This is a genomic window from Methanoculleus sp. UBA430, from assembly GCF_002506585.1.
Lineage (GTDB): Archaea > Halobacteriota > Methanomicrobia > Methanomicrobiales > Methanoculleaceae > Methanoculleus.
Map to the genome: position 1 here is coordinate 210,210 of NZ_DAXW01000016.1, position 113,809 is coordinate 324,018.

The following is a 113,809-nucleotide window of genomic DNA, read 5'->3' on the forward strand; positions in this document are numbered from 1 at the left end:
GCTCCGGACGTTCCGTCCGTCGCTCTCGGAAAGGTATATATCCGGACGAATAGTATGCGGGCAGCGTATGTGGGTACGGGAGAAGACATTCGCGGTTCTGCTTGTTCTCTCGCTCGTCATGAACGTCTTCCTCCTTGCAGTCGTCCTCTGCCCGGTCGACGACCGCTCTCCGGCTGTCCCCGGATCCGGGGAGGTGACTGCCGCTCCTGCCGCAACAGCGGCTCCTCTCCCCGTAGAGAGGACGACCGGGACCGGCACGGCCTCGATGCAGGCGCCGGTCATTCTCCAGAAGATCGAGGTCGATCAGGGCAACCTGTTTCTCTTCAGGGAAGTGACTGAAGAGGGAGCGATGGTGAACGTCTCGGTCGAGGTCGTGCCCGGGAAAGGGAGGGTGCTTGTCCAGACGACGCCCCGGATGGGGATTGTCTTTCAAGATGCCGCGAACCTTGCGGTCACCCTCGCCGCCGACCACTCCCGTGCAGACCTTGCGGCGAGCGACATCATCTTCAGCATCCAGGGCCCGGAAGATGTCTCCGAGATTGACGGCCCCAGCGCGGGAGCGCTGATGACCGCACTCCTCCTCTCGGTCCTGGAGGGTTTTTCGCTCAACGAGAGCGTGACCGTGACGGGGACCATCGATGAGGACGGAAAGATCGGTCCGGTCGGCGGGATCCTCGAGAAGGCCGAGGCCGCTGCAGCGAGCGGAAAGGCCCTCCTGATCCTCTCAAGCGAGAACGACCAGGTTGTCGACCGCCGGGAGGAACCCCGAACGCTCGGCGGGCTGAGGATAACACGACAGCGCCCGGTTGTCGTGGACGCGAAAGAATACCTAGAGGAGAACACCGGTATCCGGGTGGGGTACGTGGATACTCTCGACGACCTGCTCGCCTACGTCCGTGCTCCCGCCACGGCGTCCTGACCGCTTCACGGCCGATACTTCTCTCGCACCCGATCCGGCAGCCCGGCGACGCCGACCGGGTCCCCGAACCGCCCGTCGCTCCCGATCGACGGCAATAACTCTCAGAAGCGCGAAACATCCGGTGATGAAACCCCGTTACCTGCTTGTTCTCCTCCTTGCCGTCGCCGTTGCCGGATGGCTCTTCTTCCTCCTCCCGGCCGGCGACGGGGACCCGTCAGCCGACCTCGTGGTGATCTTCACGTCGGACCTGCACGGCCAGGTGGAGCCGTACCAAAATGAGACCGGGTGCATGGTCGGTGGGATCGCCCGGATCGCCACGATATCGAGGGCGTTCGGGGCTGCCGCCGACGATGCGCTCCTCCTCTCGGCAGGCGACGACCTCACCGGGACGATGTACAGCACGTTCGGGGGCGAGCCCGAACTGCGGGCGATGACCCTCGCCGGCTACGACGCCGCCTGCCCCGGCAATCACGAGTTCGATTACGGCGCCCCCACCTACTGGAACGCGACCGATCATGCCGGGTTCCCGATCGTCTGCGCAAACCTGATCCCCTCCGGGGGCAGGGCAGTGCGGCCCTCGGCGATCCTAGATGCCGGCGGGGTGAAGGTGGGGGTCTTCGGGCTGATGACGCCCGACCTCGCCCGGGTCTCCCGGCCCGGCGACGGGGTCCGGGTCGATCCCGACCTTGCGGGGGTTGCCGCACGGACGGCGGCGGACCTCCGGGCAGAGGGAGCGGCGGTCGTGATCGCCCTCACCCACACGGGGGTGGAACTCGACCGCGAGGTCGCCCGGTCGGTTGCGGGCATCGACCTGATCGTCGGCGGGCATGACCACATCTACGCAAACGAGACGGTCGAAGGCCCCGGCGGCTGGAAGACCGTCATCGTCAGCGACGGAATGCGGGGAGAGCGGGTCGGGGTGCTCCGGTTCACCTGCACCGGGACGGGGATCACGGACCCGTCATGGGAATGGGTCTTCCTCGACGAGACCGTCCCCGCGGACCCGGCGGTGGATGCGCTCCTCGCCCCCTACCTCCCGGAGCACCGGGCGGCCGTCAACGGGACCGCGGGGGTGCTTGCAGCGCCGCTCGACCTCCGGAGGAGCGCGGTGCGGGGCGGCGAGGCGGCCGCGGGCAACCTGGTCGCCGACGCCTGGCGGGCGGCGCTCCCCGGGGCGGATATCGCGCTCGTGAACGGCGGCGGCATCCGTGGGGATACCGTCATCCCGGCCGGTCCGCTCTCCCGCGATGACGTGGAGACGATCCTCCCCTTCCAGAACAGGCTTGTCGCCGTCAACCTGACCGGCGGGCAGATCCGGCAGGCACTGGAGATCTCCGCCGCCGCCCTCTCGGAGGAGATGAGCGGGGTCGCCTCTGGCGGGTTCCTGCAGGTGAGCGGTCTTGCCTTCACCATCGACGCGGGTGCGACGCCGTATACCGCGACCTACGACCCTGACGGCACGCCGCACGTCGTCCACCCCGGCAGCCGCGTCAGGGACGTCTCCGTGACCTCCAGCGGCACGGTGGCGCCCCTCCGGGACGGCCGCACCTACCGGGTGGTGACGAGCGAGTTTGTCGCCGGCGGCGGGGACGGTTACGCTCTCTTCGAAGGGGGGGACGTGGCCGCGCTGGGCGTCTATGACATCGACCCCGTCATCGAGTACCTGCGCGTGAACGTGCCTGCAGCCCCGGCGGTCGAGGGAAGGATCACGGTCGTCAACGCGACGTGACGGAGAGGGAGTTTGTCCCAAAACACCTTTGCCGGGAGGGGGACACCCCTTCGCGCCTGACAGTGCTCAAGCTCCCTCCGGTCGCACCTCCCCGGACCCTCACTCGAAACGCTTCGAGTTTCTCAAGCTCCTGCCCGGGACGGCAGGATCTCCCCGCGTGGCGATATGCGATGGACGGGACGTCCGGAGCAGAAGCACCAAAGAACGACGTTCCGGCAGGAACGACTGTCCGCAGGACAGGAGTTTGAGCACCGCAGGTGCGAAGGTGCGACTCCCTATGGAAAGCCATTTCACCCTTCTAGCCCAAGATCCGGTTCAGATGGCAGATCCCGTAGATACAAGTGTTTCAATCTGGGTATACCGGTGGTTCATAGATCCTTTTGGGACAACCTCAGGATATGTTTGCCCGGGTTCGACCTCGCCCCGGCCGAATCCACGTTCGTCCCGACCCCTGCTCCGGGACCCGTCCCGGCAAACGGCACTTACGTCAACCCCCCTGTACGAAGGATTTCCGTGCCGGCGTCGGGGCGGAGTGGGTCTCGACAGAGAAGATCTCCCTTGACGACGTTGCGGCATACGAACCGGTCTTCTCCGTCCCCATCGTCAGGGAAGACCGGTACACATCGTCGGTCGCTACGTCATCAGGGAAGACCGGATCAACTCGGTCATGCACACGGTCTTTTCCGTGCAGTGAACTATCCCCCTTATGCAGGGGCTCTTCCTGCTCTGCCCCTTCGATCCCGCAGAGATAAAAATGGGTGGTGTGGTTATTCTGGGTTAGAGGTGATGTGTTCGGTAGGATGTTTTATTGGAGGTTCTCCGTCACTCGATCTCCTCCGCCGAGATCTCATTGAGAGCCGGCGAGAGGGTCGCTTCGGGAGAGATATCGAAGTAGGGTTCGATAACTGAGTCGTTCTCACAGTCGTGATACTGCTTTCCTTCGCTCCTGGTCCTCATCCAGAGACGAATCTGCTGGAGTAACGTCACGTGGTTCAATCCTTTCGTCCGCAGCGGGTCTGTTCCCACTGTGACATGCAGCCATTCTGATCTCCAGAGAATAAATCCATTGTGATACGATATTTTGCTGTTAGGGTCCGAAATTTCTGGTAAATCGCAAAAACGTTGGGTTTTAGGTGGTATTCGTGCCAGTTCCGCCCGGGCCCCATTTACGTTCGCCGGAAGATACCGTCGAGTTTCCTCTTATCGAACGCCACCACCGTCGGCCTCCCATGCGGGCAGGTCCAGGGAGTCTTCGTCCGGGCGAGCTGCGCGAGGAGGCGCTTCTGCTGGTCGTGCGTGAGGAGGGCGCCGGCCTTCACCGCGCCCCTGCAGGCGACGATACAGGTGACCGCCTCACGCCGGCCCGGAGCGGTGCGCGACTCGCCGTTCAGGATCTCGGCGATCGTCTCCCTGACGCCCTCGGGGTCTTCGACTGCGCCGAGGGCGGCAGGCACCGCCCGGACGGCGAAGGTGTCCCGGCCGAACTCCTCCACCACGAACCCTTCGCCGGCAAGGAGCCCCGTTGCGTCCCGGAGTGCGGCAGACTCTTTCGGGGGGAGCGAGAGAACGACGGGCACGATCAGTTCCTGCGACCCGGCTCCGGCATCGCGCAGCTCCGTGACCTGGTCGTAGAGAATGCGCTCGTGGGCCGCGTGCTGGTCGACGAGGTAGAGGGTGCCGTCGGTCCCTTCCGCCACGATGTAAGTCGCCGCCACCTGCCCGACCGGCTCCATGGCCGGGAGGAGGTTCTCCGCACCCTCGCCCTCCGTCCGACGGAGCTGCCTATCGGAGAGGGTGAGTTCCCGGTGCCCCGCCGTGTAGGACGATGCGGTCTCGCCGACTGCCGGTGCCGGTCCAGGCGGGAGAATCTGCTGCTGTACCGGCTCGGCCGCCGCCTCGCGGACGAGATCGTGCCCGGCGAGCGCCTCTCCTACCGCGGCCGCAATCGCCGCGAGGATCTCCCGCTCCCGGGAGAGGCGGACCTCCCGTTTCGCCGGGTGGACATTGACGTCCACGAGGCCGGTGTCGATCGAGAGGTCAATGAACGTCACCGGGTAGCGGTCCTTTGGGAGGAGGGTGCCGTAGCCCTCCCGGACGGCGGCGGCGATCTGCCGGGAGGTGATGCTCCTGCCGTTGATGCTGATAACGACTTGCGAGGGGTTCCCCCTGCTCTCCGACGGGCGGGAGATGTAGCCGCGGATAGCGAGGAAGGGGAGCTTCCCCTCGACCGGGACGAGGGCCCGGGCAAGATCCGCACCGTAGAGGCCCGCGACAGCGTTCAGAACTCCTCCCGACCGCTGGGTCGCCATCCGTTCCTTCCCGTTATGCACCACCCGGAAGGCGACCTCGCCGTGCGCGAGGGCCAGGTTCTCCACAACGGTGTAGATGTGGGCGAGCTCGGTGTTCCTGCTTTTGAGGAACTTCCGGCGGGCGGGGGTGTTGTAGAAGAGGCGTTCCACGGCGACCGTCGTCCCTTCCGGCGCACCCACCTCACTCTTCTCCACGACCTCGCCGCCCCTGACGACGATCCGTGTCCCGGCGAGTGCCGCGCCCCCCCGGGGACGGGTGACCAGGGTCACCTCCGCGACGGCGGCGATGCTTGCAAGCGCCTCCCCCCGGAACCCCAGGGTGTGGATGGCGGAGAGGTCGGCGATATCCCGGATCTTGCTCGTCGCGTGGGGATGAAACGCAAGGACCGCCTCCTCCGGCGTCATGCCCTCGCCGTTGTCGGTCACCCGGATCTTCGTGACCCCGGCCATGTCCGAGGCAACGTCGATGAGGATGCTTGTTGCGCCCGCATCGATCGCGTTCTCGAGGAGTTCCTTTGCCACCGACGCGGGTCGTTCCACGACCTCGCCGGCGGCGATCTGATTCACCGTATCGGGGTCGAGGACCTCTATCTTCGTCATCGTCCTCCATCCTCCCCGTTTGCAAGCCGCTTCAACCGGCACAGGGTGTTCAATGCCTCGATCGGCGTCATCTCGTCGGGGTTCAAGGCCGCAAGTTCCCTGACCGCCGGGTTCTCCTCCATGATTCCCTCGCCGGGATCGACGAGGAGCATCTGGGTGTAGCGGGGGGCCCGTGGCCCGCCGGAGTTCTCCCGCACCGATGCCTCCTTCAAGAGCGTCATCGCCCGGTCGGTCACCTTCTTCGGGATGCCGGCAAGGTGCGCCACGTGGACGCCGTAACTCTTGTCGGTCGCGCCGGGGATGATCTTCCGGAGGAAAACGACGTCCTCTCCCGTATCCTTCACGGCGAAGTGGAAGTTCTTCACCCGTTTGAGCGACCCCTCGAGGTCGATCAGATCGTGGAAATGAGTCGCAAAGAGAGTCCGGGGCCCGGAAACTGCTTTCCCATGCAGGAACTCCACCACCGCCCGGGCGATCGCGCACCCGTCGAGCGTGCTCGTCCCCCGGCCGATCTCGTCGAGGATCACGAGGCTCTGCGGCGTCGCGTTGTTTAAGATGTTTGCAAGTTCCAGCATCTCCACCATGAACGTCGACTGTCCCGAGGCAAGGTCGTCGAACGCCCCCACCCGGGTGAAGACCCGGTCGACGACCCCCACCGTCGCGTGACGGGCCGGGACGAAACTCCCCATCTGGGCCATGATGCAGCAGAGCGCCACCGCCCGCATGTAGGTTGACTTCCCTGCCATGTTCGCCCCGGTGATGATCGTGATCTGGTCGCCGGCGGAATCAAGGTCGGTGTCGTTGGGGACAAACGGCACCGGGAGGTGCCGCTCAACCACCGGGTGGCGCCCGTCCCTGATGATGGTCCGGCCGCTCTCCTCGATCACCGGGCGGGAGTAACTGTAGCGGGCCGCGACCTCGGCGAGGGCCGCATACACGTCGAGCAGCCCCACCGCCCGTGCGGTCGCCTGGAGACCGGGGACGTCCGCCGCGAGCGTCCGGATGAGTTCGGCGTAGATCTCCGCTTCGAGCGCGCCGAGCCGTTCTTCCGCGGTCGCGATCATCGCCTCCTTCTCCTTGAGGTCGGGTATCGTGTAGCGCTCGCCGTTCGCGGTCGTCTGCCGGCGCTCGTACTCCGGCGGAACCAGGTGCAGGTTCGGTCTCGTCACCTCGATGTAGTAGCCGAAGACCCGGTTGTAGCCGACCTTGAGCGACTTGATACCGGTCCTCTCCCGCTCCTGCTGCTGGAACTCCACGATCCAGTCCTTCCCGGACGTCGCAAGGTGCCGTAGTTCGTCGAGTTTCCCGTTGAACCCTTCCCTGATCATCCCGCCGGCCACCGCGCGCGCCGGGGGCTCGTCCACGATCGCCCGTCCGACGAGTTCCCTGACGGAGGCATGGTCGCTCATCGCGTCGAGGGCCTCATGGACGAGCTCCGGCACTTCGCCGGAAAAAAGCGCCTTTACATCCGGGATCGCTTCGAGGGACTCCTGGAGTGTCGCAAGGTCCCGTGGGCCGGCATTCCCGTAGGCGATCCTTCCTGCGATCCGCTCGATGTCGGCGAAGGCGCCGAGGGTTGCGCGAAGTGTCTGCCGGTCGAGCGCGTGATCAACGAGCCATTCCACCGCATCAAGCCTCCCCTCGATCGCCTCCTTCTCGATCAACGGGCTGATCAGGAACGAGCGCATCGTCCGGCTCCCCATCGATGTCGCCGTGACGTCGAGCGCGGCAAGAAGCGTGTTCCCGTCGCCAACGCCCTGGATGCCCGTCGTGATCTCGAGGTTTCTCAATGTGATCGCGTCGAGCACCATGTTCCCCGACGGGATCCGGGTCGAAAGCCCCGTGATGTGGGAGAGGGATGAGTGCTGGGTCTCCTGGGCGTAGCGCAGCGCCGCTCCGGCCGCGGCGACCGCTCCCGTCATCCCGGCACACCCGTAACCGTCGAGCGTCGCCGTCCCGAACTGCTCGCAGAGGCGCTCGTACGCCGTGTCGAAGTCAAAGGCGTCGTCGCGGTAACGGCTCACCGTCACCCCGAGCCCCTCAAGCCGGCCGGGGAGCGCGTTCGCCAGGCTCTCCGGGACGATTGCTTCGGACGGGCGGTACCTGGCCGTCTCCGAGACGATATCAGCGTAGTCACGCTCGGCGCTCCCGGAAGAGACGAAGAACTCGCCGGTGGAGACATCCAGGAACGCGAGACCGAAGATCTCTTTCCGGTCGGGGGCGACTGCCATCAGGTAATGGGCCCCCGCGGAGCCGAGCATCGATGAATCGATGAGCGTCCCGGGGGTGATCACCCTCGTGACCTCCCGTTTCACCACGCCTTTTGCAGTCTTTGGGTCCTCCACCTGGTCGCAGATCACCACCTTGTAGCCCTTGCCCACCAGGCGGGCGATGTAGCCGTCGGCAGCGTGGTGGGGGACCCCTGCAAGCGGCATACGGTCGCCGTTCTTATCCTTGCCCCGGGCTGTCAGGGTGATATCGAGTTCCCGGGCTACCACGCCGGCGTCCTCCCCGAACGTCTCGTAAAAGTCCCCCATCCGGAAGAAGAGGACGGCGTCGGGGTACCGGGCCTTCACTGAGTAATACTGTCGCATTGCCGGGGTCGGTCCGTCGGTCATCGCATCTCCGTATAGAATTCGCATGGAGTCACATAAGGGTACTGCCCCGGAAAACCGGCGGAGAATGCTCCGATTCCCCACCCGGCCGGGGTGGTTCCTGCCAAACTAGATACGTCCGAAACGCATACAGGGTACACGATAATTTATGGCGGCGACGATCGCAGAGAAGATCTTCTCGATGAAGTGCGGCAGCACTGTCCGCGCGGGCGACGTGGTGATGGCGCCGGTGGATGCGGCGATGATCCACGACATCACCGGCCCGCTTGCGGTTCGGGTCTTTGGTGAGATGGGTGGAGAGCACGTATTCGATCCGGAACGGATTATTATGCTCTTCGACCACCAGGTGCCTGCCGACTCGATACCGGCTGCCGAGAACCACGTCTTCATGCGGCAGTTCGCAGAGGAGCAGGAAATCCACAACTACGACCTCCTCGAGGGCGTCTGCCACCAGGTTGTCATGGAGAAGGGGCGGGCGGCGCCGGGCGAGATCATCGTCGGGACCGACTCGCATACCTGCACCTACGGTGCGGCGGGCGCGTTTGCGACCGGGATCGGCTCGACCGATATGGGGTTCGTCCTGAAGTTCGGGGCGCTCTACTTCCGGGTGCCGGAGAGCATTCTCATCGAGGTGAATGGGACGTTCGGCCGGAGGGTCGGTCCGAAGGACCTGATCCTCTCGCTTGCCGGGGATATCGGCGCCGACGGCGCGACTTACATGGCGCTCGAGTTCGCCGGCCGGACGATGGAGAAGATGAACATGGCCGGCCGGATGACCTGCGCGAACATGGTGATCGAGATGGGAGCGAAGGCCGGGATCGTCCGGCCCGACGCGGCCACCTGGGACTACGTCGCCGCCCGCCGCGCGATCGAGCCCTTCGACCTTGCGGGCGATCCGGACGCAGCCTACCGGGACCGCCGGCACTACGACGTCACCGACCTCGCACCTCAGGTCGCCGTCCCCCACAACGTCGACAACGTCGTGGACGTCACGAAGGTCGCCGGGACGAAGGTCGACCAGGTCTTTATCGGTTCCTGCACGAACGGGCGCTACGAGGACCTTTTCGAGGCGGCCGAGGTGATGGGGAGCGCTGACCGCTTCGCCTCCGGTGTAAGGGTGATCGTCATCCCGGCCTCGCGGACGGAGTACCTCAAGGCCCTCCGGGCCGGGCTCATCGAGCGGTTCGTCGAGGCCGGAGCCCTTGTGGAGGCGCCGTGTTGCGGCCCGTGCATGGGCGGGGCGTTCGGGCTCCTCGCCCCCGGCGAGGTCTCGCTCTCGACCTCGAACCGGAACTTCCGGGGGAGGCAGGGGAGCACCCAGGCCCGGGTCTACCTCGCCTCGCCGGCGACGGCAGCGGCAAGCGCCCTCTACGGCGAGATCACCGACCCGAGGGAGGTGTGAACCATGCGAGTCTGGAAGTTCGGCGACGATATCGATACGGACGCGATCATACCGGGGAGGTTCCTCACGATCTACGACCCGGCGGAGCTCGCGAAGCACGCGTTCGAGGGGACGCGAGACGAGTTTGCGAAGGGGGCCTGGGAGGGCGACGTCGTGGTGGGGGGCACCAACTTCGGGTGCGGCTCCTCCCGGGAGCACGCACCGCTTGCGCTCCTCGGCGCCGGGGTGAGGGTCGTGGTCGCGAAGTCCTTTGCGCGGATCTTCTACCGGAATGCCGTCAACACGGGGCTCCTGCCCCTGGTCTGCCCGGAGGCGGATGCCATAAAAGACGGGGAGACCGTGAGGGTGGACCTCGCCGGCGGCTATATCGAGGCGGACGGCAGAAGGCTCCCTGTCGAGCCGGTGCCCGGGTTCATGAAGGAGATCGTCGATTCCGGCGGCCTCGTGGCCTACGCGAAGAACCTGGATGAGGTGAAGACATGCAGCACAGAGTAGCAGCAATCGGCGGGGACGGGATCGGCCCCGAGATCGTGGCGGCGGGGAGAGAGGTCCTCGATGCCGCGGGCGAGCGCTACGGTTTTGACATCGCGTGGACCGAGTTCGATATCGGTGCGGAGCGCTACCTTGCAACCGGCGACCTTCTCACCGAAGAGGATATCCGGGAGCTCTCGAAGTTCAACGCGATCTACTTCGGGGCCATCGGCGACGACCGGGTGAAGCCGGGGATCCTGGAGAAGGGCATCCTACTTGCGATCCGGTTTCATTTCGACCAGTTCATCAATCTCAGACCGATCAAACTCCTGGACGGCGTCGAAACACCGCTCGCGAACAAGGGGCCGGAGGATATCGACTTCGTCGTCGTCCGGGAGAACACCGAGGATTTCTATGTCGGTATCGGCTCAAGGTTCAGGGGTGAGCGCGAGTCAAAGACCCTGGAGGTCGTCCGCGACATCTACAATGTCAAATTCGGGCTCGACGTCGAGACCGACGCCGACGAGCTCGCCTACCAGATCGGCATCGTCACCCGGCCGGGCGCGGAGCGGGCGATCCGCTACGCTTTCGACCTCGCGGAGCGGAGGGGCAGGAAGGTCACGTCAGTCGACAAGGCCAACGTCCTCTCCGACGTCTACGGCCTCTGGCGGGACGTATTTTCTGATGTCGCCACCAGCTACCCGGACGTCCGGACGGAGTTCAACTTCGTCGACGCAGTCACGATGTGGTTCGTCAAGAACCCCGAGTGGTTCGACGTCGTCGTCACGCCGAACATGTTCGGCGATATCATCACCGACCTCGGCGCCATGATCCAGGGCGGGCTTGGGCTCGCCCCCGGCGGGAACATCAACCCCGCGGGCACATCGATGTTCGAGCCGATCCACGGCTCCGCTCCGAAATACCGGGGCCTCGACGTCGCAAACCCGCTTGCAACCGTCTGGGCGGGCTCGATGCTCCTCGACCACATCGGCGAGCATGAGGCCGCGGCGGCCGTGCTCCGGGCGATCGAGCGGAGCATCCTTGACGGGTTCGTCACCCATGATATGGGCGGCGCGAGGAAGACGAGCGAGGTCGGGCGGTATCTTGCATCGCTCGTAAAGACGGTGTAGGGCGAGAGCCCCCTCTTATTTTTCCGGAAAAGACCGTCTTTTATATCTCCACACTGCCATGATCTTCTAGACTGATGCCAGACGACCAGCATATGCCGTGTGAGAATCCGCTCTGGCCGTGTGCGATGACCGGGGCGGTCGCCTGCCTTGCGGGGTTCGAGGACCTCGCCGTCATCGTCCATGGTTCGAGCGGATGCTACTTCTACCCTGCGTCTCTCGTCGGGGTCCCTGTCCACGGGACGTTTCTCGTCGAGAACGAGATCATCTTCGGCACGGAGCCACGCCTCGCGGAGGTGATCCGGGAACTCGAGAGCCGGTACTCCCGGATAGCCGTGGTCAACACCTGCGTGCCCGCCGTTATCGGCGAGGATATCAACGGCGTTGCCCGTGACGGGCGGGTCCTCGTCGTCGACAGCCCGGGGTTCCTCGGCGACCTCGAGGCCGGCTATCACCGGGCGCTCGCAGTGGTCGCGCCGGAGGTCGATCCCGATGCCACCGGCGTCAACATCGACGGCATCTGCCGCGCCGACCCCTTCTGCCGGGGGAACACCATCGAGGCGCGACGCCTGCTCGACCTCGCCGGGACGACCGTCGCTACCACCTTCTGCCTGGACCGCTATGCCGCGGCGCACTGTGCGGCACCCTTCACCGTCGGCACGAACCCTGACCTTGCGAGCGGCGTCGGAACGGCGTCCGGCTCGCTCCTGGGACTCGATGCCATCGGCGAGACCTTTGAGGCGCTTGCTGCGGTGATCGACGGCGTCGATTCCCGGCCGATTGCAGAGGAGATCGCCTGGGCCGATGCCCGGATCACAAAAGCCTGCGAGAAGTATCTCCGCAGGTTCGATCCGCCCCGGGTGACGATCGCTGCCGGAGGCTCGTATGCCGCGTTCGCCGCGGACCTCCTCGACCGGTATCTCGGCGCCGAGATCGCCTGCATCGCCGCCCGGAACGACTCCGGTGCATGGAGCAGCGCCGTCACCTATACGACCGACTTCTCACTCATCCGGGATATGATCCGGGACGCCGAGCCGGACCTGATCCTCGGTTCCTCCTATGAGCGGGCGATCGCTCCCCGCGCCGCCTTTGTCGGGCTGACGTCGCCGCTCCGTGGCAGGGTTCTCCTCTCCTCCCGTGCCCTGGTCGGGATCGAGGGGGCGCTCTGGTTGATGGACGAGGTGCTTAACGCCTGCATCAACCGGAACCGGCGCCCGGAGAGCACAGGCAACGGACCGGATCCCGGAAAGCGTTAATACTCGCGGTGCAAGAGCACTCATGCAGGAGAACGGGGAATCGATCCGATCCCCCGGCTGCCGCATGAGTTGGTCAGAATGCCGCTTGTCAAGATTGAGATCCGTTCCGGGAAGCCGGTTGCGTACCGGCAATCGCTTATCGAGAGCCTCCGTGAAGCTTTTGCAGATGCGCTCCAGACCCCGGAGGCTACCCTCTGGATCCGGCTCTGCGAGCGAAAAGAGGAGAACTTCCCGATGCCTCCCGGCCGATCCGACGATGCGGTCCTGATCGAGGTCTCGCTCATGCCGGGGCGGAGCCCCGAGAAGAAGCAGGGGCTCTATCGGGCTATCGTCGGGCACCTCGCCCGTGATCCGGGCGTCCGCCCCGACGACGTCTGTATTGTCCTCTACGAGCCCCCCGTCGAGAACTGGGCCGAAGACGGCGAGGCATTCGTGCCATCCCGGTAAGTCCTCCCGCCCGGCCGGACCTCCCATAAGGTATTTATAGGGCGGCGGAGATCGAGATGCCGATCTCGCCCGTACAGGCGAGGTAGGTATAAGGGGGTTAATGGCATGACACATTTCGGCGGACCCGCCGCCCACGGTATGCTTATCCAGAAGATGTACGATCTCCTTGATGAGGACCAGGCGCGGCAGCTGATGATCCGGATGATCGAGTCCCGTATCAAGATGAAGCAGCACCGGATCGAGGCGATGCAGTACAAGATCGAGACGTATAAGATGGCGCGCGAGATGCTTGAGAAGGGCATAAAGAAGTAAACCTGCGACCCGGTACGCTCCGGTAGGTGAGAACCAGGGGCTGCCTCCTCTTTTTTACCCCTCACGACGAATAAACCGGTATGGACGTGAACGTCAGGGGATATCGCGATGCGGATTATCCGGCAGTCTGTGACCTCGAGCGGGAGAACAGCCCGGAGGGCTGCAAGCCCGAGGTTTTTATCCGGCAGGCGGGCGTCCTCTTTGCCGATACCTTCCTCGTCGCGGAATGCGCCGGGGCGATCGCCGGCTACACCATCGGGGCGCTTGTGCAGCACCGGCCGGAGACCGGGTGGATCCTCCGGCTGGTGGTATCGGGGGAGAACCGGCGCCGGGGGTTCGGTGAGAGCCTTGTTGCCGCGGTCATCGGCGGTCTCCGGGAGCGCGGGGCGGGGGAGGTCTACCTCTCGGTTGCGCCGGAAAACCACGCCGCCCGGACGCTCTACGAGAAGTGGGGATTCCGGGAGGCGGGGTTCTGCCCGGCCTACTTCGGCGAGGAAGGCGCTCGCTTCGTCCTCCGGAGGGACCTCACTGCGGGAAGGCTTAATCCGTTTGAATTGAGATAGGTGGTGTGATCATATGCCGCTCACCCCGCTCCGTATCGGAGAGGCGTTCAAACCGGCGCCGCAGTTCCGGTCCTACCTCTACGCCTCGCTGGTCCTGGCCGTTGTCCTCTTCGTCCTGCCCTGGCTCGTCCCCGTCGTCCTCTTCAGCCCGATGATCATCGGTCTCGCTATCGCGCTGCCGGTCGTTGCCATCGTCCTCTTCGTTATCTACTGGATCCCTCTCTACTACGCGAGCATCGTCTACCGGCTCACCGTCACCGAGATCACCTGGCAGCGGGGGGTCTGGTTCCGGCAGACGGGGATCGTCCCCTACAACCGGATCACGAACGTCGATATCACCCAGGGACCCCTGATGCGGTTCTTCACCTTCTCGGCGGTCAAAGTGCAGACCGCGGGCTACTCAGCCCAGGCGCAGGCGGAGATTCTCCTCAACGGGATCGAGGACCCCAAGGATCTCCAGGAGAAGATCATGAACTTCGTCCGGACGACCGGTCCGACCGCGATCGGGGCCGGGCCGGAGGAGCCGCCGGCACTCCCGGCCGGCGGTGAGGTCGTGGAGGAGCTCCGGGCGATCCGGCGGCTGCTTGAAGGCCGGCAGGAGAGATAACACTTTTTTTTGAGGAAAAAGGTGGGAGGGCTAGCTCCCGACGACCCTATCCCGTTTGATGACCAGGACCGGCTGATTGGCGTTCTTGATCACGTACTCCGAGACCGTCCCGAGCAGCCGGTCGCGGATGTTCGACCGGCCGTGAGAGCCAAGGACGATCAGCGAGGCTCCCTCTGCATCCGCCGCGGCCACGATCTCCTTGCCCGGGCTGCCGACGGGTGTTCGGACGGTCACCTTCACGCCGTGCTTCTCGAGCGCCCGGCGGACGTCGAGGATCCGGTGCTGGATCTCCTCCCGCAGTTGCCGCTGGGTCTCGGTCTCCTGGTCGGGTACTGTCCCGAGGAACCCCTGCCCCCCCATGGCGATCAGGGTGATCTCCTTCTGGTCGATGACGTGGACGAGAACCACCTCCCGGGTTCCCGCCTCCTTCAGTGCGGGGATGTAGCCCAGCACCTTCATGGATGGTTCTGAGAAGTCCGTTGGGAATAAGATGCGTTCGAACATACTCTGGCACTCTCTCCGATGAGTTTCTCTGTGGGCCAGGTATTTAAATGACGTTGTGGGGTGCCTGCCGGGTGAGAGGGGATCGGGGTTCTGGACCAGCATTCCCATGGGCATCAGGGCACTTTCTTCTCAACACAGTACCGGTCAGAACGTTTCTTTATCATCTTGTGATCGCAATCGATTGATCGATATGTGTCTGCAAAATAAGGTTCTTCTTCATGCGCAGAGCTCCAGTTGTGACAATCAGAGAGTTTTACCTTTGCCCTGATGGACGCTTTATTGGAGTTCTCCACTATTCATCCAGGGTCGCCAGGATATCTCGATTCCGATACGGTCGGTCCTGCTTGCCGGCGTTCATCCGGTCGAGGAACTCGCCAAGAGGGAGAACTCCCTTCGTTGAACCCGAAGTCCATGATATACTATCCGATCACGAGTATCGGGGTACAGTCGCTCCCCGCGTTCTTATGCATGGAGGACCGGGGGTGACCGTCGTCTTATCTCTTATGGTCGGATCAACGCAATGTTCGACACAGGAGTCTCCGGCAGACAGCCGGTGCCTCACCCCCGCCCCTTCCCCCGGATCAGCACCCGCCACCGGTGCAGCATCCGCCGCAGGCCGGCAGTCCCCACGGGCGCAGGATACGGCAGAGGAATGACCACCCCGTCCGGGGGGGCGATGGTGAGGTCGAGGGCTTCGATGCATTCGGCGCAGACGGCCTCTGCGACCGGGTCCGGGTTGAGTGCCGGGTGGGGAGGCCGGAAACAGACCCGGCTCCCCGCGATGTCGGCAAACCGGGAGAGCATCTCCGCCTGGTAGGCCCGCTCCTCCTCGACCGCTTCCGAAGGATCGACGCCGCAGATCCGGCCGGCCTCCTCCAGGAACCGGCACGTCCCGGCAAGGCCGGTGGGGAACGATTCGATACAGGGCGTCTTAAACCTCCGCTTGAGGTCCTCGCCGACCGGCCGGAGCGCCGGTTCCCGGAGGATGTTGACGGCAGCAGCGCCGAGGCGTTCGACGTCCCCGGTGCCGATCCGCCGCACGAACCGGAGGTTGATGCCGATGCCGAGCCGCGCAAGGAGACGGGCGATCTCTGCCGCGTTCTCGTCGACGCCGTACTCCAGATTCTTCTCGCCGACCAGGTTCGCCGTCAGCGTCACTTCGGCCGCAGGACTCGCGAGCGTTGCGACCGAGGAGAGAGCGTTTCTGACGCCGGTCTCAAAGACCCCGCCGAGGAACCCCGCGGTCGGCACGGCGACAACCGGGACGCCTCGCGGTTTTGCACAGACCGCCGCGGTGTCGTCCCCGATCGTCTCGACGATGCAGGTCGAGAGAACGAAGACGGAGGTGGGTGCAGGGGAGACCGAGAGCGCCCGTGCTATGGTCTTCTCCAGCGCATCCTCCCCCCCGAATATGATGTCGTTCTCCGTAAGGCGGGTGGAGAGGAGGCGAGGGGCTTCGAGCCGGTCGTTTGAGAGCAGTGTGGCGTGGAGGAGGGAGAAGTTGTGGTGCGTACACCCTGCCGGACCGTGGACGATGCAGACAGCGTCCCGTACCTCCGTGAGCACCGAGAGCGCTCCGGTCAGGGTGCACCCCTCAAACCTGGACGAATTCAAGGGCGAAGGATTCGAGCTCATCCATCTCGAGGGGGGTGGGGATACTCGTCGTTCTGTTTTCGCAGATCGTGCGCCCGAGGTCCCGGTAGACCGCTGCCTGGTTCGATTCGGGGGCGTATTCGACGACCGTCTGCCGGTTCAACTCCGCAACCTGCACCCCGCGGTCGCGGGGGACGTAGGCGATGAGCCGGGAGTTAATCCTGTGGGCGAACTCTTCCACCAGGTCCCGCTCGCCGTCGATGTTCTTTGCGTTGCAGATCACGCCTCCGAGCGTGCACTTGCTCCGCACCCGGCGCGAGAGACGGGCGATGGCCTTAGCGATGTTGTTTGCCGCGTAGACGGACATCAGTTCGCCGGAAGTGACCAGGTAGATCTCCTGCGCGTATCCTTCCCGCATCGGCATCGCAAACCCGCCGCAGACGACGTCTCCGAGGACGTCGTAGACGATTACGTCGCCTTTGAGGGCGTCCAGGCGTTCAAGGAGCTGGAACGTCGCGATGATTCCCCGGCCGGCGCATCCTATCCCCGGTTCCGGACCGCCGGCCTCCACGCACCGCACCCCCCCAAAGCCCCGGTAGACCACATCGTCGACAGTGATAGTTGCATCCCCGCGCTCCCGGATAAGGTCGAGCACCGTCGGGATCCAGGTCCCGTGCATCAGCATGCGGGTACTGTCGTGCTTCGGATCGCACCCGATCTGCAGGATGTCAAGCCCTTCTCCCGCGAGTGCTGCCGATAGGTTTGCCGCCGTAGTGGATTTCCCGATTCCCCCCTTCCCGTAGAGGGCGATCTGCTTCATCATTTCTACTATGCGCTCGCATGGGTAATTAGGTGTCGGATGGTGTTTGCAATGTTCAATTATATATATCTCACTGCAATATAGAACGTGCGTTAAACCAATTACTTTCATAAAATAATCTATATTTACCATTATTTAACTAATTTGATTACAATCCTCTGTTTTTTATTATTAGAAATGTATATAACACTAAAGTATAAACCCCTGGTTAAGCAGGAAGGAGTACGATGGACCCACGGTTTCGATCACGGTTGATTGCGGCGCTTATTCTCATCGCCGTCGTCTGTTCGGCCTTCTCAGTGAGCCCGGTCACCGGCTTCCGCCTGGAGAACAGGGATGGGAGCGGCGCTGAAGCGGCACTTGCAGAGGCCCTGGTGCTACAGCAGAGCACCAAGATCAGAGAAGAGTTTATGGAGGACCTCACTGTCTACATCGACAGCAATAACGCTGTCTTCAAGCAGCAGGATGCTTCCGGGAGCAGCACGAGCGGTCTCTACGTCCCCGGCGAGAATGCCATCTACATCCGCTCGGACAGGGATCCGGCGCGGGCCGACGAGGTCTTCGTCCAGCAGGTCGGGTATCGGGTCTACCGCACCATGGGGTTTGACGAGAGCATGGTCTTTGAGACGCTGGAGATAAACTCCGGGTCGTACCTCTCCCGGGTCAGCGCACCCCCCGGCGAGGAGTGGAAGGCAGCGCTCTTCGCTGAGGCCTTCATGCTCTACCACGTCTCCCCGGCGCTCCTGAAGGCGGATGCCCCTGAGGTCTATACCTACATGGACCTCCTTGTGACGAGCAGCGGGGACCGGGCGACGGTGGACGACCTCTACACCCATTACCAGCCGGAATAACCGGCACCCCTTTTTGGTTCAGTCAAACCGCTTGAAGACTCCCATAACGAGCATGATCACCGGGATGATCTCGAGGCGCCCTATCCACATGATCAAGATGAAGAGGACCTTCGCCGGATCGGCCATGTCAGGTGAGACGAATCCTGCGGTCATGCCGTTGTTGCACATGGCGGAGACGACCTCGAAGATCACGTTGCTTGAGTCGAATGCCGTCGGCTGCAGATGCATCACAAGCACCGTGGCGACGAAGATCGAGAGGAAGTAGAGCATGATAGTCAGCATGTTCCGGGAGACCTCGAGGTCGGCGACGTTCTTCGGGATCACTTTGCCGTCGTACTTGAAGGGCACGAGCACGTTCCCGGAGACGAACATCCGCCGGAACCACCAGAGCAGGCTCTGAAAGCCGAGGACTACCCGGGAGAGCTTGATCCCGCCGGCGGTGCTCCCCGACGCCCCGCCGATGACCATCAGCATCGAGAGGAAGAGGACCGTCACGCTCGCCCACTCGTTGGGGGAGGCGACCTGGAACCCGGTGCTGGTGATTCCCGCCGCCGACATGAAGAGCGCCTGGCGGATGGCGGTAGGGATATCGGTTGCGTTGAGTGTGACGAGGTCCCACGCTATCACGACGATCCCGAGCGCGATGAGCATGAAGAGAAGGCGTGCCTGCTGGTCGTCGAAGAACCGCACGCCGTTTTGACGGTAGAGGATATAGTAGAGTTTGAACGGCAGAGCGCCGGCGATCATGATCGGGACGACGAGGACCTCAAGGAACGGGTTATTATAGAAGGGGATCCCTGCCGAGTGGATGGAGAACCCCCCGGTGGAGATTGTGACAAGGGCGATGTTCACCGCGTCCCAGAGGGGTATCCCCGAGAGGAGAACGAGCCCGATCGATGCGGCGGTCAGCACCATGTAGATCTTCCACATCTCCATGCCTGTTGCGACGACGCTCGGCATCAGCGCTTCCGAGCGTCCTTCCGAGCGGTAGAGGCGGAACTGGGTCAGCCCGGTCCTTGAGGCCATCGCGATGGTGAAGGAGACGATCCCGAGGCCGCCGAGCCACTGCATCAACGACCGCCAGAAGAGGAGCGTCTGGGGCAGGTCGTCGACGGACCGCATCATCGTCAGACCCGTATCGGTCCACCCCGACATCGCCTCGAAGACGGCGTCGAGGTAGGGGGTACCGAGCCCGAGGCTGAACGGCAGAGCGCTCACCAGCGCCATCGCGAGCCAGATCAGGGCGACGGCCATGAGGGCGGCGGAGAGGGGTGCCTCTCGCTCCTCCCGGGGTACCCGGACAAGGAGCATCCCAAGGAGGAAAAGGGTGACCGGGACAGAGAGCATGGGCAGGATCATCTCCCACTCCCGGTAGACCACCGCTACGAGGAGCGGCACTCCTGTGGCGACGCTCATATACCGGAAGATGTTGCCGATATCGGGTGCGATGGTCGAGAACTGCTCGATCCTGTCCATCGGTACATCTTCTCCGGGAACTCTTATCTATTTTCTCCTGCAGGATTTTTGGCTATTTAGAGGCCAAAAAGCGCCTGGAATCACCGGCGACCGCATATGGATGCACCGTTGCCGATCGAAGCCCCCTCTTCCTCGCCGGCGGCTCCCGGCGCGCTTTCGATGAAGATACGCCGGTTGATGATCCGCCAGGCGAGGATGAGCTGGGCCATATCCCCGGCCGTCAGGTAATCCACGTTCTGGAGAAGGTCGATGGGCTTCACCTGTGTCTGGATCTCGATGTTCTTCTCCAGTTTTTTCACCACGGCTTCATTTAACTCCCCGTCGAACGTGAGCGCCCCCATTGCCTTTCCCCCGATGTCCTCGGTCGTGAACTCGACCATGAAGTTCCGTTGGGAGAGTGAGAGGAGCCCGAAGAGGTCGATGGAAAGGTCGACGTCCCGGATACTCTTATCGAGTTTACTCTGGCAGAGGGTGACATGGTAGATGTTACGCTTCTCGCTTGCTTCCCTCCCGTACTTCGAGAAGGCGATCCTGATGACTGCGTCCGCGAACCGGCACTGGGGCGCGACGTACTGCTCGAAATCGGGCTTGCGGTCTTCCATCTCCTGGATGACCGCATCCACCGAATATCCCCGCTTATCCACGTCGCGTTTGATCTTCCAGGCGCGTTTGACGTCGGGGTCCGGGTCCACGTAGAGTTTGAAGTCGATCAGGTCCCGCATCTTTTTGGTCACGAAGGGGTGCAGCCCTTCGAGGATAAGGATCTTCGTGGGGTTAAACGGCACCGGGGGATCGAACATCCCGTTGTCGTGGTTGTAGACGGGTTTCTGGATCGTCTCTCCTGCTTTGAGGGCGATAAGGTGCTCTTCGAGCAGGTCGAACCGGTTCGCCTCGGGGACAAGCGGCGTGATCCCGAGAACCTTCCGCTCCCGGCGGTCGTACCTGTGGTAGTCGTCGATGGTGATCGTGGAGACGAGTTCCTCTCCGAAGATCTCCCGGATAGCCCGGGTGAATGTGGTCTTGCCGCTTCCGCTGTCTCCCGCCACGCCGATGATAAAGACGTAGGGCGACTCTGCAATGACTCTCTTGAAGTCGGATGATGCCATAACTCAGCTCACTGTTCGGTCGGTATCCCGCACTGTTAAGATTTCGGTGCCGGACGAAGAAGTTTCGGACAAAAAGAGGGAAGCCGGCAGGAATTCACCCTCTTGCAGGAGTCTATGACGGGATGATCCCCGCTTCTTCGTGCTTCTTCCGGATCGCGTCGGCGAGCCGGTCCAGCGCCGCGAAGTCCCCCTCTCTCGGGTAGCCCTTGATGTAGACCGGTTCGATCAACTCCACCTTGAGCCGATCAAGCATACTTGCAAGGGTATCAACGGTCTTCCCGCCCCAGCCGTAGGACCCGATCACCGACGCATACCGGGTTTTCGGGCGAAGGAGGTTTGCGAGGTACGCGGCGTAGACCACCTGCGGGTGGGGACCGAAGATGAGTGTCGGGGTCCCGATCACGACTGTGGCTGCATCCACCAGGGCCTTTGCAAGTTCGCCGATATCCGTCTTCGTGAGGTTGAACGGATGGACCTGGACACCACGCTGTATCAGGGCGGTGGTGAAGTGGTCGACCATTGCCTGGGTGCTCCCGTGCATGGAGACGAAAGGCAGCACCACCACGTTCCTGACGTCGTCGCCTGTCCAGTCACGGTAGGCGTCCATGATGAACGCCGGCCTGTCGTAGACCGGGCCGTGGCTCGGGGCAATCACGGCGATCTCACGTGCTGCGAGTTTCGCGAGGTGCGCTTTGATGCTTGACCGGAAGGGCATCATGATCTCGGCGTAGTAGCGTTTCGCGGACTCGTAGATTGCCCCCTCGTCGGGGACGTAGAGGGAACTCGTCGCGTAGTGCGAGCCGAAGAGGTCGCAGGAGAAGAGGATCCGGTCTTCGGGGAGGTAGGTCAGCATCGTCTCCGGCCAGTGAACCCAGGGGGCGAAGATGAACTCGAGTGTCCGATCCCCGAGGGTGAGCGTATCGCCGTCGCTGATGACAATGACCCGGTCCTGGGGGATCTGCAGGAGGTCGACGAGGAAGTCCCGGCACTTCTGGTTCGTCACCACCTTCGCCCCGGGGTAGCGGCCGAGCATCGCCGGTATCGAGCCCGAATGGTCCTGCTCGGCATGGTTCGCGATGATGTAGTCGATCTTATCGACCCCGAGCCGGTCCAGGTTCGCCGTGAGGTCCGCAAACTTCGACGGGTCGACGGTATCGATCAATGCCGTCTTCTCGCTGCCCCGTAGCAGGTAACTGTTGTAGGAGGTGCCGTCGGGGGTTGGGATCAGTTCGTCGAAGATCCGGCGGTCCCAGTCGATGGCCCCGACGGCGAAGACGCCCGGCACGATCTCACGTGGCGTCATGCTCTGCCTCCCCCGGGTACATTCCGACCATTATACGGTGTCTGTGGGTGGTTTCCTGACATCTTTCACACTCCGTAGGCTGCAACCGGCCATGGTTTTCCAGCGTGCCGGTCGGTGAACGTTTATCCGGCCCGAACGCTGATAACGGTTTCGTCTCCCTCACCCGGAGGGGAGGCTGGTCTGCCTCTCGCCCCGGTCTCCCTCCCTCCGGACGGTGTTTGCAAAGAGATGGGCCTGCCGGGTCGGTTCCGGGAGCCGGTACCCACGGGCGGTCGCGAGGACGAGATCGACTGCAGAGAGGAGGTCGATACGGTGACCCACGGAAACATAGACCGGTTTCGTCCTTTCTTTCGTCCGGACCGCCATCCCTATCGTCTCGCCGTTCCGGAGCACCGGGCTCGTCGAACCCCTGGCGGGGCCGGGCTCCGTCACCGTGCCGACGAGGAGGCTCTTTGCGACCCCGACGGTGGGCCGGTCAAGCAAGACGCCCATGTGGCTTGCGATGCCGAGGCCGCGGGGGTGGGCGATCCCCTGCCCGTCGAAGAAGATGACGTCCGGCTCGGACCGGAGTCGTCGGAACGCCTCAAGGAGAGCGGGACCTTCCCGGAAGGTGAGGAGCCCCGGTATGTAGGGAAATGATGTCTCGATAGAGGCAGAGACCCGTTCGACGACGGTGAGATCGGGGTAACGGAGGACGACGACGACCGCATGGATCTCGTTTGAGCCCTTCGCGTAGGAGGCGTCGGCGCCGGCGAGGAGGGTGACCTCATCGATATCGCCGGAGAGGCTGATCCTCTTCCGGAGCGTCTCCTGGAGGCGGACGGCCTCCGCCGGGGCAAGGTCAAACGGGTGGGTCTCGTTGATCTCCATGAACGCTTCCGTTGTGGCTTTGATTCACGCTGTCCTATAAAACTATTATTATATACTTTGTGCGTACAGCACCCCGCGGGTAACAACGTATGACCCGACAGAACCCGCTTCGCTATGTAATTGCCATCGTGATCGCACTCGTTGGAGTGCTGGTCGTTTACGCCGCCCTCACGACTCCCGGTCTCTCCCTCCTCGTCTGGGCCGGCGCCGCCATCGTCCTCGTGGGGGTGATCGTTGCCGCCTCGTTGCAGATCGCCGACCAGTGGGAGAAAGCGGTCGTACTCCACCTGGGCCGGTTCTCGGGCCTCCGCGGTCCGGGCATCTTCGCCATCGTACCCTTCATCGATACGGTGGCCTACTGGATCGATCTCCGCACGATCACGACCTCGTTCCGTGCGGAAAAGACCCTCACCCGCGACACGGTCCCGGTCGACGTCGAGGCGGTCCTCTTCTGGCGCGTGCGGGACCCGGAGAAGGCGGCGCTGGAGGTCGAGGACTATCGGTCCGCCATCAGCTGGGCGGCACAGACGGCGCTCCGGGAAGTCATCGGGAAGTCCAACCTCGCCGATATGCTCGAGGGCCGGGAGAAGCTCGACGCGGAGCTGCAGCGGATCATCGACGTCCGGACCGAGCAGTGGGGGATCCACGTCAGTTCAGTGGAGATCCGGGATATCCTGATCCCCCGCGAGCTCCAGGACGCGATGTCCATGCAGGCCCAGGCGGAGCGGGAGCGGCAGGCGCGGGTGATCCTCGGCGACTCCGAGCTCCAGGTTGCAAAGAAGTTCGAGGAGGCGGCACGGACCTACCAGGACAACCCGACCGCCCTCCACCTCCGGGCGATGAACATGCTGTATGAGGGCCTCAAGGAGAAAGCGACGCTCGTCCTCGTCCCGGCATCGGTCCTCGACACGATGAACCTCGGCACCACCCTCGGCCTCTCGGCGCTCGCGAAGAACACGATGGAGGATAATGGGGACCGCCGGGGATCGACGGCCGGCGAAGCGAAGTCCCGCAAGCCGCCGGCGACCGAACCCGGCGCCCCCTGACCCGGCCGACCCCGGGTCCCGGGGCATTTTTATACGTGGACGGGGTACGGCAGGTCACCTCCGGGACGTGAACGGTATGGGACGATGGGTATGCAGTGTCTGCGATTACGAGTACAATGAGGAGGCGGGAGACCCTGAGACCGGTATTCTGCCGGAGACGCTGTTTGAGGATCTCCCCGACGACTGGCGGTGTCCCCGCTGCACCGTGGGAAAGGGAGCATTTGTGCGGGTTGATGAAGAGGAAGAGGTGAAGACGGATGAAGAAGACGACCTTTGAAGGGGCTGCAACGACGGTGGCCGACGTGATGGTAGCGGAGCTGGAAGCGTGGGGGGTCAACCTCTACTTTGGTATGCCCGGAGCGTCGGCGCTCCCGCTCGTGGATGCGGTCCGGAGGAACAGGAACTCCCGGTACATCGTCGTCCGGCACGAGCAGACCGCGGCCCTCGCCGCGTCCGCCTACAACAAACTCACGGGAAAGATGGCGGTCTGCCTGACCATCGCCGGGCCGGGGGCGACGAACCTTGCGACCGGTCTGTACGATGCAAAGGAAGACCATGCAAGCGTCCTCTCATTGAATGGCCAGGTCCAGACGCAGTATGCCGGGCCCGGCGGCATCCAGGAGATCGACCAGGACGCCTTCTTCCGGCCTATCACGGTCTTCAACAACACCGTCGCCGACCCGACGACGGCGGTCAAACTCCTCACCCGGGCGCTGCGTTACGCTGCCGTCGCCCGCGGCGTTGCCCAACTCTCGCTCCCGAACGATATCCAGCGAGAACCGCTTGATGCAACCTACTGCGAGCGCGAGACCTGCCTCCCGGAGGTCGGGGTTGCGCCGACCGACGAGACCGTCGCGGCCGCGGCGGAGGCGATCGACGGCGCCGCACGACCGGTCATCCTCGCGGGGTTCGGGGCCATGCGTGCGGCCGGTCCGGTCCTCGACCTCGCGGAGACGATCCAGGCGCCGATCGTCACCACCTTCCGGGCGAAGGGCATCCTCCCCGACGAGAACGAGTGGGTTGCCGGGCTCCACGGGCAGCTCGGGACGCCGCATGCCCTGACACTCGTCCTGAAATCGGACCTGGTGATCGCCTGCGGGGCGAGTTTCTCCGACCTCACCGGGATCCCGCCGGAGAAACCGGCCGTCCATATCGATATCGACCCGCTCCAGCTCGGGAAGCACCCGCTTGCGGTCGGGGTCTGGGGGGACTGCGCCATTGCCATACCCCGGATCCGTGAGCGGGTCCGGCCTCGGGATGACTCCGGGACCCGGCAGTGGCTCGCGAAGAAGAAGCAGGAATGGCGCGACCGGCTCGACCGGGAAGCCGACCCGGCTGCCGTTCCCATTCGCCCGCCCTACATCATGAAGGTCCTCTCAGAGACCCTGCCGGAGGATGCGGTCATATCGCTTGACGTCGGGGAGAACCAGTGGTGGTTCGGGCGGAACTTCCGGATGAAGCGGCAGCGGTTCGCGATGTCGGGCTACCTCGGGACGATGGGATTTGGGCTCCCCGGGGCGATTGCGGCAAAATTAGCCTATCCGGAGAAGAGCGTCGTCTGCATCACCGGGGATGGGGGGTTTGCCATGGTCATGGCCGACTTCACCACGGCGGTCAAGTACGACCTCCCGATCGTCGTGGCGGTCCTGAACAACCACGATCTCGCCATGATCCGCGAAGAGCAACGGGAAGCGGACTACCCGCCCTTCGGAACCGACCTCACGAACCCCGACTTTGCGGCGTATGCGGAGGCCTCCGGCGGCGCCGGGATACGGGTGACCCGGCCGGGGGACCTCCGGGACGCCGTCCTCCGTGCACTGGCGATGGACAAGCCCGTTATCGTCGATATCGAGACCGACCCAAAGCGATTCCAGTGAGGAAAAAAGGGAAGGGGAGGTTCATTCGCCGGAGAGGTAGTCGTAGAGGAACGCAGCGACTACGGCACCGACGATGGGGCCGATGATGTAGATGGGGAAGAACGTCCAGAGGTTCGACCCGCCAAGCAGCCAGTCCCCGAGATACGGCCCGAACGTACGGGCAGGGTTCAACGAAGCGCCGGTCAGGTTCCCGGTCGTCGTGATGATGCCCGCGACGGCAAGGCCCACTGCGAGGCCGGAAAAGCCCGGCGTGGCCCGCTCGTCGACGGCGGCGCCCATGATGACGAACATCAGGAGGAACGTACCGATAGTCTCGATGACGATCGCCTGCAGGTAGCCGATACCGGGGAAGGGGGTCGTTGCCCCGAGGCCCCCGATGGTGACGGCGTCCGGGCCGACCGCCCAGGCAAAGAGGAGACTTGCGGCCGCCGCGCCGATGAACTGGGCGACGACGTACGCACCCGTATCGAGCGCAGGAAACCGCCGGGTAGCGAAGAGGGCTATCGTCACCGCCGGATTGATGTGGCATCCCGATATCCTCCCGAACGCGTAGATCGACCCGGTGATGGCGATACCGAAGGCAAGCCCGATGGCGAGCCAGTCGCCGAGGCCCCCGAGCGCCCCGATCCCGATGTTGAACGGAGTCGACGGGGTGGTCCCTGAAGCAAGCATAAGGGTGACGACGGCTGCACCGGCTCCGAAGAAGACCAAGATGAATGTACCGACGGCCTCGGCGATGCACCGTTTTCCTAGAGTAACAGTCATGGTTTCACCAGATTGGTATAGGTTTTACGAGGAGCCGACCAAAAAGGTCGGTGGTGTGTGCCTCACTTCCCCTTCTCGTACAGGGCAGCATAACACTCGGGACAGAGAATCCTCGGCAACGGCGCCTTCACGCGCTTGCTGGGAAGGGGATAGCCCCCCTCCCAGAGATCGATATCTTTCCTGATGGCGTGATCCATGCAGAGCCCCATCCCGCAGACGATGCAGATTGCCACCGCCTCGCTCTCCTTCCCCTCAAGGGCGCAGTAGTAGCACTTCATGGCAGTTCCTCCTCAGACCGCCTCTCTCCACTGGCAGTACCCGTGCCGCATGTCGATCAGGCACGCAGAGGCGCAGTTCTTGCAGGCCCGCACCGGGGCGGCTGCCGTCTCTTTCTCGAGAGCGATGATGTTCGTCATCATCGTCGCGGTCACGGGCTCGCTCGTCAGGAGGCACGGGTAGTCGGCAAGGCTCATCAGGGCGGCGAACCGGACAGATATCGCACAGGCCGCGTAGACATACCGTTGCGGGTTCATCAGCACCTCGTTCTTGCGAATGGGCGAGAGGTCGACGGGATACTTGCCGATCATGGGGACCGGTTCCTCACCGGAACCGTTCGCGTTCCGTTGTGCCTTGTCGAGGAGTTTCCATCCGCGATAGATCATGTCCATGAAGTCGCAGTTATGGAGTTCCGCCGCCGCTCCCCGAGACGGGTAGATCTGGACGTAGTTGTGGAATCTCTTCGTGAGCAGGTCGACGATCATGGGTGCGTTGAACCCGTCGAGCTGGAGGATATACTCGGTTGCGGCGGCAGACGACCCGGTCGCGACCGAGAGGACGTCCCAGTAATTCTTGTAGGAGTCGAACGATCTCCGGAGCGAGGACTCCATTACCTCGGTGACCGCCTCGATCGTCGCCATGACGACATCGTCCTTGCACATGTTAAAGGTCGTCTGCGCGATGTGGTGGGAGACGTCGCCGACGCTGTAGGCCGGGACGGTCAGGATGTTGCCGTAGTGAACATCGTCGTCGATGGCGGCCTTGATCGTCCTTTCCATGCGGCGCCGGTACTCACTCATATACTTCCGCTGGTCAAAGGAGGTCATCCCGGCCTCATCCATCAGTTCCGCCTGGGCTTCGACCGGTTCGCGGTAAATCTTCTGCATCGTCGCAATCTCTTTTGCCGTCGCCTCGGTGGGGGTGGCTCCTGCCTCGAGGGCGTGGGCGAAGGCGTCGCCGAAACCGTAGGAGGTGTTCATGCCCCACGATTTGGCGGCGAGGATCGCCCGCTTGTGCTCGACCGGAATCTCGGTCTTTTGCAGCACCTGGTTCACCACGTTGCTCGTGCTCCCCGGGATCAGTGCAAAGTCGACGACGCAGGTAGGGCCGTAGAACCCACCGTAGTGCCGCACCGCCTCGAGACCGATCCGGGCCTCCGCATCAGCGATCGCCTGGACGAAGGCGTCGACGCTTTTTGCGAACGCTTCGTCCTGGCCTTTCAGGATCTCGAGTACCACGGGTGTCTGGTAGTGCTCGACGAACGGGTCGTCTTCGGGACGGACAGTCGTCGTAAGGCCCTTGAGGGACTCGTAGTGCGCGACCACCGAGTCCTTGTGCAGGTCGATGACTGCCTGGCTCTGGTCGCCGATCGCCGTCATCTTCTTTGCTACGTCGACGTAGGGTTTCGTGTCCTCGATGACGAATTTCTGACCGCGTTTTGCCTTTACCGTATCCACGTCCGCCCGCTGGGCGGCCATGGCCTCGTTTATCATCTTCTCGTAGAGTTCTCTCATATCTGTCGCCTCTCGATGTCGTTTGACGGCGATCCCACAGGGACCGCCGGAGTTAGCAGAACGGCTCTGAGCGACGGAGGGTGGCGTGGTCCCGGGAAGGGGGCCGGATGAATGTGGAGAGCGAAAGGTCGATGATGGTCAGGGATCTTGAACGGTGGTTCTTGCTGTTTGCTGTCAGTCTCTGCACCCCCCATCCTGCCATGATGGCCTGGTGGAGATTCGTCAACTGGCATATTTGGCCGTCTCGCATATATCAGTTGTGTCGTCCTCCGGAGCAGTTGTCCCGGAAAAAAGGTAGATTTTTAGTCGTTTCGCGTATCAAAACCAGGCATCCAGCGTCTTCTGCGTCGCCTTCACCGAGACCCTGGCGAGTGAGCTCCGGACCCGCTCTTCCGAGAAGTCGTAGCGCCCACAGAGCATCTCTATGACCCCGTCGACGTCAGGCGGCTTCCACTCGAGCGTGTAATCGTCGGTGACCGGCGGATCGAGGAAGAAGTCCCGGATGGGTCCGGGGTCGAAGTCGGGCAGTCTCTCTGCAATCATCGACTCAAACTCACCGTTTCGCACGGCCTTCAAGGCTGTCTTGCCGCCGACGCCCCGGATGCCCGGATTGAAGTCCGTGCCCACCAGGATGCCGATCTCGACGAGTTGCTCTCGTGTGACACCCAGGCAGTTGAGGAGGGGGGAGAGGACGATCCTCTCAGGGTTCACCGTGATCGTCCGCCCCCGCATCTTTCGCCTGCCGCTGATCGTGAGGTTCCGGACCAGCACCGGGGAGCCGAAGAGGAGCGAGTCGTAGTCCTGCGAGACCGCGTAGGTGACCATCCCCCTCCGCGCCATATGGGCCGCCTGTGCCTCGCCTTCGCTCGGCGCCTGCACCCGGGGAATGCCGAGCAGGTCGAGGAGTTCGTGGGACGACGCTATGATCTGACCGTCGATACGGGTGGACGCGCTCGCCTGCCTGTACGCCTCCTCCGTATCTCCCTCTTTCAGCGCTGTCTTCCAGGCCTCGTCGGCCCTTGTCCGGACTGCCCGCCGCTCCCGGATCGTCTCCTGTTTGAACTCCGGCGGCTTCCCGTCAAAGACGAAGACCGGTTTTATGCCTTTCTCCAGGAAGTTGACCGTCCGGAAGAGGATGCCCGAGAGGTGTGAGGTGACCCTTCCTGAGCTGTTCATCAGCGGCGTGCCGTCAGGCTGCCGGATGATCGAGAGAAACTGGTAGAGCGCGTTATGGGCGTCCACTGCGGCGGTGCCGGTGAGGGCGTCCCAGGTCAACGTCTCTTTACAGTCTGCCAGGATATCTCGGATCGCAACGCCCATGCTACTTATTCATGAGGGGGAAAGGCCATTAAGATGGCGGTTCTCCTCACCGGTACATCCGCCGGGAGAGCCCGTCAACAATCTCCTCGATGTGGCTCACGGTGTTGTCGTACTTGGCGCTCATCGTCTTCCCCATCTCTTCCATGTTCACGCGCATGGTGCGCTCCCGCTGTGCGACGCTCTGCTCGAGGCTCACAATCTTTATACCGAGAGAGATGAGCAGCCCCCCGAGAGAGAGCATCATGAACGTCGCAGCAACTGCTATAGTCAGGTCCTGCCAGAATCGCATCACCAGCACGACGGTGGAGACCACCATCACGATGGTGAGAACGATGTCGCCGATGAGTTCGCGAATCTCCATATTTTAAAGTAATGAGGATGCATTAATTAACCTACCTATAGTGAATGGAGATTTGTGATGCAGATACGCGACTGGCTGCCACTTCTTGGAATGCCCCTTATGCTCCTGTTTGTCCAGGTGATTGCCGTCATCCTCGTCCTCCCCATGCAGGCAGCGGGGCTTGTGGCATTTGAGGATCCCGAATCGGTTGCAAATCCACTCCTCTTCATCGGGATATTGCTCGCCTTCACGCTGGTCCTGCTCCTCCTGATCCGGGTGGGAGGTCGACGGCTCATCTCCGTCTTCATCGGGATTTCCATATTCATGACGTTCCTCTACATATTCGGGGCGCTCTTCAGCCTCGCGCTCGGGGCGACCGGCGTCGCCGCCGCCGGGACGCTCATCGCTGCCGGGGCGGCGACAGCGCTCCTCTACCTCTACCCGGAGTGGTACGTCATCGACACCCTCGGCGTGCTGATCTCCGCGGGCATCGCCTCAATCTTCGGTATATCCCTTGCCATCCTGCCGGTGCTCGTGCTGCTTGTGCTGCTCGCGGTCTACGATGCCATATCGGTCTATCGGACAAAACATATGATCACGCTTGCCGAGGGCGTCCTTGAGACGAAAGCCCCCATCATGGTCGTGGTCCCGAAGAGAATGGACTACTCATTCCGGCGGGAGGGTCTCAGGATCGAGGAGGGGGAGGAGCGCGGCGCGTTCGTCATGGGTATGGGCGACCTGATCATGCCTTCCATCCTCGTGATATCGTCGCACGTCTTTGTGGATGCGCCTGCGGTCCTCTGGGTCCTCTCCGCCCCGACGATCGGCGCGATGGCGGGATCGCTTGCAGGCCTCGCCGCGCTCCTATACTTCGTCAACAGAGGCAAGCCCCAGGCGGGGCTCCCTCCCTTAAACGGCGGGGCTATTCTTGGGTTTCTGGTTGGGGCGGCTCTCGCAGGCTCGTTTTCGTGGCTTCCTTTCTGAATGTGAGCAGGAGGTCGAGCACCTCTTCCACCCCTTCCCCGGTGAGCGTGGACATCGCCGGGTAGCCTTCGATCCCCCGGATATCTGCCTTATTGACGACGGTCACCACCGGGACGTCGACGAGCCGGCGTATCTCATCGAGGAGCCGGACCTGGTCGTCGAGCGAGTAGCCGCAGTGCTCGCTTGCGTCCAGGATGAAGAGGACGATGTCGGCCGTGTTGATGATGGCGCTTACTGCTTGCCGCTCGATGGGGTTCCTCTCGTTTGCAGGCCGTTCGAGGACGCCCGGTGTGTCGATGAACTGGATGCGGTCGCGCTTTCCGATCTTGCGGTGACCGACGATGACCCCCTTTGTGGTGAAGGGGTAGGCGGCGATCTCGGGGTCCGCCGTTGAGACGAGCCTGATGAACGAAGATTTCCCTACGTTCGGGAACCCGGCCACCACCACCGTGAACTCGTCCTCGCTCACGTGCGGAAGTTTCCGCAGGAGGTTTCGCGCTTCATTGAGGTATATGAGGTCGTCCTCTATCTGGTGGACGATGGAGGCGATGCGGGCGACGGCCTGTCGCCGTTTTGGGCCTGTATCTTCCGCAGACCGCATACTACGGGTGTAACCGGAGCCGATAACCCAGACCTGGTCGGCCGCCCAGGTGACGGCGCCGAGGGACTTCTTCAGCCGGTCGAGCGAGACCAGGATCTCGGCCACCTCCTGGTAGAAGGGAGGGAGGCGCTCAAAGCTCGGGAACGAGCTGACCACGCTCTTTAATTTATCATGGATGGCTTTCGCGACGGCTCTCACGAACTCCTCGTTTGCCCGATCGACGTTGATCTTTAGTTTCCTCTTGGCTGCCGCCCTGCGAAGACTGCGGTCGAGCACTTCGTCCGCCGTCGGAACGGTCGGGATAGTTTCAAACTCCACTGTACGCACAACCTAATGTATTTAAACAACGTATTATGACTGATAATTATGGATCTCTCTCCAATTCAGAAGGACATCCTGATAACCCTGATTACTCTATATCATCAGTCCTCCCACTCTATAAAAGGTGAGGAGATCGCGGATGTGCTGAAGCGCAACCCCGGCACGGTCCGCAACCAGATGCAGGCATTGAAGGCGCTCGGGCTCGTAGACGGCGTGCCCGGTCCAAAGGGCGGGTATAGCCCGACCGCCAATGCATACAAGGAGCTGAATCTCGGCGACCTCGAGCACCAGTCCGAGGTGCCGATCTTCCGCGACGGCGAGAAGGTGAAGGGCGTGCGGGTCGCGGAGCTCGGGTTCACCACCCTCTGTCACCCGGACCTCTGTCACGCGATGGTCAGGATCATCGGGAGCGTGAAACTCTTCAAAGTCGGCGACATGGTCTCGATCGGGCCCACGCCGGTGAACAAACTGCTCGTCCGCGGTGAGATCTTCGGGATGGACGAAAACCAGCAGGCGCTCCTGATCAGTGTCGCTGAGATGATATCCCTCCCGAAACAGACGATCAAGCACTACATGAGCACTCCGCTCCTGACCCTGCCGCTCTCCGCCACCCTCCGTGATGCGGTCCACCTCTTCAATTGTCACCACATTCACGGGGCACCGGTGATGAGCGAGGGTGACGACCTTGCGGGCATCGTGACGTTGAGCGATGTTGCTCGGGGCCTGGACGAGGGCCTGATGCTGGATGCGCCGGTTTCAAAGGTCATGACCCGCAGTGTGGTTCAGGTGTCGTCGTCGATCCGGCTCTATGAGCTTGTGCGGCGATTCAAGGAACGGGAAGTAGGGAGACTGATTGTGGTCGAGGACGGTAAGCCCGTCGGCATTGTTACTCAGACCGATATAATTCGGGTCTTTCCCTCACTTTGATCCCCTCCCCGTTCTGAATTTGGCGCTTCAACCCCTCAGGAGACGGATAACTATTTATATGAGAATACCTATGGTGCTTCTGTCAAACGAGTTCTGTGTGAGAGCACATTTCACAGAACTCAATGAAAAGGGGGAAATGAGATCATGACAGATATACCTCTGGCACCAGTTGGCAGAATCGTGAAGAAGTCCGGCGCGGAACGCGTGAGTTCCGATGCCAATGAAGAGCTCGCAAAATTGATGGAACAGTACGCATCACGGATCGCGAAAGAAGCAATTAAACTGGCTGGTCACGCGGGCAGAAAGACGGTCAAGGCAACGGATGTCCGGATGGCAGCCGAGACTGTGAGATGAACTAACCCTAACTCCTATTTTATGGTACAGGAACGCTCCCTGCCGGTTGACCCGGAAGGGCGTTCGCTGCGGAGCAGACGAATCTTCGCGTGCGAAACGAGTAAAACCCGCCGCACTTCAGGATCGCGGCGAAGCGTTGCGATACGCTGATGGTGTGAGGAGGGTGAAGACCTTCGTTTGCGGCTGGTTTGAGAGCGAGACCCCCTGTCCTTGAAATCCCACCCGTTCCCCGACGGGCAACGGTCGACGGCAACGCTTCCGGATAAAGAACCTGTAATGCGGTTTTTCTGTGATTTTGAGGAATTTAAAAGATTTAAATAGTACAAACGCCCCACGGTTCTGTATGAGCAAAACCTTCTGCCGTGCCCTTGCCAGGAAGAGAGTGATGAGTAACGATGGCATGCTCATCGGGACCATCAAGAACATCATGGTCGACCTCAATACGGGGCAGGTGGTCGACCTGATCGTCAAACCTGACGAGACATTCAGAACCGATGGTTACCGGACCGATGGGGACAAGATGCTCGTGCCGTTTGAGGCAGTGAAAGATATAAAAGACTATGTTGTGGTCGACCGCTACCTGCTGAAGAAGTAGGGATAATACTTTTTCACCGCTTCTACGAATCCATCCCCATACGCTCCCGGGGATACCCAGTCTGCCGCCGCTCGTGTCGGGGCCGTGGCGTTTCTCACCGCGACGCCGATGCCGGCAGCCTCAAGCATCTCGATGTCGTTCTCTGAGTCCCCGATAGCCATCATCTCGTCCGGAAGGATACCCATATCTCCGGCGAGTTCCGCGAGCGCCGTCCCCTTGTTCACGCCGAGAACCTGGAGATGAATGGCAAACCCGGTGTCGAGCACCCGGACGGGAAGGTGGCGGTCGCGAATGACCGCCCGCGCTTCATCCGGGTCGACGGTCCGGGCAAAGGCCACATCGGCGAACCGGTAATGCGCGCCGAAGAGTTCGAGCTCAGTGCCCTTCCCGGCAAAATACTCCCTCAAGATTTCAAACGCCTCAAGGCAGGTCTTCCGGTCGCCAGGGACCTGGAGGATGCCTGCAAACCCCCTCCGGTAAACGCCGCCGTTCTCCCCGATGATGGTCCCGTCCGTCCCGACCATCTTGCAGAGCCCGTCCATGAAGCAGACGGTGTTGCCGCTTGCGAGCACCACTTCTATGCCGGCATCGACGAGCGTGCGGATGGTCTCGACGGCGGCGGTGTTGATCCGCCGCCGCCGGTCGGTGATGGTGCCGTCGACGTCCGTGACGAGCGCCTTCAACACTGTTTGAGCCCTGCCTGTTCGACCATGAACGCCGCCTCGCCCTCAGGGAGGTTGGGGCTGTCCACCAGGCGGGCGACCCTCTTACCGCCCTTGCTCTTTCGGAGGTAGAGCCGGAAGGTTGCCGTGTGTCCGACGATGTTGCCGCCGATCGGTTTTGTGGGGTCGCCGAAGAGGACGGCGGGGTTCGACATCACCTGGTTGGTCACGAGACCGACGGCGTTGTGGTCGTCGATCAGTTTCAGGAGGTCGTGCATGTGACGGTTCAACTTCTGTTGCCGGGCCGCGAGGGTGCCTCTTCCTGCGTACTCCGACCGGAAGAGGGACGTCAACGAGTCGATGACGAAGAGCCTGATCGGGTAGTCGGAGTTCCGCAGTTCGTTTGCAAGTTCTCGTGCGGTCTCAAGAAGCAGCATCTGGTGGTCGGAGCTGTGCGCCCGGGCGACGTGGATCCGTTCGAGGATCTCCTCGATCGGTCCGAGGTCCGCTTCCTCCGGGAGCCCGTTGACCATCTGCTCGATCCGCTCCGGGCGGAAGGTGTTCTCGGTATCGACGTAGATGACCCCGCCGGCGAGGCCGCCGAGGTCTTCGGGGAGCTGGGCGTTGACGGCCATCTGGTGGACGAGCTGGCTCTTACCCGACCCAAATTCCCCGTAGACCTCCGTTATCGCCTGTGTCTCAAGGCCCCCGCCGACCAGTTCGTCGAACTCGGGGACCAGGGTCTTGAGTTTCTTGATATCCTTTCTCTTGTCCAGGATGTCCCGGCCGGTCTTGAATCCGCCGATATCCGCCATCTTCCGGGCGGCGAGGATCACCTTCTTTGCGGTTCCCTCACCGATCTCGGCCGCCTCGGCAAGATCCGATGTGGTGGCCGTTGCTATGCTCTCGACGGTCCCGTATCCGGCCTCGCGGAGTTTGTCGGCAGTGGTGGTTCCGACGCCCGGTAAATCTTCAAGATCAATCTCTGACATCTCATTCCTCACTTGATCTCTAGGTGTGTTCTACTAAGGTACACTTAGAGTCTATAGCGTGAGACATAAAGGTCGCTCGCCGTGCGGGGTGAAAGTGAAGATAGAGATCAGGATACCCTGGAGAGCCGATCCAGGCGGCGCCGCAACTCTTCCTGATCGGGAAATACGGTCTTGAGAGAGTGGAGGCTGATCACGCCCCGGTGCACCGTGCCTCTCGCGCGCACAACATACCCGACGGGCAGCTGCCTGTCGAGGAGGTAGCAGGCGTCGCCGGTATCGATGCAGATCCCCTGCCCGGTGGCGATGATCGTCCCAACGACTTCCACCTCCTTCTCCTCCTCTGCGAGGAGAACGAGGGCGCTCCCCCACGAGAGGTGGAGTTCGACATCCCCGTAGCGCCCGCGTTTGGCGATCGCGTTGTAGGCCTCTATCCGGTCGCCGGGCACCAGGCGATCCTCCGCTTTCTCGCCCCAGATGACGACCGGGATCTCGTTCGTCCCGTCAGTGAGGACCAGGTTCCGGACCGAGGACCGCCTCCCGCTCCGCGTGACAAACGAGTGAGGTGGCTGCACGCGCACAACCGTTCCGGTAAACGAGTAGGACCTTCCTTCCTCTACATCTGCAAGGGTGTCGAGCGGGAGGACGATCTCCCGATCAGAGCGGGAGACGGACGCCGCTTCGCCGAGGCTGTACTCGATGCCCCGCTCGCCATCGCGTTCCGTGGCCCCACGGATGACGACGTTTTCTCCCGCTTCCACTCCGAGGAGGACGGCCGGGGCCCAGGCGACGAGCCGGAAGACACCGTCCTCGTTTCCCACCACCGCCTCGACCATCTCTCCCTCGCCCCCGTCGCGCCGCTTGAACGTCCGCGGGTTCCCGACTGATATCAGCCTGACCTCGAGGTCTCCTGCCGGGCCGAGGGAAGCGGCGGAGGCCTCCGTCACCTCCGGGCAGGCGATCTCGCAGGCCGCCTTCTGGACGGCGAGGGCGGTGACGTCGGGAACTTTCCCGCCGCCCTTCGGCCGGCCGAGGATCTCGAGCACGTCGCCCGGCTCGATCTCGCGGACACCGCCGGCCTTCTCGTCCCAGAGGGTCAGCCAGGCCCTCCCGGTCTCGTCACCGACCGTCACGTTCGCGACGATCCCGGTCGTGCCGTCCTGCCGCTCGAACTCCTTCGGCTCGCCGACCTCAAGGACCTTCGCGAAGAAGCAGACGAGGCTTGAGGCCCCGGGGATCTCGCGGATCCGGACGTGCGAACGGCCGAGGTCTTTGACGACCAGCATCGCCGCGGTCCGCTCATCGAGGAGGTCCCCCGCCTCCGCCACCTTCTCCTCCACCCGGCACTCGAACTCCTCTTTTTTGAGGAGGTCGTCGACCAGGAGGTAGTGGAAGTTCACGTCATCTCATTCCTGCCACGGCGGCGTCATCATCGGGGCGGTCAGGTAATCGACCGTCTCGGCCCGGCGCATCAGGGCGGCCTTATTGCCTGCGAGGAGGACCTCGGCGCACCGGGGACGGCTGTTGTACTGCGACGACATCGCAAACCCGTAAGCCCCGGCGTCGAGCACCGCGATGATGTCGCCGGCCGCAAGTTCGGGAAGCATCCGGTCTTTTGCGAGGATGTCGCCCGTCTCGCAGATCGGCCCGGTGACGGAGTACTCCTGCACGGCGGGGGCGTCGGCCTTGTTTGCCGCGACGACCGCGTGGTAGGAGTCGTACATCGTCGGCCGGACGAGGAGGTTGAACCCTGCGTCGACGTTCGCGAACGTCTTGTGGGCGGTCTTGACGGAGTTGACCCTTGTCAGGAGAAGGGTCGAGTCGGCGACGAGCCACCGGCCGGGCTCGACCCAGAGTTCGGGCTCGATCCCGAGTTCTTTGATGCCGCGGAGGAAGACCGGCATGACCGCGCCGGCGTACTCCTCCGGTGTCGGGGCCCGGTCGGTCTCCCGGTGGTAGGGGATGCCGAGGCCGCCCCCGATATCGATGAACTTCGGGTTCACCCCGATCTCGATCAGGTCGCGGGCGACGCCGATCAGGACCTCGACCTCGTGGGCGAAGGGCTCCACGGCCAGGATCTGCGAACCGATGTGGCAGTGAATCCCGATGGGGTTGACGTGCTCGAGGGCGAGCGCCTCACGGTAGGCATCGAGGATCCGGGCTGCCGGGATGCCGAACTTGCTCGTCGCAAGCCCGGTTGCGATCTTGGGGTGGGTCGGGACCTCGATCGCCGGGTTGACCCTGAAGGCGATATCGACAGTCCTCCCCGCTTCGCCGGCCGCGGCGTCGAGCTGCCGGAGTTCGTCGGGCGAGTCGACCGAGACCCGGATCCCCTTCTCGACGGCGAGGACGAGGTCGGACGGGGTCTTAGAACTCCCGTTGAAGAGGAGGGAGGCCGGGCGCATCCCGGAGGCGAGGGCGAGTGCGACCTCTCCCGCGGAGAAGACGTCCGCTCCCGCGCCCATCGAGGCAAGGGTCCGGAATACCGCGAGGTTGCCGTTCGCCTTTGCGGCGTAGAGGACCCGGATCTTCGGGTAGTGGGCGGTGAGCGCCCCGGAGAGCCTCTGGAAGTTCTCGCGGATCCGGTCCTCGCTCGTGACGTAGAGCGGAGTGCCGAACTGCCGGGCGAGGTCGACCGTGTCGTGCTCGCCGATCGCGAGGCGGCCGTCCCGAACCGAGAGGTGGGAGGGGAGGATCACAGGTCAAGCCCCCGCATCCGCTCGACCGCCTCGTTGATCCGCTCGATCGACCGGGTGATCGCGAACCGGACGAACCCTTCGCCGTTCTTCCCGAACCCGACTCCGGGCGTCGCGACGATCCCTGCCTGGTCGAGGAGCTTCGCCGAGAAAGCCATGCAGTCGTCGACCGGCGCCCAGACGTAGAAGGTCGCCTTCGGTGCCCGGACGTCAAGCCCGATATCGGTGAGGCCTTTCACGAGGGCGTCCCGCCGCTCCTGGTAGATGCCGCAGGCGTGCTGCACGCAGTCCTGGGGACCGGTGAGCGCCGTGATCGCGGCGTGCTGGATGGCGTCAAACGCGCCCGAGTCGACGTTGGTCTTGACCCGGCCGAGCCCGGCGACGATCTCGGGGTTCCCGCAGGCCATCCCGATCCGCCACCCGGTCATGTTGTAGGTCTTCGAGAGCGAGTGCATCTCGATACCGACCTCCATCGCGCCGTCGACCTCGAGGAACGAGGGCGCCTTGTAGCCGTCGAAGGTGATCTCGGAGTAGGCGTTGTCGTGGACGACGACGATGTTATGCTCCCGCGCGAACTCGACGACCTCCTCGAAGAACGAGAGGGGGGCTATTGCGGCCGTGGGGTTGTTCGGGTAGTTGATGAACATCAGTTTCGCCTGCTTCACGACGTCGGCGGGGATATCCTCGAGCACCGGGAGGAAGTTGTTCTCCGCCCGGATGGGGAGTTCATGGACTTTCCCCTCGGCAAAGAGCGTGGAGGTCTTGTAGACCGGGTAGCCGGGGTCGGAGGCAAGGACGACCTCGCCCGGGTTGACGAAGGCCTCGGCGATGTGCGCAATGCCCTCCTTGGACCCGATGAGGGCGAGGACCTCTTTCTTCGCGTCCAGGTCGACGCCGAACCGGCCCCGGTACCAGTCGGCCACTGCCTCGCGGTAGGCAAGCATGCCGGTGTAGGAGGGGTAGTGGTGGTTTTTCGGGTCCCGGGCCGCGGTGCAGAGCGCCTCCACGATGTGCGGCGGGGTGGGGAGATCGGGGTCGCCGACCCCGAGGTCGATGACATCGACACCCTGGCGCATTTTCTCCTCTTTCATCGCGTCAATGCGTGCAAAAAGGTATGGGGGAAGGTGATCCATGCGTCTTGCGTACATCACCAGATATTGCGCATGGAACCCTATTTATCTTCGTACTCGCGTTCGGGGAGGCCGCCTGCTCTCTCACGACCGGTAATGCTGATACACTCCCGGATCCAACGTTTTAGCGGACATGAACGATCAGGCAGAGCGTCCCGTGTACATGGACCACGCGGCGACGACATTCATAAAACCCGAGGTCATCGCGGCGATGGCCCCGTACTTCTCCCAATACTTCGGGAACCCCTCCTCCCTCTACCGGTTCGCCGGCGAGCCCCGGAAGGGCGTCGATGCGGCGCGGGAACAGGTGGCGGCGGCCCTCGGCGCGACACCCGCGGAGGTCTTCTTCTGCGCCGGCGGGAGCGAGGCCGACAACTGGGCGATCAAGGGCGTCGCCCTCGCGAACCACAAACGTGGCGACCATATCGTCACGACCGCGATCGAGCACCACGCGGTCCTCCACACCTGCGAGTGGCTCGAGAAGCACGGGTTCTCCGTCACCTACCTGCCCGTGGATACGTTCGGCCGGGTGGACCCTGGCGACGTCGAGGAGGCGATCACGGGCCGGACAGTCCTCATCTCGGTGATGACGGCAAATAACGAGATCGGTACGATCCAGCCGGTTGCCCGGATCGGCAGGATCGCGCACGACCACGACGTCCTCTTTCATACCGACGCCGTCCAGGCGATCGGGGCGGTCCCGATCGACGTGGAGAGCATGAACATCGACCTCCTCTCGCTCTCCGGCCACAAATTCTACGGCCCGAAAGGGACCGGAGCACTCTACGTCCGGCGGGGGACCCGGCTTGAGAACCTTGTCCACGGGGGCGGGCAGGAGCGCGGCCGGCGGGCCGGGACCGAGAACGTCCCCGGGATCGTCGGGATGGGGAAGGCGATCGAACTTGCGACCGCCGACATCGAGGGGCACAACCGCCGGCTTGCCGCGATGCGGGACCGCCTGATCCGCGAGGTCCTCTCCACGATCCCGGACTCACGGCTGAACGGCCACCCGACCGAACGGCTCGCGAACAACGCGAACTTCAGCTTCCGCTACGTCGAGGGGGAGTCGATCCTTCTCATGCTCGACGCCCGCGGGATCTGCGCGTCCACCGGGAGCGCCTGCTCCTCGGCGTCGCTTGAGCCCTCGCACGTGCTGCTCGCGACCGGGCTTGCCCACGAGGAGGCGCACGGCTCGCTCCGGCTCACCCTCGGCGACGCGAACACGGAGGATGATGTCGGCTACGTCCTTGAGGTGCTGCCGGAGGTGATCGGGCGGCTGCGGCAGATATCGCCGTTGACGCCGCCTGCAGGGAAAAGGGTCCCGGAGGCTGAGTGATGTATACGGAAAAAGTGATGGAAGAGTTCACGAACCCCAAAAACGTCGGCGAACTCGCGGATGCCGACGGTTTCGGCGAGGTGGGGAGCCCGTCCTGCGGGGATACTATGAAGCTCTACCTGAAGGTTGAGGACGACCGGATCGTCGATGTCCGGTTCCGGACCTTCGGATGCGCCGCGGCGATCGCGTCGAGCTCGATGGCGACCACGATGATCCGGGGGATGACCCTCGCCGAGGCGTGGGACCTCTCGAACGCCGACGTGGTGGCGGCCCTCGGCGGCCTTCCGCCGGCGAAGATCCACTGCTCGGTCCTCGCCGAGGCCGCTATCCGGACCGCCATCAACGATTACCGGGCCCGCCGGGGGCTTTCTCCGTGGAAGCCCTGTTCCTCGTGCTCCTGCGGCGGGGACGGGTGCGGCCCCCACTGCGAGAACGGTTAAATACGGACGCTACGAAGGTAACACCATGGTTCTCCCGGAATTTGTTGTGGTCCTCTGCACGGCCCCGCCCGGCGAGGCGGAGGCGATCGCGAAAGCGCTCGTCGATGCCCGGCTTGCCGCCTGCGTGAACGTCACCGGCGTGCAGTCCAGTTACCGCTGGGAGGGGGCGGTTCAGAGCGAGCCCGAAGAGCTCCTGATCATCAAGACGCAGCAGAGCCTCCTTGATACGCTCATCGCGAGGATCAAGGGCCTCCACAGTTACGAGACCCCCGAGATCATCGCGATGCCGATCGTTGGCGGCTACACCCCCTACCTCGAGTGGATACGGGAGGAGACGACGTGATGGAGATCGTCTGCCGCGCCGGGATCCAGGCGACGGAGGAGGGTGTGCGCGACGTCCATGACGACATCATCGTCGAGGATCGCGTCAGGCTCTTCCTGAACGGCGAACCCCTGACGACCCTGGTGGCGAGTGCCGACCGTCTCGAGGATCTCGGTGCCGGGTTCGTCATCAGCGAGGGATTGGCCGACAGGGTCGATTCGGTAGAGGTCCGCGGAAAAGAGATCCATATCACCGCCCCATCGCGGAAGGACGTCGAGCTCGTGACGGAGTCCTCAGGGGGCTCCTCTGCGGCCGGCGAGCCGAAGTCGGTCACGTCCCTCCTCACCGTCACGGCGGAAACCATCCGTGCGGTCACGGCATCGATCGAGTCCGATACCTGGCGGAGAACCGGCGCGGTCCACTGTTCGGTTCTCTTCTGCAACGGGGAGTTCGTCACCCGGGCCTGCGATGTCGGGCGGCACAACACCGTCGACAAGGTCGTGGGCTACGCGGCCTTAAAGGGGCTCGACCGGTCGAGGTGCATCCTCGGCTGCACGGGGAGACAGCCGTCGGGGATGGTGGCAAAGGCGGCGAACGCGGGCATCCCGATCGTCGTCTCCCGCGCCGCCTCGACCGACCGCGGCATCCTCACGGCGGAGGAGGCGGGGATCACCCTCATCTGCTTCTCGCGTGGGGAGCGGTTCACCATCTACACGCATCCTGAGAGGATGCCCGAAGTCGTTTTAGAACTGGAGAAGACCAGAGTATGACAGAAAAGACTGCACTGATCCTGCTGGGCTGCCCGCAGGTGCCGGTCCAGACGAGCATGGCGCTTTACCTGATGCACGGATTGAAGGAGCATGGTATCCGGCCGGTGGTCGCCGGGACGGTGGCCGCGCGGAAACTGATGGAGGTCGCCGACCCCGGCCGGCACTACCTGGAAGAGATGGCCGACCTCGACGACATGATCGACGAGATCACGGGGAAGCGGCGGGACTTCGACCTCTGCTTCGTCTTCATCCACAACGACTCCGGGGTCGCCTACGCGGGCACCATGGCCTACATATCGCAGGCCCGGCTCTATGCGCTCCTCTTCGGGGAGCACGCGGAGGACCTTGCAAAGGAGATCGAGTTCCCCTGCGAGGTCGTCGCGGCGAAGGCCGTGCACAACCCGATGCCGCTGAAGCGCAAACTTGACGAGGTGATGCAATGGGCTGTCTCGAAGCGTTGAAACCCGAGATCATCCTCTCCCAGGCATCGTTCAAGGACGCCCGGGAGTATATCAAGAAGAACGTCCGGGAGTATCACGAGGTCGAACCGGGCTACAAGATCCATGATGTCCATATTATCGGTGTTGCGCCGCTCTATATCGGCGTCGAGGGCGAGGACCTGATCTTCCCCTACACCAAGCCCTGTCACGGGACGTTCGTGGTAAAGGTCGCGGGCCACGAGGAGATCGCCCGGCTGCGGGCGAGGAAGAAGTAGCCCTTCGGGGAAAAATGTGCGGCCGGTATCTCACCGGCACTATACTCTTTTGAGCGTGTCGATCGCAACCCCATACTGCTCGCCGTCCTGCAGGTAGACGAGTTCAAGCTCGTCCGGCCCCACAACCTCGCCGAGACAGTACCCGCCGTCCTGCTCGGCGGTCGAGAGGGTCCTGCCGTCACGCCCGATGACGCCGGCGATCGCCGTCCGCGTTTCCGTCCCGTTCGCGGTCGTAAACACTGTATAGCCGGAGAAGATCCGGCCGTGCTGTTCGGATATCATCATCGTCATCGTGACGGTGGAGTAGTCCGTGAACCCCGTGCCCCCTTCGTATCCGGTCATGGCCGCGGTCCAGTTGCCGGTGAGGTCGGGGATGGCCGTGGTGCCTGTGTGCACCGGGGCCGCTGCCGGCCCGGTGTAGACCCCGGAGCCGAGCCACCAGTCCTCGTCCACCTTCATCACATACCCCAGCTTCGACTCGACCGTCCGGTTGTGTGCGGGGTTGACGTAGTAGAACCGGACGAACCCTGAGCCGTTCTTCGCCGCGTCGATGAACTGCCGGGTGTAGGGGTTGCCGAAGGCGTCGAGTTCGTCCATCCGGCTCACGCCGATCTTATCGGGGTCGAACGGGTGGGCGAGGGCGACGTTGTTGAAGTCGTAAGCATAGATGTAGAGTTCGCCCCGGACGAACGACCCGTTCGGGTCGGAAAACTCGGCGAGGGCCTTTTCTTTGCTGTTTGCATGCGCATACGCAACCGCGCTCTCGACGAAGGCGACGAGCGTCTCGTTTGTAATGTGGCTCGCGGGGTTGAGGGCGTCGGGGGTTCCGGGCGTTGAAGCGTTGATATCGGGCTCGCTCTGCATGCACCCGGTAGTTATCAGAACCAGGCCGAGGATGCAGAGGCACAGGAATGGGGTGGGCGAGATTCTCATGTCATTGATTCGGTTCTCCTTCCATTAAAAGTGTATATTTTTATATGGAGACCCTGTAGAGTCCCCAAAAAGGTGGAGACCCTGTCCCGTCTCATCGATCGTGGAGTGAATCGCCGTCCTTGAACCGCGCCGGATCTAGCGGTGCACCCCCCTCCGCCAGACCAGGTAGCCGCCGGCGGCGAGCACCAGGACGGCCCCGGCGACAAGGGCGGCGGTCCCGAGCGGGAACTCGGGTGCCGGCCCGCCGGCCGGTGCGGCCGCGGTCTGTTCCGCGGTGGGTTCTGCGGCCGCCTGTACAGTGGTCTGTGCCGCTGTCGGGGTCGTCACCGCACCGATCTCCTCGATCCCGGTGATCGCGAAGAGGGAGAACCCGGGACTCGTTGCCGTGAAGGTGACCGTCGTCCCGCTGTCGTCCACGACCCACGTCGGGAGGGCCTCCCACACGGTGCCGTTGTAGTGGTACATCACGATATCCTCGGGGGTGAACCCGTGCTCATCGAGCCACGTCTGCGGAACGGAGAAGGTGATGTTCGCGCCGGTGATCTCCTCGAACCTGGCTGGCACCAGGTCGACGTACTGGTACGGGGTGCCCGGCGCCGGGGGGATCCCGGAGCCCGGAGAGGACTGTTTCCAGCCGGTGACGACGAACGTCTTGATCCCGGTGCCGGTGACGTTGACCTTGCTCACGGCGGAGTTCCCGCCCACGTTATAGCCGTCCGGTCCGCCCGTCGAGCCGCCGCCACCGCCGCCGCTGTAGACCGGCCTTGAGGTCGGTGTGGGAGCCGTGACCGTGACGTACCCGCTCCGTGAGAGGGTGTTGCTCCCCGCCGCGTTACTGACCGTCAGGTTGACCGTGTAGGTTCCAGCGGCGGTGTAGGTGTGGGCCGGGCTCTGCTCGGTCGATGTTGCGCCGTCGCCGAAGTCCCAGGCCCATGAGGCCGGTCCTCCTGTGGAGGCGTCCGTGAACTGCACGGCGAGCGGCGCGGTGCCGGAGGTCGGCGTGCCGCTGAAGGCGGCCGTCGGAGCGACCGGTGCGGCTGTGACCGTGACGTACCCGCTCCGTGAGAGCGTGTCGCTTCCCGCCGCGTTATCGACCGTCAGGCTGACGGTGTAAGTTCCGGCGGCGGTGTAAGTGTGGGTGACGTTCCTCTCCGCTGCGTCCGTGGTGTTGTGCCACGCACCGTCACCGAACGACCAGTTCCAGGCGGTGGCCGAACCGGTCGAGGTGTCGTTGAACTGTATGGCGAGCGGCGCGGTGCCGGAGGTCCGATTGGCGATGAAGTTTGCCACCGGCGGAACTGGTGCGGCGGAGATCGTGATGTAGTCGGCTCTGGTGCTTGTGTCGCTCCCTCCCGCACTGCTGGCCGTCAGGCTGACTGTGTAGGTTCCGGCGGCGGTGTAGGTGTGGGTGGCGTTCCTCTCCGCTGCGTCCGTGGTGTTGTGCCACGCACCGTCGCCGAACGACCAGTTCCAGACGGTCGGGGAGCCGGTCGAGGTGTCGTTGAACTGTACGGCGAGCGGCGCGGTGCCGGAAGTCGGCGTGCCGCTGAAGGCTGCCGTCGGAGCGACGGGGGCGACCGTGACCGTGATGTAATCGGTCAGTCGCGTGCTGTCGTACCCGCCGGCATTGGATGCCTGCAGCGTTACCGTGTAGGTGCCCGGGGTGGTAAAGGCGTGCGAGGGGTTCTGGAGCGAAGACCCTGCGGGCTGGAGCCGCCAGATGTCGTTTCTGGCGCCGGGATCGCCGCCGCCCATGAGTATGATGCTCCCGTCCGGCATCGCGACGCTGGTGTGGCTGCTTCGTGCCGACCACCCGACACTCTCGGACAACCGTGTCCATGTCGAGCCGTTATCGGTCGACCGCCAGGTGTCGTTTCGGGGGGTGTTCGTGCCGCTCTGGCTATCGTCATTCCCGCCCATGAGGACGATGCTCCCGTCCGGCATCGCGACGGAGGTGTGGTAGTACCGCGCTGTCCACCCGGAACTTGCGTTCATGCATGTCCAGTGGGCTCCGCCATCGGTCGACCGCCAGGTATCGTTCGTCATGCGGGTGGGGTTATTCGTCACCCCACCCATGAGTATGATGCTCCCATCCGGCATCGCGACGGTGGTGTGGCCGAACCGCTCCGTCCATCCGGAACTTGCGTTCATGCACGTCCAGTTCCCGCCGCCATCGATCGATAGCCAGGTGTCGTTATAGTATATGTCGACGGAGCTGTTGCCAGCGTCACCGCCTGTGAGTATGATGCTCCCGTCCGGCATCGCGACGGTGGCGGAATCGGATCTCCCCTCCCACCCGGAACTCACGTTCACGCATGTCCAGTTCCCACCGCCATCGATCGATCGCCAGGTGTCGTTCAGGCGGGTGTTGGTGGGGTCCGATCCCCCCATGAGTATGATGCTCCCGTCCGGCAGCGCGACCGCTGCATGGGAGAGCCGCTTTGTCCACCCGGAACTTGCGTTCACGCACGTCCAGGTGGCTCCGCTATCGACCGACCGCCAGGTGTCGTTCAGGCGGTTGTTGTTATACCCACCCATGAGTACGATGCTCCCGTCCGGCATCGCGACGCTGGTGTGAGCTTCTCTTGCCGACCACCCGGCATTGGGCAACTGCGTCCAGGCTTCGCCGTAGGTCTCGTCACTGAAAAACCACGCCCAGCCGGTCGGGCCGCCGGTCGAGGCGTCGGTGAAGGAGACGGTCAGCGGTGCGGTGCCGGTGGTCGGCGTGCCGCTGAACGCGGCCGTCGGGGCCCCCGCAGCCGTGACCGTGATGTAGTCGGTTCTGGTGCTCGTGTTGCTTCCCGCCGCATTGCTGGCCGTCAGGCTGACCGTATAGGCCCCGGCGGAGGAGTAGGTGTGGGTGGCGTTCCTCTCCGCTGCGTCCGTGGTGTTGTGCCACGCACCGTCGCCGAACGACCAGTTCCAGACGATCGGCGAACCTGCCGAGGTGTCGTTGAACTGCACGGCGAGCGGCACGGTGCCGGAGGTCGGGGTGCCGGTGAAGTTTGCCGTCGGGGCGACCGGTGCGGCGGTGACGGTGATGTAATCGGTCCGGCGCGTGCTGTCGTACCCGCCGGCATTGGATGCCTGCAACGTTACCGTGTAGGTTCCCGGGGCAGTATAGGTGTGCATGGGGTCCTCAGCGTTTGATCCGGCGGGCTGGAGTTTCCAGACGTCATTCCCGCCGCCCATGAGGACGATGCTCCCGTCCGGCATCGCGACGCTGGTGTGGCTCTGCCTTGGCGACCACCCGGCGTTGGGCAACTGCGTCCATGTCGTGCCGTTGTCGGTCGACCGCCAGACGTCGTTCGATTGGCCGTCATACAAATTCCAGCCGCCTATGAGCACGATGCTTCCGTCCGGCATCGCGACGGAGGTGTGGTCGTACCGCGCCGCCCACCCGGAACTTGCGTTCATGCATGTCCAGTGGGCTCCGCCGTCGGTCGACCGCCAGACATCGTTCTGCCGGTCGCTGTCGTCACCCTCACCGCCCATGAGCACGATACTTCCGTCCGGCATCGCGACGGAGGTGTGGCCGAACCGCTCCGCCCACCCGGAACTTGCGTTCATGCATGTCCAGTTCCCGCCGCCATCGATCGATCGCCAGGTGTCGTTATACAATAAGTCGGAGAGTTCGTCGCCAGCGTCACCGCCCGTGAGCACGATGCTCCCGTCCGGCATCGCGACGCTGGTGTACCGCCATCTTCCCTCCCACCCGGAACTCACGTTCACGCGCGTCCAGTTCCCGCCGCCATCGTCCGATCGCCACGTGTCGTTCAGGTAGTTGCCGTCCCTGTCCCGCCCGCCCATGAGGACGATGCTTCCGTCGGGCAGCGCGACCGCCGTATGACCCGATCTTGGCGTCCACCCGGAACTTGCGTTCACCACCGTCCAGGTTGTGCCGTTATCGGTCGACTGAAAGGTGTCGTTAGAGGCGCCGGTATAGCCATCACCATAACCTCCCATGAGTACGATGCTTCCGTCCGGCATCGCGACGCTGGCGTGATGCCATCTCGACCACCCGGCATTATCGGTCTGTTCCGTCCACGTCCCGTTATACGTCTCGTCGCCGAAGAACCACGCCCACCCGGTCGGGCTGCCGGTCGAGGTGTCGGTGAACTGTACAGCCAGGGGCGCTGCCCCGGAGAGTGGCGCGCCGCTGAACGCCGCGTCAGGTGCGGCAGCGCTTACGGTGCCGATCAGCAGCAGGAGAGCCAGAATCGGCAAGCAAAACGTCGTTAAGGAAATAGCCGTTTTGAATTCAGACATTTTTGAATGTGTATTTTAACCCACCATAAGTGTTACGCTTTTACATCGGCTACCCTGCGGTCATTCTGATCAAACGCTCATTACCTGGATGGCAGTTTTCCGTAACGGCTCTCTTCTAAGGTTATTCTCCCAGCCGGGGTGTGGAGCCGGGTCGGCGCAGAGGTTACGCCGATACGGGCGGGTACCGTCTCCATGAGCGAACCTGAGCATGCTGTTGATCGGGATGGGGCCCGGTAATCTCGGGGAGATGCTCCGCGGTCGCGGACATAGCCCGTGGCAATTTCGTCTTAAAAAAAGGGGTTTTCTGTTCACCGCATCAATCATAGTCGCGGAAGAGCGCCGGGTTCTGCCGGTAACTCTACCTGCGCCTGACCAGGTAGCCTCCGGCGGCGAGCAGCAGGACGGCCACGAATGCAAGGGCAACTGTCCCGGCCGAGAATCCCGGCGCCGGTTTGCCGGCCGGAGCGGCCGTGGTCTCTGTCGCGGTGGGCTCTGCCGTCGCCGGCGGCGTTGTCGCTGTCGGGGTCGTTATGGCCTCACCGGCTTTCTCGACCCCGCTGATCGCAAAGAGGGAGAACCCGGGGGTCGTTGCCGTGAAGGTGACCGATGTCCCGGAGGTACCCTTGACCGTCGTCGGGAGCGCCTCCCACGCCGTGCCGTTGTAGTGGTAGAGCACGATATCTTCAGGGGTGAACCCGTGCTCATCCAGCCACGCGGCCGGGACGGTGAAGGTGATCGTCGCGCCGGTGATCGTCTCGAACCGGGCCGGCACCAGGTCGACGTACTGGTATGGGGTGCCCGGCGCAGGGGGGATCCCGGAGCCTGGAGAGGGCTGTTTCCAGCCGGTGACGACGAACGTCTTGAGCCCGGTGCCGGTGACGTTGACCTTGCTCACGGCGGAGTTCCCACCGACGTTATAGCCGCCGTCCGGCCCGGCCGTCGAGCCGCCGCCGCCACCGCCGCCGCTGTAGACCGGCCTGCTGGTCGGGGTTGCGGTTGGAGTCGGTGCGGCGGAGACCGTGATGTAGCCGGCCCGGGAGAGCATGTCGGTTCCGTCTGCGTTATCTACCGTCAGGTTGACGGTGTAGGTTCCGGCAGCGGCGTAGGTGTATGTGGCGTTCCTCTCCGCTGCGTCCGTGGTGTTGTGCCACGCGCCGTCGCCGAACGACCAGTTCCAGGCGGTGGGCGAACCGGTCGAGGTGTCGTTGAACAGTATGGCAAGCGGCGCGGTGCCGGAGGTCGTATTGGCGATGAAGTTTGCCACCGGCGGAACTGGTGCGGCGGAGACTGTGATGTAGTCGGTTCTGATGCTCGTGTCGCTCCCCACCGCATTGCTGGCCGTCAGGCTGACGGTGTAGGTTCCGGCGGCGGCGTAGGTGTGCGTGACGTTCCTCTCCGCCGCGTCCGTGGTGTTGTGCCACATGCCGTCGCCGAACGACCAGTTCCAAACGATCGGCGAACCGGCCGAAGTGTCATTGAACTGTACGGCGAGCGGCACGGTGCCGGAGGTCGGGGTGCCGGTGAAGTTTGCCGTCGGGGCGACCGGTGCGGCGGTGACGGTGATGTAACCGATCTGTCGCGTGGCGCTGTAGCCGTCGGCGTTGAACGCCTGCAGCGCTACCGGGTAGGTGCCAGGCTCGGTGTAGGTGTGCGTGGGGTTCCGGGCGTTTGATCCTGCGGTTTCAAGGCGCCAGACGTTGTTCGAGCTGCCAAACCCGCCCATGATTACGATGCTCCCGTCCGGCAGCACGACCGCCGTATGGAAGGCCCGTACCGGCCATTCGGCGTGCTCGGTCACCTGCGTCCATGTCGTGCCGTTGTCGGTCGATCGCCAGACGTCGTTCCTCGGGTTGTTGTCATACCCGCCCATGAGTACGATGCTTCCGTCCGGCATCGCGACGCTGGTGTGGCCCTGCCGGTTCGACCATTCGGCGTGCTCGGCCACCCGCGTCCAGGTTACGCCGTAATTGTCTGATCGCCAGACGTCGTTATCCCCGTTGCGGCCCATGAGTACGATGCTCCCGTCCGGCAGCACGACGCTGGAGTGGTCATATCTTGCCCCCCAGGGGGCATCGGGCAACTGCGTCCAGGTTGCACCGTAATTGTCTGACTGCCAGACGTCGTTCAAGCCGCTGCCGTCGCTGTTACTACCGCCCATGAGTATGATGCTCCCGTTCGGCATCACGACGCTGGTGTGGTCATATCTTGCCGTCCAGGGGGCATTGTTTATAACCCTCGTCCAGGTTGCACCGCCGTCGGTCGACTGGTGGACGTCGCGATACACATCGGGCCAAGAATCCTTCCCTCCCATGAGTATGATGCTTCCGTTCGGCATCACGACGCTGGTGTGACCTTGCCGCAACCCAAACGGGAAGGGACTGTTCGCAATCTTGTCCCACGTAGTGCCGTTATCAGCCGATCGCCAGACGTCGGCATTCCCGGAGCCGCTTATGAGGACGATGCTTCCGTTCGGCATCACGACGCTGGTGTGATCGTATGCCGACCACCCAGGGCTCCCGTTCGCCTCTGTCCACGTCCCGTTATACGTCTCGTCGCCGAAGAACCACGCCCACCCGTCCGGTGTGCCGCCGGCCGAGGCGTCGGTGAACTGTACAGTCAGGGGCGCTGCCCCGGAAGTCGTGCTGCTGTAGAACGCCGCTTCCGGTGCGGCGGCGCTTGCGGTGCCGACCAGCAGCAGGGCTGCAGCGACCAGGCACAGCGTCATCAATGGTATGCTTTTCGAAGGATTCCCTATATGCTATTAGAAGGAAGTAAGAATCTATATGCGTTCGGTTTTGTTACCGGAGATCTGGCCATATCCCCTTTAAATAGATCAAGATTATCGGGTTGTACCAGGCGTGCGATCCCTCTTTCACGCCGGGTCTGGATCGAAAAAGATGAGCGTTTTTCGTCTCTCACCGCACCAATGGTAGTCGCGGAAGAGCGCCGGGTTCTGCCTGTGCTGCCACCAACGTCGGACCAGGACTCGCGTTCGCTTCTGTCCACGGTTCGCTGTACGTCTCGTCGCCGAAGAACCACACCCGGCCGGTCGGCGAAGGTTACGGTCAGGGGGTGCTATGCTGAACGCTGCTTTCAGAGCAGCAGCGCTGCTAAGTGCCGACAGGCCATAGCGAGCCCGATCTTCTCCGCCGGGACCTTCATTGCGGTCATCGCTACTTCGCTCATCCGGGAGGGTATCCTCTTCCAGAACATGGGGGTTAACGCGTGGCTGGTGTCCCGGGCGCGACTAAAGAATGAGGTATAAATTCCCCAAGGGCGGTACATACATTACCGGGAGCGGATCGGGGATCGTGCCTGCCGGGGGTGCTGTCCTGGCCAGTTGGGTTCTCCCCGGGCCTGCTGATCCGCCCTGTACGGCAGCGTGGAAGGGTGAGTGTCCGGAGAGCATCATCACGGGTGGATGATCGTGAAACACAGCGGCAACCGACCTCAAGCCGGGATACCTGAGTTTGCAACCGATATGGGCGGATGCCGGGCCCTGCATGTGAGTGAGACCATGAGCGGACCGTTGAGGGTGTTGTTGATCGGAGGGAGATTCGGCGACGTCCGGCGTATCGGGGAGATGCTCGCCGGGTGTGGGCGGGAAGTCGCGCTGGCGCACTGCGAGCGTATCGAGGACGGGCCTGCCGCCGTATCGGGCGACGAGGTCGAGGTCGTCCTCCTCGATCTCGCGGACGGCCGGGGAGCGGGGATCGTCGGCCGCCTGCGGGAAGCGGCGCCGGAGACGCCGATCATCGTGCTCACCGCCGCGAACGACGACCCTGTCGTGTCCGATGCGATGGAACGCGGCGCGCAGGACTACCTGGTCAAAGGGAAGACGGACGCGGAACTCCTCTGCCGGGCCGTCAGGTATGCGCTGGAGCATCGAAGAGCCGCGCGTGCGCTCCGGCACTCGGAGGAGACCTACCGGAGGCTGGTCGAGAACCTCAACGAAGGCGTCGTCGCTGTCGACGAGGCCGGGATCATCACCTTTGCAAACCCGGCGATGGAAGAGATCCTCGGCCGTTCTGCCGGGGGCCTTGCCGGGCTCTCCATCGCCGGGTTCATCGATACCGGCAGCCATGGCGGGGAAGGCGGGAGCCCGTTCTGCCGCCGGACCGACCAGAGACAGGAGTTCGAGACGGACTTCCTCGCCGCCGGCGGCGGGCGGGTCCACGCGCTCGTGGTCACGTCGCCGCTCGTCGACGCGGACGGCGCCTTCTCCGGCTGCCTTGCAGGTGTTCTCGACATCACCGACCGCAAAAATGCCGAGGAGGCACTCAGGCAGAGCGAGCAGAAGTACCGGCTCGTCGTCGAGAGTCTCAGCGAAGGGATATGGGTGCTCGACCCGGACGCCTGCACATCGTTTGTCAACCCCCGGATGGCAGAGATGCTCGGCTACGCCCCGGAGGAGATGATCGGGAGGTCCATCCACTCGTTCATCCCGGCCGCGCACACTGCAACAATGGAGGACCGCCTGAGATTCCGGAGAGACGGCGCCCGGGAGGAGTACGAGTGCGAGTTCATCACCCGGGAGGGCGGCCGCATCACCGGGTTGATGATTGCCTGCCCGTTCAGCGACGATGCCGGTGAGTTTCAGGGTTCGATTGCCGGCGTGATGGATATCACCGAACGGAAGCGGGCGGAAGAGGATATCCGCACCCGGAACCAGCAGCTGACAGTCTTGAACCAGATCATCAGCGTCTCGGCCGCCTCCCTCTCCCTTGCGGAGCTCCTGGAGGAGTCGCTTGAGAAGACGCTGGAACTGATGGGACTGCATGTCGGGATCGTCTACATGCTCGACGCCGAGCGGAAACGAGCCCTGCTCCAGCACCAGAGTGGAATGCCTCAATCGTGTATGCCCAAAAACCGCATCATCAAGGTCCACCACTGGCCGTTCAACTTCATATTCATCGCCGGTCAGCCTCGCTACATCGAGCGGCATTCGGACCTCAACTCCATCGAGGCGAGCATTCTTGAAGAACTCGAGGTCTCGGCGCTCGCGTGCGTCCCCCTCATCGCCGAATCGGTCGTTGTCGGGGCGGTCTATGCCGGCAGCGCGGAGAAGGATTCTTTCTCCCGTGAGGAGAAGACGCTTCTAGAGACGATCGGTAAAGAGATCGGGTCGGGCATCCTCAAAGGGATGCTGCACAAGAAACTCGAGGCGGCGAACCGGGAGGCGAACCTCTACCTCGACATCATGACCCATGACATCAAGAACGCCGAGAACGTATCGAGCCTTTATGCAGATCTCCTCATCGAGATGCTGGGAGGAGATGCCGCGCTGTACGCGAAGAAGATCCGGAACAGCGTCCGCAAAAGCGCCGAGATCATCGGGAATGTCACGACGATCCGGCGTATCCACCATGATACGCCCGAGCTCGGCCCGGTCGACCTCGATGCCGTCATCCGGGAGGAGGTCGCCGCCTCCCCGGATATTGCGATCGAGGTCGGGGTCAGCCGCCGCCAGGTCTGGGGAGACGAACTCCTCTCTGAAGTCTTCGCCAACATCATCCGCAACGCCGTCAAGTTCGGCGGTCCGCGAGTCCGGATCACGGTCAAGGTGGAGGAGTATGACGACGAGAACGTGCTCGTTTCGATCGAGGATACCGGCCCCGGCGTTCCGGACGGGATGAAGGAGTCAATCTTCCACCGCTTCGAGCGGGGATGGGTCGAGGGGTGCGGCGACGGGCTCGGGCTTTTCATTGTCCGCACCCTCATCGAGCGCTACGGCGGCACGATCCGGGTGGAGGACCGGGTGGAGGGGCGGCCGGACCTCGGTGCGGCGTTCAGGTTCACCCTCCGCGAGTACCTCCCCTCCGGGGACGACGAAGACGACGAGTATCCGGACGGGGAGGTGTGCGAATGAGGTTCCCGCTCCCTCCTGGAGCACCCTCGGTTGCCGGTCAGGGCCGTGGCTGACGTTTTTTCACAGTAGCAAAAGGTTTAAGAGGACAGGATTCGCTATGTAGCCTTGTGGCATCCGTATACGCCCGTGCAATCCAGTTCCTTGCGGCGGTAGGCGTCTGCCTGCTTGCAGCGGCGGTCGGTTCGCTCTTCACGATGCCGGCCATCCCTACCTGGTATGCCGGACTCGTAAAACCCGCCCTGAACCCCCCCGCATGGGTCTTCGGCCCTGTCTGGACGGTGCTCTACATCCTGATGGGCGTCGCGCTCTACCTCGTCTGGATCAGGGGGTGGGACCGTAAGGATGTCAAGGTCGCGATGGCGATCTTCGGCGTCCAGCTGGTCTTGAACGTCCTCTGGTCATACCTCTTCTTCGGCCTGCAGGCACCGTTCTTCGCTCTCATCGAGATCGTCCTCCTCTGGCTTGCGATCCTCATGACGATCGGCGCCTTCTACCGGGTATCGGTACCGGCGGCAGTGCTGCTCGTGCCCTATCTCCTCTGGGTGACCTTCGCGACCTATCTCACCTACGGGGTCTACGTCCTCAACCCATAGGGGTGGTCTGCACCCCATCTTTTAGGCACAGTGCATCCGGCCCTTGAGCCCCGCGCGAGACCTCGCCGCATTGAAGAATAGCAGCGAAGGTTCACGCAATATGGTGTCTGTATGGATAGCGGTTGTCTGTTTCGCGCTCTTTCCGAGGGGATGGTCTCCCCGCCGCCGACATTGAGAGAGCGTCAGTGCTTTTCGATCTGCCGCCAGACGTGGGCGAACCGCTGGAGGGCAGTGTAATGCCCGAGGATGCCGAAGATGACGAGGAGCCAGCCGAGGTAGTTCAGGCCGTAAATCTCTCCCGGGATCAGGATCGTGAGCACCCCGGCGATGATGATCAGCACCAGGCGATCCGCCCGGCCGAGGATGCCCCCGTAGAACCTGCCGACCCCGACGGCCTGCGCCTGAGTGCCGAGGTAGGAAGACATCAGGACCCCGGTCAGGGCAAAGACGCCAATCGGCCAGGACGCGGCGCCGCCGGCAAAGATGCCGGTGATGATGAATATGTCTGCGTAACGGTCGATGACGTGGTCCAGGAAGTCCCCGCGGCGGCCGGCGATCCCGAGGTCCCGGGCGAGCGCCCCGTCGAGTGCGTCGAAGACGGCGTTGAGTGCGACCATGACAACCCCGAGCACGACCCCCCCGGCGTAAAAAGCGATGCCCGCAAGCGCCGACACGAAGAACGACGCGAGAGAGAGGCCATTCGGGGTGACCCCGATCTTTCTCATCAGGTTCACCACGGGCTGAATGATGCCCTGTACTTGCGGCCGGAACTGGTCGAGCGTCATCTTCCCGTCCCCAGGTAGCAGGTCCAGTCGATTGCCCCATAGGACGGCGGCAGTTCTCCCCGAATGAACCGTTCGATCCGGTTCGCGCATTCGGCGACGCCAAGATCGGTTGTGTCCACCTCGATGACATGCTCGTCCGGGTGCTCTTCGAGCGTCTCGATCAGGATGACGTCGAGCGCCTCCGCCTCGACGTTCTCCGCGACCTTCTCTGAGGGGTAGTTCCGCGGGCCGAGGCGCGTAGCGAGGACGTCCGGGCGGCACCGGAGCACCACCACCCTGTCGCAGGGGAGGAGGTGGGCGAGGTGCCCCTCGACGATGCCGTCAACGGGCTCAAACTCCTCGACCCACCGGTCGACGTCCACCACCATTGTTTCGCGGCAGCGGTCCTCCTCGATGATGTAGGGGCGCACCGTATCCGTCAGGCGGACGACCCGGTGCCCCCGCCGCTCAAGTTCGGCCGCGACGGCCGTCTTTCCGGTTCCCGGCGTACCGGTGATCCCGATCATCATATGCTCTTAATCGCCTCGAGGAATCCCTCGTTCTCCCAGTCTTCGCCGATACTGACCCGGACGTAGCGGTCGCCGAGTCCCGGGAAACTGGTGCAGGACCGCACCAGGACACCCTTTGCCGCGAGGCGTTCCGTCGCCTCGTTGCCCGTGTGGGGTGCAACGTCGATCATGACGAAGTTCGCGTCCGAGGGGAATACCGGATACGGCACCTCGCCGATGAACCGCCGTCGCCACGCCCGGACATGGTCGCGGGTCTCACGGACCCGCTCAGGGTCCGAGAGCGCTCCGACCGCCGCCGCCGCCGAGACCGAGTTCAGGGCAAACGGTGTCGCCGCCCTGTTGTAGAACGGCTCGAACCACTCCGGAACGAATGCGTAGCCGACCCTGAACCCGGCGAGAGAGAAGATCTTTGACATCGTCCTCCCGAGGATCAGGTTCTCGTGCCGCCGCATCAACGTTCGGTAGTCGATATCGGAGAAATCGACGTAGGCGTTGTCGAGGAAGAGGAGCCCTTCCATCCCGTCGAGGATCTCCTCAACCGTCTCCGGCGTGACCGAGTTCCCGGTGGGGTTGTTCGGGGAGCAGAGGAAGGCGAGTTTCGCTCCCCGGCATGCCTCGACGAACGCTTCCGTATCGACCGAGAAGTCTTCCCTCCGGGGGACGTTCACGATCCGCCCGCCGTGCGCCGCGGCCGCGAGAGCGTAGAAGGAGAAGGTCGGGGTCGAGACGGCCACCGTCTCGCCGGGTTCGACGACCGTCCGGATCACCGTCTCGATGACCCCGTCCATCCCGGCGCCGGTGACGAACCGGTAATCGCCGTGGTAGCGGCGGAGGGCCTCGACGAGCGCGAGGTTCTGCGCGTCCGGGTAGCGGTTCCCTTCCCGGAGAGCCGCCTCCGCCGCCTCGAGTGCGGCGGGCGCCGGCGGGCGGGGGTTCTCGTTGCTCGCAAGCCGGGCGACCCGGTCGATGCCGTACTCGCGCGCGACGTCCTCCGCCTTCTTCGCGTAGGAGTATCCCGCCGCGCCTGCGTAGCACGCCCTAACGAAGCGCCGCATTGATGACACCGACAGCCGCGTCGATCTCCTCGTCCGTGATCACCAGCGGTGGGATCAGTCGGAGATTGCCGTCGGCGGCGCAGTTGACGAGCACCCCGTTCTCCGCGCAGGTCTGCTGCACGGCCGGGCACCGGTCGCCGACCGAGACCCCGATCATCAGGCCGCGGCCCCGCGGGTTGTGAGCGGAAAGACCCTTCATGAACCGCTCGCCCTTCCGTGCGACGTCGGGGAGGACCTCCTCGATGACCCCGATCGTCGCGAGCGCCGCAGCGCAGGCGAGCGGCCCGCCGGCAAACGTGCTCCCGTGCTCGCTCTTGCCGAACTCGAGTCCCTCGCGGGCGACGAGCGCGCCGATCGGAAAGCCGCTTGCAAGCCCTTTTGCGAGCGTGACGATGTCTGGGACAACACCGGTGTGCTGGATGGCAAGCCACTTGCCCGTCCGGCCCATACCGGTCTGGACCTCGTCGACGATCATCAGCGCACCGGCATCGTCGCAGATATCCCGGATGCCGTGGAGGAAACTGTCGGGCGGGATCAGGACGCCCGCTTCGCCCTGGATCGGCTCGACGAAAACCCCGGCCGTATCCTTATCGACGGCCGCCGCGAGCGCGTCGAGGTCGCCGTAGTCGACGAAGGTGCAGGCGGGCTCGAGCGGCTCAAACGGCTCCCGGATCGCTGGCTTGTGGGTGACGGCGAGCGACCCGCAGGTTCGCCCGTGGAACCCGTGGGTGAACGCGACGAACTTCTTCCTCCCCGTCCTGACACGGGCGAGTTTGATCGCGCCCTCATTCGCCTCCGCGCCGGAGTTCGAGAGGAACGCTCTGGAGAGCCCCGTGATCGCGACGAGTCTCTCCGCAAGTTCCGCCTGGTTCGGGACGTAGTAGAGGTTCGAGCAGTGGATCAGCCGCTTTGTCTGGTCGCAGATCGCCTCCACCACCTTCGGGTGGCAGTGGCCGGTGCTGCAGACCGCGATCCCGGCCACACAGTCGATGTACTCCCGTCCCTGGTCGTCCCAGACGCTTGAGCCCGCGCCGCGGACGATCTTCATCGTCCGGGAAAAAGCGGGCATGTAGTAGCGTGCATCAAGCACCCTTGAATCTTCTTCCATGATCACGTCGCGGGTATCAATCACCCGTGATTTCTGTTGCATCTTCTCACTCACTCATACTCGATCGTCGCCGGGGGTTTGGGGGTGACGTCGTAGACCACCCGGGAAACCCCGGGGATCTCGGCGGTGATCCGGGTTGCCATCTGCGAGAGGGTCTCGTAGGGCAGGAGCAGCGGGTCGGCGGTCATGCCGTCCCGCGACTGGACTGCCCGGACAGCGACGATCCAGCCGTGGAGCCGAACATCGCCCTTCACCCCGGTCCCGAGGCCGATGAGCGCCGCAAAGCACTGCCAGGGGTGGAACTTCTCCACCAGGCACTCCTCGACGATGGCGTTCGCCTCGCGGACGATCGCGATCTTCTCTCTCGTCACCTCACCGAGCACCCTGACGGCAAGCCCCGGCCCGGGGAAGGGCATCCTGTGCTGGATCTCTGCCGGGAGCCCGAGCCCGCCGGCCACGTCGCGGACCTCGTCCTTGTAGAGGTCGGCAAGCGGCTCGATGACGCCTTTAAACTCGATATCGAGGGGCATGCCGCCGACGTTGTGGTGGCTCTTGATGCCCCCTTCGCTCTCGATGCGGTCGGGGTAGATGGTTCCCTGCAGGAGCATCGTCGCTCCCGTCCGCTTCGCCTCGCGCTCGAAGATACGGATGAACTTCTCGCCGATCGCTTTGCGCTTCTCCTCGGGATCGGTGATGCCTTCGAGCGCGCGGAAGAACTCATCGCTTGCGTCCACAACGAGGAGGCCCACGTCGGCGAAGAGGGACCGTATCCGTTCGGTCTCCCCCTTTCGCATGAGACCGGTATCCACGTAGATCGGGATGAGGGCATCCCCTATGGCGCGGGCGGCGAGCGCCGCGCAGACCGAGGAGTCCACGCCGCCGGAGAGCGCCATCACGACCTTCTCAACACCTGCAGCCTGCTGTATCTTCCGGACTGCCTCGTCGATAAATCTCTCAACGTTTACCATTCTGTCACCTCACCTGGTCCTGGGAAGAGGATTTATTCTTTTTGCATGCTGCTACAAAGCCGATGTAGGGCGGAGAGGGGTTTGTCGGACGTGATTTGAACTCAGGATGGAACTGCGTGGCAAGGTAGAAGGGGTGGTCCTGGAGTTCGCAGACCTCCATCCGGGGTCCGCAGGAACCCGAGAAGACGAGGCCGGCGTCTCCGAGGTCGCCGATGAACGCCGGGTTCACCTCGTAGCGGTGGCGGTGCCGCTCCACGATCTCCGTCCTGCCGTAGAGGGCGGCCACCCTTGTCCCTTCCTTGAGACGAACGTCGCAGTCCCCGAGGCGCATCGTGCCGCCGAGGTCGGCGACGCCCTCCTGTTCGGGCAGGATGGCTATGACGTGCGTTCCCGCCCCCATCTCCTCGCTCGTGGCATCAGTGATGCCGAGAACGTGCCGCGCATACTCTATCACCGAGAGCTGGAAGCCGAGGCAGAGGCCGAGGTAAGGAATCCTGTTCTCGCGGGCATACTGGATCGCCCTGATCTTGCCCTCGATCCCGCGCTGGCCGAATCCTCCCGGGATCAGGATGCCATCGACGTCGGCAAGATCACGAAGGTCGAAGGTCTCCGCATCCAGCCAGCGTATGTTCACCTCGGTGGAGAGTGCTCTTCCGGCGTGCTTGAGCGACTCCTTGATGGAGATATAGACGTCTTCGATCCCATACTTGCTGACGATGGCGATCGTCGCCCGGCTCGTGTACTCCTGCGAGACAAGCCGGTACCACGCGGGATCCGGTTCCCGGTTATCGAGGGCCAGGTAGTTGCAGACGACGTCCGCAAGCCCTTCTTTCTCCAGTTCCACCGGGATCTGGTAGATGTCGGGGACGTCCTTTGCGGATACCACGGCTTTTACCGGGACGTCGGTGAAGGCGGATATCTTGTTCTTCGTCTGCGGGGTGATCACCTCGCGGCTCCGCGCCACGATGATGTCGGGCTGCAGCCCGAGTTCCCGGAGCGCCTTAACCGAGTGCTGCGTGGGTTTGGTCTTGAAATCCCCCATGGTGTCCATCGGGACCAGGGTGACATGGACCAGGATCATGTCCTCCGGCGCGAGTTCGCCGTGCATCTGTCGGACCGCTTCGAGAAACGGCATACTCTCGATGTCGCCGACCGTGCCGCCGACCTCCACCATGCAGATCTCGGCCTTCCTGTTGCCGTTGACCTCCTCCGCCGCCGCCCGGCGGATGCAGTGCCGGATCTCGTCGGTGATGTGAGGGATAATCTGGACGGTCGCGCCGAGGAAATCCCCGCGCCGCTCTTTCTCGATGACGTTCCGGTAGACTTTCCCTGTCGTGATGTTGTGGATCGACTTGAGGCTGATATTCAGGAACCGTTCGTAGTTGCCGAGGTCCAGGTCGACTTCCCCACCGTCGGAGAGGACGAAGACCTCACCGTGCTGGGCAGGGTTCATGGTGCCGGCGTCGATGTTGAGGTACGGGTCGATCTTGACCGCCGTCACCTCATAGCCGCGATTTTTCAAGAGGCGGCCGATGGATGCGGTGGTGATGCCCTTTCCGAGCCCGCTCATGACGCCGCCGGTTACAACGATGTACTTCAAACTCTTCTTCCCCTCTGATTGTTCCGGAATCTCTATCTTATTATGTGATCTCCGGTATTGAGAATGTATTGTTCCGACATCTCTCGGGAAATCCCTGCCGGCACAACCAGGGGTTTTCCGGCCGTCCCTCGTGGCGCTATCTGCCTATGACTGCATACGACGTCGATGTCCGGGTAAGGAGCGTACCGTCCACCGCGTTCCGGACTTCCCCGTCTGCAAACGCCACCCGGCGGCCTTTGCGGATGACCCGCCCTGTAGCGGCGATCGTCCCGGCGTTCACGCCTTTGATGAAACTGGTGTGCTCGTCGATCGTGGCGATCCGCTCGCCTTCGTCAAGGAGCGTGTAAAGCGCAAGTGCGATCGCCTCGTCTGCGAGCGCCACGTAGACCCCCCCCTGGAGCCACCCGGCGCCGTTCAGCATATCCGGCCGGACCTCCATCGTGAGGCGGGCGCGCCCGTCGCCGAACTCGTTCACTTCTATCCCCATCATTGTGAAGAAGGGATTTGCCTCCCTCCCGATCCGTTTCAGTTCCTCTATGTAGCCCACGCGACCACACTCATCCCGGGTGAGGGTTTGAAGCCGGTCGGGATAAGGTTTGCGCAGATCATGCTCCGTGCAGGTTTCTCCCGCCCGGCAGGCCGCTCCCCCGGGAGGCGGCGTTCAGGTCTCACCTCCGGAGGGTGCGACTGTGCCTGAGGGCGTCGTACACCGCGTAGAATCCCAGGATCACTGCAAGGATGTAGCCCACGGTTGCGAGGATCGAGACGTAGCCCGGGATCGGGAGTTCGGCAACCCGGAGGATCAGCGACGAGCCCACGACGATTGCAGCGACCACCAGCCCGATGATGATCTTGTCGCTTATCCGGTCGATGACGCCGACGATCACATTGAGGTCGCGGTTATCGAGTTCGATCGTGACGGTGCCCTCCGAGAGGGTCTTTAAAGTATCGTTCACGTTACCCGGGATGGCAAGCAGGTTCTCCGCCGCGCCCACCAGGGACCGCACCGCACCCGTCACGTTATCCGGGGAGAGCCGCTGCTGTGCAGCGATATCCGTCAGGTACGGCCGGATCTGCTGGTCGAAGTTGAACGACGGGTCGAGCCGGGTGCCGATGTCCAGCACCATAACGATCACCTTCATCATGAGCATCAGCGTTGACGGCACCCTGATGCGGTACCGGCGAAGGGTGTCGGTCAGGCCCCGGATTGCAACCGCGAAGTTCACCCGTTCGAGTTTCATCTCGCGGTAATCCAGCAGGACCACGTAGAGGTCGTTTTTCAAGGCATCGAGGTTCGCCGGAGTGATCGCCACGTCGAGCCTCTTGAGCGCCGTGATCACGCCGTCGACGTCCGTCCTGGTCATGGCGAGGAGGAGATCGACGAAGACGCGCCGTCTCTCCGGGCGGAGAACGCCGACGATACCGTAGTCGAGAAAGACGATCTCGCCCTGGCACGTCACCAGGAGATTGCCCGGGTGCGGGTCCCCGTGAAAGAAACCGTCGACGAAGATCTGCTGAACGTAGGCATGGAATCCACGCTCGGCGACCTCTTCGGGGAAGAGGCCCAGAGCCCGGATGGCCGTTATATCGTCGATCCGCACCCCTTCGACGTAGTCCATGGCGAGCAGGCAGGGGCCGGATATCTGCCAGTGGATGCGGGGGACTGTTACGCACGGGACGTCGCGCATGTTCCGTTTGAGGCGCTCCGCGTTCAACCCGTCCTGGGTGAAATCCAGTTCGCGCCGAATCTGGGCCGAGAACTCGTCCACCATTCCCTGCAGGTTGTATACCCGGAGATCCGGGAAGAGCGACTCCACCCGCGGAACGAACGACTGCAGGATACGGAGATCGGTCTCGATCAGGTCGTGGATCCCCGGGCGCTGCACCTTCAGGGCGAGGATGCGGCCGTCGTTCGTCACCGCGCGGTGCACCTGCGAGAGGGAGGCTGCCGCAACCGGCTCTTCTTCGATGATGGCGAAACACTCCTCGAGGTTGGGACAGTATTTCATGATCATCGGCCGGATCTCGGCATACGGGACCGGGGGGACCTGGTCCTGCAACCTCTGCAACTCCTCGATAAGTTCGGGCGGGAGGAGTTCCCGGCGGGTGCTCATGATCTGGCCGAACTTTACGTAGGTGGGCCCCAGTTCCTCGATGGCAAGGCGGATACGCTTGTAGACCGATCGTTTCTCATCCGGAGCTTTGTGGAGTAGCCCCAACCGCTTGCCCCCGGGTATGACCTCCTCGACAAGGATCCCGAAACCATACTTGACAAGTACGTCCGCTATCTGCCGGTAGCGCTGGAACCGGGTGACCATCGGGGGTGCATCAGCCCTCCTTCTACTTAAGGGATGGGGCCGGATCATCCCCGGGAGGGAGACCGGTTCCGCGAGAGGAATTTCCAGGGGTAGGGGACGGCGAGGAAGAGGGGGATGGCGAGGGCGATCGCGAGCGGGATCGTCATGAGGCCGAGCGTGAGCGTGGTCATGTCGGCGATCCACCCGGTGGCCGCGACCCCCATCCCGCCGACGCCGACCGCGAGGCCGAGCATCAGGCCGGAGACGAGCCCGACGTTGCCGGGGGCTATCTCGTGCGCCATCGCGACGGTGACGGCGAAGGTCGACCAGAGGATGAACCCGAAGACCATCAGCGCGGCGAGCGAGACGACGCCCCCCGTGGTGAGGAAGACGATGAACGGCGGGACGGCGGTGACAAGCCCGACGATCGTGTACTCCTTGCGGCCGTAGCGGTCGGAGAGCTCGCCCCCGACCACCTGCCCCACGACCCCGGCGATGAGCATGCCGGATACCAGCAGGTTCGCGGTCACAAGGTCAATCCCCCGCAGGGTGAGGATGGTGGGGAGGTAGGCGACCGAGCCGAAGATCGCCCATGCCCGGAGGCCCGATGCCGCGACCAGGAGGGCGATCGCCCGGTAGGCGGGCCGCTCCGTCCGGGCGGCGGTCAAGGGGACCTTGAGGCGTTCGGGGGGAGGGAGGATACGCCGGAGGACCACAGCCATCACGATGCCGGGGATGGCGAGGAAGACGAGGCCCGGAAGGCCCATGAGCCCGACGGCGACCCCGGCACAGATAGGGCCGATGGCGTAGCCGAGGTTGCCGCCGATGACGAAGTAGGAGGTGAGCCGCCCCCGGTTCGCGTCCTTGACCAGGCGGCTGACGGTGCCGAGCGCGCTCGGGTGGAAGAAGGCGTGCCCGAGCGCCGCGATGGCGACGGACGCGAGGACAAGCGCGTAACTGTCGAAGAGGCCGACGATGGAGATGAAGATCGCGCTCAGGAGCACGCTCGTGCTGATATGGAAGGCGAACCCGCGGGTATCGAAGACCCAGCCGACGAGGGGCTGCACCATCGACGACGTAAGGTTGTAGACCGTGACGATCAGCCCGGCGAGGAAGAACGAGTAGCCCTGGTCGGCGATGAGGAGCGGGAGGATCGCGGGAAGAACCGGCGAGTAGAGGTCGGTCACCAGGTGGGCCGCGGAGAGCCCCCAGACCGGTTTTGTATTATCAGTCACGGATGTCAGATCCGCCGTAAATGTATGACCTCAACCATGATATCCACTCGCTCTCTGCGGTGGTGGGCGAACGTCCGCTTCATCGGGAACGCGCACCGGATCACCTCCTCGATTGCCGCACGGCCTTCGGTGTAGGCGGCGACGAACGGGGTCGAGCCCTCGTTGAAGATCCCGTAGACCTCGCCCGCGATCTCGAGCGCGAGGTCGATGAACGGCCGGTCGGCGTGGGCCTTCTGCGCCCCGAAGGGCGGGTTCATCACGACGGTGTCGCAGGAGAGAGCCGCCCGGTCGAAGTCCGGACTCCGGACGTCGGCGACGATGAACTCGACGGCGACGCCGAACTTCTCCGCGTTCTTCCGGGCGACGGTTATCGCGGCCGGGTCGATATCCACCCCCGTCACGGCGGAGGCGCCGAGGAGGGCGGCGCCGCAGGCGAGGATCCCGGTCCCGCAACCGAGGTCGCAGACCCGGCGGTCCTCGATCGCCCCCTGCATCGCGGCGTGGTGGAGGAGGCGGGCCGCCACCGGCGCCGGGGTCTGGTACTGTTCCAGTCGGGCCGTCGGCCGCTCGAACCCCTCAAGGCGTTCGAGTTGCATCTCCAGTTGCCGGAGGTTCATGGTGCGAGGTACTCGTCGATGGTATAGTCGTCCCAGGCCCGGACCCCGCAGAGGATCTCGAACTCCGGCGGCGTCAGCACCGGGACCGGGAACCGGATCTGGTCGTCGTAGGCGAGCCGCGGGCAGGCGGTGTTCACGTAGGCCGCAAACCCGAGGTCGAGCATCTCGGCGGGGGAGACCTCCCGCATCGCGACCAGGACGGCTTTATCGGAGAGAGCGGCGAGCCGCCGGGCAAGGTCCATCCGCCGCTGCCCGCTCTTCGTGCTGAGGATGATCCCGATGTTCGCGGCCCCCTCTGCTTTCGCCATCACCGCGGCGCGGCGGCGGACCAGGCGGTCGGCGTCCACCTCCTCTACCTCGCGGGTGTAGGGGTCGAGCGCCACGACCCGTGCATGGGTGGCGAGGCGGATGCCGATCGGGTGAAAAACCCCTGTCCCCACGAAGAGGACCTCATCCGCTCCCGTCGCCCGTGCGGCGGCGAAGTTGCAGCCGAGCACCTGCCCCGCAAGCGGCGTGCGCCCGTCCCCCGGGGCGACGACCGCCTCGATACCGTGGTCGCGGAGATAGGCCGCCATCGCGCCGATGAGGTGGACGTGCTGGACCGTCGTGACGAGGCCGACCCGGCGGGCGTGGAGGAGCGGGAGGGCCGCCTCGAGGACCCCGACGTCGAAGTCGAACCGGACGGGCTCGTAGATGACGGTCGGCCGGTCCTCGACCGGCGCGTGGCCGAAGTGTACCAGGACGTCCGCGAACGCAAGGGCGTCGAGCGCGAGGTCGCAGCCCCCGTAGCAGGGGTCACCGCTGACGATCACCTCAAACCCCTCGCGGCGCAGGGCGGCGGCCGTCGCCGGCGCCTGGCGTGCAAGCCCTGCGGGGAACTGGAGGGCGACTGAGTGCGCCCCGCGAGCGTGGAGCCTCTCGACGATATCAGCAACTGGTATCAACGACACGCACCCGGTCTTCATCGACCTCGATCTTGACCAGGGTCTTGAGCGGCCGGCAGATCTCCGCATCGCCCCGCCCGATGACCACGCAGATATCGGCGATCTCGGCGCCGGCGTATTCGATAGCGCCGATCAGGGCACGCATGGTCCCGCCGGTGCTGCAGACGTCGTCGATGATGATGACACGGTCGCCCGCCTCGATACCGTTCAGGTAGAGTTCTCCCTTCGAGTAGCCCGTCGTCTGGTGGACCGCGACCTCCCCGGGAAGGCCGTAGGGGCGCTTCCTGACGACCACGAGCGGGATATCGGTCATCATCGAGAGGGCGACGCCGATGTGGATGCCCATCGCCTCGCAGACGACGATCTTGTCGACTCCTTTGAGGTCGAGGCAGCGCACCATGGCGCACCCGATCTCGCGGAGGAGCGCGGGCTCAAGGAGCGGCACCCCGTCGGTGATCGGGTGGATGAAGTAGTTGTATTCTCCCCGCTTCATGACCGGGGAGGCTTCCAGGGACTGGATCAGCAGTTCAAGCATGGGTATCACTCATGTCGTTTAAGAACGCCTCGATGACGTCGCGGGTGACGTGAGGCATGCAGACGATCCGCATATGCCCGGCTCGGGTTCTCGAGACCCGCCAGCCGGCAGGCGGGCGGTCGCAGGAGAACGTCGCCACGTTGACGTCCGGGGTCACCGCCCGTGGGCAGCCGAACGTCTCCATCCCCTCGATGAGCCTCCGGGTGTTCTCCATGCACCCGGCGACCACCGCCCGCATCCCGTCCATCCCCAGGTACTCGAGGACCGCGAAAGCGGCCGCCACCGACGCCCCCGGCCGGGTGCCGGCGAGGGTGCACTCCCGCTTCACCGTCAGGTAGGGCGTCTCGACGTTGAGGGACGAGAAGTAGTCCGGGTCCCGGACGAGGAGACACCCTGCCGGTATCGTGCTCATCCCCATCTTGTGAGGGTCGACGGAGATGGAGTCGACGCCGGAGAGCCGGAAGTCGAACGGGATCGGCCGATCGAGGAACGGGACGACCATCCCGCCGAATGCGGCGTCGATATGGAGGAAGACGTCCCGTTCCTCGGCCAGATCAGAGAGGCGGGCGACGGGGTCGACCATCCCGTACTCGGTTGTCCCGACGATGCCGACGAGGCAGACAGTATTCCGGTCGACAAGACCGTCGAGCGCCTCCGCGTCTATCCGGAAGTCTGCGTCGAGCGATGCCGTCCGCATCTCGATCCCCAGGATGTCGCAGGCCTTCTGGAACGAGAAGTGAGCCGACGCCGGGACCACGACGTTCGGGAACTGCACCGGCTTTAACTTCTTTGCAATCCGGAAGGCCTGGATGTTCGACTCCGTCCCGCCGGAGGTGGCGTAGCCGCCTGCACCGGGATGGTGCATCAGCGCACCCAGCCGCTCGACGAGCAACCCCTCAAGCGCAGCCGTCCCCGGGAAGAGTCCCGGGTCGCCGAGGTTGGTCTCGAGGAACATGGCATGCGCCCGTGCCGCGACCGGGTGGGGCGACGTGCACATCGAACTTAAGATGTTCCGGTACCCGAGGTCCTCCCGTCGTTTCGACGAGAGGAAGGAGAAGAGATCTTCCTCAGGGCATCCCACTTCACGCATTTCGTCTCGCCGCATCCAGAAGTATCTGCCGCTCTTTTCGCGCTACGGCCTCACGGATGCGCGGGACTGCATCGATGTTGGCGGAGACGCTGGTGATGCCGTGCCCGACCAGCCAGGCCACCATCGCGGGGTCGGAACCGGCCTGACCGCAGATGGAGCACTCGACGCCGTGCTCGCGGCAGGCGTTGATCGCGTAATCGATCAGCCGGAGAACGGCAGGGTGCTCGGGCTCGTACATATCGGCGACATGCTCGTTGTTCCGGTCGATGGCGAGCGTGTACTGGATGAGATCGTTCGTCCCGAACGAGGCGAACCGGATCCCGGCCTTGATAAAGTCCTCGACCAGGATGGCACTGCTCGGGATCTCGATCATGATGCCGAGGGTCGCCGTCTCCACATCGACCCCCCAGTCTTTCATCATGCTCCGTGCCTTGATGAACTCGCTCGGGTGGTTGACCATCGGGAACATCACGCCGAGGTTGTCGTAGCCCGCGGCCCAGAGCCGCTTGAAGGCCTCGACCTGGAGGCGGAACTGGTCGGGGCTCCGGAGGTCCCGGCGGATCCCGCGCCAGCCGAGCATCGGGTTGTGCTCGATCGGCTCGTTTTCGCCGCCCTCCATGTTCCGGAACTCGTCGGTCGGGGCGTCGAGCGTCCGGACCCAGACGGGCTTACCCGGGAACGCGTCGAGCACCGTCTTGATGCCGGTGTAGAGTTCGCCGATGAACACCTCCTCCTCGCCATGTTCGATGTACCAGCTGGGAGTCCTGGAGAGGCCAAGGATGAGGTGCTCGATCCGGAGAAGGCCGACCCCGTCCGCACCGGTCGCGGCGGCCCGCTGTGCGGCTTCGGGGAGGGAGACGTTCACCTTGACGAGCGTGCCGGTGATCACCGGGGCGGGCGCTGCGACTGCCGCGACGGCTGCCGGTGCCGCCGCGGGTGCCGTGACCGCTCCCTCGTAGATGGTGCCCTTCTCCCCGTCGACGGTGATGATCTGCCCGTCTTTCAAGACCTTCGTCGCCTTCTTGGTCCCGACGACCGCGGGGGTCCCGAGTTCCCGGCTCACGATGGCCGCGTGGCAGGTCATGCCGCCTTCGTCGGTGATGATGGCGCTGACCCGCCGCATCGCCGGCACCATGTCGGGGTTGGTCATCTTCGTGACCATGATGTCGCCGTCCTTGACGGCGCTCGTGTCCTTGACGTCCCGCACGATCACGACCCGGCCGCTTGCGATGCCGGGGGAGGCGCCCTGGCCTTCCAGCAGCACCACGCCGAGGGCGCCTTTCTGCTGTCCTGTACCCTGTGCACCGGCACGGGGGATCTCCGGCCGCTTGATCGTCGTGATCGGCCGGGATTGGAGGATGAAGACGTCGCTTCCGACGATTGCCCACTCGATATCCTGCGGGATGCCGTAGTGGTCCTCCGCGATCTTTCCGAGCATCGCAAGGCGCGCCACTTCGGCATCGTTGAGGACCGGGGCGACTCGCTGCTCGGCGGAGAGCTCGACGATCTTTGTTCCGTGCTTACCCTCCGGAACGATCATGATCTCCTTTTCGGCGATCAGGCTGTCGACCACCCGCTCGGAGCGCAGGTCAAAGACGTAGTTGTCGGGGGAGACACTCCCTGAGACGACGGCTTCCCCGAGCCCCCAGGAGCCCTCGACGATCGTTAGGGACTCGCCGGTGACGGGATGAGAGGTGAACATGACACCGGATTTCTCCGACCGGATGAGTTCCTGGACGACGACGGCGATGTTCACGCTCCGGTCGTCGAACCCCTGCTTCGCCCGGTAATAAATGGCACGCGCGCCATACAGCGAGGCCCAGCACCGTTGGACGGCATCAAGGAGGGCATCGTCACCGAGAATATTGAGGAACGTCTCCTGCTGGCCGGCGAAACTCGCCTCCGGCAGGTCTTCGGCGGTGGCGCTCGAGCGGACGGCGACGACCGTTCCGTTCGCCCCCATCCGGGTGTATGCGTCGGTAATCTCCTGCCTGATCTGATCGGGTATCTCGACGCTCAGGACGAGGTCCTGAACCTCTTTTGAGACGGATTCCAGTGCTCCGTTGTCGTCGACGTCGAGGCGCTCCAGTTTGCGGAAGAGGGTATCTTCTATCCTGGTTTCAACGAGGAACTTGCGGAATGCCTGGGCGGTCACCACAAACGCCTTCGGCACAGGAAGGCCGATAGCGGTCATCTCGCCCAAAGACGCTCCTTTTCCCCCTACGGATATGATATCTTCTTTCTTTATTTCTTCGAGCCACAATACGTTGGGCATTTCCTTCATGCTCGCACCACACATATACTTCTCACCATTACATAAAAGATTTCGGAGGAAAAAGCATCAATACATATGATGTCGAACGATATAGGGGTTGAACTGTGAAGTATAGAGTGCTGGTCAGCGACCCGCTGGCAGAGGAAGGGATTGACATCCTGAAAGAATTCGGTGATGTGGATGTCAATACCGGGCTGACCGAGGATCAGCTCGTTGCTGTTATCGGAGATTACGATGCCCTGCTGGTGCGCTCGGGCACCGAGGTTACGGCGCGTGTCATTGACGCGGGAGCGAAACTCAAGTTCATCGGCCGTGCAGGCGCCGGGGTCGACAATATCGATACCGAGGCGGCGACGCGCAGGGGCATTGTCGTCGCAAACGCCCCGGAAGGAAATACGCTCGCGGCTACAGAGCACACGATGGCGATGATGCTCTCGCTCGCGCGCAATATCCCCCAGGCGACTGCATCGCTCAAGAAGGGCGAGTGGAAGCGCTCCAAATTCATGGGCGTCGAACTGAACGACAAGGTCCTCGGGGTCATGGGATTCGGGCGGATCGGGCGCGAGGTCGCGAAGCGTGCACAGGCGATGGAGATGAAGTGCATCGCCTACGATCCGTTCATAACGAAGGAGAAGGCTGCAACCCTCGGCGTTGAGATGGTCCCGCTCGATGAACTCTTCCGGAGAGCAGACGTCATCACGGTCCACACGCCGCTGATCAAGGAGACGCGCCATGTCATCAACGCAGAGACCATCGCCACGATGAAGGACGGCGTTCGGCTGATCAACTGCGCCCGCGGTGGGATCATCGACGAGCAGGCGCTCGCGGACGGGATTGCGAGCGGCAAGGTCGCCGGTGCGGCGCTGGATGTCTTTGAGGCGGAACCGCCGACGGACTCCCCGGTCATCGGCCTCGAAAAGGTGATCATCACGCCGCACCTCGGGGCAAGCACGGTCGAGGCGCAGAAGAACGTTGCGATATCAGTCGCAAACCAGTGCATCAGCGTCCTTTCGGGCGGCGCGGCGAAGTACGTGGTGAACGCGCCGATGATCCCCGCAGAGCAGCAGGCGGTCGTCGAGCCCTACGCAGCCCTCGCGCAGAAGATGGGCAGCCTCCTCATCCAGCTCATCGAAGGAAGGCTTGAGTCGATCAAGATCACCTACGGGGGCGAGGCAGCAACACTGCCGAACACGAAGTTCATCACCCGCGTCATCCTGAAGGGGATGCTCGACCCGATCCTGCAGGCGCCGGTCAACTTCGTGAACGCAGAATTCGTGGCAAAAGAGCGTGGCATCCGGCTGAGCGAGACCACCACCGAAGAAGCGCACGGGTTCCGGAACATGATCAGCATCACCGCAAAGACGGACAGGATGTCCGAGTCGGTGAGCGGGAGCGTCTCGGCCCCGGATCATGCGCGGATCGTGAGCATCGGCGGCTACATGACCGACCTGACCCCGACCGGCCACGTCGTCATCTCCCGCCACACTGATAAACCGGGCGTCATCGGCAAGGCCGCGACGATCCTCGGAAGGGTGAACGTGAACATCGCCGGGATGCAGGTCGGACGGCACAAGCCCGGTGAAGAGGCGCTGATGGTCCTCACGGTCGACTCCGCGGTGCCGGCAGAGGCGATGGAAGAGATCAAGAAGATCGACGGGATCCATACGATAAAGCACGCCGAGATCTGATCGGTCGATCACCCCCCATGTTGTGCCGCGTGCCGGCCCCCGATAGAGGGGAGCCGGCACAAACCGGCCGTACGGGGACAGGAAATCTATTTATACCCGAGACACCAACCTTATTGATCGTCGGGCAGACACGGGCTCGTGGTCTAGCTGGTTATGACGTCGCCTTGACATGGCGGAGGTCCTGAGTTCGAATCTCAGCGAGCCCATCACCGTTTTTGAAACGATTGATTTCTTGAAGTCCTTTTCCTGGAGATACAACCCTCTCCAGGGTTGATAAATCCGGTATTTTCATGCCTCTCGCTATGTGGGCGATCGTGCCTTCCCCGGAGCATGATCCGCGGCCCCCGCTTTCCACCGGATTTTTTGCCGGCTGTCCGTGCGCAGTTTTTTCCCGCAGTTTTTACTCACTCCGTGCCCAGTACTTCGCTAAAATATTTGAGACCTCACCCGGCGGTCAAACCACCAACCTCCCTTCGCGGCTTCGCGTTCTTCGCGTGAGGCTCTCTGATCGTCAGAGACTGAAAACTCACGCGAAGTCGCGAAGAACGCGAAGTTCAGTGTCCGGATGCTGTTATCTCACCTTCGTACCTTCAGTACCCGATATTTGGCCCTTAGATCCATCCCACTATACGTCTCCGTTACGACCGCACCATGCCATGCTGGGTGCCAGAATTAGCGAAGTAATGGTGCCATGCTCCAGCCCGGAGCCGGATGAGAGGGCGTGCAGTCACCCGACAGTCCCGCCACGACCGCTCACGACACCTACCGCCCACGACCGACGTCGGGCTCGGGTCCCTGTCTCACACGAAGATTTATCACCGGTGTCGTCCCTCACCGCGGCACGGTTCCCCGCCCGACGGGCGGGGGATGCCGGGAGGGGGAAGAAGAGATGACCACCGCGCAGGTGCTTGAGCCCGGGCAGAAGACGGCCGATTCCCGGGCGGCCGAGACCGAACAGAGGATGACCGACGACGAGCGGTTCTCGATGATCATCAGCATCATGGGCGCCACCGGCGGCCTCATAGCAGTCCGTGATGAGCGCATCCCGGAGGACGTGGCCATGAGCGCCGGTTACACGCCCGGCGTGCCGCGGCTCGGCGTCCCGGCGTTGCGATCGAGCGATGCCAGCATGGGCATCACCAACCCCGGGTACCGCCCCGACGATCCGGGCGCAACCGCGCTGCCGGCTTCCATCGTCGTCGGGTCGAGTTTCAACCCGGACCTCGCCCGCGACGGCGGCGTGCTGCTCGGCCGCGAGGCCCGGATCCGGGGGTTCAACATCATGCTGGCCGGCGGGATCAACCTCGCCCGCGACCCGCGCAACGGCCGCAACTTCGAGTACTACTCCGAGGACCCGCTCCTCACCGCCGTCCTCGGCGCCGAGGCGGTAAGCGGCATCCAGAGCCAGGGTGTCATCTCGACGCTCAAGCACTACTCGCTCAACTGCAACGAGACCAACCGGCACTGGCTGGACGCGATCATCGATCCCTCGGCGCACCGCGAGTCCGACCTGCTCGCGTTCCAGATCGCGATCGAGCGTTCGGAGCCCGGCGCGATCATGAGCGGCTACAACAAGATCAACGGCGAGTATGCCGGCGGGAACCGCCATCTCTTAAACGAGGTGCTCAAGGGCGCCTGGGGATATAAGGGCTGGGTGATGTCCGACTGGGGCGCGACGCCCTCGTGGGAGTTCGCTCTCGCCGGGCTCGACCAGGAGTCCGGCGTGCAGGCAGACGCAGTCTTCTGGAAGGCGGAGCCCTTCACGGACCCGCTCCGGAAGGCCTACGCAGAAGGCAGATTCCCGAAGGAACGCCTCTCCGATATGGTGCGCCGCATCCTGCGCTCGCTCTACGCGGTCGGGGCCGATTCGTGGGGGCCGGCGCCCGAGGTCGACATGGAGGCGCACAACGAGATCGCCCTTAAGACCGCCCGGCAGGGTATCGTGCTGTTGAAGAACGACGGCATCCTGCCGCTCGCGACCGCTAGACCGCTCAAGATCGCAGTTATCGGCGGCTACGCGCAGCTCGGTGTCCCGAGCGGCACCGGATCGGGTGCGGTGCTCCCGGTGGGGGGGTATGCGGGTATCGTCAAGATCGGCGGGCCGGGGCCCCTGGGGCGCGCACGGAACCTCTACCTTTTCCCGTCGTCGCCTCTGGAGGAACTGAAGAGACTCCTGCCCTCGGCGGAGATCGAGTTCGACCCCGGACAGACGCCGGCGGAGGCGGTCCTGCTCGCACGACGCTCGGACGTCGTCATCGTCTTCGGGATCCGCGTCGAGGGCGAAGGCTTCGACATCGCCGATCTCTCGCTGCCCTGGGGCCAGGACGCTGTCATCGAGGCCGTGGCGTCCGCCAATCCGAACACCGTCGTGGTGCTGGAGACCGGCAACCCGGTCGCGATGCCGTGGCTGGATAAGGTGAAGGCAGTCATCCAGGCGTGGTATCCGGGGCAGGCCGGCGGGCAGGCGATCGCCGAGGTGCTCACCGGGGCGGTGAACCCCTCCGGCCGTCTCCCGATCACCTTCCCGGCCGACCTCGCCCGGACTCCGAGGCCGGACCTCCCCGGCCTCGGCACGCCGTGGGGTACGCCGACCGCCATCCGTTACGATGAAGGCGCAGAGGTCGGCTACCGCTGGTTCGCAAAGACGGGTAATACGCCGCTCTTCCCCTTCGGCCACGGGTTGAGCTACACGACGTTTGCCTACAGCGATCTTGCGGTCGACGGCGGCGAGACGATCACGGCGAGGTTCACCGTGAAGAACACCGGCGAACGCGAGGGTGCGGACGTGCCGCAGGTGTATCTGACGGAGGCGGCGGACGAGAGGCGGATGCGGCTTCTCGGATTCCAGCGCGTCCTGCTCGGGCCGGGTGAGAGACGGCAGGTGACGATCGAGGCCGACCCCCGCCTGCTTGCACGATTCGACGGCGAGAATGGCAGGTGGCGCATTGCAGAAGGAAGACACCGGGTGGCGGTCGCAAGATCCGCCACGGATCCGGTATTGACAGGCGATACCCGGTTATCCACGAGGCTGTTCGGGAGTTGAGGGGGCGGATAGCGTCGATATGCCGGCAGAGTTCATCGACGCCGTGACCGCCACCCACCACGGGGCACCGGGATACGCACCGGCGGCCCTACTTCTACAGTCTCAGTAGTACTTCGCTAACTTCTTCCTCCCTCTCATATTATTCAACGTCTCCCTATCCTCCTTTCTCTAAACCCGGTGACGCAACCTGGGAATTCCTTTCACCATTCCCATCGATGCCCGGATCGCTTCCTAGATTATGACAATGAACTGTTCGAATCGAAACGCGCGCATATCGATGGTTCTCGGTCCCTGCTTCACCGGCGAGAAATGCATCCACAGGAGAGCGATCCAGACGTTCTTCAGGAGGAAGGAAATGGATTGTCAGGTGCTGATCCAGTGCCGCGACAGCAGGAGCACAACATTCTTTCGGTTTGAGGTCGCTACTCTTTCTGCTGGTTTTCCTCTTCCTTTGGGCAAAAGGCCTGAGGGGACGCCTGCAACCCATATAGATCTTTCGCTTTTGTGCGCGTTTTCGGGCGGAGAGGCACAGTCGGGTCTCTCAAATTAGCGAAGTACGGGGTCTGAATCGAACAACAGTGCAATCCAGATGTCATTCTGATGGATGTACTTACAGCGTGTATATTCATATGTATACTTCCCACTAAAATTTCAATAGGAACTGCTGAAAAATGTGTTTTTATTTGACAGGGGTCTGTTCTATGTCTTTACTAATTATTAAAAACGAGAGTGCTTACCTTTAGTTTCGTCAATAAAATTCTCTATACATTTTATCGTATCTTCGAAGTAGTTTTTAATATCATGCTCCCATACACGCAAAACATGCCAACCATTTATTCTATAGTAATTGTTAATTTCTGAGTCCCGCTGGAGATTCCTGAGTAATTTTTCGCTCCAATAGGTAACGTTTGTTGCAGGAGGTTTGTAATGTAGCTCACAACCATGCCAAAAGCAAGAGTCAATAAAAATGGCTATCTTGTATTTTTTAATAGCGATATCGGGCTTCCCCGGCAGGCTTTTTACATTTCTGCGAAACCTATATTTGTGTCTCCAGAGTTCTGAAATAACACGGTTCTCTAAGCTTGTGTGTGTTGATTTTATTGCTTGCATGTTTCTTCTTCTTGCCTGTTTTGACAACTTATCAGCCATATAGTCAGTTATCTAAATGGGGATCATTTTTAAGATTTATGCGGGCCAAAAAACTTGTCCCCATTAAAGTGAATTAGGTGATCGGGCGAATCAACTAGCCACACTTCAGTCTCCCAACTAATCTGAGTAAGCCAATCGCGGAGCTTCGTTTTATCCATAAAGGCTGTAACGTAAACAATTGGTACTGGACAATCCTTAGTCAACCTTTCTAGTTGGAGGTGGCGGAGTTGTGATATCGGATTCGCTGAGTGCACAGCTTCGATCAGGATTAGCCAATTCTTTGTGGATTCATATGCAATTACGTCAGGCAGGGTCCCATGAGCAAGTTGAGTTAGTTTGAGTTCACATAGTTTTTCTTCATTAATGTAAAGAGTTTTATTGCTTGCATCACCAATATATAGGATTTCAGCACCAGGTACAAAACGGGGCAAAAATTCTTCGACTATTGCTTTTTGGATTTGGTTATGTGGACTTTCATCTAAGAGGATTTCAGTTCCATCATTCACTTTTGCAGAGATTTTATTGAAGTATCTAGGTCGTTCCAGTCGATCCTTCAGCTTACCGTATTTCTCTGTGTACTCAGAAACCGCGTCATTCCATGATGGTTGTCCATATTCTCTCAGTACCCTGCTTGCTTCAGGGTTTATAGTGTATCCCCGTGTAGGATCATTTATCACTGATTTTTCGCTTTTCAGTACAATCCCTGCTTCTACCAAATGGACTAAGTCTAGTCTTCTAATATCATCGTAAGATCCCATTGAGATGTCTTGTTCGTAATATTCGTTTAAAAATGCAATAATTCCTCTTGTTGTTATCGGAGAGTTACTGGGATCTGAAGCCACTTCCGTGCTTGAAAAAGGCATATCTGGCTTTATCTTTGCAACTGCCAGCAAAGCAAGCGCAGCTCGCTCGCGTCTCTTTTTTGTCATATCATCAATCGGAATACCGATTTCACGCATTATTTCCTGAGCTTCTTGTACCTTCTTTTCAATCTCTGAAGTCATTGTTATACATTTAGTCTCTCTTGCCTTGAGAATTTTTGTTTTTTCCCCTCATTGTTTTCTTTCTCAGAACTCTCAAGACATTTTAGCACTGAATCAGCTAATGCCTTTGATAAGAGCGGCGGGACAGCATTACCTATTTGATTAAATTGACTGCCCTCATTTCCGCAAAACACGAACCAATCTGGAAAGCTTTGGAGTCTTGCAGCTTCTCTAACAGTCAATCTTCGACGCCGTCCATCTGGAAGGCGGATTCTCAGCATATCCGATGTGGCTCCGTTCAGGTTTCTGCAAGTAACCGTCCTGCTAGGAGCATTTAAATGGAGATCTCGCGGTCTTATACAACATGATTTCTTCTCATAAGCGGCGATATACCGATCCATACTGGGGGTTAAAAATTTAGAATCAGGCGTGATAGCGTATGCCAGTTCTCCCAATGCTTCGCCTGCTGTTATCGATTTTTTTTCATTAACAGGTCTTGGAAAGGACCACTCCCCTCTATGAGCTACAACAAAGAGTCGTTCTCGCTTTTGTGGAACGCCATATTGAACTGCATTAAGAATCTTCCATTCGACGTTGTATTTTAAATTAGCAAGTTTGGAAATAATATCTTCAAAATAAAAGCGATTACGATATAAGAGACCTCTGACATTCTCAAAGAGGGCAACCTTTGGCTGGTAACGTTTAACAGCATCTAAAAAGATCGGGAATCCATCTCTAGGATCATCTGGTCCTCTTTGATCTCCTATCACACTGAATGGCTGGCAAGGGGGGCCGCCAATTATCACATCAGCATTGTCAGCAAGGTCCAATCCAATTTGCAAAGTGGTACAATGACATTTTCCATTTAAATTTTTAGAATAACTTTGACATGCATCTTTTAGCATTTCATACCCAATTGTCTCGAAACCGGACGCTTCGAAACCTAAAGCTAACCCTCCACAACCAGCAAAGAGATCGATTACAGAATATCCATTATTCTGAACCGTTGTCAGGTCTAAATTCAGTTGTAGATAGTCTAGATATTTCATGCCTGCTTCAGGATTAAGTTGTAGGACTTTTCAAAATAAATAATTAAGGACGTCTAATAACTTTTATCTTCAGTCTGCAATTTCTCCGAAAAGGTACGGATAGGAAAAACATCGAATAAGTACTCAGTGGGTAGTATTGCTACCTACTAGATAACTTTTAGTTTAGGAGGTCATCCCACAATTATAAGAGACCTTGAATAAAACCCGGGATGTATGGCATTCCGGGAAATCGATGACGAACTCTGGGCAATCATTGAGCCGCATCTCCCTCCCCAGAAACCTCATGTCGGGCGACCCCGAACCGACCATCGGGCGATGTTCAACGGGATTCTGTATGTCCTGACCACCGGTTGTACCTGGAGCGACGTTCCTCGGCAATACGGCACGAAATCGACGGTACATCGGTTTCACCTCTATCTTGCCGAGCATAGTATCTATCAAGACATTTTCCTCGACCTTCTTCGATCGGGCTATGAGATCCGGAAAATCGATCTCACCCACTGTTCCACCGATACCAAGGATATCCCGGCTAAAAAGGGGGATCGACCGGTTATGATGGCTATAAGAAAGTAAAAGGGAACAAGCTGAGCGCTCTGGTTGATCGGAACGGTCTCCCCCTTGCCTGTACGGTCTTCCCGGCAAATATCCATGATTCCCAACTTTATGAACCAACCGTTGAAGCGTTTACGATTCCAGAGATGCAGATTCATCCCTCAATCATCTCGGCGGATGCAGCCTACGATGCCCGGGAGATCCGCCAGTACAACCGGAAACGACGGATCAAGAGCAACATCCCGACCAACCCGAGATCCCGGATACACCCGAAGCGGGGAAGACCGCGCTGGTTCGATCCGACACTGTATAAAGAAAGAGGGGCTATTGAACGGTTCTTCAGCTGGATCGAGGCATTCAAGAAGATTGTTCCTCGATATGAACGCTATGAACACTCATTCCTCGGGCTGATCCACCTGGCATGTGCCATCATGATCTGGAGGGTTATGGGATGACCTCTAGTAGTAGGGGATTCTGAGGGCGAGAAAAAGTACCATACTCTCCTTGATCCTCTCTCCTCTTGAACCCTGTACTTCTCAATATCGCGTTCCTGCTCAGCTCGAAAAGGGGCGGTACATTCAGAGTCTGAGCATGCACTCTCTTGATGTGGCTCTCAGATATCCGTGGATCGCGATCCTGATCGCGGTCTGATCTTTATGGATGCCGAGAAGCTTCTTGATCCCTTCTGTCCCTTCCTGATTGTCTCCCGCACTAGTAAGCTTGCAGATGTCAGGTTTTGCTTTTTTCGTGATTTTTCCGTGTCTATCCACAGGGCCGTATGCCGTGCCGCATGCCCCCGATGTTCCTGGCATCGTAGCCGGCCTCACAGAGAATAATCGCGACGGTCAGCCTGCCGGGGTGACCGGGAGCCGGACTTATGAACAGGAGGAGGATCACCGATCCCGGGATCCGGGCGGTGAGGACTGGATCAGGATCCACTCCTCCCTGTCGGCCCTACTTCTGCAACCTCTCCAGGAGCTCGTCGAGCCGTGAGTAGGAGTCTTTCATACCCTCCTCCATATCGGACTGCATCATCCCGTCGCGGTCCTCCACCGAGAGGAAGACCGACCGGCCGGTGAACCGTGTCCGGTTGCCGGGCAGCTCCTCGAACTTTCCCTCCTCGAGGATGACATGGCCGGACTCCGGGAGTCCCTCGAACTCGAACGTCTGGATGATCCGCTCGGGCGGCGTCACATCGTGGTTCACCCCGTGGAACCCGTACTCGTTGCCGTCCTCATCCGTCTGTACATACCGCCAGCTGCCCCCGCTCCGGGCCTCAAACGCCTCTATCTTCGTGGTGTAACCCCGCGGGCCGATCCACTGTTCATAGAGTTTCGGGTCGGTGTGAGCCCGAAAGACCAGATCGCGGGGAGCGTCGAACTCCCGGACGATGATCAGTTCCTGTTTTCCGGGCTCGGCAGTGATCCGGAGAGGATTCCTCTCCGTCAACGCCTGCTCGCCACTTCTTCGTGATTGCTCGGTCATGCTATCCATCTCCGTTCGCCCCTCTCACCGACGTCATCCATGTTATAGGTTATCGGCCTGACCATACGGAGCATCCAGATGTGCCCCGGCACCCGGGCCTGCAAGCGTGCCAAACAGGACAGCCCGGGACTGGGATTCGCTCTCGATAAGGAGTTCTACGGCAAGCCGGCGCCCGCCAAGTTCAAGATGGGCGTCGCGGGCTGTCCCAACTGCTGCAGCGATGCCTGGTTAAAAGACCTCGGCTTCTTCGGCACCGATGACGGGTTCACGGCGGTCGTCGGCGGCAAGGGCGGCGGGACGGCAAAGGTGGGCCGGGAGCTCGCCCAGGGGCTGACCGAGGAGCAGGCCGTGGCGCTCGCGAGGAAGGTCATCGCGTTCTACCGGGAGAACGGGCAGGCCCCCGAACGCCTGGGAGCGACGATCGAGCGGGTCGGCTTCGACAAATTCAAAGAAGCCGTCCTTTGATCTCGAAGGAGTTATTCGCGGCAGATTGATGCGCCCGCACCGGCGGGTACAACCAATCTGCCCCTATTCTCAAGGAATAACGCTGTCCGGTGCGCGGGAGTGTGGTTGCCGTTTGTCGTGTGCGGGTCTGAACCGGGCCGGAGAGGGGGGAGGGAGCGCGCACACGACTTTGCCCCCCTCTTCCGGCCCGGCACGCACGCGCAGGTGTTGAACCGGCCTTCAGAAGGATTGGGGTTTGTATCGCTCCCACCTACGGGGCTGCCGTCACGGGCGGGGAGCCCGCCGCCCCGCTCTCGTAGACGAGGGTATTGTAGCGATACTGGAAGATGTAGATCGCCGGGGATACTGCGAGCATGAGGACCGGGAAGAGGAGAATCCCGGCAATCCCCACGAAGAGTCCGATAACGCCCGTGACGAGGACGACGAGGAAGACCAGGATCATCCCGAAGATCATGAGGACGAGCTGAAGGATGATCTGGGAGAAGATGTACGACCCCCAGCCGATCCTCCGGATCTGGGCAAGGACGGCGGGGATGTTGAATGCCTCGCGGAGCAAACCGGCCTTCGCGAACCGCACCATTGCCATCTGCGCGACAAGCCAGATCAGGACGAGGAGGACGAACGATACGAGGGCGGCGACGGCGGCCACGGGACTGTTCTGCCCGGCAAGGACGCCGGCGCCGCCCACCAGGGCCACCGCGACGACGAGCATGAGCGCGATGTAGGCGAGGTACACGACGAGCAGCTTCAGGCCGTCGAGAAAGAGCCGGCCCCAGCCGCCGAACTCCGGGGCCGGGCCTCCCCGCATGATCCGGACGAAGTAGCCGTAGATGAGCGGGAAGACGATGACGGAGGCGATGAGCTGGAGCCACCGGACCCAGCCTCCCCGGAGGATGTTCCCTGTGTAGTCAAACGAGTCTTCGAGTACTCTCTGGTAGTTTACGGACAACGTATCACCCTGCGAATCGATCCCGAAACTCCGGGCCGCGGTGCATGCCGGACGGGCCGATTCGGGATGCCTCACTATAACGGGTATATCGGGCAACGATCTTCTTGAACGCTTCGATCCGGCTTGAGGGCTGCGCAGATGGGTTCCCTTCCACAAACCCGCGGTCCCGATTGTACAGCCCAGCCCGGCGGTGACCTTTCGCAACGCATGGAACGTTCGCCGGGTAGCCCTCATCCCGGTCGGTCCGCCCGTCGTGCATGTTGATATCCCGGCCGAGCAGACGGCAGAAGCCAGCGTCAGGGGTGGCGCAACCCTCATCATCACCGGCGTCAATCACTCTGCAATGAAACCCCGGGACCTCTCCATCGAGGAGAAGCGGCGGCTCTTCGATTGGCTCGCCGGGCTGCTCTCGAATCGAGAGGAGATTCTCTTTGCCTACGTATACGGGTCGTTTCTGCACGGTCCCTTCCGCGACATCGATATCGGCGTCTTCCTGCAGGCCGACAGCAGCGGAGCAGCCGCTCCGCTCCGATACGAGATGGCGCTTGAGCAGGAACTGGAAGATGCCATGGGCGTGCCCATCGACGTCAGGGTCCTGAACGCCGCGCCCCTGCCGTTCGCTTACTCGGTCCTGCAGACCGGGGAGGTGCTCGTCTCCCGCGATGAGAAGGCTCGCTGCGACTTCGTGTGCAGGATATACACCCACTACCACGATTTCGCCTACTACCGGGAGCGTTACCGGCGGGAGGCGCTTGGTCTCCTGCGATAGCGAGAAGGTCACCGCCCTCTCGTCGGAGCTGGTGCAGGCCCAGGGCGGGGTGACGGATCTTGCGGTCGCTTGAAGGTGCCGCGAGCCCGTGCTCCGGAGAGATCGGCCCCGGCCCGGGGCGCACGAGAACCTGTTTCAATGCAGGCGATCCCTGTGATCCGGCTGAGAAGGTCGCTCGCGAGGATTATGTCGGAGCGATCAGAACCGTTCCAACCCCGAAGTCCACAACGGCATCGTGTCACCGTTCTGCGTCGCCGTGATCAGCGCGTCGCGGATGTCGGCGATCCCACCCACAACCGGCAGGCAGGAGAACCCGATCCACCCGACCATGTAGTAGGGCGACGAAGCGGTCTCCTCCCCGACCAGCCAGTAGAACGACCCGTCGGGCAGCCCGGTCTCCCCGAACGTCGCCCCAAGGATGATGGCGCGCCCGATCTTGGCGAGGTTGATCTCCCCGCTCGCGGCAGGCGTCAGCGGGTCGGGGTCAGCGCCGTCGCGGAGGCCGTCACCGTCGGTATCCGGGTTGAAGGGATCGGTGCCGTACTCGAACTCGGCCATGTCGTCGAGGCCGTCGTCGTCGGTGTCCGCCTTCGTCGGGTCGCTCCGCTGCCTGAAGTGGGTCTTGCCGTTCGCGTCGGTGATGGGCTCCCGGGCCTCAAAACCGTCGGAAAGTCCGTCGCCGTCGGTGTCGATTGCATATGTGTCGGGCGTATGCTGGTTGCCGAACCCGTCGGTATAGCCACCCTCGAAATCGTCCAACAGGCCGTCTTCGTCCCGGTCGCCGTCGGTCAGGGTTGCGATCCCCGGCGCGGTCTGGTCTTTGACGACCGTCACCGTCGTGGTGAACAGCGCGTAGCCGTCCTTCAGGACGGCGACCCGGTACGCGCCGATGAGAACCTGTAACAAGAGCCCTAAAAAGAGGTGACTGAGGTAAAACGCTTACTCGATACCTTTCAGGTCGACACGGCCATCGATCCGGACATAATCCCCCTCCTTCAGTTGGAGGCGGAAGTATCGCTTATCGATCTCGATTATAACCTTTCCAACCCCGAAATCTACAACGGCATCGTATCTCCGCTCGGCGTCGCCGGGATCGTCCGGGACGATGATCGCATCGATGCGCCCGTTCACTTCCAGGAGGGGCAGCGCAGGCTCTGCATAGATCTGTCGATCGACGATCTTGCTCTTCTCCAGCATGTCCACCAACATCCGCAGCATGACTTTTCCGTCTCTTCCGACCATCGCGGGAGTACAGAGTAGATCGTCATCGAAGACCGATGTCCGGGTGCCATCTGCGAACTCGACGCGCACGACCTGCGTATAGACCGTGCCTTGGTATTCGGCGTCCGGTCTCACGCTCACGATGCGGACGGGAATCGTAAGGTTTTCTTTCAGCATTCCCGTTGGAATGCCGCCCGTTTCGGGATGTGCCGTCACGAGATACCCGTTGTCGGCGACAAGGAGGCGCAGTGTCCTCCCAGAGGTCGGCTCGACGTACCGGTACACGTTTTTCTGGACCTCGACGCCCTCCCGGGCACCGGTCATAATGAGGTCTTTGACCTCTTCCCGTTTCACATAGTCCAAACCGAACGCGGAATAAAACTGGTTGCCCGACGGAGTGTTGACATGGTTAGCGACGATGTGGACCCAGCCGCTTCCTTCCGTGTCATCCAAATCCCACACGCCAACTAAATCTTTCCGGCTTATTCCGACCCGGATGTAATCTCCTATCTGGTAGTCAGGAAAGGAATCACGTTCTTGATGGCAAAGATCAACGCCAATCGTACCCATACCTATGTCAATATAAAAAGTAGGATGATTCTTATCGATATCAACGATTTCGCCAAAAAATAAAATAGGTCCCTTTTCTAGACTGATCTCATCTTCAGGCGAGTGATACTTTGATTCGACGCCTTTCATAGGTAAAGCCAGTTTTTCGACATGGGCACAAAATGCCGAAACGCCTACTGTCTTGATTGTGCCCACCATCTCGTCCCTGCTGCTCCCGTCCGGGTCAAACAGGTAAATTATCGTTCCATCCTGCAATTCAATAAAGACAGTCTGCTCGCACACTTCTCCATGGTCGTCCAGCATGCCGAGAATATTTTTTAGAATCTTTCCTCTCACTCGTGCTCGAAACATCTTTATCACCCCGTCAACTAACTGAACAGACTCCGGATGTGTGGTGGAACCTTACCCTTACTAACGGACAGTGGATAAGCCGTACGGAGATACCCATTGTCACCAATCACGACTAGTAAAAAGTGCTCTTCATCGATCTTCTTCCAATATCGAATAGAACTCCTCGGATCCATTGTTCCTGTCTTCGCACAATCCAGTATCAGATCTTTAATAAGATCTCTATTTACGTACTGTTCACCCAGTGGTAGAAATTGATTTCCGGAGTTCGGATTAATGATATGATTGTTGACAATATGGATCCAGCCTGTGCCTCCTTCTTTATCGTAAACCCACGATGTCGCACCTGCAGCCGTACCAAGCTTTCCCTCCTCCAGCCAGATGACCTTCCCGTCCGCCCGCTTGACGACTGCCAACGTCCGCAACAGGTTTCCGTTGCTTCTCACGACCACCTTCAGCTCATCCTCGGTGATCCCGTTTATTAGCAACCGATCGATCACCTCGTCGCCGTGTGCTTTACGAATAGCGTTTATCGCTTCCGCGGCCTCATCCGTATATGGCGCAACCCCGACCAGCAGCACCATCGCCGGCTTCAGCAGCTCCGGGTGCTTCAGGACGAACTTTCCGACGACGGCCGCGACCTTCGCCGCATCCCCGTAGCCCGGGATCAGCGCGGCAAGGTTGAGCCCCGTGCCGACCAGATCGCCCCGCGAGATCGTCGCGGCGATGTCCCGGAGGTCGCCGATGACGAGGACGCCGCTCGCGACCCAGCCGGCCAGGTAATAGACGTTGTCGTGGTCGTCGGCGCCCCACTCACCGAGGACGGCGCCGAGGAGGAACTCCCGGCCCATCTCCAGCGGGCCGTAGCGCTCCTCGTAGACCAGCGGGTCGTAATCGGGATCAGTGTCTCCTTGGCACCATTAAAAAGGAACTAAGGGTCATTCTGCATTTTCTGTTTTTCTTTCAAGAACTTCAGGGGGTGCTCCCACCAGAAGTTAGCTGGAGTATATGGGTCGACGGCATCAGCACAGCATTTGATGATCTCATCGATATGTTGCAGATATTTACTCCTGAAAGTTTCATCAAGGGCGGATATTTTTGCCTTAATTTCTGTAAGATCATAGTCCCGTTCTAATTCGATCAGTAATATCTCCAGAGAACTGCGAGTAGCAAAATCGTTCGGGATTTCAAGTTCAAAAGGCTCCTGATCGGCAAAATATCGTATTGTCACGGGATAATAGTAAACCTCATCGTTCAGCAGAGAAAACAACTTTTCGCGATAATCCTGCCCCTTTTTCTCTTCCAGTGCGGTTAGCTTTCTAGTTATTCTCTCATATTCCGCGCGAAATCGCTCACAGTCGACTCCTTCCTCTTCGAGCAACTGCATCCAAAAAGGGAGACAGTGTTTTAACCCATAGGGTGCATCGACAGGGTATCTCCCGAGTCTTTTCAACTCGTCGTAGTGTTCGTCGGTCTCTTCAATACTTTTCTCATAGCTGAGCAGGCCTTTTATTACCCTGTTGAGGAGCTTGTTATCTACCATTCTCTCATACCACGCTCACGAATCTAATTCAACCTAACCAATCTGTCGGTGATCCGTACATCCACATAATGGGTAAGAGGCCTAGCATCCGGTTTGAAGAAGGTCGTGATCAGGCCATCCTTCGTTATACTCACGAACTCGTTGGCACTACGGTCATAAACGACCAGCGTGTCATAGCCCACTTGGTAATACAACTCGACAGTCCCGTCTCTCCGGTTGCTCAAGGTAGTAGCCTTCTGCAGGTATACCGATTTCGTAAAGGTCTCGCCCCATTCGAATTGACCGAGCACGTGATCGGTGTAGTGTTTGTCCAGATTCCCTGAAGCCGTGAGCTTCTTCGTCGGCGTCCACCCGCCTTCGCAGACGTTCTCGAGCATATGCCTGACGCGGAAGAGGTTGACGTTCTCACCGTAGAGTCTGACCAGCGTCGAATCCGTCGCTCCATTTGCCCTGAGCACATCGAGGACCTCGTCGCCGTAACTGTACTTCAAGATGCTCAGCGCTTCAGTCGTTTCATCCGAGTACCGGGTCACCCCGGCCAGCAGGAGAACAGCCGGTTTCAGCAGCTCCGGGTGCTTCAGGACGAACTTCCCGACGACGGCCGCGACCTTCGCCGCATCCCCGTACCCCGGGATCAGCGCGGCGAGGTTGAGCCCCGTGCCGACCAGGTCGCCCCGCGAGATCGTCGCGGCGATGTCCCGGAGGTCCCCGATGACGATGACGCCGCTCGCGACCCAGCCGCCCAGGTAGAAGATGTTGGCATGGTCGTCGGCACCCCACTCGCCGAGGACGGCGCCGAGGAGGAACTCCCGGCCCATCTCCAGCGGGCCATAGCGCTCCTCGAAGACCAGCGGGTCGTAGTCGGGATCGTACCACTCCTCGTAGCCGGAGTGGCCGTCACCGTCGGTGTCGGCCGACCAGAGATCGGTGCCGATCTCCCATTCGAGGGCGTCGGAAAGCCCGTCGCCGTCGCTGCCCGGGTTGAGCGGGTCGCTCTCGATCGCATCCTCCAGGTAGTCGTCGAGGCCGTCGCCGTCCGTGTCCGCCTTGTTCGGGTCGCTCCGCTGCTTGTAGTAGGTCTTCCCGCCTTCGGTGACCAGTTCTCCAGCCTCGTAGCCGTCTGAAAGCCCGTCCCCGTCGGTATCGACCGCATACGGGTCAGGCGCATGCCAGTTGCCGAACCCGTCGCGATACCCGTTCTCGTAGATGTCCGGCAGCCCGTCCCCGTCCAGGTCGTCATTGTTCAGGTCCGGTGTCAACCTGAAGTGGAGCGAACCGATTAGCGCAGTCTCGCTATGGATGGTGAGAGGCTCCGCATCGCCGTAGCATGCTCTCCGGCGAGCCGGACACAGGGCAAGCGGACCACGCAACCCTCATGCGCGCGCCTTGAGCGGGAGGAGAACCCGGAGACCCCTCAGGAGCCCCGCCGCCCCCGCGACTCCCCGATGAGATACCCGGCGTACGGCACCCTCGACACCGCCCGCACCACCGCATAACTCACCAGCACCGCCGCCGCGAAGAGCACCGGGTAGGTCTCCCAGTCCGCCCACGAGAGCCCCGTGAGGGAGAACCAGAGGCTCGCGCCGGCGGCGATGACCAGCGGATGGACGAGGTAGATCCCGTAGGAGTGATCCCCGAACGATCGTGATGCGCCGCTGAACCTCCGGCCGGTCCCCTCCAGCCGCCAGGCCGCGAGGACGAGCGCGGCGATGACCGGGACGTAGTAGAAGGGTTCGAGGATCCGGTAGACGCAGAAGATTGCAAGGGACATGCCGCCGAGGCTCCCGGAGAGGTAGACGGCCGCCACCCATATGCCGCCGACGAGGAGGGCACCCCCTCCGGCCGCAACGAGAATCCCTGCGGGGGGTAAAGACCTGAGCGCCGACCGGAACCGGTCCGTATGCCGGGCGACGTGGATCCCGGCTACAAAGTAGAAGAGGTGCGAGGGAAAGAGGCGGATCAGCACCGTGTACCACTCCGGGCCTGCAAACGCTCCCATGAGATGGGCGCCCGTGTTCCAGAGGATCAGGAGGAAGAAGAGCGAAAGAAGGGGGTAGAGCGCCGCCCCGGCCCGGTCGAAGAAGTCGTAACCTCTCGCGACGAGCGGGAAGAGAAGGTAGAGCTGGATGATCAGCGCAAAGAACCAGAGGTTGTAGGCGGCTGTCCCGAGGAGGAGGGCTTCCGTCACCCGCTCCGGGGAGGGCACCCCGGCAACCCCGATTGTCCCTTCGACCGTCACCATCAGGTAGAGGCCTGAAAAGAAGATATAGGGGATGAGGATCGTCTTCGCCCGGCGGCGGTAGAACCCCCGGATCGAGAGATCGCCAGCATATCGCGCCGCGAGCACCCACCCGGATATGAAGATGAAGACCGGCACCGCGAAGTGGGCGGCGATGTAGACGAAGACGTCGAGGAGGGCGAGCAGGCTCACGCCGGGGATGCGGGTGTAGTTCATGGCGACGTGGACGGCGATCACGGCGAGAGCGGCAAACCCCCGCATGTACTCTATCTCCCGAAACCAGACCACCGGGACCACACCCTCTGCCCGCCCGAAGGCGGGCGCAAGCAGTAACAGGATTGCAGGCCGGCATATATGAATCCCCCGCCCGTCCGGCGACCGGTCAAGCACTTATAATCTCCGGCGACACTACCTATCAGGAGAGTGAGTCCATGCAGTACTCGGAAGGGCAGGTCGGCAGGGTCTTCACCGTCCGGATCGACGACGGGGAAGACTTCATCAGGGAGATCGAGCGGTTTGTGGCGGCGATGAACATCCAGAGCGGGATGATCCACTTCCTCGGCGCCGCCCGGAACGCGACGCTGGTGACGGGGCCCAAGGAGATGGTCATTCCGCCGACGCCGCGACGGGAGGAGATCTTCGGGGGCTGGGAGCTCCTCGGCTTTGCAACGATCCACCCCGGCGTGGAGGGGCCGTCCCTCCACATCCACGCCGTGGCGGGGAGGGGTATCCGCTCGCTCGCCGGGTGCCTCCGCGAGAAGGCGGAGGTCTACCTGGTGATCGAGGCAATCGTCACGGAGTTCGTCGGGATCTCCGCCCGGAGGCTCCCGGACGAGAAGACCGGCGTCGACCTGCCGGTCTTTGACCGGGTACTCCCATGAAGGAACAGCCGGCGTTCCTCCCCATGACGATGGAGGAGGCGGAACGGCTCGGCATCGACCGGTTCGACATCATCCTCATCTCCGGCGACGCCTACGTCGACCACCCCTCCTTCGGGACGGCGCTGCTCGGGCGGGTGCTCTGGGACGTCGGCTACTCGGTCGGGGTCATCGCCCAGCCCGACTGGCGGAGCAACGATGACCTCCGGCGCCTGGGGGAGCCCCGGCTCTTCTTCTCGGTCTCGTCCGGGAACGTCGATTCAATGGTGAACGCCTTCACGCCGAACCTGAAGCGCCGGAGTTCAGACGTCTACTCGCCGGGCGGGAAACTCCTCCGGCCCGACCGGGCGACCCTCGTCTACACCGACCGCATCCACGCCCTCTACCCGAAGACGCCGGTCGTCATCGGGGGTATCGAGGCAAGCCTCCGGCGGTTCGCCCACTACGACTACTGGTCCGATTCGGTCCGGCAGGCCATCCTGGCCGACGCCCCCGCCGACCTCCTGGTCTTCGGGATGGGCGAGCGGCAGGTGGTCGCGATCGCCGACCGGCTCGCCGCCGGAGAACCGGTGGGCGCCCTCACCGACATCCCCGGCACCGCCTACCGGATGGACCTGAAGACCTGGCGGAGCATGGACCAGGCCGGATACGTCGTCCTCCCCGGCTACGCGGAGGTGAAAGAGGACCGCTATGCCTACGCACGGGCCTTCGCGCTCCACTGCAACGAGCAGGACCCCATCCGGGGCCGGCCGGTGGCGCAGCCGCACCAAAAGACCGTCGTCATCCAGAACCCGCCGGCGATGCCGCTCTCGGGCGAGGAACTCGACCGGATCTATGAGCTCCCCTACGCCCGGAGGGCCCACCCCTCCTACACCGAACCCATCCCGGCCCTCGAGCCGGTGAGGTTCTCGGTCGTCAGCCATAGGGGGTGCTTTGGGTCCTGCTCGTTCTGCGCCCTCACCCACCACCAGGGACGGATCATCCAGAGCCGGAGCATCGACTCCATCGTCCGCGAGGTGGAGCGGATGGCGAGGATGCCGGAGTTTACGGGTGTCGTCCAGGACGTCGGCGGACCGACGGCCAACATGTACGGCATCCACTGCGGCCGGTGGGAGACCGCCGGCACCTGCCCCGACCGCCGTTGCATCGACTGCCCCGCCCTCGACCGCAGCCACGAGGAGCAGCTCCGCCTCCTCCGGCGTCTTGCGGAGATTCCCGGGGTGAAACGGGTCTTCATCGCATCGGGCATCCGCTACGACCTGATTCCCCCGGGGGAAGAATACCTCCCCCTCGTCTGCGAGCACCACGTCTCCGGGCACCTCAAGGTCGCCCCCGAACACGTCGCAGAGAGGGTCACCGCCTCTATGGGCAAACCCCCCCGCGAGGCCTTCGATGCCTTCAGAGAACGGTTCGAGGCCCTCCAGGCCGGGAAGAAGAAGCGGCAGTACCTTGTCCCCTACCTCATGTCCGGCCACCCGGGCTGCCGGATGGAGGATATGGTCGAGCTCGCCGAATACGTCCGGGACACCGGGCTCTACACCGAGCAGGTCCAGGACTTCACCCCGACGCCGATGAGCATATCGACGACCATCTACCATACCGGGCTCGACCCCTTCACCCTCGAGGAGGTCTACGTCCCGAAGGGCCGGGAGAAGCGGGTGCAGCGGGCGCTCATGCACTACCGGGACCCGGCGAATCACGCTCTCGTCTGCGAGGGACTCCGGGCGGCCGGGAGGGAGGACCTCATCGGGAGCGCGTGGAACTGCCTCGTCCCGGCACGGGGCAAGGGCGGCAGGCCTACCCGCGCAGGACCGAACCCACGGCAAACCCGGCGGCCGCCGCGATAAACCGGTTCGGGATCAGCGGGATGACGAGGGTCGTCACCGCGAGAGAGACGGCGATGTTCGGGATCGTACCCGGAGTGGTGACGGACTCAAGCGTCTGCATCGTGCAGGAATGCCAGACCGGGTGTTCGGGCGGGGTAACCCTCTCCACCATGCCGCTCGCCGCTCTCATGGCTGTCGACCGCCACACACGCTCCCGTGCCAGACTCTGCCTGCAGGTCATGATCGCAGGGTTGGCGCCGGATACTACTTATTCCTATGGCCGGCAAATCGCTCCCGGATCCGGCGGATGCGGATCCGGTGACAGAAAGAACAGAGTGCCTCGAGGTTCCCGGGCACGAGAGGACCGCCGCAGATCACGGGCTCGCGGAGGTCGAAATGCGTCGACCCGGCGGCGAGGGGGGCGTTGCATCCAGCACACCGGTGGCACTGCCGATCGAGGATAGCCTGAACGGTCTCATCCGATAGATACGCCTCCGTGGTAGCCGCTTCCCCGGAAGGTTCTGCAACCTGTACACCACGCTCCATAGCAACACGGAGAGATGCCTATCCTGATTAATATACTTTTTCACGCCAATCCGACCGCAGGGGCCCGGCAAGCGGTGAGACCGGGGGGCCGGAGCCTGATACCGCAGGAGTGAGGAAGTTTCCTGCAGAATAAAGAGAAAACCTATTGTTTGTCGACAGAAAATGCATCAGCATGCACTACGAGATCACAGGAGACAACCTGCAGATGGTGACCCTGCGCCTCGCTCCCGGCGAGAGCATCTGCGCCGAGGCCGGCGCCATGGTCAACATGAGCGGGAACATGCAGATGACCACCAACATGAAGGGCGGGCTCTTCAAGGGGTTGAAGAGGATGGTGACCGGCGAGGGGCTCTTCATGACCGAGTTCACCCCGCAGGGAGGAGAGGGCTTCGTCTCGTTTGCCGGGAACGTCCCGGGCAAGATCTTCACCCTCAACCTTGCCGGGAACGAGTTCATCGCCCAGAAAGATGCCTTCCTCTGCTCCGAGCAGGGGATCGACCTCGATATCGCGTTCACGAAGCGCCTCCGGTCGGGCGCCTTCGGCGGCGAGGGGTTCATTCTCCAGCGCCTCTCAGGCAGCGGGACCGCGTTCCTCCACTGCTGCGGCGACATCATGGAGATGACGCTTGCGCCCGGCGAGGTCGTCAGGGTGGAGACGGGGCTCGTCGTCGGGTTCGAGAGCACCGTCGACTACAGCATCCAGCTCGCCGGCGGCGTGAAGACCGTCTTCTTCGGCGGCGAAGGACTCTTCCTGACGACGCTGACCGGGCCGGGTCGGGTCATCGTGCAGTCCATGGACGTCGCAAAACTTGCCGCCTCGCTGATCCCCTACCTCCCCATCCAGAGCAACTCGTCGGGACGGTAACCTGATAGTCGGCGAGGACAGAAGAGTACGTAATGAACCTCGTCATGGTCGTGCACGGCCCGGAGGCATTCGATGCCGGGGATGTGGATCGGCTGATCCGCCTCCTCTCCCCCCGGCGGGTGCTCGTCGCGGGGGTGATGGCCCGGACCGCCGCCGAGGAGTCCGACCTCCCGGTGGCCTGCACGGACGAGCGGCCGAGCGTGGTCCTCGGCGCCCTCGCCGATCAGGCATGCCTCGTCAACCGGGGAAAGACCCCGGAGTCGGGCCGGATCTTCGGGGAGATTGTCGCCGGCCGCCTCTCGGCGGGGCTCGTCCACGTCGAGACCTCGAGCGGGACCGTCTACTGCTGGGATGGCGGCGACGAGAGCCTTGCCCGCGAGATCGCGGACCTGACCGGCTACGCTCTCACCCACGCAACGGGCGACCGTACCCGACGGGAGGGCGTCCGGGAGGTCCGTGGGTGCATCCCGGGCGAGGCGGTCTTCGTGAACGGGATCGTCGTCGGGACGGCGACAGAAGAGACGGTCGTCCTCGCAAGCGAGGGTGGGAGCTTCCGGGCCGTCTCCGGCCTCGATGCAAAGCCCCACGGGTTTGAGAAACTCCTCCGGGCGGGCCTCCCGGAGATCACAGGGGCCTGGTGCAAGAGCGGGCCGGTGCGGACGGCTCCTCCACGGCAGGGAGGGCGGGCTCCCCGCGGGGGCAGGGTCGCGGTCATCGACCACTGCGGCCACACCCTCTATCATGAACTCGGGGACGGGGTCTGCGGCGTCCTCGCCGTCGGGGACGATACCACCGCCGTCTGCGGCCACATCTGCTCCCACGCCGGGATCCCCGTCTTCGGGGTGGTCGACGGGGACGCCGATGCCATCGTGGCGCCCGGGTTCGCGCCGGGCTCGGTCGTCGTCGAGGTCATCGACGGCCGGGACGATGATATCGGCCGGGAGATCGCGGCGACGAGGGATCTTTTGGCAGACACCTGGGAGGAGTGGGTCGAGGAGACCCTCCGTACCCTCACGGGAAGGGTGCGGGTCGTCCTCGACCTTCGCGGAGAATAGGAATGCAGTGCGCCGAGTGTAAGGGGAGGGGGTTTTGCGGGCTTGAGCGCTGTCCGATCATGAGCAGGTTCTACGCCCGCCTCCCGGTCAGACCGAGCGACCACTACCAGGGAGCGGCACCATCGGTCTTTGTGGGGAGCTACGGCTACCCGAAGGTCGCGGGAGGGCCGCTGATGATCGACGACGCCGACAACCCGCCGGACTGGGTCAGCCGGGGGCTCGGCATCGAGGATATCGTGGGGCTCCGGGCCCGGACGATCCGCGGGGCCGGCGAAGCGAAGGACCTCTCCGGAAGCATCCAGGAGATCGCGCTCTCGAGCAAGCCCCTCGACGTCGAAGTCCGGTTCGTCAAGCCCGTCGCCTTCGACCTCCGGTTCGACGGGACGATCGCCCCTGTCGGGCTCACCGGGGCCATCCGGGATATGGACGTCCTGGAGAACGCCCGGGTTGAGCGGGCGGTCGACCGGGCGACCTCCGACACCGATCTCGGCGCGACCGACGCCTGCGAGATCCTCAACGCCTCCGGCATCGACGTCTACCGGATCACCCAGCTCATGACCGCCGGGCTCCTCGGCAAGAAACGGCGTGTCGTCCCCACCCGCTGGGCGATCACGGCGGTCGACGACACGGTCTCGACCAGGCTCAAGAAGAAGATCGCCCGCTACCCTCCGCTCGGCGGGATAGAGGTCTTCTCCGCCGCGCTCTACGGGAACCATATCGTCTGTATCCTCGTCCCTGGCGACTGGAAGTACGAGATGATCGAGGTCTGGGGGAAGCAGTCGCTCTGGGGCGGCGGGAACGAATCGATCACCCGCGACGGCGAAGGCATGACGAAGTCCGGCTACTCGCCGATAGCCGGGGCCTACTACTCGGCGCGCCTCGCGGTCGCGGAATACCTGGAGAGCGTCCGGCGCTCGGCACGGGTGCTTGTCGTAAGGAACGTCACGAGCGAGTACTGGGCGCCGCTCGGAACCTGGGTCATCCGGGAGGCGGCGCGGAACGCAATGCGGGGCGAGAAGAGAACGTGCGCGAACCTCGAGGAGGCGGTGAACCTCGCCTCCCGGTTGATAGGGTTCACCCACTGGCGCCCCCACAGCAGGCTCATCCCGGAGCTTGCGACGCAGAGGACGCTTTTTGATTTTTAGAGAGACCCCTGGCCGTTCTTCTGCCGGGCGTAGCGGTCGATGAGGGAATCAAGGCTCTCGGCCTCGTCGACGCTCTTGTCCTCACGCACCCGGACGAACCGCGGGAACCGGAGCGCGTAGCCGCTCTCGTAGTTCGGGCTCGCCTGGATCTCGGAGTAGCCCACCTCGAAGACCACCTCCGGCTCGAGCGTGACCTCTTTTCCCGAACGGGCGATGACCCGGTCTTTGAAGAGGGCGTAGAGCTCGGCCAGCGTCTCGTCGTTGATCCCGGTCGCCACCTTCCCGACGGAGAGAAGCCGGCCCTGGTCCTGGACCGCGAGGAGGAACGACCCGAACGTCCCGGCCCGCCGGCCCTCGCCCCACTCGGCCCCGATGACCACGAGGTCGAGCGTCTCGACACCGGGCTTCACCTTCACCCAGAGGCGGCCCCGGACGCCGGGGGTGTAGGGCGAATCGAGGACCTTCACCATCACGCCCTCGTGGCCGAGACCGAGCGCCTCGTCGTAGATCGCCTCCGCCCCGGCAACCTCGGTGACCCGGAACTGCGGGGCGACGTGTGCGCCAAGCACCTCATCAAGGATCTTCCGCCGCTCAGAGAGGGGTCGGTCCATCAGCGACTCGCCATCGAGATAGAGGATATCAAAGACCCGCGGGACAAGCTCGATCTGCTCCATCATCGCGTCGACCTCGTGCTTGCGCCGGAACCGCCGGATGACGTACTGGAACGGCATGGGCTTCCCGTCCCTGACGGCGACCGCCTCTCCGTCCAGGATGACGTCGTGGTCGGTCGCCTCCACGAGGAGCCGGGCGATGTCGGGGAGGCTGCCCGTGACCTCCTCGAGTTTCCGCGAGTAGATCCGGCTGGTGCCGCCGACTTTGTGGAACTGGAACCTGCTTCCGTCGTACTTGTACTCCACCGCCACCTCGCCGTGATCCTCAAGCTGCGTGGCGATCGTCCCCGCCTGGGCAAGCATCATCTTCACCGGCCGGAAGGGCTCGATCGTGACGCGGGAGAGGGCTTCAGGGTCGCGCCGGGCAAGGAGGGCGACCTCACCGAGATCGTTCATCGCCTGGTGGGCATGCTCGACCAGGCGGACGTCGACCGCGAACGCCTTTGCGACGGCGTCGCGGACGTTCCCCTCGCCCATGCCGATGCGGAGCTCCTCAAGCATCAGCCTCGCGAGGTAGCGGCCTTCAAGCGGGCGGACGTTTCCGAAGAGCCCCTGCGCCACCCGGAGTTTTTCTCGCTGGGACCGCTGTCCTCCGGCGGCTGCCATCCGCTCGAACTCCCGGTAGACATCGACGAGGTCGAGAGCCTCGATGAAGAACGAGGTCTGCTCCTTCTTCGCGAGGAGGCGCTCGACGGCAAGGCCCGCGTCGCCGGTTGCGTTGATCGCCTCGCGGACGGTCTCCCTCTTCGTCCCGACGACGTAGGCCACGGCGTCGTAGAGGAGGTTCGGGCCCACGCCGAGGTTGTTGGTGCTCCAGTCGGGGAAGACCCTCCCCATGATGAAGCGGACAAAGATGGGGAGTTCGTCGTCGTCGAGCCCGGGCAGGACGGCGGCGACCTGCTCGATCATCTCCAGACGCCCCGGTATCCCTTCAAGGCGCTCGCAGACCTCGGCGAACTCCAGAAATTGCATACCCATATCTCCTAGAGTGTTTCCCGCCGGGAGGAATCAAGTCTTCCCTTCGGCACGGTTGAAGTGGGAGTACCGCCAACCCTCATCCATGAACCAGGACGAAGAACTCAAAGAGATGCTCCGCGACCTCATCTGGCTCAACAGCCTGATCGCGACCGAACTCATTCAGATCACCGAGAACACCTCCCAGATCCTCCGGAAAGCGGCTCCCCCGGAGGCCTGCATCACCGAGCACGCGGCCCTGCGGGCGACGGCGCTCGAGATCGCCGACCGCTACCGGCCCGGCACGATGTTCCGGCAGCATGTCCAGAAGCATCAGTAAAAAAGTGATGGGCCGCCGTCAGGCTCCGGCGGCAACAAGCCCCGCGTCCCTGACGACGAGGTCCGACTCCTCGATCAGGCTCTCCGTCAGGGCAATCTCGACCGTCCCGTTCGCCGGGTCGACGGTGCTCGCCGTCGCTCCGGTTGTATCGTTCCCGACGGCGGTGAAGGCATACCCTTCAGGGCAGACGACCTCGACGGTGTAGTTTCCCGGGGCAACGCCGCTAAAGAGGTAGAGACCCTCGCAGGCGTGGGAGAAGGTCTCTGCCGTCGCGACCTTCTCGCCCGCACCGTCGAGGAGGTTGACGGCAACGCCGCTCATGCCCCACTCGCCGGCGGTCTGGACGCCGTCGGCGTCGGCGTCGAGAAAGATGGTCCCGCCGATCGTGCCGGCGGTCCGCCCGAGACCCGGTTCCGGCGGAACTGCGGCCGCCGCGCTTGCAATCGTACCAAAGACCAGTGCTGCTATTATGATGACTGTAAGAACGCTGATTGCTCTCATTCGGTTCACCTCATCTTCCGGGCGCTGGCAAGAGCGATCCGGGTGGTGTAACCCCCGGGACTGAATGGGTTTTTCCCGATCCCCTGTCCGCCGGGGTTCGACCTATGATGGGGCTTATAATATAATAATATTATTAATTAAATCCCGGCCGGTGATGCCATCTTCTGAGCGGCAATGTCACTCCATTCACGGTTAAAAGTGAAGATACCCGGCCACACCGGGTTAGACTACGCAGGGGGAGAGAGAGCCCCTGCCGGCTCCGGGGCAGGAGGATCGCGCGCAACACCCTCAGGTACCGCGTCCTCCGGGGGCAGCGTCACAGGTGGGGTCTCGTTCACGACCGGCGCCGACAGAACTTCGTCCGTTCCGTTCTTCGCCATACCTTCCTCCTCACCGGCAGCACTCTCGTTCTCCGGGAGGCCAGAACCGCCGTCCGTCACGTTCTCCACGGCACCGGCGCCTCCATCCTCCGGGCCATCCGCGCCACCCGCTCCAGCCGTCGATGATGGGGTGATAGAGAGGACCAGCCCCGCGTCCCTGGTGACGACATCGCCCCCGGCAACGGTGAAGGGACCTGTCGAGCCGGTCGTGGGGTCGGCAGAACTGTCTCCGCCGGCAGTCGTGAACGTGTAGTCGTCCGGCGGGGTGAACACCAGCGAGTACTTCCCGGGCAGGAGGGGGCCGAAGAGGTACAGGGAGGAGTACCAGTCATGATGGCCCGTGCGGGCCGATGCCACCTGGTTCCCGCTCGCATCCAGGAGGCGGATCTCGACATCCGTCAGGCCGTGGCCCTCGTCCTTGAGCCCATCTCCGTCACCGTCGCTCCAGGTTGTCCCGAGTATCCACCCGTAGGTCTCTGCCGGAGTCGCCGGGTGGTGATTGCCGATGAAGCCCGCGTTCAGGGTCTGTCGTCCGGTCCCGTCTTCGGCGAACGCCACGGTTGCATCTATGGGGCTCGCATCGCTGCCCTGACCGGAGACGGTGCAGGAATAGCCGTCCGGCATCAGGAATTCGGCACCCCTGTAGCGCCCCGGGGAGATGTTCTCGAACCGGTATGACCCGTCCGGGTCGGTGACGACATGGTCGAGCATGGTCCGCTCACCGATCAGCCGTACGCCGATGCCGGGGATGCCCGGTTCGCCGGTGTCGAGGACGCCGTCCGCGTTCAGGTCGTACCAGACCGTTCCCGCTAATGCGGTCGCGTTCAGGTTGTCATTCCCGTTGTCGTCTCCATTGTCATCGCCGTTGTCATCGCCGTTGTCATCTCCATTATCATCCCCGTTTTCCGTAGGCGTTGGGGCCAGATCTCCGGTCGGCATCGGGGTCACATTCTCATCATCGTCCCCATTGTCATCGTCATCGTCATCCCCGTTGTGCGTAGGCCTCGGAGTCACGGTTCCGGTCGGTATCGGGGTCCCGGTGCTTGTCCCCGTCGGCGTCGGAATCACATGCCCGTCGTCATCGTCTCTATCATCACCCGGCGTCGTCACCGGCGCCTTCTGGGGCACGATGGGCGCCTTCGGGGGCTTTATGGGGGTTGCCGTGGGTCCGGGCGTCGGCGTTTCGGTCGGTGTCGGCTCCGGGGGCGTTCCCAGTCTCACCGTCCAGGCGTCTGTATTCACCGCCCCTCCCCTCTGTGTGGTGTTGAGGGTTCCGGCGAAGACGTACTCTCCCGGTGCGATCTCGAGGATGGAGGTGGCCCGGTCGCCGGGATTTTCACCCCCGAATGTCCTGCTCCAGGCCACCGCACCTTCGGCGTCGGTCGCGACCAGCCAGGCATCGGTGTCATCCACGCCGGGGAACCCTGTCTCCCCTGCGACGAGATAACCGCCGTCTGCGGTCTCGATGACCGTTTCGGCCGACTCGTTCACGCCGAAGTCGCCGTAGATCCAGTTCCAGACGACCTCCCCGTCGGGGGTGAGTTTGAGGAGGAGCACATCGGTATCGACCGTTGTGTTGTCAGGCCGCTCCGTGAACGTCCCGGCGACGAGCAGGTTGCCGTCCGAGGTGGTGATCACCGCCCGGCCGGCATCGTCGTCGGGGCTGCCGAACGTCCTGTTCCAGACTTCTTCACCCGACTCGTCCAGCCTTACTACCCAGACGTCGGCCATGCCCGCTCCCGAGGACTCGGTGCTGCCGGCAACGACGAAGTCCCCGCCGGGAAGCCGGGTGACGGCGTCCGCCCGGTTATTCCCGGCTTCGCCGAACGTCCTGTTCCAGACTTCTTCACCCGTCCCGTTCAGCCTGACCACCCAGGCGGCGGACTCGTTCTCACCCCAGGGCGCGATGGAGCCGGCGAAGAGGTAGCCGCCGTCATCGGTCCCGGTCACCGCGTTCGCCGAGGCATTGACGTCCGGGCCGCCGTAGGTTCTGTTCCAGATCTCGCCGCCCGCAGGATCGGTCTTCACAATCCAGGCATCGGTATCCGCCCGCGTCCCGTTCGTGACGAGGGTGAGGTTCCCGGCGAAGAGGAGGTTGCCGTCGTCGGTCCGGATGAGGGAACGTGCGACGTCGGTCTCCTTCCCGCCATACGTCCTGTTCCACTCCTCAGTGCCCTCCAGCGTCAGCCTGACCACCCAGGCGTCCGCCTTCCCCTCGCCGGACGATTCCGTCTCCCCGGCGAGGAAGAACCCGGTCCCCCCCGGGATCGGAACAATCGCGTATGCCGCATCATCGGCATCCGGCCCCCCATACGTCTTGTTCCACAGAACTGCGCTATCCCCTGCCCCTGTTGCCGCAAATGCGACGAACGCGAGCGCCGAGAGCAGAATAATCCAGATATATGTGCCACGTTGCATGGTCTCCCTCTCCTCATCTCCACCCGGGAACATGCTGCGGTCTGTGCCGGAGACTGCCCTCCCACCTTCCGGGGCCTTACGGTGTATCGCTATAAAATCCGGGTTTATCCGGTGAAAACCGGGCCTCCTGCAGAGTCCCCGGGTCCCGCAGCATCACGAGGTCTGCACCCCTATAGCGCCATTATTATAATAATATTGTTTCAATGTGCCCGCGTGGCGGCGGTTCGAGGGCAGCTGGTGCACCAGAAGCGAGACGTCCCTTCCTCTCCACATGACCGGGCGTATCTGCTGCCATGGCTGCCATTTCTCTCGTTCGCCGGGGAGAGGGCAGTGCCCATACCCTGTGGCGGTCCGGCCCTGCCGGTGCATCTCCTCGACTTCACAAAAGCATCAATACGCTTATGAACAAACATCTGGTAGGAAACCTGCATGAGACTCTTGCTTGCAATTGCACCGGAACAGTTCAGGGACGAAGAACTGGAGACCCCGAAGAGGGTCTTTGAGGAGGCCGGGATCGACGTCGATATCGCCTCTACGATCGCCGGCACCTGCACGGGGATGCTCGGGGCCACCGCGGAGGCGACGATGACGTTTGACGACGTCGATCCTGATAACTATGACGGGATCGTCGTGGTGGGCGGCGCCGGATCCCAGGACCACCTCTGGGGGAGCGAGAGGCTTGTGGCCCTGGTCAGGGCATTCTTCGAGCAGGGCAAGGTCGTTGCCGCCATCTGTCTCGCGCCGGTCGTCCTGGCGCGGGCGGGCATCCTCGCGGGGCGGCAGACCACGGTCTACCAGAGCCCGGCGGCGGTCGCGGAGATGAAGAAGGCCGGCGCGAACCTTCTCAGCATCCCGGTTGTTGCGGATATGCAGGTCGTGACCGCGAACGGCCCCCATGCTGCCGCACAGTTCGCCGACACCGTCATATCGAAACTCGAATGCTGAACGATACACACGGCGGTGGGGTGAGCCGGGCGGACTGCACTCTGGTGATCCCCGCGTACAACGAGGAGCGGCGGATCCGGTCGCTCCTCGACGACATCTCCGGCTTTGCCGGCCCCCTGATATTTGTCTGCGACGGGACCGATGCCACCCCCGCTATCATCGATGCGTTCGCGGCCGATCACCCGTCGCGTACGATCCGGTGCCTGACGTTCCCGCACCGCCTCGGCAAAGGAGGGGGGGTTGTCGAGGGCATGAAGGCGGCCGCCACGCGCTACATCGGCTACATGGATGCCGACGGTTCGACGTCCCTTGCCGAGATGGAGCGCCTCTTTGACCGCCTTACAACGGTAGACGGCGCCATCGGCTCGCGCTGGGTCCCCGGCTCGGTCCTCCCCGTGCGGCAGGGTTTCCGGCGCCAGGTCGAGAGCCGTCTCTTCAACCTTCTGGTCCGGCTGCTCTTTGGGCTCGATTACCGGGACACCCAGTGCGGCGCGAAGGCCTTCCGGAGGGAGGCGCTCGACGCGGTTCTGCCGTCCATCCGGTCGACCGGGTTCGAGTTCGATGTCGAACTCCTCTGGCGGCTGCAACGGCGCGGCTGCCGGGTGGAAGAGGTCCCGATCACCTGGGAGAACCGGGAGGAGTCGAAGGTAATGGCACTGGACGCAAAAGAGATGCTGTTTGGTATGATCCGGCTCCGGTTCGGGTAGTTCGCCTCCCGCTGCTCCTCCCGGAACAGATCGCCGGGTTTTAAGCCTTTCTGGGCCGAAGGGTTCTGCAAGAGCGGTGAAATCCGGTGTTTGAGAAGACGGTCTTTGTGGAGGGGATCAGCGGGGGAGTGCAGGTCGACGCACCGTTTGTCGTGGATGCTGCGGAGTTGCGGGAGAAGCGGGACGGCAAGTATATCCTGCTTTCCATCTCCGATAAGACCGGCCGGGGGCCCTGCAAGGTCTGGGGGACGTCCAACCACGACATGCGGCAGATCGAGGAGTTCTGCCACAACATCCGGGTCGGCGAGGTCTACCGGATCCAGGGATACGCGAAGGAGTTCAACGGCACCTGCGAGGTGAACGTGAACGACGGGATAGCCCATCTGACGGATCCGATCCGGAGCGATCTCATTGAACCCTCCTGGTTTGTCTACGCACCTGCCGACAGCGACGGCGTCCGGCGGGGGCTCGGGCGTATGGCCGCCGGAATCGAGGATCCCGGCATAGCCTCCCTCGTCTCACGGGTCATGAACGACGTCCCGGGATTTTTTGAAGCGCCCGCGGCCAAACGCCGGCACCACGCGTATACCGGCGGCCTCGCGGAGCACACCCTCGAGACCGCGGAGATTGCGGCGAACCTCGCGGGCACCGTCTGCCGGGCGGAGATGGACACCGATGTCCTCCTCGCCGGCTCCCTCCTCCACGACATCGGGAAGGCACCCTGTTTCCGCCGCCAGGGCTTCTCGTTCGTCGCGCTCCCGGAGTATACGCTCGTCGGGCACACGGCGATCGGGGCCGCGGCCCTCCTCCGGCACGCGGCAGGCGTCGACCCTGCACGGTTCAGCCACATCCTCCATATCCTGATGGCGCATCACGGCCCCCACGGCGAGGTCCAGCCCCGGACCCCGGAGGCCTGGGCGGTCCACTTCGCCGACAACGCGAGCGCCACCCTCCGGAGCGTCTGTGACGACGTCGCCGGCCTCAGCCCGGGAGAGGAGCGGCAGGGGGCACGGACGCGGCAGCTGGTCTACCGGTTTTGACCATTCTCACGCGAACGAGATCCGGAGAGAGGCTCGTAAACCACCGGTTGCTATATCAAAAAAGCGACTCATATATTGTCTCGATCGGCAAATACTCTATTATCTTTCGAATATATTGCCCTTCCGATCCCGACCGGCGAAGCCGGAGCGCCCCGCAAAAAAGAGGTTACTCCCCCTTCAGGTAAGCCTCGGGGTCCCGCTCGAAGAGCTTCTTGCACCCCGGGGCGCAGAAGTAGTAGGTCTTGCCCTTATACTCGGACGTGAACTTCGCGGTCGCCTCGTTGACGTCCATCTTGCATACCGGATCAATTGCCACGGATATCAACCTCCGATCATTCCTCTCTTCACCGGAGGTATATATGTCTTGAGCAGCAGCGAGAGCGAGACGACCGTCACCGACGAGAGGGCCATCGCGAGCGCCGCAAACTCCGGCCGGAAGGTGATGCCAAAGATTGGGTGGAGCACGCCTGCCGCAAGCGGGATGAGGGCCGAGTTGTAGGCGAACGCCCAGAAGAGGTTCTGCTTGATCCGGCTCATCACCTTCCGGGAGAGTTCTATGGCCGCGACGGCATCGACGAGGTCGTCGCGAATGAGGACGACATCGCCGCTCTCGATCGCGACATCGGTCCCGCTCCCGATCGCGATCCCGACGTCCGCCTGCGCGAGCGCCGGGGCGTCGTTGATACCGTCGCCGACGAACGCCACGACCGCCCCCTGCTCCTGGAGGGCGCGGACCTCCTCGGCCTTCTCCTGCGGCAGCACCCCGGCGTGGACGTCCTCGATCCCGACCTCCCTCGCGATGGCGTTTGCCGTCCGCTCGTTGTCGCCGGTGATCATCGTCACGGCAAGGCCCATCCTTTTGAGGTCCGCAATGGCCGCCTTCGTCGTCGGTTTGAGGGTATCGGCGATGGCAATGATGCCTGCGAACCCGGCCCCGGCGGCGACGAGTACTGCGGTCTTCCCCTCGTCCTGGAGGGCGGCGATCCGGCCCCCCGCATCAGGGGGAACGGAGATATGGTATTCGTCGAGGAAGGGCCGGTTCCCGATCAGGACCTCTTCCCCCTCCACCACGGCGCTCACGCCCCGCCCGCCGAAGGTCGTGAACCGCTCCGACGCCGGGATTGTGACGCCCGCGCTCTCCGCCCGCCGGACGACCGCCTCCGCGAGCGGGTGCTGCGAGTTACGCTCGACCGCCGCCGCGATCGCGAGAAGCCGGTCCTCTCCGATCCCGGCCGGCACGACGTCGGTGACGTCGGGCTTCCCCCGGGTGAGCGTCCCGGTCTTGTCGAAGACGACCGCGGTCAGTTTCTCCGAGATCTCGAGCGCCTCGCCGTTCCGGATCAGCACCCCGAGTTCGGCGCCCCTCCCGATCCCGACGGTCACGGCGGTCGGGGTGGCGAGACCGAGCGCACAGGGGCAGGCGACGACCAGGATCGAGATCAGGACCGTCAGCGCAAAGAGGAGCGTGGCGTCGAGGACCAGGTACCAGGCGAGGAAGGCGACGGTGGCGATCGCGAGGACGGCCGGGATGAAGTAGGAGACCGCGACGTCGGCGATACGCTCGACCGGGGGCTTTGAGCCCTGGGCGTCCCGGACGAGCCTGATGATCTGCGAGAGAACCATATCCTTCCCGATCTTCTCCGCCCGGAACCGGAGGACGCCGTTCACGTTCAGGGTGCCGCCGACGACCCCGTCGCCCTCCCGTTTGTCGGCCGGGATGGGTTCGCCGGTGATCATCGACTCATCGACGGAACTCTCGCCGCCCACGACCGTCCCGTCGACCGGCACCTTCTCCCCCGGCCGGACCAGGAGGATGTCGCCGACGACGACGTCCTCGATGGGGACTTCGACCTCGCGATCGCTCCGGATCACCGTCGCGGTCCTGGGCCGGAGGCCGATCAGGCTCTTGATGGCATCCGATGTCCTCCCCTTCGCCCGGGCTTCGAGGTAGCGGCCGAGCGTCAGGAACGAGGCGAGCATCACCGCGGTCTCGTAGAAGTTGAAGGCCGGGGTGAGGACGATGTTGAAGGTGCCGAGGAGGCTTGCGCCGTAGGCGACACCGATCCCCATCGCGTACATGACGTCCATCGTCAGTGCCCGGTTCCGGAGCGCCGCGGCGGCCGCCTTGAAGATGGGGGCGCTGACGTAGTAAAAGACCGGGAGGGTGATGACGAGCATGACGAGGTTGACCGGGACCGGGAGGGCGGCCGCCCCCGGCATACCGAAGAGCATGTAGAAGAAGAGCGGGATGCTCACCGCAAACCCGACGACAAACCGCCGGAACTTGTCCCGGAGGTCCTCCTCCCGCATCCGGGCCTCGACGTCCTCGGAGATCTCCTCATCGAGCCCCAGGTACTGGTAGCCGGCATCCTCAACGGCGGCCCGGAAATCAGGGGCCGTGACGAGTGCAGGGTTGTAGACGATACGTACGTTCTCGGTCGCGAGGTTGACCCGGGCCTCGTAAACCCCCTCAAGGTCGTTGAGCGAGGCCTCGATCACCTGGGCGCAGGAGGCGCAGACCATCCCGCCAACCCTGACAGTGACCTCGTTCCGTACAACCCCGTAGCCTGCGTCGGTGACCGTCCGTTCGAGATCCGCGAGGCTGGTCTTCGCTGGATCGTACTCGACGGTGGCCGTCTCGGCCGCGAGGTTGACCCGGGCATCATAGACGTCGTCCCGGTCGTGGAGGGCCTTCTCGATGTTGAGGGCGCAGGACGCGCAGTGCATCCCGGAGATCTTCAGTTCTGCCTTCCGTTTCTCCTCCGGCATGTTATTCACCTCAGCGCGCGGGAATAAATACCTGCACCCCTCCTCACCGGTCTCCGCGCAGCCGCTCACAAAAGGGACCGAATCACTGCTTCAGTCCCGGCTAATTTTTATACATAACATTATTATATTAAAAACCGGTTATTATCCCCCTATCCAGAGGTGATTGAGATGCAGAGAAGGGATCTTCCGATAGGAGAGTCACGGGAGGAGAAGCGATATGATCTTGAACGCATGTCGTCGGGGCGAGATATCAACGGCCTGACCGAAGCACTGCAGACTGGCGATCCTGCCGTCCGCCGCGATGCCGCCCTTGCCCTCGGCGCGCTGGGCGAATGGAGGGCTGTGGACCCTCTCATCCGGGCGCTCGCTGATCCGGCGCAGGACGTCCGGGAGGGGGCGGCGAACGCGCTTGTGATGGTCGGGACGCCGGCGGTTGATCCGCTGCTCGATCTCCTCGACCATCCCGAAGCTGCGGCAGTGTACGGGATGCCGCGGGAAGCGCCTGAGGAGGGTCTTACCCAGGTCGACCTCCTCGGGGGGCCCGCGGACATACCGGCCGCAAAGAGGAGGCTCCGGCACGCCGGGGGCATCAGACAGCACGATGCGCTCGGCGGCCCGGCGGATATCCGGGAGGCGGGGGCAGGAGCGTCCCGTGATACCGAGAGGGAGATCACCCAGCACGACCTCCTCGGCGGCCCGGGTGATGTCGGAACGAGGAAGAGCCTCCGGCACCGGGAACTCGCCCAGCACGACCTCCTCGGTGGGCCGGCGGACGCGAGGGAGCACGAAAGGCTCTTCCCCGGCGCGAGAAGGGCCGGCGTCGTACCGGAGGGTGCTCTTCCCGGGCGGGGACTGCGTCGGGCCTATGCCGCCGTCATCCTCGGCGAGATTGCCGATCCGCGGGCGGAAGGAGCCCTCGGCCGGGCGCTCAACGACAGTGACCCCGCCGTCCGGAGGGCCGCCGGGGACGGGATGGCACGATACCGCGAGAGGCGGGGTTCGGCGACGCGTATCATGCCATCGTCCCGCTGATGCCGGGACGGACCCCATTTTTTCCGGCTCCGTGGGGGCCACTCTTGCCGGCGAAGGTTCTTATACCGGGGAGACGGTATACGCCGGATCCGGAGGCGAAAGGATTGCAGCAAGAGAGCAGCCTCGTAGAAGAGCAGCGGGGTGAAAGAAGGTTCAACATCGATCTCCTGCGGGCCGAGGAGGATCTTGACGGCCTGATCGAGGCGCTCGGGAGCGATGACGGCCTGACCCGCCAGCGGGCCGCCCTGGCGCTGGGGGACCTCGGCAGAGTGGAGGGGGCCGAGCCGCTCATCCGGGCGCTCGGCGACCCGATGACGGCGGTGCGGGAAGCGGCGGCGGACTCGCTCGCCCTGCTCGGGAGCGCGGCGGTCGGGCCGCTGGTCGACCTCGTCGAGCACCCGGAGGCGTCGGGGAGGTACGAGGAGCCCGGACCTCCGGGGGGCACGGCGACCGTGACCGGCCCCGGCGGCCAGGCCTGGGAGGTCGAGACCCGGCGCGACCTCCGGCGGGTCTACGCGGCTGCCATCCTCGGCGAGATCGCCGACCCCGCCGCGGTGCGGCCCCTCGTCCGGGCGCTCCGGGACGCAAGCGACGATCTCCGGTGCCAGGCATCCGGGGCGCTTGCGAAGTTCGGGAGCGGGGCAGTCGAGCCGCTCACGGCGATGTTCACCGACCCGGACCCCGAGGTCCGGATCGTCGCGGCCGGCGTCCTCGGCGATACCGGTGATCCGGCTGCGGTCGAGCCCCTCATCGCGGCGCTCCGTGACGGGAACCCCGATGTCCGGGGGGCTGCGGGGGGCGCCCTCTTCCGGGTGGGCGACGCCGCGGTCGAGCCGCTGATCGCCGCGACGAAGGACGCCGACCGGAACGTCCGGCTCTACGCGGCGGGGGCGCTCAAGTACATCGGCGACCCGCGGGCGATCGATGCGTTGCAGGAACTCGCCCGGAGCGGGGATTCTGAGGAGAAGAGCGTCGCAGAGGACGCGATAGAAAAGATACGGATGGTCAGGGGCGAGGCCGCGCCGGAGCCTTCCGCGCCGACCTCCCGATAACTTATCTTTTCAGGATCATGGGCCGAGGAGCCCCCGACTTCAGTCGGAGGTAGTTGACGAGATCCCCGGCTGGGACTTCCCCGGTCATAGCGAAAAAAATACCTTTTATCCCCTTCTCCGCACCCGTACCGACTCCGCGTGGGCGTGGAACCCCTCCGCGTCGGCGATCGTCTCCACCACATCGCCGATGGCTTCGAGACCCTCCCGCGTGATCACCTGGACCGTCGAGCGCCGGCAGAAGTGGTTCACGTCGAGGCCGGAGTAGAAACTGGCATAGCCTGCCGTCGGGAGGACGTGGTTCGTCCCCGACGCGTAGTCGCCGCAGGCCACCGCCGCGTAGGGGCCGACGAAGATCGACCCGGCGTTCCGGATCCGGTTGAGGACGGCGAGCGGGTCGGCCACCTGGACCGAGAGGTGCTCGGGGGCGATGCCGTCGACCGTCGCCACCGCCTCGTCGAGCCCGCCGGTGACGATGTAGCCGGAGTGGTCGAGGGCCTTCTCCACGATCTCGCGGCGGGCAGCGCCCTCTGCCATCCGCTTCACCTCGGCCCCGACACGGTAGGCGAGGGTCGTCTCGGTTGTCACCAGAACGCAGGCGGCGTTCGGGTCGTGTTCGGCCTGGGCCAGGATATCGGCCGCGATGAAGGTCGGGTTCGCCGTGTTGTCGGCGAGGATCGCGATCTCGCTTGGCCCCGCCGGGAAGTCGATCTCCGCCTCGTCGCGCAGAAGCATCTTCGCCGCGGTGACGTAGACGTTGCCGGGGCCGACGATCTTCTCGACCTTTGGGACCGTCTCCGTCCCGATCGCCATCGCTGCGATCGCCTGGGCGCCGCCGACCCGGTAGATCTCGTCGACCCCGGCGATATCGAGCGCAACGAGCGTGATTGGGCTCGTCGGCGGCGGGGTGCAGCAGCAGATCTCTCGGACCCCCGCGACCTTTGCCGGGATGGTGCACATCAGCGCCGTCGAGGGGTAGGCCGCCCGCCCGCCGGGGACGTAGGCCCCGATGCGGGATAAGGGCGTCGTCTTGACGCCGAGGGTGATCCCCGGCTCCATCTCCTGGAGCCAGAGGTCGCGCCCGCGCTGCAGTTCGTGGAACCGGCTGATCCGCGCCTCCGCCTCCACCAGGCTCTCGACCAGCCGTGCGTCCACCTGGTCGTAGGCCGCCTCCCGCTCCTCGTCGGAGACGGCGATCTCCTCCAGATCGATCTTATCAAATTTCTTCGTCAGGTCGAGGAGGGCCGCGTCGCCCTCCGCCCGCACCCTTCCGATGATCTCCGAGACCGGTCCCTTCACCCGGTCAAGGTCCGATCGTCGACCGGCAATCCAGGTCTCGATATCCAGCGCCTGCCACATGAGGAACAGGGTCGGCGGGGAGGAGCGTTAAGGTTTCGACTTCCGGGGCGCCGGATAAAACCACTCCTCGCATGAGCGGGTTTTCGGAAAGGGCTTTACAACTATTATTTGTTAACAACTATAAAAAAGACTAAATATTTTGTCTACCGAAGGCCCGCCCGCATGACTCCAAGATCGTGGGTGCCCCTTCTGGGCATCGTAGTAGTGCTGCTCGCCGCATGTGCCGTCTCCGTCACGGCGCAGGAGGCGGCAGATCCGGGCGTGCTCCGGATAGCAACGACGACGAGCCTCCGTGATACAGGCCTTCTTGACGAGCTCGAACTGATGTATGAGAACACCTCCGACGTAGACGTACAGATCACCGCCCAGGGGACCGGGCAGTCCCTCGACACCGCCCGGCGCGGCGATGTCGACCTGGTTCTCGTCCATTCGCCGTCGCTTGAGCAGCAGTTCATCGACGAGGGCTACGGCATCAACGAACGGTGCTTCGCCTACAACAACTTCCTCATCGTCGGGCCGGAGTCCGACCCGGCGGGGATCGCGAACATGACCCCGGTCGAGGCGTTCCAGGCGATCTACCTTGCCGGCACGAACAACACCCCCGACGTCTCGTTCGCCTCACGCGGCGATGAGTCCGGGACCCACACCCGGGAGAAGGAGATCTGGGAAGCGGCCGGTTACAACTACACTACCGACATCCAGGACTCCGGGGCCTGGTATCTTGAGACCGGGAGCGGCATGGGCGAGACCCTGACCCTCGCCAACCAGAGGAACGCCTACACGTTCTCCGACATCGGGACCTACCTCGCCCTTCAGGACCAGCTGGCACTCGTGCAGCTCGTGACGGAGGGGGACCAGCTCATGAACCGCTACAGCGCAATCGCGGTCAACCCCGAGATGGCGGAAGGCGTCAACATCGATGAGGCCAACAACTTCATCGACTGGATCACCTCGGACGAGACCAAGGAGTTCATCGGGAACTTCGGCGTCGAGGAGTTCGGCCAGCCGCTCTTCATCCCGCTCTACCCGCCCGAGTGTACCGAGCCGCCGTTCAACTGCACCACCTGCTCGGGACAGGGAAACGCGACGACCGGTAACGCGACGGCGTGAATCGGGACCGCTCGCACCGTGCTACAGCGGTCCGGGGCGTGAAATCTCTGCTGCCTGCCAGAAGACAGAGGCAGGTGGCGGAGACACCGCCTCAGTATCGGTGCATGCGGCGGTTCGGCACGGGGATTGCTCCGGGAGGACGATAGGCATATTGTTGACATCTGGCCACCGTTAACTATTTAGCATCGGTCGAACATCCTGACGCGTTGTTATGAGAACGAATGCGACTCTTCCGACGGCAGGCATCATCGCGATCCTGCTCATCCTCGCTCTCGGTGCGGGGTGTACCGGGACGGCGCCGGGCGGCAACGAGACCCCGACCGCCACGACGACTCCCGCCGGTGGGGGGAACGTCCTCCGGATAGCCACCACGACGAGCCTCGAGAACACCGGGCTGCTCGCGGAACTCGAACGGGTCTACGAGAACGAGACCGGTATGGACCTCCAGTTCATCGCCCAGGGGACCGGGCAGTCCATCGACTCCGGCAGGCGCGGCGACGTCGACCTGGTGCTCGTCCACGCCCCGGACCTTGAACAGCAGTTCGTCGACGACGGTTTCGGGATCGACCCGCGGTGCATCGCCTACAACTACTTCATCATCGTCGGGCCGGAGTCCGACCCGGCGGGGATCGCGAACATGACCCCGGTCGAGGCCTTCAAGACGATCTATCTCGCCGGCACGAACAACACCCCCGGCGTCATCTTCGTCTCCCGCGGCGACAACTCCGGGACCCATAACCAGGAGAAGGTCCTCTGGGAGCAGGCGGGCTACGACTACGACACCGAGATCCTGGACACCGGGGGCTGGTACGTCGAGGCCGGCAAGGGCATGGGCGACACCCTGATCCTGGCAAACGAGCAGCAGGCATACACGCTCTCCGATGAAGGGACGTATCTCTCGTTCGCTGACCGGCTCACCCTGGTGCCGGTCATTGCCGAGGGTGCGGAACTCCTGAACCGCTACAGCGCAATCGCCGTCAACCCCGAAGAGCACCCGGGTGTGAACGCCGAAGGTGCCGCGGAGTTCATCAACTGGCTCACCACGAACGAGACGAAAGAGATGATCGGGAACTTCGGCGCCGAGGAGTTCGGCAAACCGCTCTTTACGCCGCTCTACGCTCCCGAGTGCGCCGAGCCGCCGTTCAACTGCACCTGCACGGGAGAGGTGACCGGATAAGCGCAGATCAGAGGTGGAAGGGAGGCGTGAACGAGGTGGACGGCAGGGTAATGGAGGCTGAGAGCGCGTGGTGAACGAGAACCCGATCATCGAGGGGTTCATCGAGGCCATCGAGCTCATCGTCACCCTCGATCCCCAGGTGGTGGAGATCACCATCCGCTCCCTCTATGTCTCCCTCACCGCCACCTTCTTTGCCGCGCTGATCGCCCTCCCGCTCGGCGCGCTCATCTACTTCTACGAGTTCCGGGGGAAGCACGCGGTCGTCTCCACGCTCCAGACGCTCTACGCGCTCCCCACGGTCATCGTCGGCCTGCTCATGTTCCTCCTCCTCTCGAACATCGGCCCCTTCGGGTTCCTTCGCCTCCTCTACACGCCTGGCGGTATGATCGTCACCCAGACGATCCTCATCATCCCGCTCCTGATGGGGCTGACGGTCTCGGCGCTCTCCGGGATCGACCGGGACAAGCGCTACACGATCACCGCCCTCGGCGCGAGCAGGCTCCAGACGATCATGACGATCATCGCTGAGGCGCGGTTTGCAGTCATGGCCGGCGTCCTCCTGGGCTTCGGGCGGGCGATCGCCGAGGTCGGGACGGTGATGATCGTCGGCGGGAACATCCGGGGCGCCACCCGCGTCCTCACTACCGCGATAGCGCTCAACACATCGATGGCAAACTACTCCCTCTCGATTGCACTCGGGATCATCCTCCTTGCGGTGGCGCTCGGTGTAAACATCACCCTCTCCCTGGTGCAGCGGCGGTGATATGATGGCGATCATCGAGGCACACGATATCACGAAGTTCTACGGCAACCTCAGGGTCCTGCACGACGTTGACCTCTCGGTCGGGAAAGGAGAGATCCTCGCGCTCATCGGGCCGAGCGGCTCCGGGAAGAGCACGCTTCTCCGGGTTCTCGACCTGATCGAGCCCGCAAACGGCGGCGAGATCTCGGTCTTCGGGATCGACGTGGTACAGGAGCGCGGCCGCTGGCTCGATCTGCGCCGCCGGATGGGAATGCTCTTCCAGCGGCCGATCGTCTTCAACGCGTCCGTCTACGACAACGTCGCGATGGGGCTGCGCTACCGGGGAGCCTCCGGCGAGGATATCGAGAGGAAGGTGAAAGAAGCCCTCGAAGCCGTCGGGCTCTCCCGCTACATCAAGAGCAAGGCGACCGACCTCTCCGGCGGCGAGCAACAGCGGGTGGCGTTATCGAGGGTGCTCGTGACGGACCCCGAGATCCTCTTCCTGGACGAGCCGACCGCGAACCTGGACCCGACATCGACCGCCACCATCGAGCGGATCGTGACGGGCCTGAACCGCGAGGCCGGGATGACTGTCCTCATCAGCACCCACGATCTCTCGCAGGGGCAGAGGCTCGCCCACCGGATCGCGGTGATGATCGACGGCACGATCGCCCAGACCGGGCCATCGCGCGAGGTCTTCCGCGAGCCGAAGGACCGGAGGATCGCCCGATTCGTGGGCGCCGAGAATATCATCCCGGCCCGGGTCGTCTCGCGGAGCAACGGATTCACCATCGTTGAGGCACATGGAAGACAGATGCTCTCGGCGACCCCGCCGCCCGCCGAAGAGGTCGAGATGGTCGCCCGGGGCGAGGATATCTCCCTGCACCGGCGGGAACCGGAGCACGAGGAGGCGGAGAACCGTTTCCCCGCCACGGTCACCCGTATCGAACCCACGGCACCGTTCGTGAACGTGACGGTCCACTGCGGGTGCGATCTTGTCGCGCTGGTGACCGCGAGGAGGGCGGAGGCCCTCGGCCTCCGTGAGGGGATGGAGGTCTGGGTCTCTCTCCAGGCGAAGGCGGTCCACCTTATCCGCAGGTAGAGCATGAGAGGTTAACGGAAACGGGTTAATCCGCGCAAAAAGCGACACTCTTACATCAGGCCGCCGTCAATTGTCCTTATGCCAATCGCTCCTCCCTCCCGGGAGGAGCATGGATTACATACGGACATGAAGACCAGAGTCATTTCCGGCGATCTTCTCCGGGGCGGCAGGGAGGCATCCCTCACCCGGTGGAAGAAGCACCGGGGACGCTACGTAGACTGGTGCATCGTCGGGTTCTGCATCATGGGAGCGGCGCTCGTCGGGATCACGGTGCTCGCGCTCGCGAGCATGGCGACGGCGGAACTCGGAAACCCGGCTCACCTCCTCGAGGTGGCGCTCTCGTCGGAGGTGATCCACTCCATTCTTCTCACGTTTGCTGCGGGGGCGAACGCCGTCCTCCTCCTCGCCCTCTTCGGGACCCCGCTCGCCTACGTCCTCGCCCGGGCGCATCCGTCCCGTTTCAAGGGCGTCGTCGAGAGCATCGTCGACATCCCCCTCATCCTGCCGCACACCGTGGCGGGGTTGCTCGTCTACCTCCTCTTCATGCGCCGGGGCTGGCTCGGCGCACCGCTCTCCGGGATCGGGCTCGCGTTCGAGGATGCCTACCCGGGAACGGTCGTCGCGATGCTCTTCGTCGCCTCGCCGTTCTATGTCAACACCATGCGGGAGGGCTTTGAGAAGGTCCCGGTCCACCTTGAGAACGTCGCCCGCACGCTCGGTGCCGGGACGTTCACCACCTTCCGCACGGTCACGCTCCCCTTAAGCCTCCGGCACATGTACAACGGGGCAATATTTGCCTGGGGGAGGGCTATCGGAGAGTTCGCCGGCGTTATCATGATCGCCTACTACCCGTTCATCATATCGACGCTGATCTACTACTCGTTCACGACGGACGGCATCCAGACAAGCAGGAGCATCGCGTTCACGGTCATCCTGGTCAGTTTAGGAGTCTTCTATCTTCTTCGGCGAATGACCCGGTGCTTAGGGAGGCACGATGATAGAGTTTGACCGCGTCTCGCTCACCCTTGGCTCGTTCTGCTTGAAGGACGTCAGCCTGAATGTCGGTAAGGGCGACTACTACTTCATCATCGGGCCGTCCGGCGCGGGAAAGACGGTCCTCCTCGAGGCGATCGCCGGCCTTCATTCGCCAGGCAGCGGCCGCGTCCTCCTCCGGGACGAGGAGATCACCGCGCTCCCGCCGGAGAAGCGGGGGGTTGCCCTCGTCTATCAGGACTACTCGCTCTTCCCGAACATGACGGTCGCCGACAACGTCTCCTACGGCCTCCGTGTCCGGGGGATGCGGAAGGGAGAGGCCAGGACCGGGGTCGCGGGGCTCCTCGAGCGGTTCGGGATCGCTCACCTTGCCGACCGCTACCCGGGCACCCTCTCCGGCGGCGAGCAGCAGCGGGTGGCGCTCGCACGTGCCGTCGCGGTGAAGCCCGATATCCTCCTCCTTGATGAACCCCTCTCGGCCCTCGACCCGGTCACGCAGGAGAGGTTCATCGACGACCTCCGGCGCCTCCACCGGGAGGAGGGGCTCACCATCGTCCAGGTGAGCCACTCGCGCCGGGAGGCGCACCTCCTCGCCACCCGGGTGGCGGTG

107 protein-coding genes, 1 tRNA gene and 1 pseudogene (1 of these 109 running past the window's edge) are annotated in these 113,809 nt (G+C 63.0%); 50 read left to right on the top strand and 59 right to left on the bottom strand.

The features are described 5' to 3' along the window. The first annotated feature begins 67 nt into the window (after positions 1-67). Both BRA49_RS12835 and BRA49_RS12840 read left to right on the top strand, forming a co-directional pair. Complete coding sequence (locus tag BRA49_RS12835) at positions 68-919, top strand: S16 family serine protease (protein ID WP_292386516.1); 852 nt, start codon at positions 68-70, stop codon at positions 917-919. Positions 920-1,043: 124 nt separating this feature from the next. Next, positions 1,044-2,648 carry a bifunctional metallophosphatase/5'-nucleotidase gene (locus BRA49_RS12840; RefSeq protein ID WP_292386517.1) on the top strand — a complete coding sequence of 535 codons (1,605 nt, stop codon included), beginning with the start codon at positions 1,044-1,046 and terminating at the stop codon, positions 2,646-2,648. 487 nt (positions 2,649-3,135) lie between these two features. On the opposite strand, the gene BRA49_RS12845 is transcribed toward BRA49_RS12840, so the two are convergent. From BRA49_RS12845 to mutS, 4 genes are all read right to left on the bottom strand, one after another. After that, positions 3,136-3,321, bottom strand: a complete 186-nt coding sequence (locus BRA49_RS12845) for a hypothetical protein (protein ID WP_292386518.1) — start codon at positions 3,319-3,321, stop codon at positions 3,136-3,138. Positions 3,322-3,470: 149 nt separating this feature from the next. After that, the gene (locus BRA49_RS12850; RefSeq protein WP_292386519.1) at positions 3,471-3,635 is read right to left on the bottom strand and encodes a hypothetical protein; all 165 of its coding nucleotides are present in this window, start codon (positions 3,633-3,635) and stop codon (positions 3,471-3,473) included. Between the two features lie 179 nt (positions 3,636-3,814). After that, entirely contained in the window at positions 3,815-5,557 is a 1,743-nt protein-coding gene (gene mutL / locus BRA49_RS12855; protein WP_292386520.1) for a DNA mismatch repair endonuclease MutL, read from the bottom strand. Further along, the gene (gene mutS, locus BRA49_RS12860; RefSeq protein ID WP_292386521.1) at positions 5,554-8,175 is read right to left on the bottom strand and encodes a DNA mismatch repair protein MutS; all 2,622 of its coding nucleotides are present in this window, start codon (positions 8,173-8,175) and stop codon (positions 5,554-5,556) included. The genes mutL and mutS overlap by 4 nt, the downstream gene beginning before the upstream one ends. 145 nt (positions 8,176-8,320) lie before the next feature. On the opposite strand from mutS, the gene BRA49_RS12865 reads away from it, so the two are divergent. From BRA49_RS12865 to BRA49_RS12900, 8 genes are all read left to right on the top strand, one after another. After that, a complete protein-coding gene (locus tag BRA49_RS12865; RefSeq protein WP_292386522.1) occupies positions 8,321-9,574 on the top strand; it encodes a 3-isopropylmalate dehydratase large subunit in 1,254 nt (417 codons plus the stop codon). Positions 9,575-9,577: 3 nt separating this feature from the next. Then, on the top strand, positions 9,578-10,069 hold the full coding sequence (locus BRA49_RS12870; RefSeq protein WP_292386523.1) for a 3-isopropylmalate dehydratase small subunit: 492 nt from the start codon (positions 9,578-9,580) through the stop codon (positions 10,067-10,069). Then, positions 10,054-11,175, top strand: a complete 1,122-nt coding sequence (locus BRA49_RS12875) for an isocitrate/isopropylmalate dehydrogenase family protein (protein ID WP_292386524.1) — start codon at positions 10,054-10,056, stop codon at positions 11,173-11,175. Before BRA49_RS12870 ends, BRA49_RS12875 begins: the two co-directional genes overlap by 16 nt. Positions 11,176-11,267: 92 nt before the next feature. Then, positions 11,268-12,428, top strand: coding sequence for a nitrogenase component 1 (locus BRA49_RS12880; RefSeq protein WP_292386525.1), 1,161 nt, complete (start codon positions 11,268-11,270; stop codon positions 12,426-12,428). 78 nt (positions 12,429-12,506) lie between these two features. After that, positions 12,507-12,875 (top strand): tautomerase family protein, encoded by a 369-nt coding sequence (locus BRA49_RS12885; protein WP_292386526.1) that lies wholly within the window; start codon positions 12,507-12,509, stop codon positions 12,873-12,875. A 105-nt stretch (positions 12,876-12,980) separates the two neighbouring features. Beyond that, positions 12,981-13,187 carry a hypothetical protein gene (locus BRA49_RS12890; RefSeq protein ID WP_292386527.1) on the top strand — a complete coding sequence of 69 codons (207 nt, stop codon included), beginning with the start codon at positions 12,981-12,983 and terminating at the stop codon, positions 13,185-13,187. An 80-nt stretch (positions 13,188-13,267) separates the two neighbouring features. Continuing rightward, positions 13,268-13,750 carry a GNAT family N-acetyltransferase gene (locus tag BRA49_RS12895; RefSeq protein WP_292386528.1) on the top strand — a complete coding sequence of 161 codons (483 nt, stop codon included), beginning with the start codon at positions 13,268-13,270 and terminating at the stop codon, positions 13,748-13,750. A gap of 13 nt (positions 13,751-13,763) precedes the next feature. Next, entirely contained in the window at positions 13,764-14,357 is a 594-nt protein-coding gene (locus BRA49_RS12900) for a PH domain-containing protein (protein WP_292386529.1), read from the top strand. A 30-nt stretch (positions 14,358-14,387) separates the two neighbouring features. Here BRA49_RS12900 and BRA49_RS12905 read toward each other — a convergent pair whose 3' ends face one another. From BRA49_RS12905 to cfbC, 3 genes are all read right to left on the bottom strand, one after another. Further along, positions 14,388-14,861, bottom strand: a complete 474-nt coding sequence (locus BRA49_RS12905; RefSeq protein ID WP_292386530.1) for a universal stress protein — start codon at positions 14,859-14,861, stop codon at positions 14,388-14,390. 558 nt (positions 14,862-15,419) lie between these two features. Beyond that, on the bottom strand, positions 15,420-16,496 hold the full coding sequence (locus tag BRA49_RS12910; RefSeq protein ID WP_292386531.1) for a nitrogenase component 1: 1,077 nt from the start codon (positions 16,494-16,496) through the stop codon (positions 15,420-15,422). Beyond that, positions 16,456-17,274 (bottom strand): Ni-sirohydrochlorin a,c-diamide reductive cyclase ATP-dependent reductase subunit, encoded by an 819-nt coding sequence (gene cfbC, locus BRA49_RS12915; RefSeq protein ID WP_292386532.1) that lies wholly within the window; start codon positions 17,272-17,274, stop codon positions 16,456-16,458. The genes BRA49_RS12910 and cfbC overlap by 41 nt, the downstream gene beginning before the upstream one ends. A gap of 227 nt (positions 17,275-17,501) precedes the next feature. On the opposite strand from cfbC, the gene BRA49_RS12920 reads away from it, so the two are divergent. After that, the gene (locus BRA49_RS12920) at positions 17,502-18,125 is read left to right on the top strand and encodes a hypothetical protein (protein WP_292386533.1); all 624 of its coding nucleotides are present in this window, start codon (positions 17,502-17,504) and stop codon (positions 18,123-18,125) included. An 18-nt stretch (positions 18,126-18,143) separates the two neighbouring features. On the opposite strand, the gene BRA49_RS12925 is transcribed toward BRA49_RS12920, so the two are convergent. The 4 genes from BRA49_RS12925 to nfi all read right to left on the bottom strand — a co-directional run bounded on the left by BRA49_RS12925 (position 18,144) and on the right by nfi (position 22,880). Further along, on the bottom strand, positions 18,144-19,601 hold the full coding sequence (locus tag BRA49_RS12925) for a TrkH family potassium uptake protein (protein WP_292386534.1): 1,458 nt from the start codon (positions 19,599-19,601) through the stop codon (positions 18,144-18,146). Between the two features lie 80 nt (positions 19,602-19,681). Then, on the bottom strand, positions 19,682-20,707 hold the full coding sequence (locus BRA49_RS12930; RefSeq protein ID WP_292386535.1) for a phosphoribulokinase: 1,026 nt from the start codon (positions 20,705-20,707) through the stop codon (positions 19,682-19,684). A 112-nt stretch (positions 20,708-20,819) separates the two neighbouring features. Beyond that, positions 20,820-22,010 carry an FprA family A-type flavoprotein gene (locus tag BRA49_RS12935; RefSeq protein ID WP_292386536.1) on the bottom strand — a complete coding sequence of 397 codons (1,191 nt, stop codon included), beginning with the start codon at positions 22,008-22,010 and terminating at the stop codon, positions 20,820-20,822. Between the two features lie 159 nt (positions 22,011-22,169). Next, positions 22,170-22,880 (bottom strand): deoxyribonuclease V, encoded by a 711-nt coding sequence (nfi, locus tag BRA49_RS12940; protein WP_292386537.1) that lies wholly within the window; start codon positions 22,878-22,880, stop codon positions 22,170-22,172. 89 nt (positions 22,881-22,969) lie between these two features. On the opposite strand from nfi, the gene BRA49_RS12945 reads away from it, so the two are divergent. The 3 genes from BRA49_RS12945 (at position 22,970) to BRA49_RS12955 (ending at position 25,803) form a co-directional block, all read left to right on the top strand. After that, the gene (locus BRA49_RS12945) at positions 22,970-23,926 is read left to right on the top strand and encodes a slipin family protein (protein WP_292386538.1); all 957 of its coding nucleotides are present in this window, start codon (positions 22,970-22,972) and stop codon (positions 23,924-23,926) included. Between the two features lie 76 nt (positions 23,927-24,002). Beyond that, positions 24,003-24,203 carry a rubredoxin gene (locus tag BRA49_RS12950; protein WP_292386539.1) on the top strand — a complete coding sequence of 67 codons (201 nt, stop codon included), beginning with the start codon at positions 24,003-24,005 and terminating at the stop codon, positions 24,201-24,203. Beyond that, positions 24,184-25,803, top strand: a complete 1,620-nt coding sequence (locus tag BRA49_RS12955; protein WP_366900738.1) for a thiamine pyrophosphate-binding protein — start codon at positions 24,184-24,186, stop codon at positions 25,801-25,803. The genes BRA49_RS12950 and BRA49_RS12955 overlap by 20 nt, the downstream gene beginning before the upstream one ends. 21 nt (positions 25,804-25,824) lie before the next feature. On the opposite strand, the gene BRA49_RS12960 is transcribed toward BRA49_RS12955, so the two are convergent. From BRA49_RS12960 to BRA49_RS12980, 5 genes are all read right to left on the bottom strand, one after another. Continuing rightward, positions 25,825-26,568 (bottom strand): MIP/aquaporin family protein, encoded by a 744-nt coding sequence (locus BRA49_RS12960; RefSeq protein ID WP_292386540.1) that lies wholly within the window; start codon positions 26,566-26,568, stop codon positions 25,825-25,827. A gap of 62 nt (positions 26,569-26,630) precedes the next feature. Further along, on the bottom strand, positions 26,631-26,846 hold the full coding sequence (locus BRA49_RS12965) for a DUF2180 family protein (RefSeq protein ID WP_292386541.1): 216 nt from the start codon (positions 26,844-26,846) through the stop codon (positions 26,631-26,633). A gap of 12 nt (positions 26,847-26,858) precedes the next feature. Next, entirely contained in the window at positions 26,859-28,358 is a 1,500-nt protein-coding gene (locus BRA49_RS12970; RefSeq protein WP_292386542.1) for a DUF2193 domain-containing protein, read from the bottom strand. Between the two features lie 318 nt (positions 28,359-28,676). Next, positions 28,677-29,678 carry a flap endonuclease-1 gene (gene fen / locus BRA49_RS12975; protein ID WP_292386543.1) on the bottom strand — a complete coding sequence of 334 codons (1,002 nt, stop codon included), beginning with the start codon at positions 29,676-29,678 and terminating at the stop codon, positions 28,677-28,679. A 46-nt stretch (positions 29,679-29,724) separates the two neighbouring features. Further along, complete coding sequence (locus tag BRA49_RS12980) at positions 29,725-30,039, bottom strand: hypothetical protein (protein ID WP_292386544.1); 315 nt, start codon at positions 30,037-30,039, stop codon at positions 29,725-29,727. Positions 30,040-30,096: 57 nt separating this feature from the next. Between BRA49_RS12980 and BRA49_RS12985 the strand changes: the two genes are divergently transcribed. Further along, entirely contained in the window at positions 30,097-31,002 is a 906-nt protein-coding gene (locus BRA49_RS12985; protein WP_292386545.1) for a presenilin family intramembrane aspartyl protease PSH, read from the top strand. Here the strand turns inward: BRA49_RS12985 and BRA49_RS12990 are convergent. After that, positions 30,941-31,921, bottom strand: a complete 981-nt coding sequence (locus BRA49_RS12990; protein WP_292386546.1) for an NOG1 family protein — start codon at positions 31,919-31,921, stop codon at positions 30,941-30,943. The genes BRA49_RS12985 and BRA49_RS12990 overlap by 62 nt on opposite strands. Before the next feature lie 48 nt (positions 31,922-31,969). Here BRA49_RS12990 and BRA49_RS12995 point away from each other — a divergent pair, with 48 nt between their 5' ends. The 3 genes from BRA49_RS12995 (at position 31,970) to BRA49_RS13005 (ending at position 33,800) form a co-directional block, all read left to right on the top strand. Then, on the top strand, positions 31,970-32,851 hold the full coding sequence (locus BRA49_RS12995; protein ID WP_292386547.1) for a CBS domain-containing protein: 882 nt from the start codon (positions 31,970-31,972) through the stop codon (positions 32,849-32,851). Between the two features lie 144 nt (positions 32,852-32,995). After that, positions 32,996-33,205: a histone family protein gene (locus BRA49_RS13000; RefSeq protein WP_292386548.1), complete on the top strand. Its 210-nt coding sequence runs from the start codon at positions 32,996-32,998 to the stop codon at positions 33,203-33,205. 343 nt (positions 33,206-33,548) lie between these two features. After that, positions 33,549-33,800: a PRC-barrel domain-containing protein gene (locus BRA49_RS13005; protein ID WP_292386549.1), complete on the top strand. Its 252-nt coding sequence runs from the start codon at positions 33,549-33,551 to the stop codon at positions 33,798-33,800. Here the strand turns inward: BRA49_RS13005 and BRA49_RS13010 are convergent. From BRA49_RS13010 to BRA49_RS13030, 5 genes are all read right to left on the bottom strand, one after another. Next, entirely contained in the window at positions 33,782-34,486 is a 705-nt protein-coding gene (locus tag BRA49_RS13010) for a phosphoglycolate phosphatase (protein WP_292386550.1), read from the bottom strand. The two genes, BRA49_RS13005 and BRA49_RS13010, sit on opposite strands and share 19 nt — an antisense overlap. Then, positions 34,480-35,454, bottom strand: coding sequence for a DNA repair and recombination protein RadA (gene radA / locus BRA49_RS13015; protein WP_292386551.1), 975 nt, complete (start codon positions 35,452-35,454; stop codon positions 34,480-34,482). The genes BRA49_RS13010 and radA overlap by 7 nt, the downstream gene beginning before the upstream one ends. Before the next feature lie 107 nt (positions 35,455-35,561). Beyond that, positions 35,562-36,851: a nucleotide-binding protein gene (locus BRA49_RS13020; RefSeq protein ID WP_292386552.1), complete on the bottom strand. Its 1,290-nt coding sequence runs from the start codon at positions 36,849-36,851 to the stop codon at positions 35,562-35,564. 6 nt (positions 36,852-36,857) lie between these two features. Then, positions 36,858-38,150, bottom strand: a complete 1,293-nt coding sequence (gene lysA, locus BRA49_RS13025; protein ID WP_292386553.1) for a diaminopimelate decarboxylase — start codon at positions 38,148-38,150, stop codon at positions 36,858-36,860. Next, positions 38,147-39,295 (bottom strand): LL-diaminopimelate aminotransferase, encoded by a 1,149-nt coding sequence (locus BRA49_RS13030; protein ID WP_292386665.1) that lies wholly within the window; start codon positions 39,293-39,295, stop codon positions 38,147-38,149. Before BRA49_RS13030 ends, lysA begins: the two co-directional genes overlap by 4 nt. 115 nt (positions 39,296-39,410) lie before the next feature. Here BRA49_RS13030 and nifS point away from each other — a divergent pair, with 115 nt between their 5' ends. The 6 genes from nifS to BRA49_RS13060 are packed head-to-tail and all read left to right on the top strand — an operon-like array spanning position 39,411 to position 42,860. Then, entirely contained in the window at positions 39,411-40,613 is a 1,203-nt protein-coding gene (gene nifS, locus BRA49_RS13035) for a cysteine desulfurase NifS (protein ID WP_292386554.1), read from the top strand. After that, positions 40,613-41,053, top strand: coding sequence for a Fe-S cluster assembly scaffold protein NifU (gene nifU, locus BRA49_RS13040; protein ID WP_292386555.1), 441 nt, complete (start codon positions 40,613-40,615; stop codon positions 41,051-41,053). Before nifS ends, nifU begins: the two co-directional genes overlap by 1 nt. Positions 41,054-41,078: 25 nt before the next feature. After that, entirely contained in the window at positions 41,079-41,396 is a 318-nt protein-coding gene (gene cutA, locus BRA49_RS13045) for a divalent-cation tolerance protein CutA (RefSeq protein WP_292386556.1), read from the top strand. Beyond that, the gene (gene fdhD / locus BRA49_RS13050; protein WP_292386557.1) at positions 41,396-42,145 is read left to right on the top strand and encodes a formate dehydrogenase accessory sulfurtransferase FdhD; all 750 of its coding nucleotides are present in this window, start codon (positions 41,396-41,398) and stop codon (positions 42,143-42,145) included. The genes cutA and fdhD overlap by 1 nt, the downstream gene beginning before the upstream one ends. Then, a complete protein-coding gene (locus BRA49_RS13055) occupies positions 42,142-42,606 on the top strand; it encodes a DUF1890 domain-containing protein (RefSeq protein WP_292386558.1) in 465 nt (154 codons plus the stop codon). The genes fdhD and BRA49_RS13055 overlap by 4 nt, the downstream gene beginning before the upstream one ends. Beyond that, positions 42,585-42,860, top strand: a complete 276-nt coding sequence (locus BRA49_RS13060; RefSeq protein ID WP_292386559.1) for a DUF1894 domain-containing protein — start codon at positions 42,585-42,587, stop codon at positions 42,858-42,860. The genes BRA49_RS13055 and BRA49_RS13060 overlap by 22 nt, the downstream gene beginning before the upstream one ends. Positions 42,861-42,899: 39 nt before the next feature. On the opposite strand, the gene BRA49_RS13065 is transcribed toward BRA49_RS13060, so the two are convergent. From BRA49_RS13065 to BRA49_RS13075, 3 genes are all read right to left on the bottom strand, one after another. Next, positions 42,900-43,793 (bottom strand): cache domain-containing protein, encoded by an 894-nt coding sequence (locus BRA49_RS13065; RefSeq protein ID WP_292386561.1) that lies wholly within the window; start codon positions 43,791-43,793, stop codon positions 42,900-42,902. A gap of 135 nt (positions 43,794-43,928) precedes the next feature. Then, positions 43,929-48,020 (bottom strand): PKD domain-containing protein, encoded by a 4,092-nt coding sequence (locus BRA49_RS13070; RefSeq protein WP_292386562.1) that lies wholly within the window; start codon positions 48,018-48,020, stop codon positions 43,929-43,931. Positions 48,021-48,420: 400 nt separating this feature from the next. Then, positions 48,421-50,787: a Kelch repeat-containing protein gene (locus BRA49_RS13075; RefSeq protein ID WP_292386563.1), complete on the bottom strand. Its 2,367-nt coding sequence runs from the start codon at positions 50,785-50,787 to the stop codon at positions 48,421-48,423. Positions 50,788-51,579: 792 nt separating this feature from the next. On the opposite strand from BRA49_RS13075, the gene BRA49_RS13080 reads away from it, so the two are divergent. Next, positions 51,580-53,931, top strand: a complete 2,352-nt coding sequence (locus BRA49_RS13080) for a PAS domain S-box protein (RefSeq protein ID WP_292386564.1) — start codon at positions 51,580-51,582, stop codon at positions 53,929-53,931. Positions 53,932-54,038: 107 nt separating this feature from the next. Beyond that, positions 54,039-54,524, top strand: a complete 486-nt coding sequence (locus BRA49_RS13085; protein WP_292386565.1) for a TspO/MBR family protein — start codon at positions 54,039-54,041, stop codon at positions 54,522-54,524. Positions 54,525-54,706: 182 nt separating this feature from the next. Here BRA49_RS13085 and BRA49_RS13090 read toward each other — a convergent pair whose 3' ends face one another. The 14 genes from BRA49_RS13090 to ppsA form a co-directional block, all read right to left on the bottom strand. Beyond that, positions 54,707-55,309: a CDP-alcohol phosphatidyltransferase family protein gene (locus tag BRA49_RS13090; RefSeq protein WP_292386567.1), complete on the bottom strand. Its 603-nt coding sequence runs from the start codon at positions 55,307-55,309 to the stop codon at positions 54,707-54,709. Further along, complete coding sequence (locus BRA49_RS13095; RefSeq protein ID WP_292386568.1) at positions 55,306-55,818, bottom strand: adenylate kinase family protein; 513 nt, start codon at positions 55,816-55,818, stop codon at positions 55,306-55,308. Before BRA49_RS13095 ends, BRA49_RS13090 begins: the two co-directional genes overlap by 4 nt. After that, positions 55,815-56,873, bottom strand: coding sequence for a histidinol-phosphate transaminase (hisC, locus tag BRA49_RS13100; RefSeq protein ID WP_292386569.1), 1,059 nt, complete (start codon positions 56,871-56,873; stop codon positions 55,815-55,817). The genes BRA49_RS13095 and hisC overlap by 4 nt, the downstream gene beginning before the upstream one ends. After that, the gene (locus BRA49_RS13105) at positions 56,857-57,981 is read right to left on the bottom strand and encodes an acetylornithine transaminase (RefSeq protein ID WP_292386666.1); all 1,125 of its coding nucleotides are present in this window, start codon (positions 57,979-57,981) and stop codon (positions 56,857-56,859) included. The genes hisC and BRA49_RS13105 overlap by 17 nt, the downstream gene beginning before the upstream one ends. Before the next feature lie 50 nt (positions 57,982-58,031). Further along, positions 58,032-58,949, bottom strand: a complete 918-nt coding sequence (gene guaA, locus BRA49_RS13110) for a glutamine-hydrolyzing GMP synthase (RefSeq protein WP_292386570.1) — start codon at positions 58,947-58,949, stop codon at positions 58,032-58,034. A 4-nt stretch (positions 58,950-58,953) separates the two neighbouring features. Further along, positions 58,954-60,549: a CTP synthase gene (locus BRA49_RS13115; RefSeq protein WP_292386571.1), complete on the bottom strand. Its 1,596-nt coding sequence runs from the start codon at positions 60,547-60,549 to the stop codon at positions 58,954-58,956. A gap of 136 nt (positions 60,550-60,685) precedes the next feature. Next, complete coding sequence (locus BRA49_RS13120) at positions 60,686-61,096, bottom strand: PaaI family thioesterase (protein ID WP_292386572.1); 411 nt, start codon at positions 61,094-61,096, stop codon at positions 60,686-60,688. Between the two features lie 121 nt (positions 61,097-61,217). Then, positions 61,218-62,867: an ABC1 kinase family protein gene (locus BRA49_RS13125; RefSeq protein ID WP_292386573.1), complete on the bottom strand. Its 1,650-nt coding sequence runs from the start codon at positions 62,865-62,867 to the stop codon at positions 61,218-61,220. 44 nt (positions 62,868-62,911) lie between these two features. Next, on the bottom strand, positions 62,912-64,081 hold the full coding sequence (locus tag BRA49_RS13130; RefSeq protein WP_292386574.1) for an MFS transporter: 1,170 nt from the start codon (positions 64,079-64,081) through the stop codon (positions 62,912-62,914). Between the two features lie 5 nt (positions 64,082-64,086). Further along, a complete protein-coding gene (locus BRA49_RS13135; RefSeq protein ID WP_292386575.1) occupies positions 64,087-64,698 on the bottom strand; it encodes an METTL5 family protein in 612 nt (203 codons plus the stop codon). Further along, entirely contained in the window at positions 64,695-65,648 is a 954-nt protein-coding gene (gene dph2, locus BRA49_RS13140) for a diphthamide biosynthesis enzyme Dph2 (RefSeq protein WP_292386576.1), read from the bottom strand. The genes BRA49_RS13135 and dph2 overlap by 4 nt, the downstream gene beginning before the upstream one ends. Beyond that, positions 65,626-66,177 (bottom strand): hypoxanthine/guanine phosphoribosyltransferase, encoded by a 552-nt coding sequence (gene hpt / locus BRA49_RS13145; RefSeq protein ID WP_292386577.1) that lies wholly within the window; start codon positions 66,175-66,177, stop codon positions 65,626-65,628. Before hpt ends, dph2 begins: the two co-directional genes overlap by 23 nt. After that, on the bottom strand, positions 66,170-67,267 hold the full coding sequence (mfnA, locus tag BRA49_RS13150; RefSeq protein ID WP_292386579.1) for a tyrosine decarboxylase MfnA: 1,098 nt from the start codon (positions 67,265-67,267) through the stop codon (positions 66,170-66,172). Before mfnA ends, hpt begins: the two co-directional genes overlap by 8 nt. Beyond that, positions 67,260-69,551, bottom strand: coding sequence for a phosphoenolpyruvate synthase (ppsA, locus tag BRA49_RS13155; RefSeq protein ID WP_292386580.1), 2,292 nt, complete (start codon positions 69,549-69,551; stop codon positions 67,260-67,262). Before ppsA ends, mfnA begins: the two co-directional genes overlap by 8 nt. Positions 69,552-69,646: 95 nt before the next feature. Between ppsA and serA the strand changes: the two genes are divergently transcribed. From serA to BRA49_RS13170, 3 genes are all read left to right on the top strand, one after another. Then, positions 69,647-71,230, top strand: coding sequence for a phosphoglycerate dehydrogenase (serA, locus tag BRA49_RS13160; RefSeq protein ID WP_292386581.1), 1,584 nt, complete (start codon positions 69,647-69,649; stop codon positions 71,228-71,230). 132 nt (positions 71,231-71,362) lie between these two features. Continuing rightward, positions 71,363-71,436 (top strand) — tRNA-Val (locus tag BRA49_RS13165). A gap of 683 nt (positions 71,437-72,119) precedes the next feature. Further along, complete coding sequence (locus tag BRA49_RS13170; protein WP_292386582.1) at positions 72,120-74,273, top strand: beta-glucosidase; 2,154 nt, start codon at positions 72,120-72,122, stop codon at positions 74,271-74,273. A gap of 717 nt (positions 74,274-74,990) precedes the next feature. Here BRA49_RS13170 and BRA49_RS13175 read toward each other — a convergent pair. Genes BRA49_RS13175 through BRA49_RS13185 form a run of 3 tightly spaced genes read right to left on the bottom strand, consistent with a single transcriptional unit; the run spans position 74,991 to position 77,454 of the window. Then, a complete protein-coding gene (locus BRA49_RS13175; protein WP_292386583.1) occupies positions 74,991-75,422 on the bottom strand; it encodes a very short patch repair endonuclease in 432 nt (143 codons plus the stop codon). A 29-nt stretch (positions 75,423-75,451) separates the two neighbouring features. Then, positions 75,452-76,426 carry a BsuBI/PstI family type II restriction endonuclease gene (locus BRA49_RS13180; protein ID WP_292386584.1) on the bottom strand — a complete coding sequence of 325 codons (975 nt, stop codon included), beginning with the start codon at positions 76,424-76,426 and terminating at the stop codon, positions 75,452-75,454. Between the two features lie 2 nt (positions 76,427-76,428). Beyond that, positions 76,429-77,454, bottom strand: a complete 1,026-nt coding sequence (locus BRA49_RS13185; RefSeq protein ID WP_292386585.1) for a DNA cytosine methyltransferase — start codon at positions 77,452-77,454, stop codon at positions 76,429-76,431. 213 nt (positions 77,455-77,667) lie between these two features. On the opposite strand from BRA49_RS13185, the gene BRA49_RS13655 reads away from it, so the two are divergent. Beyond that, positions 77,668-78,027: a transposase gene (locus BRA49_RS13655; RefSeq protein WP_394339126.1), complete on the top strand. Its 360-nt coding sequence runs from the start codon at positions 77,668-77,670 to the stop codon at positions 78,025-78,027. Beyond that, positions 78,003-78,461, top strand: a pseudogene (locus BRA49_RS13195) (IS5 family transposase); the annotation flags it as partial. The gene BRA49_RS13655 and the pseudogene BRA49_RS13195, both read left to right, overlap by 25 nt. A 307-nt stretch (positions 78,462-78,768) precedes the next feature. Here the strand turns inward: BRA49_RS13195 and BRA49_RS13200 are convergent. After that, on the bottom strand, positions 78,769-78,945 hold the full coding sequence (locus BRA49_RS13200) for a hypothetical protein (RefSeq protein ID WP_292386588.1): 177 nt from the start codon (positions 78,943-78,945) through the stop codon (positions 78,769-78,771). Between the two features lie 15 nt (positions 78,946-78,960). Then, positions 78,961-79,491, bottom strand: a complete 531-nt coding sequence (locus BRA49_RS13205; protein ID WP_292386589.1) for an SRPBCC family protein — start codon at positions 79,489-79,491, stop codon at positions 78,961-78,963. A gap of 72 nt (positions 79,492-79,563) precedes the next feature. Between BRA49_RS13205 and BRA49_RS13210 the strand changes: the two genes are divergently transcribed. Further along, positions 79,564-79,956: a hypothetical protein gene (locus tag BRA49_RS13210; protein WP_292386667.1), complete on the top strand. Its 393-nt coding sequence runs from the start codon at positions 79,564-79,566 to the stop codon at positions 79,954-79,956. Between the two features lie 250 nt (positions 79,957-80,206). Here the strand turns inward: BRA49_RS13210 and BRA49_RS13215 are convergent, their stop codons facing one another. Next, on the bottom strand, positions 80,207-80,905 hold the full coding sequence (locus tag BRA49_RS13215) for a DUF4013 domain-containing protein (RefSeq protein WP_292386590.1): 699 nt from the start codon (positions 80,903-80,905) through the stop codon (positions 80,207-80,209). 190 nt (positions 80,906-81,095) lie between these two features. Here BRA49_RS13215 and mntA point away from each other — a divergent pair, with 190 nt between their 5' ends. Then, positions 81,096-81,674 (top strand): type VII toxin-antitoxin system MntA family adenylyltransferase antitoxin, encoded by a 579-nt coding sequence (gene mntA, locus BRA49_RS13220; protein WP_292386591.1) that lies wholly within the window; start codon positions 81,096-81,098, stop codon positions 81,672-81,674. A 198-nt stretch (positions 81,675-81,872) separates the two neighbouring features. Here mntA and BRA49_RS13225 read toward each other — a convergent pair whose 3' ends face one another. The 6 genes from BRA49_RS13225 to BRA49_RS13250 all read right to left on the bottom strand — a co-directional run bounded on the left by BRA49_RS13225 (position 81,873) and on the right by BRA49_RS13250 (position 87,985). Continuing rightward, positions 81,873-82,580 (bottom strand): hypothetical protein, encoded by a 708-nt coding sequence (locus BRA49_RS13225; RefSeq protein ID WP_292386592.1) that lies wholly within the window; start codon positions 82,578-82,580, stop codon positions 81,873-81,875. Positions 82,581-82,613: 33 nt separating this feature from the next. Further along, positions 82,614-83,801, bottom strand: a complete 1,188-nt coding sequence (locus BRA49_RS13230) for a hypothetical protein (RefSeq protein WP_292386593.1) — start codon at positions 83,799-83,801, stop codon at positions 82,614-82,616. 32 nt (positions 83,802-83,833) lie between these two features. Continuing rightward, on the bottom strand, positions 83,834-84,664 hold the full coding sequence (locus BRA49_RS13235; RefSeq protein ID WP_292386594.1) for a hypothetical protein: 831 nt from the start codon (positions 84,662-84,664) through the stop codon (positions 83,834-83,836). A gap of 80 nt (positions 84,665-84,744) precedes the next feature. Beyond that, complete coding sequence (locus tag BRA49_RS13240; protein ID WP_292386595.1) at positions 84,745-85,356, bottom strand: hypothetical protein; 612 nt, start codon at positions 85,354-85,356, stop codon at positions 84,745-84,747. 23 nt (positions 85,357-85,379) lie between these two features. After that, positions 85,380-86,615 (bottom strand): hypothetical protein, encoded by a 1,236-nt coding sequence (locus BRA49_RS13245; RefSeq protein WP_292386596.1) that lies wholly within the window; start codon positions 86,613-86,615, stop codon positions 85,380-85,382. Between the two features lie 155 nt (positions 86,616-86,770). Further along, positions 86,771-87,985 carry an acyltransferase gene (locus tag BRA49_RS13250; RefSeq protein ID WP_292386597.1) on the bottom strand — a complete coding sequence of 405 codons (1,215 nt, stop codon included), beginning with the start codon at positions 87,983-87,985 and terminating at the stop codon, positions 86,771-86,773. A 41-nt stretch (positions 87,986-88,026) separates the two neighbouring features. On the opposite strand from BRA49_RS13250, the gene BRA49_RS13255 reads away from it, so the two are divergent. After that, the gene (locus tag BRA49_RS13255; protein WP_292386598.1) at positions 88,027-88,476 is read left to right on the top strand and encodes a PPC domain-containing DNA-binding protein; all 450 of its coding nucleotides are present in this window, start codon (positions 88,027-88,029) and stop codon (positions 88,474-88,476) included. After that, positions 88,473-90,320, top strand: coding sequence for a YgiQ family radical SAM protein (locus tag BRA49_RS13260; protein WP_292386599.1), 1,848 nt, complete (start codon positions 88,473-88,475; stop codon positions 90,318-90,320). Before BRA49_RS13255 ends, BRA49_RS13260 begins: the two co-directional genes overlap by 4 nt. On the opposite strand, the gene BRA49_RS13265 is transcribed toward BRA49_RS13260, so the two are convergent. Together BRA49_RS13265 and BRA49_RS13270 are read right to left on the bottom strand one after the other, a co-directional pair. Beyond that, a complete protein-coding gene (locus BRA49_RS13265; protein WP_292386600.1) occupies positions 90,271-90,540 on the bottom strand; it encodes a hypothetical protein in 270 nt (89 codons plus the stop codon). The genes BRA49_RS13260 and BRA49_RS13265 overlap by 50 nt on opposite strands. A gap of 23 nt (positions 90,541-90,563) precedes the next feature. Further along, a complete protein-coding gene (locus BRA49_RS13270) occupies positions 90,564-90,845 on the bottom strand; it encodes an HNH endonuclease (protein WP_292386601.1) in 282 nt (93 codons plus the stop codon). A gap of 172 nt (positions 90,846-91,017) precedes the next feature. On the opposite strand from BRA49_RS13270, the gene BRA49_RS13275 reads away from it, so the two are divergent. From BRA49_RS13275 to BRA49_RS13285, 3 genes are read left to right on the top strand one after another with little or no spacing between them, the layout of a single operon-like run. Then, a complete protein-coding gene (locus tag BRA49_RS13275; RefSeq protein WP_292386602.1) occupies positions 91,018-91,710 on the top strand; it encodes a TIGR00266 family protein in 693 nt (230 codons plus the stop codon). Between the two features lie 32 nt (positions 91,711-91,742). After that, positions 91,743-92,765, top strand: a complete 1,023-nt coding sequence (locus BRA49_RS13280) for a DUF2117 domain-containing protein (protein WP_292386603.1) — start codon at positions 91,743-91,745, stop codon at positions 92,763-92,765. A 2-nt stretch (positions 92,766-92,767) separates the two neighbouring features. Beyond that, positions 92,768-93,910: a hypothetical protein gene (locus BRA49_RS13285; protein ID WP_292386604.1), complete on the top strand. Its 1,143-nt coding sequence runs from the start codon at positions 92,768-92,770 to the stop codon at positions 93,908-93,910. Here BRA49_RS13285 and BRA49_RS13290 read toward each other — a convergent pair. Next, positions 93,907-95,553 (bottom strand): ATP-dependent DNA ligase, encoded by a 1,647-nt coding sequence (locus tag BRA49_RS13290; protein WP_292386606.1) that lies wholly within the window; start codon positions 95,551-95,553, stop codon positions 93,907-93,909. The genes BRA49_RS13285 and BRA49_RS13290 overlap by 4 nt on opposite strands. A gap of 88 nt (positions 95,554-95,641) precedes the next feature. Here BRA49_RS13290 and BRA49_RS13295 point away from each other — a divergent pair, with 88 nt between their 5' ends. After that, positions 95,642-95,875, top strand: coding sequence for a hypothetical protein (locus BRA49_RS13295; protein ID WP_292386607.1), 234 nt, complete (start codon positions 95,642-95,644; stop codon positions 95,873-95,875). 18 nt (positions 95,876-95,893) lie between these two features. Here BRA49_RS13295 and BRA49_RS13300 read toward each other — a convergent pair whose 3' ends face one another. Next, positions 95,894-96,376: an SdrD B-like domain-containing protein gene (locus BRA49_RS13300; RefSeq protein ID WP_292386608.1), complete on the bottom strand. Its 483-nt coding sequence runs from the start codon at positions 96,374-96,376 to the stop codon at positions 95,894-95,896. A 227-nt stretch (positions 96,377-96,603) separates the two neighbouring features. Continuing rightward, positions 96,604-99,174 (bottom strand): SdrD B-like domain-containing protein, encoded by a 2,571-nt coding sequence (locus tag BRA49_RS13305; RefSeq protein WP_292386609.1) that lies wholly within the window; start codon positions 99,172-99,174, stop codon positions 96,604-96,606. A gap of 429 nt (positions 99,175-99,603) precedes the next feature. On the opposite strand from BRA49_RS13305, the gene BRA49_RS13310 reads away from it, so the two are divergent. The 3 genes from BRA49_RS13310 to BRA49_RS13320 all read left to right on the top strand — a co-directional run bounded on the left by BRA49_RS13310 (position 99,604) and on the right by BRA49_RS13320 (position 101,866). Next, a complete protein-coding gene (locus BRA49_RS13310) occupies positions 99,604-100,119 on the top strand; it encodes a DJ-1/PfpI/YhbO family deglycase/protease (RefSeq protein ID WP_292386610.1) in 516 nt (171 codons plus the stop codon). Continuing rightward, positions 100,113-100,826: a dolichyl-phosphate beta-glucosyltransferase gene (locus BRA49_RS13315; RefSeq protein WP_292386611.1), complete on the top strand. Its 714-nt coding sequence runs from the start codon at positions 100,113-100,115 to the stop codon at positions 100,824-100,826. The genes BRA49_RS13310 and BRA49_RS13315 overlap by 7 nt, the downstream gene beginning before the upstream one ends. Before the next feature lie 86 nt (positions 100,827-100,912). Beyond that, positions 100,913-101,866 carry an HD domain-containing protein gene (locus BRA49_RS13320; RefSeq protein WP_292386612.1) on the top strand — a complete coding sequence of 318 codons (954 nt, stop codon included), beginning with the start codon at positions 100,913-100,915 and terminating at the stop codon, positions 101,864-101,866. A gap of 166 nt (positions 101,867-102,032) precedes the next feature. On the opposite strand, the gene BRA49_RS13325 is transcribed toward BRA49_RS13320, so the two are convergent. After that, positions 102,033-102,182, bottom strand: a complete 150-nt coding sequence (locus BRA49_RS13325; protein ID WP_292386613.1) for a YHS domain-containing protein — start codon at positions 102,180-102,182, stop codon at positions 102,033-102,035. Between the two features lie 5 nt (positions 102,183-102,187). Next, positions 102,188-104,635, bottom strand: coding sequence for a heavy metal translocating P-type ATPase (locus BRA49_RS13330; protein ID WP_292386614.1), 2,448 nt, complete (start codon positions 104,633-104,635; stop codon positions 102,188-102,190). A 168-nt stretch (positions 104,636-104,803) separates the two neighbouring features. Here BRA49_RS13330 and BRA49_RS13335 point away from each other — a divergent pair, with 168 nt between their 5' ends. Both BRA49_RS13335 and BRA49_RS13340 read left to right on the top strand, forming a co-directional pair. Further along, positions 104,804-105,667 carry a HEAT repeat domain-containing protein gene (locus BRA49_RS13335; RefSeq protein ID WP_292386615.1) on the top strand — a complete coding sequence of 288 codons (864 nt, stop codon included), beginning with the start codon at positions 104,804-104,806 and terminating at the stop codon, positions 105,665-105,667. Between the two features lie 104 nt (positions 105,668-105,771). After that, positions 105,772-106,719: a HEAT repeat domain-containing protein gene (locus tag BRA49_RS13340; protein WP_292386616.1), complete on the top strand. Its 948-nt coding sequence runs from the start codon at positions 105,772-105,774 to the stop codon at positions 106,717-106,719. A 105-nt stretch (positions 106,720-106,824) separates the two neighbouring features. On the opposite strand, the gene hisD is transcribed toward BRA49_RS13340, so the two are convergent. Beyond that, positions 106,825-108,075, bottom strand: a complete 1,251-nt coding sequence (gene hisD, locus BRA49_RS13345) for a histidinol dehydrogenase (protein WP_292386617.1) — start codon at positions 108,073-108,075, stop codon at positions 106,825-106,827. Positions 108,076-108,237: 162 nt separating this feature from the next. Between hisD and BRA49_RS13350 the strand changes: the two genes are divergently transcribed. The 6 genes from BRA49_RS13350 to BRA49_RS13375 form a co-directional block, all read left to right on the top strand. Beyond that, the gene (locus BRA49_RS13350; RefSeq protein ID WP_292386618.1) at positions 108,238-109,185 is read left to right on the top strand and encodes a substrate-binding domain-containing protein; all 948 of its coding nucleotides are present in this window, start codon (positions 108,238-108,240) and stop codon (positions 109,183-109,185) included. Positions 109,186-109,396: 211 nt separating this feature from the next. Further along, a complete protein-coding gene (locus BRA49_RS13355) occupies positions 109,397-110,362 on the top strand; it encodes a substrate-binding domain-containing protein (protein WP_292386619.1) in 966 nt (321 codons plus the stop codon). A gap of 67 nt (positions 110,363-110,429) precedes the next feature. Next, a complete protein-coding gene (locus tag BRA49_RS13360) occupies positions 110,430-111,125 on the top strand; it encodes an ABC transporter permease (RefSeq protein WP_292386620.1) in 696 nt (231 codons plus the stop codon). A 4-nt stretch (positions 111,126-111,129) separates the two neighbouring features. Beyond that, entirely contained in the window at positions 111,130-112,206 is a 1,077-nt protein-coding gene (locus BRA49_RS13365; RefSeq protein WP_292386621.1) for an ABC transporter ATP-binding protein, read from the top strand. 126 nt (positions 112,207-112,332) lie between these two features. Continuing rightward, positions 112,333-113,214, top strand: coding sequence for an ABC transporter permease (locus BRA49_RS13370; RefSeq protein ID WP_292386622.1), 882 nt, complete (start codon positions 112,333-112,335; stop codon positions 113,212-113,214). Next, on the top strand, positions 113,201-113,809 hold the 5' portion of the coding sequence (locus tag BRA49_RS13375) for an ABC transporter ATP-binding protein (protein ID WP_292386623.1). Its footprint extends 450 nt past the window's final position; the window shows 609 of its 1,059 coding nt (coding positions 1-609); it begins with the start codon at positions 113,201-113,203; the stop codon falls past the right edge of the window. Before BRA49_RS13370 ends, BRA49_RS13375 begins: the two co-directional genes overlap by 14 nt.

Excerpts from the sequence above, each read along its gene's own strand:
- BRA49_RS12835 (WP_292386516.1), top strand. The coding sequence starts at position 68 with ATGTGGGTACGGGAGAAGACATTCGCGGTTCTGCTTGTTCTCTCGCTC.
- BRA49_RS12840 (WP_292386517.1), top strand. The coding sequence starts at position 1,044 with ATGAAACCCCGTTACCTGCTTGTTCTCCTCCTTGCCGTCGCCGTTGCC.
- mutL (WP_292386520.1), bottom strand. The coding sequence starts at position 5,557 with ATGACGAAGATAGAGGTCCTCGACCCCGATACGGTGAATCAGATCGCC.
- mutS (WP_292386521.1), bottom strand. The coding sequence starts at position 8,175 with ATGACCGACGGACCGACCCCGGCAATGCGACAGTATTACTCAGTGAAG.
- BRA49_RS12865 (WP_292386522.1), top strand. The coding sequence starts at position 8,321 with ATGGCGGCGACGATCGCAGAGAAGATCTTCTCGATGAAGTGCGGCAGC.
- BRA49_RS12870 (WP_292386523.1), top strand. The coding sequence starts at position 9,578 with ATGCGAGTCTGGAAGTTCGGCGACGATATCGATACGGACGCGATCATA.
- BRA49_RS12875 (WP_292386524.1), top strand. The coding sequence starts at position 10,054 with ATGCAGCACAGAGTAGCAGCAATCGGCGGGGACGGGATCGGCCCCGAG.
- BRA49_RS12880 (WP_292386525.1), top strand. The coding sequence starts at position 11,268 with ATGCCGTGTGAGAATCCGCTCTGGCCGTGTGCGATGACCGGGGCGGTC.
- BRA49_RS12885 (WP_292386526.1), top strand. The coding sequence starts at position 12,507 with ATGCCGCTTGTCAAGATTGAGATCCGTTCCGGGAAGCCGGTTGCGTAC.
- BRA49_RS12890 (WP_292386527.1), top strand. The coding sequence starts at position 12,981 with ATGACACATTTCGGCGGACCCGCCGCCCACGGTATGCTTATCCAGAAG.
- BRA49_RS12895 (WP_292386528.1), top strand. The coding sequence starts at position 13,268 with ATGGACGTGAACGTCAGGGGATATCGCGATGCGGATTATCCGGCAGTC.
- BRA49_RS12900 (WP_292386529.1), top strand. The coding sequence starts at position 13,764 with ATGCCGCTCACCCCGCTCCGTATCGGAGAGGCGTTCAAACCGGCGCCG.
- BRA49_RS12905 (WP_292386530.1), bottom strand. The coding sequence starts at position 14,861 with ATGTTCGAACGCATCTTATTCCCAACGGACTTCTCAGAACCATCCATG.
- BRA49_RS12910 (WP_292386531.1), bottom strand. The coding sequence starts at position 16,496 with ATGAGCTCGAATCCTTCGCCCTTGAATTCGTCCAGGTTTGAGGGGTGC.
- cfbC (WP_292386532.1), bottom strand. The coding sequence starts at position 17,274 with ATGAAGCAGATCGCCCTCTACGGGAAGGGGGGAATCGGGAAATCCACT.
- BRA49_RS12920 (WP_292386533.1), top strand. The coding sequence starts at position 17,502 with ATGGACCCACGGTTTCGATCACGGTTGATTGCGGCGCTTATTCTCATC.
- BRA49_RS12925 (WP_292386534.1), bottom strand. The coding sequence starts at position 19,601 with ATGGACAGGATCGAGCAGTTCTCGACCATCGCACCCGATATCGGCAAC.
- BRA49_RS12930 (WP_292386535.1), bottom strand. The coding sequence starts at position 20,707 with ATGGCATCATCCGACTTCAAGAGAGTCATTGCAGAGTCGCCCTACGTC.
- BRA49_RS12935 (WP_292386536.1), bottom strand. The coding sequence starts at position 22,010 with ATGACGCCACGTGAGATCGTGCCGGGCGTCTTCGCCGTCGGGGCCATC.
- nfi (WP_292386537.1), bottom strand. The coding sequence starts at position 22,880 with ATGGAGATCAACGAGACCCACCCGTTTGACCTTGCCCCGGCGGAGGCC.
- BRA49_RS12945 (WP_292386538.1), top strand. The coding sequence starts at position 22,970 with ATGACCCGACAGAACCCGCTTCGCTATGTAATTGCCATCGTGATCGCA.
- BRA49_RS12950 (WP_292386539.1), top strand. The coding sequence starts at position 24,003 with ATGGGACGATGGGTATGCAGTGTCTGCGATTACGAGTACAATGAGGAG.
- BRA49_RS12955 (WP_366900738.1), top strand. The coding sequence starts at position 24,184 with ATGAAGAAGACGACCTTTGAAGGGGCTGCAACGACGGTGGCCGACGTG.
- BRA49_RS12960 (WP_292386540.1), bottom strand. The coding sequence starts at position 26,568 with ATGACTGTTACTCTAGGAAAACGGTGCATCGCCGAGGCCGTCGGTACA.
- BRA49_RS12965 (WP_292386541.1), bottom strand. The coding sequence starts at position 26,846 with ATGAAGTGCTACTACTGCGCCCTTGAGGGGAAGGAGAGCGAGGCGGTG.
- BRA49_RS12970 (WP_292386542.1), bottom strand. The coding sequence starts at position 28,358 with ATGAGAGAACTCTACGAGAAGATGATAAACGAGGCCATGGCCGCCCAG.
- fen (WP_292386543.1), bottom strand. The coding sequence starts at position 29,678 with ATGGGCGTTGCGATCCGAGATATCCTGGCAGACTGTAAAGAGACGTTG.
- BRA49_RS12980 (WP_292386544.1), bottom strand. The coding sequence starts at position 30,039 with ATGGAGATTCGCGAACTCATCGGCGACATCGTTCTCACCATCGTGATG.
- BRA49_RS12985 (WP_292386545.1), top strand. The coding sequence starts at position 30,097 with ATGCAGATACGCGACTGGCTGCCACTTCTTGGAATGCCCCTTATGCTC.
- BRA49_RS12995 (WP_292386547.1), top strand. The coding sequence starts at position 31,970 with ATGGATCTCTCTCCAATTCAGAAGGACATCCTGATAACCCTGATTACT.
- BRA49_RS13000 (WP_292386548.1), top strand. The coding sequence starts at position 32,996 with ATGACAGATATACCTCTGGCACCAGTTGGCAGAATCGTGAAGAAGTCC.
- BRA49_RS13005 (WP_292386549.1), top strand. The coding sequence starts at position 33,549 with ATGAGCAAAACCTTCTGCCGTGCCCTTGCCAGGAAGAGAGTGATGAGT.
- radA (WP_292386551.1), bottom strand. The coding sequence starts at position 35,454 with ATGTCAGAGATTGATCTTGAAGATTTACCGGGCGTCGGAACCACCACT.
- BRA49_RS13030 (WP_292386665.1), bottom strand. The coding sequence starts at position 39,295 with ATGTACGCAAGACGCATGGATCACCTTCCCCCATACCTTTTTGCACGC.
- nifS (WP_292386554.1), top strand. The coding sequence starts at position 39,411 with ATGAACGATCAGGCAGAGCGTCCCGTGTACATGGACCACGCGGCGACG.
- nifU (WP_292386555.1), top strand. The coding sequence starts at position 40,613 with ATGTATACGGAAAAAGTGATGGAAGAGTTCACGAACCCCAAAAACGTC.
- cutA (WP_292386556.1), top strand. The coding sequence starts at position 41,079 with ATGGTTCTCCCGGAATTTGTTGTGGTCCTCTGCACGGCCCCGCCCGGC.
- fdhD (WP_292386557.1), top strand. The coding sequence starts at position 41,396 with ATGGAGATCGTCTGCCGCGCCGGGATCCAGGCGACGGAGGAGGGTGTG.
- BRA49_RS13055 (WP_292386558.1), top strand. The coding sequence starts at position 42,142 with ATGACAGAAAAGACTGCACTGATCCTGCTGGGCTGCCCGCAGGTGCCG.
- BRA49_RS13060 (WP_292386559.1), top strand. The coding sequence starts at position 42,585 with ATGGGCTGTCTCGAAGCGTTGAAACCCGAGATCATCCTCTCCCAGGCA.
- BRA49_RS13065 (WP_292386561.1), bottom strand. The coding sequence starts at position 43,793 with ATGAGAATCTCGCCCACCCCATTCCTGTGCCTCTGCATCCTCGGCCTG.
- BRA49_RS13075 (WP_292386563.1), bottom strand. The coding sequence starts at position 50,787 with ATGACGCTGTGCCTGGTCGCTGCAGCCCTGCTGCTGGTCGGCACCGCA.
- BRA49_RS13080 (WP_292386564.1), top strand. The coding sequence starts at position 51,580 with ATGAGCGGACCGTTGAGGGTGTTGTTGATCGGAGGGAGATTCGGCGAC.
- BRA49_RS13090 (WP_292386567.1), bottom strand. The coding sequence starts at position 55,309 with ATGACGCTCGACCAGTTCCGGCCGCAAGTACAGGGCATCATTCAGCCC.
- BRA49_RS13095 (WP_292386568.1), bottom strand. The coding sequence starts at position 55,818 with ATGATGATCGGGATCACCGGTACGCCGGGAACCGGAAAGACGGCCGTC.
- hisC (WP_292386569.1), bottom strand. The coding sequence starts at position 56,873 with ATGCGGCGCTTCGTTAGGGCGTGCTACGCAGGCGCGGCGGGATACTCC.
- BRA49_RS13105 (WP_292386666.1), bottom strand. The coding sequence starts at position 57,981 with ATGGAAGAAGATTCAAGGGTGCTTGATGCACGCTACTACATGCCCGCT.
- guaA (WP_292386570.1), bottom strand. The coding sequence starts at position 58,949 with ATGGTAAACGTTGAGAGATTTATCGACGAGGCAGTCCGGAAGATACAG.
- BRA49_RS13125 (WP_292386573.1), bottom strand. The coding sequence starts at position 62,867 with ATGGTCACCCGGTTCCAGCGCTACCGGCAGATAGCGGACGTACTTGTC.
- BRA49_RS13135 (WP_292386575.1), bottom strand. The coding sequence starts at position 64,698 with ATGAACCTCCGGCAACTGGAGATGCAACTCGAACGCCTTGAGGGGTTC.
- hpt (WP_292386577.1), bottom strand. The coding sequence starts at position 66,177 with ATGCTTGAACTGCTGATCCAGTCCCTGGAAGCCTCCCCGGTCATGAAG.
- mfnA (WP_292386579.1), bottom strand. The coding sequence starts at position 67,267 with ATGCGTGAAGTGGGATGCCCTGAGGAAGATCTCTTCTCCTTCCTCTCG.
- ppsA (WP_292386580.1), bottom strand. The coding sequence starts at position 69,551 with ATGAAGGAAATGCCCAACGTATTGTGGCTCGAAGAAATAAAGAAAGAA.
- BRA49_RS13170 (WP_292386582.1), top strand. The coding sequence starts at position 72,120 with ATGACCACCGCGCAGGTGCTTGAGCCCGGGCAGAAGACGGCCGATTCC.
- BRA49_RS13175 (WP_292386583.1), bottom strand. The coding sequence starts at position 75,422 with ATGGCTGATAAGTTGTCAAAACAGGCAAGAAGAAGAAACATGCAAGCA.
- BRA49_RS13180 (WP_292386584.1), bottom strand. The coding sequence starts at position 76,426 with ATGACTTCAGAGATTGAAAAGAAGGTACAAGAAGCTCAGGAAATAATG.
- BRA49_RS13185 (WP_292386585.1), bottom strand. The coding sequence starts at position 77,454 with ATGAAATATCTAGACTATCTACAACTGAATTTAGACCTGACAACGGTT.
- BRA49_RS13655 (WP_394339126.1), top strand. The coding sequence starts at position 77,668 with ATGGCATTCCGGGAAATCGATGACGAACTCTGGGCAATCATTGAGCCG.
- BRA49_RS13205 (WP_292386589.1), bottom strand. The coding sequence starts at position 79,491 with ATGACCGAGCAATCACGAAGAAGTGGCGAGCAGGCGTTGACGGAGAGG.
- BRA49_RS13235 (WP_292386594.1), bottom strand. The coding sequence starts at position 84,664 with ATGGGCCGGGAGTTCCTCCTCGGCGCCGTCCTCGGTGAGTGGGGCGCC.
- BRA49_RS13240 (WP_292386595.1), bottom strand. The coding sequence starts at position 85,356 with ATGGTAGATAACAAGCTCCTCAACAGGGTAATAAAAGGCCTGCTCAGC.
- BRA49_RS13255 (WP_292386598.1), top strand. The coding sequence starts at position 88,027 with ATGCAGTACTCGGAAGGGCAGGTCGGCAGGGTCTTCACCGTCCGGATC.
- BRA49_RS13260 (WP_292386599.1), top strand. The coding sequence starts at position 88,473 with ATGAAGGAACAGCCGGCGTTCCTCCCCATGACGATGGAGGAGGCGGAA.
- BRA49_RS13265 (WP_292386600.1), bottom strand. The coding sequence starts at position 90,540 with ATGACCTGCAGGCAGAGTCTGGCACGGGAGCGTGTGTGGCGGTCGACA.
- BRA49_RS13270 (WP_292386601.1), bottom strand. The coding sequence starts at position 90,845 with ATGGAGCGTGGTGTACAGGTTGCAGAACCTTCCGGGGAAGCGGCTACC.
- BRA49_RS13275 (WP_292386602.1), top strand. The coding sequence starts at position 91,018 with ATGCACTACGAGATCACAGGAGACAACCTGCAGATGGTGACCCTGCGC.
- BRA49_RS13280 (WP_292386603.1), top strand. The coding sequence starts at position 91,743 with ATGAACCTCGTCATGGTCGTGCACGGCCCGGAGGCATTCGATGCCGGG.
- BRA49_RS13285 (WP_292386604.1), top strand. The coding sequence starts at position 92,768 with ATGCAGTGCGCCGAGTGTAAGGGGAGGGGGTTTTGCGGGCTTGAGCGC.
- BRA49_RS13290 (WP_292386606.1), bottom strand. The coding sequence starts at position 95,553 with ATGCAATTTCTGGAGTTCGCCGAGGTCTGCGAGCGCCTTGAAGGGATA.
- BRA49_RS13295 (WP_292386607.1), top strand. The coding sequence starts at position 95,642 with ATGAACCAGGACGAAGAACTCAAAGAGATGCTCCGCGACCTCATCTGG.
- BRA49_RS13300 (WP_292386608.1), bottom strand. The coding sequence starts at position 96,376 with ATGAGAGCAATCAGCGTTCTTACAGTCATCATAATAGCAGCACTGGTC.
- BRA49_RS13305 (WP_292386609.1), bottom strand. The coding sequence starts at position 99,174 with ATGCAACGTGGCACATATATCTGGATTATTCTGCTCTCGGCGCTCGCG.
- BRA49_RS13310 (WP_292386610.1), top strand. The coding sequence starts at position 99,604 with ATGAGACTCTTGCTTGCAATTGCACCGGAACAGTTCAGGGACGAAGAA.
- BRA49_RS13315 (WP_292386611.1), top strand. The coding sequence starts at position 100,113 with ATGCTGAACGATACACACGGCGGTGGGGTGAGCCGGGCGGACTGCACT.
- BRA49_RS13330 (WP_292386614.1), bottom strand. The coding sequence starts at position 104,635 with ATGCCGGAGGAGAAACGGAAGGCAGAACTGAAGATCTCCGGGATGCAC.
- BRA49_RS13335 (WP_292386615.1), top strand. The coding sequence starts at position 104,804 with ATGCAGAGAAGGGATCTTCCGATAGGAGAGTCACGGGAGGAGAAGCGA.
- hisD (WP_292386617.1), bottom strand. The coding sequence starts at position 108,075 with ATGTGGCAGGCGCTGGATATCGAGACCTGGATTGCCGGTCGACGATCG.
- BRA49_RS13350 (WP_292386618.1), top strand. The coding sequence starts at position 108,238 with ATGACTCCAAGATCGTGGGTGCCCCTTCTGGGCATCGTAGTAGTGCTG.
- BRA49_RS13355 (WP_292386619.1), top strand. The coding sequence starts at position 109,397 with ATGAGAACGAATGCGACTCTTCCGACGGCAGGCATCATCGCGATCCTG.
- BRA49_RS13365 (WP_292386621.1), top strand. The coding sequence starts at position 111,130 with ATGGCGATCATCGAGGCACACGATATCACGAAGTTCTACGGCAACCTC.
- BRA49_RS13370 (WP_292386622.1), top strand. The coding sequence starts at position 112,333 with ATGAAGACCAGAGTCATTTCCGGCGATCTTCTCCGGGGCGGCAGGGAG.